Origin of the sequence: Luteibacter sahnii (genome assembly GCF_034063545.1) — a bacterium.
GTDB classification, from domain to species: domain Bacteria; phylum Pseudomonadota; class Gammaproteobacteria; order Xanthomonadales; family Rhodanobacteraceae; genus Luteibacter; species Luteibacter sahnii.
Genome location: NZ_JAQLOK010000001.1, coordinates 113196 through 227492, shown reverse-complemented (window position 1 = coordinate 227492; position 114297 = coordinate 113196). Strand labels below are relative to the sequence as shown.

General features: G+C 66.1%; 104 protein-coding genes and 1 pseudogene (2 of these 105 running past the window's edge). 56 read left to right on the top strand and 49 right to left on the bottom strand.

Features of this window, described 5'->3' with window-relative positions; translation table 11 throughout:
- On the top strand, nucleotides 1-1559 hold the 3' portion of the coding sequence (locus PI246_RS01055) for a DUF3300 domain-containing protein (protein WP_320549433.1). The gene continues 244 nt to the left of window position 1, outside the view; only the last 1559 of its 1803 coding nucleotides appear in the window; its start codon lies off the left edge, out of view; its stop codon occupies nucleotides 1557-1559.
- A 71-nt stretch (nucleotides 1560-1630) separates the two neighbouring features.
- On the opposite strand, the gene zwf is transcribed toward PI246_RS01055, so the two are convergent.
- The 4 genes from zwf to recQ form a co-directional block, all read right to left on the bottom strand.
- A complete protein-coding gene (zwf, locus tag PI246_RS01050; RefSeq protein ID WP_320549432.1) occupies nucleotides 1631-3475 on the bottom strand; it encodes a glucose-6-phosphate dehydrogenase in 1845 nt (614 codons plus the stop codon).
- Nucleotides 3472-5295: a glycoside hydrolase family 15 protein gene (locus tag PI246_RS01045; RefSeq protein WP_320549431.1), complete on the bottom strand. Its 1824-nt coding sequence runs from the start codon at nucleotides 5293-5295 to the stop codon at nucleotides 3472-3474. Before PI246_RS01045 ends, zwf begins: the two co-directional genes overlap by 4 nt.
- Before the next feature lie 92 nt (nucleotides 5296-5387).
- Nucleotides 5388-7043 carry a YbaL family putative K(+) efflux transporter gene (gene ybaL, locus PI246_RS01040; protein ID WP_320549430.1) on the bottom strand — a complete coding sequence of 552 codons (1656 nt, stop codon included), beginning with the start codon at nucleotides 7041-7043 and terminating at the stop codon, nucleotides 5388-5390.
- Nucleotides 7044-7131: 88 nt separating this feature from the next.
- A complete protein-coding gene (gene recQ, locus PI246_RS01035; RefSeq protein WP_320549429.1) occupies nucleotides 7132-8946 on the bottom strand; it encodes a DNA helicase RecQ in 1815 nt (604 codons plus the stop codon).
- Nucleotides 8947-9127: 181 nt separating this feature from the next.
- Between recQ and PI246_RS01030 the strand changes: the two genes are divergently transcribed.
- Entirely contained in the window at nucleotides 9128-9397 is a 270-nt protein-coding gene (locus tag PI246_RS01030) for a hypothetical protein (RefSeq protein WP_320549428.1), read from the top strand.
- Here PI246_RS01030 and PI246_RS01025 read toward each other — a convergent pair.
- Complete coding sequence (locus PI246_RS01025; RefSeq protein ID WP_320549427.1) at nucleotides 9394-9756, bottom strand: MGMT family protein; 363 nt, start codon at nucleotides 9754-9756, stop codon at nucleotides 9394-9396. The two genes, PI246_RS01030 and PI246_RS01025, sit on opposite strands and share 4 nt — an antisense overlap.
- Before the next feature lie 72 nt (nucleotides 9757-9828).
- On the opposite strand from PI246_RS01025, the gene PI246_RS01020 reads away from it, so the two are divergent.
- Nucleotides 9829-10233, top strand: a complete 405-nt coding sequence (locus tag PI246_RS01020; RefSeq protein WP_320549426.1) for a hypothetical protein — start codon at nucleotides 9829-9831, stop codon at nucleotides 10231-10233.
- Nucleotides 10234-10240: 7 nt separating this feature from the next.
- On the opposite strand, the gene PI246_RS01015 is transcribed toward PI246_RS01020, so the two are convergent.
- Together PI246_RS01015 and PI246_RS01010 are read right to left on the bottom strand one after the other, a co-directional pair.
- Nucleotides 10241-11365, bottom strand: coding sequence for an inorganic phosphate transporter (locus PI246_RS01015; RefSeq protein ID WP_320549425.1), 1125 nt, complete (start codon nucleotides 11363-11365; stop codon nucleotides 10241-10243).
- 13 nt (nucleotides 11366-11378) lie between these two features.
- The gene (locus PI246_RS01010; RefSeq protein ID WP_320549424.1) at nucleotides 11379-12008 is read right to left on the bottom strand and encodes a DUF47 domain-containing protein; all 630 of its coding nucleotides are present in this window, start codon (nucleotides 12006-12008) and stop codon (nucleotides 11379-11381) included.
- A 94-nt stretch (nucleotides 12009-12102) separates the two neighbouring features.
- Here PI246_RS01010 and PI246_RS01005 point away from each other — a divergent pair, with 94 nt between their 5' ends.
- A complete protein-coding gene (locus tag PI246_RS01005) occupies nucleotides 12103-13422 on the top strand; it encodes a hemolysin family protein (protein ID WP_320549423.1) in 1320 nt (439 codons plus the stop codon).
- Nucleotides 13423-13488: 66 nt separating this feature from the next.
- Here the strand turns inward: PI246_RS01005 and PI246_RS01000 are convergent, their stop codons facing one another.
- The gene (locus PI246_RS01000; RefSeq protein ID WP_320549422.1) at nucleotides 13489-14298 is read right to left on the bottom strand and encodes an inositol monophosphatase family protein; all 810 of its coding nucleotides are present in this window, start codon (nucleotides 14296-14298) and stop codon (nucleotides 13489-13491) included.
- A gap of 134 nt (nucleotides 14299-14432) precedes the next feature.
- Between PI246_RS01000 and PI246_RS00995 the strand changes: the two genes are divergently transcribed.
- A complete protein-coding gene (locus tag PI246_RS00995; RefSeq protein ID WP_320549421.1) occupies nucleotides 14433-15197 on the top strand; it encodes an RNA methyltransferase in 765 nt (254 codons plus the stop codon).
- Nucleotides 15198-15200: 3 nt separating this feature from the next.
- On the opposite strand, the gene PI246_RS00990 is transcribed toward PI246_RS00995, so the two are convergent.
- From PI246_RS00990 to PI246_RS00975, 4 genes are all read right to left on the bottom strand, one after another.
- Nucleotides 15201-15809, bottom strand: coding sequence for an exopolysaccharide biosynthesis protein (locus tag PI246_RS00990; protein ID WP_320549420.1), 609 nt, complete (start codon nucleotides 15807-15809; stop codon nucleotides 15201-15203).
- Between the two features lie 257 nt (nucleotides 15810-16066).
- Complete coding sequence (gene hda, locus PI246_RS00985) at nucleotides 16067-16762, bottom strand: DnaA regulatory inactivator Hda (RefSeq protein WP_320549419.1); 696 nt, start codon at nucleotides 16760-16762, stop codon at nucleotides 16067-16069.
- Entirely contained in the window at nucleotides 16759-17907 is a 1149-nt protein-coding gene (locus PI246_RS00980) for an AI-2E family transporter (protein ID WP_320549418.1), read from the bottom strand. Before PI246_RS00980 ends, hda begins: the two co-directional genes overlap by 4 nt.
- A gap of 97 nt (nucleotides 17908-18004) precedes the next feature.
- Complete coding sequence (locus PI246_RS00975; RefSeq protein ID WP_320549417.1) at nucleotides 18005-18994, bottom strand: DUF2066 domain-containing protein; 990 nt, start codon at nucleotides 18992-18994, stop codon at nucleotides 18005-18007.
- A gap of 134 nt (nucleotides 18995-19128) precedes the next feature.
- Here PI246_RS00975 and purM point away from each other — a divergent pair, with 134 nt between their 5' ends.
- The 3 genes from purM to PI246_RS00960 all read left to right on the top strand — a co-directional run bounded on the left by purM (nucleotide 19129) and on the right by PI246_RS00960 (nucleotide 21597).
- Nucleotides 19129-20166 (top strand): phosphoribosylformylglycinamidine cyclo-ligase, encoded by a 1038-nt coding sequence (gene purM / locus PI246_RS00970; RefSeq protein ID WP_320549416.1) that lies wholly within the window; start codon nucleotides 19129-19131, stop codon nucleotides 20164-20166.
- Between the two features lie 7 nt (nucleotides 20167-20173).
- Entirely contained in the window at nucleotides 20174-20815 is a 642-nt protein-coding gene (gene purN / locus PI246_RS00965; RefSeq protein WP_320550223.1) for a phosphoribosylglycinamide formyltransferase, read from the top strand.
- An 80-nt stretch (nucleotides 20816-20895) separates the two neighbouring features.
- A complete protein-coding gene (locus tag PI246_RS00960) occupies nucleotides 20896-21597 on the top strand; it encodes a DUF3108 domain-containing protein (protein WP_320549415.1) in 702 nt (233 codons plus the stop codon).
- A gap of 99 nt (nucleotides 21598-21696) precedes the next feature.
- On the opposite strand, the gene murA is transcribed toward PI246_RS00960, so the two are convergent.
- Nucleotides 21697-22956, bottom strand: coding sequence for a UDP-N-acetylglucosamine 1-carboxyvinyltransferase (murA, locus tag PI246_RS00955; RefSeq protein WP_320549414.1), 1260 nt, complete (start codon nucleotides 22954-22956; stop codon nucleotides 21697-21699).
- Between the two features lie 47 nt (nucleotides 22957-23003).
- A complete protein-coding gene (locus PI246_RS00950; protein ID WP_320549413.1) occupies nucleotides 23004-23240 on the bottom strand; it encodes a BolA family protein in 237 nt (78 codons plus the stop codon).
- Nucleotides 23241-23412: 172 nt separating this feature from the next.
- On the opposite strand from PI246_RS00950, the gene PI246_RS00945 reads away from it, so the two are divergent.
- From PI246_RS00945 to ptsP, 12 genes are all read left to right on the top strand, one after another.
- On the top strand, nucleotides 23413-24426 hold the full coding sequence (locus tag PI246_RS00945) for a KpsF/GutQ family sugar-phosphate isomerase (protein ID WP_320549412.1): 1014 nt from the start codon (nucleotides 23413-23415) through the stop codon (nucleotides 24424-24426).
- A gap of 43 nt (nucleotides 24427-24469) precedes the next feature.
- The gene (locus PI246_RS00940; protein WP_320549411.1) at nucleotides 24470-25018 is read left to right on the top strand and encodes a KdsC family phosphatase; all 549 of its coding nucleotides are present in this window, start codon (nucleotides 24470-24472) and stop codon (nucleotides 25016-25018) included.
- Entirely contained in the window at nucleotides 25015-25614 is a 600-nt protein-coding gene (gene lptC / locus PI246_RS00935) for an LPS export ABC transporter periplasmic protein LptC (RefSeq protein WP_320549410.1), read from the top strand. The genes PI246_RS00940 and lptC overlap by 4 nt, the downstream gene beginning before the upstream one ends.
- Nucleotides 25577-26179 (top strand): lipopolysaccharide transport periplasmic protein LptA, encoded by a 603-nt coding sequence (gene lptA, locus PI246_RS00930; protein ID WP_320549409.1) that lies wholly within the window; start codon nucleotides 25577-25579, stop codon nucleotides 26177-26179. Before lptC ends, lptA begins: the two co-directional genes overlap by 38 nt.
- 4 nt (nucleotides 26180-26183) lie before the next feature.
- Entirely contained in the window at nucleotides 26184-26903 is a 720-nt protein-coding gene (gene lptB, locus PI246_RS00925; protein ID WP_320549408.1) for an LPS export ABC transporter ATP-binding protein, read from the top strand.
- A 100-nt stretch (nucleotides 26904-27003) separates the two neighbouring features.
- The gene (locus PI246_RS00920; protein ID WP_320549407.1) at nucleotides 27004-28482 is read left to right on the top strand and encodes an RNA polymerase factor sigma-54; all 1479 of its coding nucleotides are present in this window, start codon (nucleotides 27004-27006) and stop codon (nucleotides 28480-28482) included.
- A gap of 124 nt (nucleotides 28483-28606) precedes the next feature.
- A complete protein-coding gene (hpf, locus tag PI246_RS00915; RefSeq protein ID WP_320549406.1) occupies nucleotides 28607-28954 on the top strand; it encodes a ribosome hibernation-promoting factor, HPF/YfiA family in 348 nt (115 codons plus the stop codon).
- A gap of 120 nt (nucleotides 28955-29074) precedes the next feature.
- Complete coding sequence (gene hprK, locus PI246_RS00910; protein WP_320549405.1) at nucleotides 29075-30025, top strand: HPr(Ser) kinase/phosphatase; 951 nt, start codon at nucleotides 29075-29077, stop codon at nucleotides 30023-30025.
- Nucleotides 30026-30047: 22 nt separating this feature from the next.
- Nucleotides 30048-30932: an RNase adapter RapZ gene (gene rapZ / locus PI246_RS00905; RefSeq protein ID WP_407069773.1), complete on the top strand. Its 885-nt coding sequence runs from the start codon at nucleotides 30048-30050 to the stop codon at nucleotides 30930-30932.
- Nucleotides 30933-30970: 38 nt separating this feature from the next.
- The gene (locus PI246_RS00900) at nucleotides 30971-31363 is read left to right on the top strand and encodes a PTS sugar transporter subunit IIA (RefSeq protein ID WP_320549403.1); all 393 of its coding nucleotides are present in this window, start codon (nucleotides 30971-30973) and stop codon (nucleotides 31361-31363) included.
- Nucleotides 31356-31625 (top strand): HPr family phosphocarrier protein, encoded by a 270-nt coding sequence (locus PI246_RS00895; RefSeq protein WP_320549402.1) that lies wholly within the window; start codon nucleotides 31356-31358, stop codon nucleotides 31623-31625. Before PI246_RS00900 ends, PI246_RS00895 begins: the two co-directional genes overlap by 8 nt.
- A gap of 32 nt (nucleotides 31626-31657) precedes the next feature.
- Entirely contained in the window at nucleotides 31658-33415 is a 1758-nt protein-coding gene (gene ptsP, locus PI246_RS00890) for a phosphoenolpyruvate--protein phosphotransferase (protein ID WP_320549401.1), read from the top strand.
- 290 nt (nucleotides 33416-33705) lie between these two features.
- Here ptsP and PI246_RS00885 read toward each other — a convergent pair whose 3' ends face one another.
- Entirely contained in the window at nucleotides 33706-36177 is a 2472-nt protein-coding gene (locus PI246_RS00885) for an acyl-CoA dehydrogenase (protein WP_320549400.1), read from the bottom strand.
- Nucleotides 36178-36234: 57 nt separating this feature from the next.
- The gene (locus PI246_RS00880; RefSeq protein WP_320549399.1) at nucleotides 36235-37116 is read right to left on the bottom strand and encodes an alpha/beta fold hydrolase; all 882 of its coding nucleotides are present in this window, start codon (nucleotides 37114-37116) and stop codon (nucleotides 36235-36237) included.
- Between the two features lie 140 nt (nucleotides 37117-37256).
- Here PI246_RS00880 and PI246_RS00875 point away from each other — a divergent pair, with 140 nt between their 5' ends.
- From PI246_RS00875 to PI246_RS00855, 5 genes are all read left to right on the top strand, one after another.
- Nucleotides 37257-37832, top strand: a complete 576-nt coding sequence (locus PI246_RS00875; RefSeq protein WP_320549398.1) for a TetR/AcrR family transcriptional regulator — start codon at nucleotides 37257-37259, stop codon at nucleotides 37830-37832.
- Between the two features lie 96 nt (nucleotides 37833-37928).
- Nucleotides 37929-39719, top strand: a complete 1791-nt coding sequence (locus tag PI246_RS00870) for a phosphoenolpyruvate carboxykinase (GTP) (RefSeq protein WP_320549397.1) — start codon at nucleotides 37929-37931, stop codon at nucleotides 39717-39719.
- Between the two features lie 205 nt (nucleotides 39720-39924).
- A complete protein-coding gene (locus tag PI246_RS00865) occupies nucleotides 39925-40479 on the top strand; it encodes an RNA polymerase sigma factor (protein ID WP_320550222.1) in 555 nt (184 codons plus the stop codon).
- Nucleotides 40476-40895, top strand: coding sequence for a hypothetical protein (locus PI246_RS00860; RefSeq protein WP_320549396.1), 420 nt, complete (start codon nucleotides 40476-40478; stop codon nucleotides 40893-40895). Before PI246_RS00865 ends, PI246_RS00860 begins: the two co-directional genes overlap by 4 nt.
- Nucleotides 40896-40918: 23 nt before the next feature.
- Nucleotides 40919-41830: a DUF4097 family beta strand repeat-containing protein gene (locus PI246_RS00855; RefSeq protein WP_320549395.1), complete on the top strand. Its 912-nt coding sequence runs from the start codon at nucleotides 40919-40921 to the stop codon at nucleotides 41828-41830.
- Between the two features lie 195 nt (nucleotides 41831-42025).
- Here the strand turns inward: PI246_RS00855 and PI246_RS00850 are convergent, their stop codons facing one another.
- Nucleotides 42026-42985, bottom strand: coding sequence for a hypothetical protein (locus tag PI246_RS00850; protein ID WP_320549394.1), 960 nt, complete (start codon nucleotides 42983-42985; stop codon nucleotides 42026-42028).
- A 277-nt stretch (nucleotides 42986-43262) separates the two neighbouring features.
- Between PI246_RS00850 and PI246_RS00845 the strand changes: the two genes are divergently transcribed.
- Nucleotides 43263-46151 carry an EAL domain-containing protein gene (locus PI246_RS00845; RefSeq protein WP_320549393.1) on the top strand — a complete coding sequence of 963 codons (2889 nt, stop codon included), beginning with the start codon at nucleotides 43263-43265 and terminating at the stop codon, nucleotides 46149-46151.
- Nucleotides 46152-46191: 40 nt separating this feature from the next.
- Here PI246_RS00845 and hslO read toward each other — a convergent pair whose 3' ends face one another.
- Nucleotides 46192-47106, bottom strand: coding sequence for an Hsp33 family molecular chaperone HslO (gene hslO, locus PI246_RS00840; RefSeq protein WP_320549392.1), 915 nt, complete (start codon nucleotides 47104-47106; stop codon nucleotides 46192-46194).
- Between the two features lie 27 nt (nucleotides 47107-47133).
- On the opposite strand from hslO, the gene mtgA reads away from it, so the two are divergent.
- Complete coding sequence (mtgA, locus tag PI246_RS00835; protein ID WP_407069759.1) at nucleotides 47134-47931, top strand: monofunctional biosynthetic peptidoglycan transglycosylase; 798 nt, start codon at nucleotides 47134-47136, stop codon at nucleotides 47929-47931.
- Between the two features lie 92 nt (nucleotides 47932-48023).
- Nucleotides 48024-48452, top strand: coding sequence for a CBS domain-containing protein (locus tag PI246_RS00830; protein WP_320550221.1), 429 nt, complete (start codon nucleotides 48024-48026; stop codon nucleotides 48450-48452).
- Here the strand turns inward: PI246_RS00830 and PI246_RS00825 are convergent.
- Entirely contained in the window at nucleotides 48449-49738 is a 1290-nt protein-coding gene (locus tag PI246_RS00825) for an NTP/NDP exchange transporter (protein ID WP_320549390.1), read from the bottom strand. The two genes, PI246_RS00830 and PI246_RS00825, sit on opposite strands and share 4 nt — an antisense overlap.
- 174 nt (nucleotides 49739-49912) lie before the next feature.
- Between PI246_RS00825 and PI246_RS00820 the strand changes: the two genes are divergently transcribed.
- Nucleotides 49913-51229 (top strand): serine hydrolase domain-containing protein, encoded by a 1317-nt coding sequence (locus tag PI246_RS00820; RefSeq protein WP_320549389.1) that lies wholly within the window; start codon nucleotides 49913-49915, stop codon nucleotides 51227-51229.
- A gap of 87 nt (nucleotides 51230-51316) precedes the next feature.
- Here the strand turns inward: PI246_RS00820 and PI246_RS00815 are convergent, their stop codons facing one another.
- The 4 genes from PI246_RS00815 to gcvT form a co-directional block, all read right to left on the bottom strand.
- Nucleotides 51317-52336: an energy transducer TonB gene (locus tag PI246_RS00815; protein ID WP_320549388.1), complete on the bottom strand. Its 1020-nt coding sequence runs from the start codon at nucleotides 52334-52336 to the stop codon at nucleotides 51317-51319.
- A 390-nt stretch (nucleotides 52337-52726) separates the two neighbouring features.
- The gene (metJ, locus tag PI246_RS18430) at nucleotides 52727-53386 is read right to left on the bottom strand and encodes a met regulon transcriptional regulator MetJ (protein ID WP_343218464.1); all 660 of its coding nucleotides are present in this window, start codon (nucleotides 53384-53386) and stop codon (nucleotides 52727-52729) included.
- Between the two features lie 434 nt (nucleotides 53387-53820).
- Nucleotides 53821-54216: a glycine cleavage system protein GcvH gene (gcvH, locus tag PI246_RS00805; RefSeq protein ID WP_320549387.1), complete on the bottom strand. Its 396-nt coding sequence runs from the start codon at nucleotides 54214-54216 to the stop codon at nucleotides 53821-53823.
- Nucleotides 54217-54353: 137 nt separating this feature from the next.
- A complete protein-coding gene (gene gcvT, locus PI246_RS00800) occupies nucleotides 54354-55463 on the bottom strand; it encodes a glycine cleavage system aminomethyltransferase GcvT (RefSeq protein WP_320549386.1) in 1110 nt (369 codons plus the stop codon).
- 116 nt (nucleotides 55464-55579) lie between these two features.
- Between gcvT and PI246_RS00795 the strand changes: the two genes are divergently transcribed.
- The 4 genes from PI246_RS00795 to PI246_RS00780 are packed head-to-tail and all read left to right on the top strand — an operon-like array spanning nucleotide 55580 to nucleotide 59069.
- Entirely contained in the window at nucleotides 55580-56722 is a 1143-nt protein-coding gene (locus tag PI246_RS00795) for an MlaE family ABC transporter permease (protein ID WP_320549385.1), read from the top strand.
- Nucleotides 56719-57525, top strand: coding sequence for an ABC transporter ATP-binding protein (locus tag PI246_RS00790; RefSeq protein ID WP_320549384.1), 807 nt, complete (start codon nucleotides 56719-56721; stop codon nucleotides 57523-57525). The genes PI246_RS00795 and PI246_RS00790 overlap by 4 nt, the downstream gene beginning before the upstream one ends.
- Nucleotides 57526-57528: 3 nt before the next feature.
- The gene (locus PI246_RS00785) at nucleotides 57529-58467 is read left to right on the top strand and encodes an MlaD family protein (protein WP_320549383.1); all 939 of its coding nucleotides are present in this window, start codon (nucleotides 57529-57531) and stop codon (nucleotides 58465-58467) included.
- Nucleotides 58464-59069, top strand: a complete 606-nt coding sequence (locus PI246_RS00780; protein ID WP_320549382.1) for an ABC-type transport auxiliary lipoprotein family protein — start codon at nucleotides 58464-58466, stop codon at nucleotides 59067-59069. Before PI246_RS00785 ends, PI246_RS00780 begins: the two co-directional genes overlap by 4 nt.
- Before the next feature lie 86 nt (nucleotides 59070-59155).
- Here the strand turns inward: PI246_RS00780 and PI246_RS00775 are convergent, their stop codons facing one another.
- Both PI246_RS00775 and PI246_RS00770 read right to left on the bottom strand, forming a co-directional pair.
- Nucleotides 59156-59776: an alpha-ketoglutarate-dependent dioxygenase AlkB family protein gene (locus tag PI246_RS00775; protein WP_407069772.1), complete on the bottom strand. Its 621-nt coding sequence runs from the start codon at nucleotides 59774-59776 to the stop codon at nucleotides 59156-59158.
- Nucleotides 59776-61176: an amidase gene (locus tag PI246_RS00770; protein ID WP_320549380.1), complete on the bottom strand. Its 1401-nt coding sequence runs from the start codon at nucleotides 61174-61176 to the stop codon at nucleotides 59776-59778. Before PI246_RS00770 ends, PI246_RS00775 begins: the two co-directional genes overlap by 1 nt.
- A gap of 172 nt (nucleotides 61177-61348) precedes the next feature.
- Between PI246_RS00770 and PI246_RS00765 the strand changes: the two genes are divergently transcribed.
- The 10 genes from PI246_RS00765 (at nucleotide 61349) to PI246_RS00720 (ending at nucleotide 74032) form a co-directional block, all read left to right on the top strand.
- Entirely contained in the window at nucleotides 61349-62956 is a 1608-nt protein-coding gene (locus PI246_RS00765; RefSeq protein WP_320549379.1) for an electron transfer flavoprotein-ubiquinone oxidoreductase, read from the top strand.
- 4 nt (nucleotides 62957-62960) lie between these two features.
- Nucleotides 62961-65042 carry a glycosyltransferase gene (locus tag PI246_RS00760; protein WP_320549378.1) on the top strand — a complete coding sequence of 694 codons (2082 nt, stop codon included), beginning with the start codon at nucleotides 62961-62963 and terminating at the stop codon, nucleotides 65040-65042.
- 2 nt (nucleotides 65043-65044) lie between these two features.
- Complete coding sequence (locus PI246_RS00755; protein ID WP_320549377.1) at nucleotides 65045-67075, top strand: glycoside hydrolase family 99-like domain-containing protein; 2031 nt, start codon at nucleotides 65045-65047, stop codon at nucleotides 67073-67075.
- Nucleotides 67072-68091: a UDP-glucose 4-epimerase GalE gene (gene galE / locus PI246_RS00750; protein ID WP_320549376.1), complete on the top strand. Its 1020-nt coding sequence runs from the start codon at nucleotides 67072-67074 to the stop codon at nucleotides 68089-68091. The genes PI246_RS00755 and galE overlap by 4 nt, the downstream gene beginning before the upstream one ends.
- Nucleotides 68092-68152: 61 nt before the next feature.
- Nucleotides 68153-68899 carry an electron transfer flavoprotein subunit beta/FixA family protein gene (locus tag PI246_RS00745; protein ID WP_320549375.1) on the top strand — a complete coding sequence of 249 codons (747 nt, stop codon included), beginning with the start codon at nucleotides 68153-68155 and terminating at the stop codon, nucleotides 68897-68899.
- A gap of 22 nt (nucleotides 68900-68921) precedes the next feature.
- Nucleotides 68922-69860, top strand: coding sequence for an electron transfer flavoprotein subunit alpha/FixB family protein (locus PI246_RS00740; RefSeq protein ID WP_320549374.1), 939 nt, complete (start codon nucleotides 68922-68924; stop codon nucleotides 69858-69860).
- 266 nt (nucleotides 69861-70126) lie between these two features.
- Complete coding sequence (locus PI246_RS00735; RefSeq protein WP_320549373.1) at nucleotides 70127-71578, top strand: UbiA family prenyltransferase; 1452 nt, start codon at nucleotides 70127-70129, stop codon at nucleotides 71576-71578.
- Nucleotides 71578-72882, top strand: a complete 1305-nt coding sequence (locus tag PI246_RS00730; protein WP_320549372.1) for an FAD-binding oxidoreductase — start codon at nucleotides 71578-71580, stop codon at nucleotides 72880-72882. Before PI246_RS00735 ends, PI246_RS00730 begins: the two co-directional genes overlap by 1 nt.
- Before the next feature lie 2 nt (nucleotides 72883-72884).
- Entirely contained in the window at nucleotides 72885-73622 is a 738-nt protein-coding gene (locus PI246_RS00725) for an SDR family oxidoreductase (protein WP_320549371.1), read from the top strand.
- Nucleotides 73619-74032: a GtrA family protein gene (locus PI246_RS00720; protein ID WP_320549370.1), complete on the top strand. Its 414-nt coding sequence runs from the start codon at nucleotides 73619-73621 to the stop codon at nucleotides 74030-74032. Before PI246_RS00725 ends, PI246_RS00720 begins: the two co-directional genes overlap by 4 nt.
- A gap of 31 nt (nucleotides 74033-74063) precedes the next feature.
- Here PI246_RS00720 and PI246_RS00715 read toward each other — a convergent pair whose 3' ends face one another.
- From PI246_RS00715 to PI246_RS00690, 6 genes are read right to left on the bottom strand one after another with little or no spacing between them, the layout of a single operon-like run.
- Entirely contained in the window at nucleotides 74064-75686 is a 1623-nt protein-coding gene (locus PI246_RS00715; RefSeq protein ID WP_320549369.1) for a hypothetical protein, read from the bottom strand.
- Complete coding sequence (locus tag PI246_RS00710) at nucleotides 75683-77872, bottom strand: glycosyltransferase (protein WP_320549368.1); 2190 nt, start codon at nucleotides 77870-77872, stop codon at nucleotides 75683-75685. The genes PI246_RS00715 and PI246_RS00710 overlap by 4 nt, the downstream gene beginning before the upstream one ends.
- Nucleotides 77873-79906 carry a methyltransferase domain-containing protein gene (locus PI246_RS00705; RefSeq protein WP_320550220.1) on the bottom strand — a complete coding sequence of 678 codons (2034 nt, stop codon included), beginning with the start codon at nucleotides 79904-79906 and terminating at the stop codon, nucleotides 77873-77875.
- Between the two features lie 35 nt (nucleotides 79907-79941).
- Nucleotides 79942-80658 (bottom strand): ABC transporter ATP-binding protein, encoded by a 717-nt coding sequence (locus PI246_RS00700; RefSeq protein WP_320549367.1) that lies wholly within the window; start codon nucleotides 80656-80658, stop codon nucleotides 79942-79944.
- 2 nt (nucleotides 80659-80660) lie between these two features.
- On the bottom strand, nucleotides 80661-81473 hold the full coding sequence (locus PI246_RS00695) for an ABC transporter permease (RefSeq protein ID WP_320549366.1): 813 nt from the start codon (nucleotides 81471-81473) through the stop codon (nucleotides 80661-80663).
- 18 nt (nucleotides 81474-81491) lie between these two features.
- On the bottom strand, nucleotides 81492-82658 hold the full coding sequence (locus tag PI246_RS00690; RefSeq protein WP_320549365.1) for a trans-sulfuration enzyme family protein: 1167 nt from the start codon (nucleotides 82656-82658) through the stop codon (nucleotides 81492-81494).
- Nucleotides 82659-82845: 187 nt separating this feature from the next.
- Between PI246_RS00690 and rfbB the strand changes: the two genes are divergently transcribed.
- Genes rfbB through PI246_RS00665 form a run of 5 tightly spaced genes read left to right on the top strand, consistent with a single transcriptional unit; the run spans nucleotide 82846 to nucleotide 87647 of the window.
- Nucleotides 82846-83895, top strand: a complete 1050-nt coding sequence (gene rfbB, locus PI246_RS00685) for a dTDP-glucose 4,6-dehydratase (RefSeq protein ID WP_320549364.1) — start codon at nucleotides 82846-82848, stop codon at nucleotides 83893-83895.
- The gene (gene rfbA / locus PI246_RS00680; protein ID WP_320549363.1) at nucleotides 83892-84779 is read left to right on the top strand and encodes a glucose-1-phosphate thymidylyltransferase RfbA; all 888 of its coding nucleotides are present in this window, start codon (nucleotides 83892-83894) and stop codon (nucleotides 84777-84779) included. The genes rfbB and rfbA overlap by 4 nt, the downstream gene beginning before the upstream one ends.
- Nucleotides 84776-85324: a dTDP-4-dehydrorhamnose 3,5-epimerase gene (rfbC, locus tag PI246_RS00675; protein ID WP_320549362.1), complete on the top strand. Its 549-nt coding sequence runs from the start codon at nucleotides 84776-84778 to the stop codon at nucleotides 85322-85324. The genes rfbA and rfbC overlap by 4 nt, the downstream gene beginning before the upstream one ends.
- On the top strand, nucleotides 85321-86217 hold the full coding sequence (gene rfbD / locus PI246_RS00670) for a dTDP-4-dehydrorhamnose reductase (RefSeq protein ID WP_320549361.1): 897 nt from the start codon (nucleotides 85321-85323) through the stop codon (nucleotides 86215-86217). The genes rfbC and rfbD overlap by 4 nt, the downstream gene beginning before the upstream one ends.
- A gap of 17 nt (nucleotides 86218-86234) precedes the next feature.
- A complete protein-coding gene (locus tag PI246_RS00665; RefSeq protein ID WP_320549360.1) occupies nucleotides 86235-87647 on the top strand; it encodes a mannose-1-phosphate guanylyltransferase/mannose-6-phosphate isomerase in 1413 nt (470 codons plus the stop codon).
- A 44-nt stretch (nucleotides 87648-87691) separates the two neighbouring features.
- Here the strand turns inward: PI246_RS00665 and PI246_RS00660 are convergent, their stop codons facing one another.
- From PI246_RS00660 to PI246_RS00625, 8 genes and pseudogenes are all read right to left on the bottom strand, one after another.
- A complete protein-coding gene (locus PI246_RS00660; protein ID WP_320549359.1) occupies nucleotides 87692-89170 on the bottom strand; it encodes a hypothetical protein in 1479 nt (492 codons plus the stop codon).
- Nucleotides 89167-90522: a phosphohexomutase domain-containing protein gene (locus PI246_RS00655; protein WP_320549358.1), complete on the bottom strand. Its 1356-nt coding sequence runs from the start codon at nucleotides 90520-90522 to the stop codon at nucleotides 89167-89169. The genes PI246_RS00660 and PI246_RS00655 overlap by 4 nt, the downstream gene beginning before the upstream one ends.
- A 59-nt stretch (nucleotides 90523-90581) precedes the next feature.
- Nucleotides 90582-91028, bottom strand: a pseudogene (locus PI246_RS00650) (acyltransferase); the annotation flags it as partial.
- Between the two features lie 26 nt (nucleotides 91029-91054).
- On the bottom strand, nucleotides 91055-92884 hold the full coding sequence (gene glmS, locus PI246_RS00645) for a glutamine--fructose-6-phosphate transaminase (isomerizing) (protein WP_320549357.1): 1830 nt from the start codon (nucleotides 92882-92884) through the stop codon (nucleotides 91055-91057).
- Between the two features lie 14 nt (nucleotides 92885-92898).
- On the bottom strand, nucleotides 92899-94269 hold the full coding sequence (locus PI246_RS00640) for a pyridoxal-phosphate dependent enzyme (protein ID WP_320549356.1): 1371 nt from the start codon (nucleotides 94267-94269) through the stop codon (nucleotides 92899-92901).
- Between the two features lie 219 nt (nucleotides 94270-94488).
- Nucleotides 94489-94725: a YdcH family protein gene (locus PI246_RS00635; RefSeq protein WP_320549355.1), complete on the bottom strand. Its 237-nt coding sequence runs from the start codon at nucleotides 94723-94725 to the stop codon at nucleotides 94489-94491.
- Nucleotides 94726-95035: 310 nt separating this feature from the next.
- On the bottom strand, nucleotides 95036-95704 hold the full coding sequence (locus PI246_RS00630; RefSeq protein ID WP_320549354.1) for a DUF4398 domain-containing protein: 669 nt from the start codon (nucleotides 95702-95704) through the stop codon (nucleotides 95036-95038).
- Nucleotides 95704-96246 carry a DUF4398 domain-containing protein gene (locus tag PI246_RS00625; RefSeq protein WP_320549353.1) on the bottom strand — a complete coding sequence of 181 codons (543 nt, stop codon included), beginning with the start codon at nucleotides 96244-96246 and terminating at the stop codon, nucleotides 95704-95706. The genes PI246_RS00630 and PI246_RS00625 overlap by 1 nt, the downstream gene beginning before the upstream one ends.
- 91 nt (nucleotides 96247-96337) lie before the next feature.
- On the opposite strand from PI246_RS00625, the gene PI246_RS00620 reads away from it, so the two are divergent.
- The gene (locus PI246_RS00620; protein ID WP_320549352.1) at nucleotides 96338-97447 is read left to right on the top strand and encodes a PilT/PilU family type 4a pilus ATPase; all 1110 of its coding nucleotides are present in this window, start codon (nucleotides 96338-96340) and stop codon (nucleotides 97445-97447) included.
- 31 nt (nucleotides 97448-97478) lie between these two features.
- Here the strand turns inward: PI246_RS00620 and maiA are convergent, their stop codons facing one another.
- Nucleotides 97479-98123 (bottom strand): maleylacetoacetate isomerase, encoded by a 645-nt coding sequence (gene maiA / locus PI246_RS00615; protein WP_320549351.1) that lies wholly within the window; start codon nucleotides 98121-98123, stop codon nucleotides 97479-97481.
- Nucleotides 98124-98276: 153 nt separating this feature from the next.
- Here maiA and PI246_RS00610 point away from each other — a divergent pair, with 153 nt between their 5' ends.
- Nucleotides 98277-99458 (top strand): phosphoglycerate kinase, encoded by a 1182-nt coding sequence (locus PI246_RS00610; RefSeq protein ID WP_320549350.1) that lies wholly within the window; start codon nucleotides 98277-98279, stop codon nucleotides 99456-99458.
- Nucleotides 99458-100090 carry an HAD hydrolase-like protein gene (locus tag PI246_RS00605; RefSeq protein WP_320549349.1) on the top strand — a complete coding sequence of 211 codons (633 nt, stop codon included), beginning with the start codon at nucleotides 99458-99460 and terminating at the stop codon, nucleotides 100088-100090. The genes PI246_RS00610 and PI246_RS00605 overlap by 1 nt, the downstream gene beginning before the upstream one ends.
- Nucleotides 100091-100116: 26 nt before the next feature.
- Here PI246_RS00605 and PI246_RS00600 read toward each other — a convergent pair whose 3' ends face one another.
- From PI246_RS00600 to PI246_RS18440, 3 genes are all read right to left on the bottom strand, one after another.
- Nucleotides 100117-102198, bottom strand: coding sequence for an acyltransferase family protein (locus PI246_RS00600; protein ID WP_320549348.1), 2082 nt, complete (start codon nucleotides 102196-102198; stop codon nucleotides 100117-100119).
- 67 nt (nucleotides 102199-102265) lie between these two features.
- Nucleotides 102266-102841, bottom strand: coding sequence for an SGNH hydrolase domain-containing protein (locus tag PI246_RS00595; protein ID WP_320549347.1), 576 nt, complete (start codon nucleotides 102839-102841; stop codon nucleotides 102266-102268).
- The gene (locus PI246_RS18440) at nucleotides 102808-103035 is read right to left on the bottom strand and encodes an SGNH hydrolase domain-containing protein (RefSeq protein WP_369335403.1); all 228 of its coding nucleotides are present in this window, start codon (nucleotides 103033-103035) and stop codon (nucleotides 102808-102810) included. Before PI246_RS18440 ends, PI246_RS00595 begins: the two co-directional genes overlap by 34 nt.
- Nucleotides 103036-103159: 124 nt before the next feature.
- Between PI246_RS18440 and PI246_RS00590 the strand changes: the two genes are divergently transcribed.
- Entirely contained in the window at nucleotides 103160-103414 is a 255-nt protein-coding gene (locus tag PI246_RS00590; protein ID WP_320549346.1) for a hypothetical protein, read from the top strand.
- 101 nt (nucleotides 103415-103515) lie between these two features.
- Here PI246_RS00590 and tkt read toward each other — a convergent pair whose 3' ends face one another.
- Nucleotides 103516-105564: a transketolase gene (tkt, locus tag PI246_RS00585; protein WP_320549345.1), complete on the bottom strand. Its 2049-nt coding sequence runs from the start codon at nucleotides 105562-105564 to the stop codon at nucleotides 103516-103518.
- A 221-nt stretch (nucleotides 105565-105785) separates the two neighbouring features.
- On the opposite strand from tkt, the gene PI246_RS00580 reads away from it, so the two are divergent.
- Nucleotides 105786-106511 carry an outer membrane protein gene (locus PI246_RS00580; RefSeq protein WP_320549344.1) on the top strand — a complete coding sequence of 242 codons (726 nt, stop codon included), beginning with the start codon at nucleotides 105786-105788 and terminating at the stop codon, nucleotides 106509-106511.
- Nucleotides 106512-106725: 214 nt separating this feature from the next.
- A complete protein-coding gene (locus tag PI246_RS00575) occupies nucleotides 106726-107310 on the top strand; it encodes a porin family protein (RefSeq protein WP_320549343.1) in 585 nt (194 codons plus the stop codon).
- An 86-nt stretch (nucleotides 107311-107396) separates the two neighbouring features.
- Here the strand turns inward: PI246_RS00575 and PI246_RS00570 are convergent, their stop codons facing one another.
- The 4 genes from PI246_RS00570 to PI246_RS00555 all read right to left on the bottom strand — a co-directional run bounded on the left by PI246_RS00570 (nucleotide 107397) and on the right by PI246_RS00555 (nucleotide 111642).
- Nucleotides 107397-108419, bottom strand: a complete 1023-nt coding sequence (locus PI246_RS00570; RefSeq protein ID WP_320549342.1) for a class I fructose-bisphosphate aldolase — start codon at nucleotides 108417-108419, stop codon at nucleotides 107397-107399.
- Between the two features lie 103 nt (nucleotides 108420-108522).
- Nucleotides 108523-108969, bottom strand: a complete 447-nt coding sequence (locus PI246_RS00565; protein ID WP_320549341.1) for an energy transducer TonB — start codon at nucleotides 108967-108969, stop codon at nucleotides 108523-108525.
- Between the two features lie 353 nt (nucleotides 108970-109322).
- Nucleotides 109323-110792 (bottom strand): pyruvate kinase, encoded by a 1470-nt coding sequence (pyk, locus tag PI246_RS00560; protein WP_320549340.1) that lies wholly within the window; start codon nucleotides 110790-110792, stop codon nucleotides 109323-109325.
- Between the two features lie 40 nt (nucleotides 110793-110832).
- Nucleotides 110833-111642 (bottom strand): S1/P1 nuclease, encoded by an 810-nt coding sequence (locus PI246_RS00555; protein WP_320549339.1) that lies wholly within the window; start codon nucleotides 111640-111642, stop codon nucleotides 110833-110835.
- 188 nt (nucleotides 111643-111830) lie between these two features.
- Here PI246_RS00555 and gap point away from each other — a divergent pair, with 188 nt between their 5' ends.
- Both gap and PI246_RS00545 read left to right on the top strand, forming a co-directional pair.
- On the top strand, nucleotides 111831-112844 hold the full coding sequence (gene gap / locus PI246_RS00550; protein ID WP_320549338.1) for a type I glyceraldehyde-3-phosphate dehydrogenase: 1014 nt from the start codon (nucleotides 111831-111833) through the stop codon (nucleotides 112842-112844).
- 116 nt (nucleotides 112845-112960) lie between these two features.
- The gene (locus PI246_RS00545) at nucleotides 112961-113845 is read left to right on the top strand and encodes a hypothetical protein (RefSeq protein WP_320549337.1); all 885 of its coding nucleotides are present in this window, start codon (nucleotides 112961-112963) and stop codon (nucleotides 113843-113845) included.
- Between the two features lie 40 nt (nucleotides 113846-113885).
- Here the strand turns inward: PI246_RS00545 and PI246_RS00540 are convergent, their stop codons facing one another.
- Nucleotides 113886-114297: the 3' portion of a fumarylacetoacetate hydrolase family protein gene (locus tag PI246_RS00540; RefSeq protein ID WP_320549336.1), read on the bottom strand. Its footprint extends 569 nt past the window's final position; 412 of the gene's 981 nt are visible here — the last part of the coding sequence; the start codon falls outside the window, past its right edge; the stop codon is at nucleotides 113886-113888.

Genomic DNA, 114297 nt, shown 5'->3' with positions numbered 1-114297 from the left:
CGCTCGCCGCGTCCACGCATCCCGACGACGTGCACGCCGCGCGCGGTTTCCTCGAAGACAACCGCAACCTGAGCGGCTCGGCGCTCATCGACGCCGCCAGCAACCAGCCGTGGGACCCGAGCGTCAAGGCGCTGGTCGCCTTCCCCGCCGTGGTCGACCAACTGGACGGCCATAACGACTGGACCGCCGCTCTGGGGGCGGCCTACGCGGCCGAGCCCACCGACGTGCTCAACGCGATCCAGGTCATGCGCCAGCGCGCCCGCGCGCACGGTTCGCTGGCCGATACGCCGCAGCAGAAGATCCGCGTGGTGGACACGCCCCAGCCGCAGGCGACCACCACCACGACCACGGTGGTCGAGGAACGCCGTGTCGTGGAACCGCCGGCGCAGACCATCGAAATCGAACCGGCAGAACCCGACGTCGTCTACGTGCCGCATTACGATCCCGATGTCGTCTACGGCGAGCCGGTGTATTCGCGCGTCTACACCACCGAACGCTGGTACGAGCCCGCCCCCGACCGCGGCGATCTCGTGGCCACCGGCATCGTGTCTTTCGGCGTCGGTGTGCTGGTCGGCGAACTCTTCGCGCATCACCACGACCATCCGTGGGGCTGGAATGCCTGGAACACGTCGTGGGGTGGCCCGCGCGGTGGCGGCTACGGACCGCCGGCCGTGGTCTATGACAATCATCCGTATGTCGTGAACCGCAATACGGTCATCAACCGCTATACCAACATCGACCGTTCGGTGCACATCGACAACCGGCACAACTTCGGCAACGTGTCGGTGCGCAACAACACCTACAACGGCGCGCCGCCCCCGGGCCCGGCCGGCGGACCGGCGGCGGCCATGGCGCCGCGCGCGACGGACTTCGCGCACATGCAGCGCCCGAACTTCAACCCCGCGATGATGCGCGCCACGGCGCCGAACGCGCGGCCGGCGTTGCCCCCGCCGGGTGCCGAACGCGCCGGGATGATGCCGCGTCCCGCGGGCGAGCCGGGACGCCCGGTGGATCCGCGCACGTTCGCCGCAGGTCGGCCCGCGCCCAACGCGCCGCACGGTGTCGACCCGGCGATGATGCAGCGTAACGAGCGTCTGCCCGAGGCAGGGCCCGGCGCGCCTCGTGCGCCGGAGCATCCCGGCGGTGCGGAGGCCTTCGCGCGCGACCGCCAGGCGCTGGCCGCCCACGAGCCGACGCCGGCAGCGGCACGCCCGGCACAGCCGATGATGGACGCCCGGCACGCCCCGGCCCCGCAGCCGATGGCGCCGCGCCAGGACCGCGTCGAGCCGCGTATGCCGCCGAACGATGCGGCGCGCTTCGCCCAGCACACCCCGGGCGCGGCACCGCGGATGGAACCACAGCGCATGGATCAACGCATGCCGCCCCGCGAGGAACCTCGCATGGACGCCCGTCCGGAACCGCGCCCCGAACCGCGGATGGAGGCACGACCGGCGCCGCGCCCGGACGCACGCCCCCAAGGGCACCCCGAGTCGAGGCCGGCGCCGCGGCATGACGAACACCGCGAACCCGAACACAAGGACGACAAGCACGATCACTGATCATGCCGACAACGAAAAGGCCCCGCCGAGTGAAGGCGGGGCCTTTTCATTTTGACGGGATAGCGTCGCGCTTACCTGGCGCGCGGACGTCCCGCGGGCTTGCGACGCGCACCAGTCTTCCGGGTGGCCGTCTTTGCGGGCGCCACCTTGCGGGCCGACGCGCTCTTGGCGGCGGCGGGCGTCGCACCCGTCGCACGGCGCGACGCCGTCTTGCGCGTCGCGGTCGCTTTCCTGCCGGGCGTGGCCGTCTTCGCGGCAGCCCCCCTGCCCTTCTTCGCGGGCGCGCGCTTGGCGGTCGCGGCACGGGGCGCATCGCTGCCCACCGCCGGTGCGGCATCGGCCTTGCTCCGCGCCGACTTGCGCGCCAGCGGCTCGCTCGACGAGTTCAGCGGACGCCACGAGCGACCGCCCATGGCCAGCAACGTGTCGGACGACGCCGGGCCCGCGCTGCCCGAGGCGTAGTTCGGGAAGTCGGCGGGCATGCGCTGCGCCCACTCGTCGAGGATCGGCTGCACGGCGCGCCAGCACGCCTCGACCATGTCGGCGCGCTGGAACAGCGTGGCGTCGCCGGTCATGCAATCGTAGAGCAGGGTTTCGTACCCCACGTTCGGTTCGGCGCGGAACCAGTCGGCGTATTTGAAATCCATGCGCACCGGCGCCAGCTCCACGCGCGGACCGGGGCGCTTCACGTCGAACTGCAACGAGATGCCTTCGTCGGGCTGGATCTGCAGCACCAGCCAGTCGGGACCGAACGCGTCCATGCCCGTGCCACGGAACGGCGCGAACGGCGCCGACTTGAAGCGGATCGCGATTTCGGTGGTACGCCGGCCCATGTGCTTGCCCGTGCGCAGGTAGAACGGCACGCCAGACCAGCGCCAGGTGTCGATCGACAGCTTCATCGCCACGAAGGTCTCGGTGACCGAGTCGGGGGCCACGTCGGGCTCGTCTCGGTAGCTGGCGGCCAGTTGCCCATTGACCGCGCCCGGGCCGTACTGGCCGCGCACGGCATCTTCCGGCTGCACGGGGCGGATCGCCTCGATCACCTCGGCTTTGCGCGTGCGCACGGCTTCGGCATCGAAGGACGACGGCGGCTCCATCGCCACCATCGCCAGCAACTGGAAAAGATGGTTCGGCACCATGTCGCGGAGCGCGCCGGTCTGTTCGTAGAACGAACCGCGACGCTCGACGCCGACGGTTTCGGCTACGGTGATCTGCACGTGGTCGATCCGGTCGCGGTTCCAGATCGGCTCGAACAGGCCATTGGCGAAACGGAACGCCATGATGTTCTGCACCGTCTCCTTGCCGAGGAAGTGATCGATGCGGTAGACCTGGTCTTCGCGCAGCACCTTGAGGATGCGCTCGTTGAGCGCACGGGCCGACGGCAGGTCGTGGCCGAACGGCTTCTCGATGATCACGCGTCGCCAGAAGCGGCCGTCGGGGCCACCGTCATCGACCAGACCGGCCTTCTGCAACTGCTCGATCACGTCGCCAAAGAAGCGCTCGGGCGTGGCGAGGTAAAACAGCACGTTGCCCTGGGTGCCACGTTTGCGCTCCATGTCGCGCAACTTGCCCGCCAGGGAGTGGAACGCGGAGAGGTCATCGAAATCGCCCGCGTGGTAGGTCATCTGCGCGCTGAGCCAGCCCCACGCCTCTTCGTCGAGCTTGCGGCCGCCGGCGCCCACGTAGCGCTCGAGCGCCGCATGCAGGCTGCCGCGCCACGCGTTGTCGGTCATCTTGCCGTGGTTGAAGCCCACGACGGAAAAGTTGTCGGACAACAGGCCCGTGCGGCGCATGTTGTAGAGCGCGGGTACCACGAGGCGGCTGGTCAGGTCACCGGCCGCGCCGAAGATGACGACGGTACACGGATCGGCCGGGTGGGCGCGCGAACTGGTGCGCTTGGCGGTGGCTTGACTCATGCGCGAACTCCTGGGGGATAGGTGGATTCGGGGGCGGCGTGGACATCCGCCGTCGCGCTGCTGCCTCGCGCCAGGCTGTAGGCGGCGTTGACCAGCGCGACGTGCGAGAAGGCCTGGGGGAAATTGCCCAGCAGGCGCTTCGACCGGGGATCGTACTCCTCCGCGAGCAGTCCGAGGTCGTTCGTCAGCGAGATCAGCCGCTCGAAAAGCGCCCGGGCCTCGTCGATACGGCCCAGCAACACGTAGTTTTCCACCAGCCAGAAGCTGCACGGGAGGAACTGCCCTTCGCCCGGCGACAGCCCGTCGACCCCGCTGCGCGTGTCGTAGCGGAGCACGAAGCCATCGACGAGGAGATCGCTCTCGACGGCGCGCACCGTGGCGACCACGCGTGGATCATCGGGCGGCAGGAAATCGGTCAGGGTCACCAGAAGCAGGCTGGCATCGACCTGGGTCGAACCGTATGACTGGGTGAAACAGCCGCGCTTCGGGTCAATGCCTTTGGCGAGGATGTCGGCCTTGATCTCGTCGGCGATGCCGCGCCAGCGGGCCGACAACGGCGAACCCGCCTGGCGCGGCTGCTCGGACGCGCGCTGGAACGCAAGCCAGGCCATGACCTTCGAATGCACGAAATGGCGGGGCTCGCCGCGGATCTCCCAGATGCCCTCGTCCGGATGACGCCAGATGCTGGCGAGGTGATCGAGGAACACTTCCTGCACGCTGTCGGCCTCCGGCTGGAGGGCCACGCCATGGCGCACCGCGTGGGAGAACGCGCCCACCAGTTCGCCGAAGATGTCGAGCTGGAATTGCGACGACGCCGCGTTGCCGACGCGCACCGGGCGCGAGCCCTCGTAGCCGGGCAGCCAGGGCAGTTCGTATTCCTCCAGGCGGCGCTCACCGGCGAGGCCGTAGAGCACCTGCAACTGCCCGGGCGAACCGGCGACCGCGCGGCGCACCCAGTCGCGCCAGGCGCTGGCCTCGCCGTGGTAACCAGCGTTGACCAGGGCCGAGAGCACGAACGTCGCGTCGCGGGCCCAGCAGTAGCGGTAATCCCAGTTACGTTCGCTGCCGATCCACTCGGGCAGCGAGGTGGTGGGTGCGGCGACGATGCCGCCCGTGGGCAGGTAGCTGAGGCCCTTGAGCACCACGAGCGAGCGGCGGACGATGTCGCTCCATTCGCCGACGTCGCGGCAGCGGCCCGACCAGTCTTCCCAGAACGCGAGTGAATCCTCCAGCGCGATCATCGGATCGATCGCCTCCGGCGGCGACAGGTGCGACGGCCCCCATGCCAGCGCGAACGGCACGATCTCGCCGGCCGCCACCACGAAACGCGCGACGCTATGCATGCCCTCGCCTTCCACCGGCACGGGGCTGCGCATCACCAGCAGGTCCGGACCCGCGACCGCCGTGAGCGTCTCGTCGTCGACCCGCGTCACCCAGGGCACGGCGTTGCCGTAGTCGAAACGGATGCGAACCAGGGCTTCGAAATCCACCCGGCCCTCGATGCCCTCGACGATGCGGATCACCCCGACCTGTTCGCCGGCGAACGGCATGAAATCGGTGACCCGCGCCCGCCCGGTCGCGGTCGTCCACTCGGTACGCAGCACGAGGCTGCCGTCGATGTAGTCGCGTCGGGATTCGGCCGTGGGATCGGCCGGGGCAAGGCGCCAGCAACCGTGGCTCTCATCGCCCAGCAGCGAGGCGAAGCAGGCCGCGCTGTCGAAGCGCGGCAGGCACAACCAATCAATCGAACCGTCCCGCGACACCAGGGCCGCGCTCCGGCAGTTGCCGATCATCGCGTAGTCTTCGATCCGCGCCGCCATCGTGTCCTCTCAGGTCAAGACTCAACCGCAGGACACTAACCAGGCCGGCGTTAGCGGGACGTGTCCGGACGTTATTGCGAGGGTATCGCGCGTCAGTGGTGCGACGTCGCGACCGGCGCGGGCGAAGCGACCTCCACCATGCGCCTGGCGAGCTCCTCTTCGCCGTACACGACCTCGCTGGCGCCCAGGCGCGACAGATGCCCCATGCAATCGGACGAGTGCGCACGCGCGATGATCGGCAGGTCCGGGCGGAGCGCCCGGGCCGCGCGCACCACCTGGCCGCCCTCGAAGGGATCGGGCACGGCGACGATCAGCGCGCGCGCCGCCGCGAGGTTGGCTTCGGCCAGCACCGGTCCGGCGGCGGCGTTGCCGATGACGACGTCCGCTTCGCCGCCCTCCCGCAGTTCGCGCACGGCGTCTTCGTCGGTCTCGATCACCAGGATGGGGGCTCCCAAGGCGCTGAGCTCGGCGAACACGCGGCGGCCGACGCGGCCGAAACCCACGAGCACGGTATGGCCTTTGACGATGGGATGCTCGTCGGGCGCGTCGGCGTCGTGCTTCGCCACCCAACGGTCCAGGGCAATGAAAAGCAACGGATTGATGAGAATCGACACGATGGCCGCGGCGAGCAAGACATCGCGCGCCTGCTCGCTCAACAGGCCCACCGACACGCCGAGTCCGGCCAGGATGAACGAGAATTCGCCGATCTGGGCGAGGCTGGTGGCGATGGTGAGCGCGGTCTTGGGCGGACGGCCGAACGCGCGCACGATCGCATAGGCCGCCAGTGACTTGCCCACCACGATGATGAGACAGGCGGCAAGCACGATCCACGGGTGCTGCACGACGATGCCCGGATTGAACAGCATGCCGATGGACACGAAGAACAGCACCGCGAACGCATCGCGCAACGGGAGGGTTTCTTCGGCGGCCCGCTGCGAGAGCTTCGACTCGCCCATCATCATGCCGGCGAAGAACGCGCCCAGTTCGAACGACACGTCGAAGAGGTGGGCGGCGCCGAAGGCCACGCCCAGCGCGATCGCCAGCACGGCGAGCCGGAACAGCTCGCGCGAGCCGCTCGCCGACACCGCCTGAAGGGTCCAGGGAATGACCCGCTTGCCGACCACCAACATCACCGCGACGAAGAGCACCACCTTGCCGATGGTCAGGCCCACGGTGGTGAGCAGTTCGCTCATCGACGGTACGGGCCCGCCCTGGCCCGTACCGAGGAATCCGCCGATCGCGGGGAGCAGCACCAGGGCAAGCACCATCGCGAGGTCTTCGACGATCAGCCAGCCCACCGCGATGCGCCCCCGGTCGCTGTCGAGCAGACGGCGCTCCTCCATCGCACGCAGCAGCACCACCGTGCTCGCCACCGACAACGCGAGGCCGAAGACGAAGCCTTGCGCCAGCGGCCAGCCGAGGGCCCAGCCGAGCACCATCCCCATGCCGGTGGCGACGCCCATCTGTCCCGCGGCGCCGGGAATGGAAATGGACTTCACCGCGAGCAGGTCCTTGAGCGAGAAGTGCAGGCCCACGCCGAACATCAGCAGGATCACGCCGAGGTCGGCGAGCTCCTGCGCGATGCCGGCATCGGCGACGTAGCCGGGCGTGAACGGCCCGGCGACCACGCCAGCGAGCAGGTAGCCCGCGAGCACGGGCAGGCGCAATCGATGGGCGATGGCGCCGAAAACGAAAGCAAGGACGAGTCCACCGACGATGGTGGCGATGAGTGGCGTGGCGTCGTGCATGAGGGCTCCCTGAATCGCTTTACGATGGTTGGGGTCGAACGGCTGCGACGCAAGCTTTTGCGAATTATCTCAACAACGGAGCGCCCATCTAGTCGGCTGCCGTCAGCACCGCGAGAAAATCCTTGCCGTAACGCTTGAGCTTGTTCTCGCCCACGCCGCTGATGGCACCGAGTTCGTCTTCATCCTGCGGCAACGCGCGGAGCATGGCGAGCAGCGTGGCATCGTGGAAGATGACGTACGCGGGCACGCCGTGCTGTTTGGCCAGCTCCGCGCGAACGCGGCGCAAGGCGTTCCACAGGGGCTCCTCGACCGCCTCGATGCCCAGCGACGCGCCGGCCACCGCCGGCGACGGCCGGGAGGTGCGCCGCCCGCGCGCCGGACGCGCATCCTCTCGCAACCAGACCTTGCGTTCGCCCTTGAGCACCGGGCCGCTCGATGCCGACAGACGCAGGGTGCCGTAACCCTCGGGATCGGCCTCGACCAGGCCCGCGGCGAGCAACTGGCGGAACACCGAACGCCACTGCGTGGCATCCATGTCGGTGCCCACGCCGAACACGCTGAGGTTGTCGTGGCCGAGCTCGCGCACGCGTTCGCTCGACTCGCCGCGCAGGATGTCGATGAGATGGCCCGCACCGAAGCGCTGGCCGCTGCGATAGATGCACGACATGGCTTTCTGCGCGGCTACCGTGGCATCCCATGTCTTCGGTGGCGCGAGGCAGTTGTCGCAGTTTCCGCACGGTTCCGGGTAGATCTCGCCGAATGCCTCCAGCAGCAACTGACGACGGCAGCGGGTGGCCTCGGCGTAACCCAGCAGGGCATCGAGCTTGAGTCGCTCGATGCGTTTGCGATCGTCGCCGGACTCCGACTGCGAAATCATCTGGCTCATCGTCACGACGTCGCCCAGGCCGTAGACCATCCACGCCTCAGCCGGCAGGCCGTCGCGTCCCGCACGGCCGGTCTCCTGGTAATAGCCTTCCATGCTGCGCGGCAGATCGAGGTGCGCGACGAAGCGGACGTCGGGTTTGTCGATGCCCATGCCGAAGGCCACCGTCGCCACCATCACAATGGCGTCCTCGCGGAGGAACCGCTGCTGGTGGCGCATGCGCACCTCGGCATCCAGGCCCGCGTGATAGGGCAACGCGTCGACGCCGGCCTCCACGAGCCAGGCCGCTGTCTCGTCGACCTTGCGCCGGCTCAGGCAATAGACGATGCCGGCCTCGCCGCGATGCGCGTCGAGAAAATCGAGCAGCTGGCGGCGGGCGTTCTGCCGGGGTGCCACGCGGTAACGGATGTTCGGCCGGTCGAAACTCGACACGAAGCGGCGTGCCTCGTGCAGGCCCAGGCGCTCGACGATCTCCTCGCGCGTGCGCTCGTCGGCGGTGGCCGTGAGCGCGATGCGCGGCACCTCCGGAAAACGCTCGTGCAGCAGGGTGAGCTCGCGGTATTCCGGTCGGAAATCGTGTCCCCACTGCGACACGCAGTGCGCTTCGTCGATGGCGAACAGCGCGATGGGGATGCGGTCGAGCAAGGCGAGGAAGCGGCCCGTCAGCAGGCGCTCGGGGGCGACGTAGAGCAAATCGAGCTCACCGGCCACGAGGAGGTCTTCGACCTCGCGCTGGGTGGCCGGGTCGAGGCTCGAGTTGAGGTAACGCGCCTTGACGCCGGCTTCGGTGAGGGCGTCGACCTGGTCCTGCATGAGTGCGATCAGGGGCGACACCACGATGCCCGTGCCGTAACGCATGAGCGCGGGAATCTGGTAGCACAGCGACTTGCCGCCGCCGGTGGGCATCAGTACGAGGGCATCGCGGCCTTCGGCCACCTCCTCGACGATCGCCTGCTGCTGGCCGCGGAAGGCCGGGTAACCGAAGACGGAATGGAGGAGATCGAGAGCCTGGGACTGCATCCGCCCATGCTAGCAAACCGCGCCTGCCACGCCGATGACGGCGACGCGGAGGGGGCTGACGACCTACAGCGATTTTCGGCGAATGCGCTTGCCAGCCTGGGCGCTTAGGAGGCTAATGGGCCCGGGCCCGCGCGCACATGGCGACGGTCGTCTCTTCCTCGCTCTCCCTACGGGCATCCCCATGAAGCCATCGCTCGCGTTCGTCGTCCTGCTTTCGTTCGCCGCGCCGGCGGTAGCGCAGACCCGTCCCGGCGGCGCCGTCGGATTCGGCGGGGATATCGTCCGGACCACCGAGTCAGCCCTTGTGGAGGCGGTGATCCGGCCGGCCGCGACGGTGACCGCCATCGATCCCGCCACGGCCCGGCTCACGTGGCATTCCCGCCTGCTCGACTACGCGATGGACCGAGGGAACGGCGGCCACTGGCAGGCCAGCGTCGTCGAGTACCGTTAGCCCCACGACCAGATCGCGCGATCCAGGTCGTGGTCCAGGCCGAACGCGCTCATCGGCACCCGGCCGTCCTTCACCGTGACGCCTTCCGCCTTGAGCCGCCGGCACTGCTCGCGAAAGCCTTGCGTACCGGCGGGGATGCCGATGCGGCCGTCCGCCCGCAACACCCGATGCCATGGCAGCGCCATGCGGTCGGGGGCGTCGCCCAGCACCCGACCGATGAGGCGGGCCCGCCCGGGGTACCCCGCCCGCGCGGCGATCGCGCCATAGCTGGCGACCCGTCCACGCGGAATCGCGGCCACCGCGTCGAGGATCCGGCGCGCACGGAGCGCGCGGGCTTCGTCGTCGGTTTCGTCGTTCATGGGTGAACCCGTCATGCCGTCTTGATCGACGAAGGGTACCATCGGAGCCCCGACACGACGGACCGGCACCGCATGCGTCACTTCGAGGCGATTCGCTCCCATATCGGCGGCATCCACGCGCTGCGCCAGAACGAGCCCTACCTGATCAGCTTCGACCTCGAGTTGCCCGATGGCCGCCACCAGGGCATCTACCTCGCGGAACTCGAAGACGCGGACGGTCGGCGCTACCTGCGCCTCTCCACGCCGATCGGCCCGCTGGCGGGCGTGGACGCCCGCCGCTGCCTGCGCTTCAACTGGGAGCAGCGCACCGGTTACCTCGCCGAGGCCGACCTCGACGGATCGCCCTACCTGCACCTGTGCGAGAACCGCCCCTACGAGTACCTCGACGAGCCCGAACTGGCCCGCCTGATCGAAGAACTCGGCGCCACCGGCGACCAGCTCGAGCAGGTGGTCAACGGCGACGCCGACGCGCTCTGAGGCCGGATCAGAAGAACAGGTTGCCGAGCTTGACCAGGCCGTAGCCGATGCCGGCGGTGATGGGCAGGGTGAGGATCCACGCCCACACCATGCGCTCGACCACGGACCAGCGGATGGCGTTCAGCCGCTTGGCCGCGCCCACGCCCATGATCGACGCCGACACGTTGTGCGTGGTGGACACCGGCACGCCCATCATCGAGGCGGTGAGGATCACCGCCGCGGAACTGCCCTCGGCGGCGAAGCCGTTGATCGGGTGCAGCTTGACCATCTTGTGGCCGAGCGTCTTGATGATGCGCCAGCCGCCGCCGGCCGTGCCCGCGGCCATCGTCAGCGCGCAGACGACCTTCACCCATACCGGGATCGGAAACCCGCCAGCCGCGGCCGGGTCGTGGGGGATGCGCAGGAAATGCAGGAACGTCGGCAGATGGTCGAACTGCCCCGCCGCCGTCGCCCCGGCAAGGGCCAGGGCGATGATGCCCATGCTCTTCTGCGCGTCGTTCATGCCGTGGGACACGCCCATGGCGCTGGCCGAGAGGATCTGCGCCTTGCCGAAGAAGCTGTTGACGAAGGGCGTGCGGCCCAGCCGGTGCAGGAAGCCCGAGCGACTGGAAAAGAAGCCCAGCAGCGCGTAGAGCCCGCCCATGATGAGGAAGCCGATCACGAAGCCCAGGAAGGGCGACACGATCATCGGCACGATCACCTTGGGCAGCACCCCCTTGCCCAGCCACCAGTGCGCCCCGCCCTGCCACCAGATGATGGCGTGCAGGTTGCCGTCGGACGCCGCGAGCGCCGCGCCGCAGAGGCCACCCACGAGGGCGTGGCTGGAACTGGACGGCAGGCCCAGCCACCAGGTGATGAGGTTCCAGATGGTGGCGCCGAGCAGGGCGCTGATCAGCAGGTGCGAACCGACGTCGATCACGCCGGTGTCGATGAGCCCCGAGGCGATGGTGGCGGCCACGGCCGTGCCCCACAGGGCACCCGCGAGATTGGTGACGGCGGCCAGCAACACGGCCTGGCCGGGCGTGAGCACCTTGGTGGCGACGACGGTGGCGATGGAGTTCGCGGTGTCGTGGAAGCCATTGATATAGGTGAAGGCAAGGGCGATCAGGACGACCGCGAGAACCATGCTCATGGGTGGCCGCCCGTCAGGAGTTCTTGAGCACGATGGAATAGACGACGTTGCCGACGTCACGGCACTTGTCGACGGCTTTTTCCACCAGCTCGAAGAGGTCCTTCGCCAGCACCGCCCGGATGGGGTCGGAGCCTTCGGCGTAGAGGGAACGGTAGGGGTCGAGCAGCAGGCGGTCGGCCTCCGATTCCAGCGCCTGCAGCTGGTCGCGCAGCTTCTTGACCGGATCGATCTTCAGCCCGTGGCGCAGCTGGCCGATCATCGAGACGACCACGTCGGCCGCCCGCTCGAGCAATTCGGCGCGCTGGCTGAAATCGATGCCCTGGAGGCGCTCGGCGACGATGACGTAGCGTTCGGCGAACTTCTCGATGGTCTTGGGAATCTTGTAGAGCGCCGAGTTGAGCGCCTCGATGTCCTCGCGATCGAGCGCGGTGACGAAGGTGTTGACCAGCTCCTCGCCGATCTGCGCGTGCAGCGCCTTCTCGCGGGCCCTGGCGGCCGCGAAGGCGGCCATCACCGGGGTGCGGTCGGTGCGGGTGACGAGTTCGCACATGGCGCGGGAGCTTTCGCGCGCGGCCTCGGCGCTGGCCTCGAGCAGGCCGTAGAACTTGTCGCCCTTACCGAAGATGGTCTGGAGTGAAAACATGGGGTTGCCTGGAGATAACCGGGGGAATCGTGACGCTTATGTTACCGGACGGCACACTCCCGTGTTCGCATGCGTCTGGTATAAGACGCCGCACATGTTCACTGAACTCCTGCTGGTCCTTGTCCTCTCCCTCGGCAACGGCTTCTTCGCCCTGTCCGAGATGTCCGTGGTGGCCTCGCGAAAGAGCCGCCTCAAGCACATGGCCCGCGACAGCCGCCGGGCCCGGATCGCCCTGCAACTGGCCGAATCGCCGGAGCGGTTCCTCTCCACCGTGCAGGTGGGGATGACCCTGATCATCCTGGTCACCGGCGCCGTGGCGGGCGACCGCCTGGGCGAGCATTTCGCCCAGCTGCTCCACGGCGATGGCCCCGCCTGGCTCGAACCCTACATGCGCGTACTCGGCTGGCTGGCCGGTTTCCTGCTGATGTCGCTGGTGCAGATCGTGATCGGCGAACTGGTGCCCAAGCGCGCGGCGCTCACGGCCCCCGAGCGCATCGCCTGCCAGATCGCGGTGCCCATGCTGGTGATTTCGCGCATCACCCTGCCCCTGGTCTGGCTGCTCAACCACCTTTCGACCGCTATCCTGCGGGTGATGCGCCTGCACCGGCGCAGCGCCTCGGCCGCCACCGAAGAGGAGATCCGCCTGCTGGTGGCCGAGAGCGCCGAACAGGGCATCCTCGACAGCGACGAGCGCAACATGGTCAACCGCGTGCTGCGGCTGGGCGACCGCACGGTGGGCTCGGTAATGACCCCGCGCAAGAAGATCGCCTGGCTCGACGTGGCCGCCCCGCGCGAGGACAACCTGGAGGTCTTCCGAAGCACCCCGTTCTCGCGCTACCCGGTCTACCGCCGCGACGAGAGCGAGGTGGTCGGCACGGTCGAGGTCAAGTCGCTGATCCGTTCGTTTGAGGGGGGCGGCGAGGTCGATCTCTTCGCCCACGTGGGGCGCCCACTGTTCGTGCCGGCCACGGCGCGCGCCCTCGACCTGCTCGAAGCCTTCCGCGACGCCGATACCCAGCTCGCCCTCGCGGTGGACGAATACGGCGACATCGAAGGCCTGGTCACCCTCAACGACCTGCTCTCGGCGGTCGTCGGCGCCACCGCCCCGGCGGCCGACGACGCGAACCAGGACGGCCCCATCGTCCGCCGCGACGACGGCAGCTGGCTGATCGACGGCGCCCTGCCCGCCGACGACCTGCGCGAACTGCTGCAACTGGAGCGCCTGCCCAACGAGGAAGAACACGACTTCCGCACCCTGGCGGGCATGGTCACCACCCAGTTCGGTCACATTCCCCGGGCGGGCGAGTGGTTCGAATGGCAGGGTCGCCGTTTCGAAGTGGTCGACATGGACGGCGCGCGCGTGGACAAGCTGTTGGTCAGCCCCGTGCAGGCCGCGTCGTCGACGGACGGCTGAACGCCTGGATGGCGTTGTCCGGGTATGGCAAAGGGGGAGCGGACCGCGTCCGCTCCCCTTTGAATCTCAGGCGGACACGCCCAGCAGGCGCGGCGTGGCGCTGGCGCCGATCACCTGGGTCATCGCGGCAGCCACCTTATGGTTGGCGGCGATGATGTTGCCGCTCTCGGGCAGGCCTTCGCGACCGGCGAAGTCGTTGTAGACGCCGCCCGCCTCACGGACCAACAGCGCACCCGCGGCGATGTCCCACACGCCCAGGCCCGGCTCGAAATAACCGTCGACGCGGCCCGCGGCCACGTAGGCCAGGTCGAGGGCGGCCGACCCCATGCGACGGATGTCCTCGGCTTCCTGGAGCAGGGCCTGGGTCATCGACAGCTGCGACTCGAGGTGGTTGCGCACGCGATAGGGAAACCCCGTGGCGATCATCGCCCCGCCGAGGCCGTCGCGGCGACTCACGCGGATGCGGCGATCGTTGAGGTAGGCGCCGTCGCCGCGGCTGGCCGTGAACAGCTCATCGCGCAACGGATCGAACACCACGCCATAGACCGGCTCGCCCTTCTCGAGCAGGGCGATGGAGACGCAGAAATGGGGAATACCACGCAGGTAGTTGTGCGTGCCATCGAGCGGGTCGATGACCCACATGAGCGGCCCCTTGCCGATCTGGCCCGACTCCTCGCCCAGGATGGCGTGGGTGGGGTAGGCGCGGCGCAGTTCCTTGACGATCTCGGCTTCGGCGAGGCGGTCGACTTCGGAGGCGAAGTCCATCCGCTGCTTTTCGACGACCGACAGGCCCTCGATGCGATTCATGTAGCGCAGGATGATGTTGCCTGCGGAGCGCGCGGCGCGCGCCGCGACGTTGACGGCGGGTCTTGGCATGGGGATCGGCTTGGCAAAAGAACGTGGGAGCGGTCGAAAGCCGCGTCGGCCGGGGAGTTTACCACCGGGTGGCAGGGAGGCCAAAGCCGCCCCGGTGTAGACTTTCCGGCCGACCCGTCCACACGGCATGCCGCATGGCCCTTTCCGAGCTCCACGACCGTTTCCGTTTCGTCCTCGTCCGCACCTCCCATGCGGGCAACATCGGCTCCGCCGCCCGCGCCATCCGGACGATGGGTTTCGACCGGCTGACCCTCGTGGCGCCGCACCGCTTTCCCGATCCGGAGGCTACCGCGCTCGCCGCGGGCGCCGACGACGTGCTCGCCGGGGCCGCCCTGCACGACGACCTCGTGGGCGGCCTGTCCGGCACCACCTTTGCGCTCGGCCTGTCGGCCCGCCGCCGCGGGGTCAACCTGCCTGAACTCGACCCTCGCGAAGGCGCGGCCCAGGCGATCGCCGCCGCACGGCGCGGCGAGCAGGTGGCCCTGGTCTTCGGCAACGAACGCACGGGCCTGGAGAACGACGAACTGTCGCGCTGCCATGCGATGGTTCGCATCCCCAGCGTCGACGACTTCAGCTCACTCAATCTGTCGCAGGCCGTGCAGGTGGTGGCCTACGAACTGCGTGTCGCGCTGTTGGCCGACCAGGCCCGCGTCCCCGTCGCCGAGCCCGACCCGGACGAGGCACCGGCCGACGCGGAACAGGTCGAGCGATTCTTCACCCACCTGGGCGAGACGCTCGACGACATCGAATTCCACAAGGGCCGTTCGCCCACCACCATCATGCTCAAGCTACGCAAGCTGTTCCTGCGCGCCCGGCCGGAGCTGCGTGAACTGCGTATCCTGCACGGCATCCTCGCCGATGCGCAGCGCATGGCCGGGTTGGCGAAGAAACGCGACTGACGCTCAGAACATCTCGCGAAAGAACCGCAACAGCGCATGGCTGAACGTGGCGGACGCCACGGCGATCGCCACCGTGGTGATCCACACCGCGAGCAGGAGGCCGCCGTCGCGCTCGACCCATGCGAACGCAAACACGATGAGCATGCCGCCGAAGACATAGTTGGTGAACGGAATCGGCAGGGCGAGCAGGAGGCCGATCAGCAGCATGATCGCGCCGGATACGAACGTGAAGGGGCGGCGCGTGAGGCGCTGCAGCCGGGGCTTGCAGATCGTCTCCAGCCGGCGGGTCATCGGTTCGATGCGGTCGAGGAAGCGCAGCAGGCCGGCGCGCGACATCGTGCGTCGGCGCAGGAAGCCCGGCACCCACGGATGCTCCAGCCCCACCAGCATCTCCAGCCCCAGGCCCGCGACCAGCACGCCCATGACCCCACCGATACCCAGCGGCACGGGGATGGCATTGGGAATCGCCAACAGCAGGAGCAGCACGCCGAAGGCCCGTTGGCGCAGGGGTTCGAGCAGGTCGTCGACGCTGATGCGCTCGCCCGGCGCCGCGAGCGCGGCCGCGCGCAGGAGGGCGGCTGTCTTGTCGTCGCGGGACTCGTGGGCGGTCATGGCCGGACTGTCGCCAACGCGCGTTGAACCGGTATTGAACGCGAAAAAGCGTCGCGCAGGCCGTCATCGCGCGCGGTCCCCCCGCACCATGACCGCCACGGCCCCACCCGCTCCGTTGCCCCCAGAGGGTTCGCGGACACGGTCCGCTCGCACCCGACCAAGGCAACGGCCATGCCGCAACGACCGAAGGGCGGGCCGGCGACAGCCGGCGAGGAACCCGTAACGCACACGGTACGTCCCGCCAGGCCGCCGGTCCGTCAGTCCTTGAGCAAGCTGCGCAGGAACGGCACCGTCACCCGCCGCTGCGCGGCGAGCGAGGCACGGTCGAGGGTATCGAGCAGGTCGAGCAAGGCGCCCAGGTCGCGCGCGTGATGCGCGAAAAGCCAATCCAGCACCGTGTCGTCCAGTTCGATGCCCCGCCCGGCCGCCTGCTCGCGCAACACCTGGCGACGTTCGTCATCGCCCAGCGGCTTGAGCACCACCTGGGTCAGCGAGCCGAGGCGCGAACGCAGATCGGGCAAGGCGATGCCCAGGGAGGCCGGTGCCGACGTCGCCGCGAAGAGCAAAGTGCCCCCGTCGGCGCGGTAGCGGTTGAAGGTGTCGAACAACGCGTGTTCGGCGTCGGCCTCGCCGACGACGGAATCCAGATCGTCGATCGCCAGCACATCGCTGCCCGCCATGCCGCGGATCGCATCCGCTCGCGAACCTCGCAGGGCCGCGAGGGGCAGGTATTGGGCGGTACGCCCGTCGTCGATGGCCGCCTGGCAGGCCGCGATGAGCAGGTGCGTGCGGCCGCTGCCCAAAGGCCCGGCGACGAACACCCAAGGTGCCGACCCGTGGGAGGCCGCCGCCCGCAACGCCTCGACCGCCGCCGCGTTTTCGCCCGCGTGGAAATGCTCAAAGCGCTGGCGACGCGGCCAGCGCAGCGCGAGCGGAAGCTGCGGGCTGGTCATGGCACCCCGTCGCCCGGCGGGCGGGGCGTGCCGTTCACGCGCACGTCGACCTCGACGTCGAGCCGGGCCGTTTCCGACCGTGGCGCGGGATCGTTGTAGAGCGGGCTCTCGCGGTAGCGCGCGAACACGTAGCGCAGCAGCACCATGACCACCGACGCGGCCGGCAGCGCGAGCAGTACGCCGAGGAAACCGAACAGATGACCGCCGGCCAGCACGGCGAAGATCACCGCCACCGGGTGCAGGCCGATCTTGCCGCCCACCAGGCGGGGCACCAGGACATACCCTTCGAGCAACTGGCCGATGGTGAACACCACCACCACCAGGATCACGTGCAGCCAGTCGCCGTACTGCACGAGGGCCGCGATCATCGCGGCCACGAAGCCGATGATGAAGCCCAGGTACGGCACGAAGCTGAGCAGGCCGGCGATCATGCCGATCAGCGGGCCGATCGAGATACCGACGATCGTCAGGCCCAGGCCATAGAACACGCCCAGCGCCAGCATCACCAGCAGCTGGCCGCGAACGAACGCACCGAGCACCTGGTCCGATTCACGCGACAGGCGCACCACGGTCGGCTCGATCGAGCGCGGCAGCAGGCGCTGGATGTGGGCGATCATCGTGTCCCAGTCGCGCAGCAGGTAGAAGGCCACCACCGGGATCAGCACGGCGTTGGTCATCCACGTGATGATGCCCATGCCCGACTGGGTGACCTTCGCCACGGTGCGCGCGGCGATGGAGCCGATCGAACCGATGTGTTCGCGGATCGTCGCCAGCACACGGTCGGTGTCGAAGGTGCCCGGATCCAGGTGCAGCCGTTGCTGCAGCCACGGCAGCGCGACGCCACGCACCCATTCCACGTAATGCGGGAGGTTTTCCGAGAGGTTTTCCACCTGGTGCGTGATGAGGGGAATCAGCAGCAGCACGACGCCGATGAAGATCACGGCGATCACGGTGAACACGATGCTTACCGCCCAGGTGCGACCCATGCCCAACCGCTGGAGGCGGTCGGCCAGGGGATCGCCCAGATAGGCCAGCATGCCCGCCAGGGCGAACGGCATGAGCACCGGCGCCAGCAGCCAGATCACAAAGACGATGACGGCAGCCAGACCGAGGAGCTGCCAGCGGCGCGAATTGTCGTGGGTCATGCGATTCCCTGATGAGCGAGGTGGCGATCGCCGCGGTCCGTGGGCGATCGGCGCGGCTGGGGCCGATCAGGCCCATCCCGACGTGAAAGAAATGGCTTTATGGCACCCAGCGCACGGCCAGGTCGGCGCCGGGGTGGGCGTCGCCGACCAGCACATGGCCGCCCGTCGCGTAACCGGCGATCAGCCGGGCGAGCGGGGCCGAGGCGCTGACGTTGAGCAGCACGCCTTCGGGACTGGCTTCCAGCGGCGCTACCGACTTGATCGAGGGGTCGTTCTCGAACGTGGAAAGCAGGCCGGCGTAGTCCATGGCCGAGTTCAGGCCGGTCACCCACACCTTGCCGCTCGTGCTGCCGCTCTGGGCCGCCGCGAACTGGCGGTCGAGTTTGTCAGCCATGGCGTTGGCGCCGTTGGCGAGCAACGCCCCGCGGGCTTCGCCGCTGTCTTTCCAGTCGCTGTGCTGGCCGCCGGAAACCAGGGTCCAGTCGATGCCGCCATCGGCACCGAGCTTGCCGACCAGCACGTTGGAGGTGTTGTACTGGCGCGCCACCGCGGCGAGCGCGGCCGGGTCGCCCTTGAGCAGCGCGTCGGCATCGAGGCTGTCGCCGGCCTTCGGGGTCACCACCGGGTAACCGCGGGTATCCGCCGCCTGGGCGAGCGGCGCGAGATCCTGGGCGCCCAGCAGCTTGCCCGAGGCGTCATGGGCGATGACCAGCACCGGGGGGCGCGGCGCCGCGATGGCGGCGTCGCCAACGGCCAGCACGCGACGGATGGCGCCGGAGTCGAAGGTGATATCGAGGCTGAGCGGTGCGCCGTTGGCGCCGCCCGTGCGCGAATACTGGTATTGCTGGACCAGGCCGCCCGGCTGTTTCATGGCATCGGCGTACCCCGGCTTGCCGCGCGGGTCGGCACCGTTGCTGGCCCGGGCAAGGACCTGGGTGAGGCCGGTGGCGAAGGCCTGGTCGCGCACGGCGGCGCTGGTGTCGCTGACAGGCACGGTGACCGTATACATCGCGGTCTGCGCCAGGGCCGGCCCGGCGAAGGCCAGCGCGAGGAGCATCAGGAAGGCGAGGAAACGGTCTGGGCGCATGGCGGCACGTCGCTCTGTGAAGGCGGGAAGTCTGCCCAAAGCTTGCCATGCCGTCCATCCAGCGCGGCGTGAAGCCTCCTGGGGCGTCGGCGGCCCTGCTATCATTCGCGGTTTCCAACGTGCCGGAACCGTCCATGTCCACCGACCAGGGCTCCCTCACCTACCGCGACGCGGGCGTCGACATCGATGCCGGCAACGCGCTCGTCGAGCGCATCAAGCCGATGGTCAAGCGCACCTTCCGCCCGGAGGTCATGGGCGGGCTGGGTGGCTTCGGCGGCCTGTTCGACCTGTCGGGGCGCTACAAGGAGCCCGTGTTGGTGTCCGGCACCGACGGCGTGGGCACCAAGCTCAAGCTCGCCCAGCAGTTGGGCCGGCACGACACCATCGGCATCGACCTGGTCGGCATGTGCGTCAACGACGTACTCGTGCAGGGCGCCGAGCCGCTGTTCTTCCTCGACTACTTCGCCACTGGCAAGCTCGACGTCGACACCGCCGCATCGGTCGTGTCCGGCATCGCGAAGGGCTGCGAACTCGCCGGCTGCGCGCTCATCGGCGGCGAAACCGCCGAAATGCCCGACATGTACCCGCCCGGCGAATACGACCTGGCCGGCTTCACCGTCGGCGCCGTCGAGAAGTCCGCGATGAACGACGGCTCGGCCATCGTCGAGGGCGACGTCATCCTGGGCATCGATTCGTCCGGTCCGCATTCCAACGGTTACTCGCTGGTGCGGCGCATCCTCGAACGCGCCGGTTCGCCGCTCGATGCCGACCTGGGCGGCGTCCCGCTGGTCGACGCGCTGATGGCCCCGACCACGATCTACGTCAAGCCGATCCTCGACCTGCTAGGCAAGGTGACGGTCCACGGCATGGCGCACATCACCGGCGGCGGCCTGAAGGAAAACATCATCCGCGTGGTGCCCGACGGCCTGGGCCTGTCGATCGACGCATCGTCGTGGGAGCTGCCGCCGGTGTTCCAGTGGCTGCAGCGCGAAGGCAACGTCGCCCGCGACGAGATGTGGCGCACCTTCAACTGCGGCATTGGTTTCACCGTACTGATCGCGGCGGACCAGGTCGATGCCACGCAGGCCGTGCTGAACGGCCACGGCCTCGCGTCGCGCGTGATCGGCACGGTCGTCGCCGCCACCGGCGACGAGCGCGTCCACATCGCCTGAGCCACCCATCGTGGATCGTCCGCTCCGTGTCGCCGTGCTCGCTTCCGGGCGCGGCAGCAACCTCGCCGCGCTCATCGCGGCGCGCCTGCAGGTCGACTTCGTGCTGGTCGGCAGCGACAAAGCCAAGGCCGGCGCGTTGGCCCTCGCCGCCGCGGCGGGCATCCCCACCCTGCATCTGAATCCGCGCGATTACGCGGACCGCGCCAGCTTCGACCGGGCGCTGTTCGGTCGCGTCGCGGAGGCGCAGCCCGACCTGCTCGTGCTGGCCGGCTACATGCGCATCATCGACGGCACCGTCATCGCTCCGTGGGAAGGCCGGGCGATCAACATCCATCCGTCGCTGCTGCCGAAGTATCGCGGCCTGCATACGCATCGCCAGTGCCTGGCAGCGGGCGACGCCGAACACGGTGCCAGCGTGCACTTCGTCACCGCGGAACTCGACGGCGGCCCGGTGGTGGCCCAGGCGCGCATTCCGGTCGGCACGGACGACACCGAAGAGACACTCGCTGCCCGCCTGCTGACGCGGGAGCACGCGCTACTGCCAGCCGTGGTCCGCGCCATCGCGTCGGGCCGGCTCGCCTGGCAAGGCGGCCCCGTCTTCGACGGTACGCCCCTCACCGCCCCGCTCGATCTCACCGCCCTGCGGTAGGGGGCGCCCTGCGTGCGAGCTCTCGCCCATGAGGCACCGCCGCGGGCTGTCGTTCAGTCCCGGTGGCTATATTGGGCGTCATGACCAAGACCACCCTCCTCCGCGCCAGCCTCGGCCTGGCCCTCGCCCTGCCTGCCGCCGCGTTCGCCGCGGACGTGCCGCAGTCGTTCACCGCCACCTATCACGTACTCCAGGGCGGCAGCCCACTGGGCGACGCCACGCTCACCCTCAAGCCCGCCGCCAACGGCCAGTTCGAGTACACCAACCGCACCCAGGGCACCTCCGGCCTCGCCGCCGCCCTCGGCGCCAGCGTGTCGGAGACCTCCGACTTCACCTGGGCGGGCAAGGTGCCGCAGGCGGTGTCCTACCGCTACGAGATGGCCTCGGCACTGAAGCCCAAGACGCGCTCGCTCGTCGTCCAGGGCGGTACGGTGCAGGTGCAGGACAATAAGAAGTCTTACACCTACCCCGCCGCGCCGGGCATGGTCGAGCGCAACACGCTGCCCCTCGCCCTCGGCGTCGCCCTGCGTGGCGGCGCCCAGCAGGTCAGCTTTCCCGTCGCCGTGAAGCAACAGGTGGAGACGCAGCAGTTCAAGGTAGCGGGCAAGGAAAAAGTCACCGTACCGGCAGGCACCTTCGACGCCGTGCGCGTCGAGCGAGCCGACGAAGCCAAAGGTTTCAGCGCGTGGTACGTGCCCACGAAATACCCCGTGCCGGTCAAGCTGGCCCAGAGCGACGGCGGCGACCTTACCCTCGAACTGGTGAAGTTCCAGGGCAAGTGACGCAGGCAGGGCCCTGGCGCGCCAGGGCCGTCGACCCGTGTATCAGCGCAAAAAAAACCGCCCTGCGAGGGCGGTTTTTTTTGCCAGATGCAGAGTCCCTCAGCCCGGCAGACGACGGATCCGCGCACCCAGCACGCCAAGCTTCTCTTCGATGTTCTCGTAACCGCGGTCGATGTGATAAACGCGATCGACCGTGGTATCGCCTTCAGCCACGAGGCCGGCGAGCACGAGGCACGCGGAGGCGCGCAGGTCGGTGGCCATGATCGGTGCGCCGCTCATCTTCGGCACGCCGGTGATGATCGCGGTGTTGCCTTCCAGGCGGATGTCCGCGCCAAGGCGCTGCAGTTCGAGCGCGTGCATGAAGCGGTTTTCGAACACCGTCTCGGTGATCACGCCCACGCCTTCGGCCACGCAGTTGAGCGCGGTGAACTGGGCCTGCATGTCGGTGGGGAACGCGGGGTAAGGCGCGGTGACGAGGTTGACCGCCTTCGGCCGACGACCTTGCATGTCCAGTTCGATCCAGTCCTTGCCCGTGCTGATGTGGGCGCCGGCCTCCTCAAGCTTCTGCAACACCGCGTCGAGCGTATCGGCGCGGGCGCCCCGCGCGCGCACCTTGCCGCCGGTCATCGCGGCGCCGACCAGGAAGGTGCCTGTTTCGATGCGGTCGGGCAGCACTTCGTAATGCGCGCCGTGCAGTCGCTCGACGCCTTCGACGATGAGCGTCGAGGTGCCGACGCCGTCGATCTTCGCGCCCATCGCCATCAGGCAGTGCGCCAGGTCGACCACCTCGGGCTCCTGCGCCGCGTTTTCGATGATGGTGGTGCCTTCGGCCAGGGTAGCCGCCATCAGGATGTTTTCGGTGCCGGTGACGGTGACCATGTCCATCACGATGCGCGCGCCCTTCAACCGTCCCGCGCGCGCCTTGATGTAGCCGTTTTCCAGGAGCACTTCGGCACCCAGCGCCTGCAGGCCGCGAATGTGCTGGTCGACCGGACGCGAGCCGATGGCGCAACCGCCGGGCAGCGAGACCTCGGCCTTGCCGTAGCGCGCCACGAGCGGACCCAGCACGAGGATCGACGCGCGCATGGTGCGTACCAGGTCGTAAGGCGCCACGCAGGAGTTTTCCGGACGCGGGTCGATGTGCATCTTCATGCGGTCGTCGAGCACCACGCTCACGCCCATGCGGCCGAGCAGTTCGATGAAGGTGGTGACGTCGTGCAGGTGCGGCACGTTACCGATGCTGACCGGTTCGTCGGCGAGCAGGCAGGACGCGAGGATCGGCAGCACGGCGTTCTTGGCGCCGGAAATGCCGACCTCGCCCTGGAGCGGCTGGCCGCCGCTGATGAGGATCTTTGCCATGGGGAGGAAGTGCCTATAAGGAAAAACGGTGGATCGGCGGCGGCGCGTCAGCGGCCGGCGGCTTCGTCCGGCGTGAGGGTCTTCAGGCCCAGGGCGTGGATGGCGCCGCCCATGAGATCGCCCAGCGTGGCGTAGACGAGGCGGTGGCGGGCCAACGGCAGCTTGCCGGCGAACTGCTCGGAAACCACTTCGGCCTCGAAGTGGACGCCGTCGTCGCCCTGCACGTTCACCCGGGCGCCGGGAAGGCCGGCTTCGATCAATGCCTGGATGCGGGCAGCGTCCATGGAGTCTCCGGTGGGGATGGGAGTCGCCGCGGCCGGGGAGGTTCCGAAACGGAGCCTGAATCGCCGGTCGATGGCAGCGACGATAAAATGAGAATATGTAATGGTAATGGAAATCCGGTGTCGCAGAAATGGACATCCCGGGTTCGACCCTGACCCGGACCCACGAGGCCGCATGAACGCCCGCACCGCCCCGCACGCCGAGCCCCTTCTCGTGGACGCCGAGACCGTCGTCCGCAGCGCACGCACGGTGATCGCCACCGAGGCCGCCGCCATTCGCGCCCTTGAGCAGCGGGTGGACGCGAACTTCGTCGACGCCTGCCAGCGCATCCTCGCCTGCAAGGGCCGTGTCGTGGTGTCGGGCATGGGCAAGTCGGGCCACATCGCCCGCAAGATCGCCGCGACGCTGGCGTCCACCGGCACCCCGTCGTTCTTCGTCCACCCAGGCGAAGCCAGCCACGGCGACCTGGGCATGATCCAGCCCGACGACATCCTGCTGGCCATCTCCTATTCCGGCGAAACCGACGAACTGCTGTTCATCCTGCCGGCGGTCAAGCGCCAGGGCATCGCGCTGATCTCGGTCACCGGCAACCCCAGGTCGTCGCTCGCCAAGCAGGCCGACGTCAACCTCGACGCCAACGTGGCCTGCGAGGCCTGTCCCCACGGCCTGGCACCCACCGCGAGCACGACGGCGGCGCTGGTCATGGGCGACGCCCTGGCCGTGGCGCTGCTCGAGGCAAGGGGCTTCACCTCCGACGATTTCGCCCGCTCGCACCCCGCCGGAAGCCTCGGCCGCCGCCTGTTGCTGCGCATTTCCGACGTCATGCACGCAGGTGATGACGTGCCCCGCGTGCCACCGGGTGCCTCGCTGAGCGAAGCCCTGGTTGAAATGACCCGCAAGCGACTGGGCATGACCGCGGTGGTCGATGGCGACGATCGCCTGCTCGGCGTCTTCACCGACGGCGACCTGCGCCGTGCCCTCGACGACGACGGCATCGACCTTCGCAACGCCACGGTGGCCGGCCTGATGACCCGCGGCCCGAAGACCATCGGGTCCGACAAGCTCGCCGGCGAGGCGGCCCAGCTGATGGAAAAACACGGCATCAACGCACTACTGGTCACCGACGCCCGCGGTTGCGTGGTCGGCGCCCTGAACATTCACGATCTGCTGCGCGCCCGCGTGGTCTGACGGCCCTTCCCCGGCCGCCCCTTCGTCCCCAGATCCAGCGACCATGGCTTACACGCACTACTCCGACATCCCCGCCGACATTGCCGAACGCGCAGCGCGCGTGCGCGTGGTGGTGTTCGACGTGGACGGCACGCTCACCGACGGCCGCCTCTGGTACGCCGAAGACGGCCGCGAGATGAAGGTCTTCCACGTGCATGACGGCCTGGGCCTGAAGCGCCTGCAAGAAAACGGCATCAAGGTCGCGATCATCACCGCCCGCATCAGCCATCCGGTGTCGCTGCGCGCCGAAGAACTCGGCATCCAGCACGTCTACCAGGGCCAGAAAGACAAGCGCGCCTGTCTCACCGCGCTCGTCGAGGCCCTGCGCCTCACCCCGGAGCAAGCCGCCTTCGTCGGCGACGACCTGCCCGACCTGCCGGCCATGGCCATCGCCGGGCTGGCCGTGGCCGTCGCCAACGCCCACCCATGGGTCGCCGAACGCGCCCAGTGGCGCACGCGGCTGTCCGGGGGGTACGGCGCCGCGCGCGAAGTCGCCGATATGATCCTCGCCGCCCAGGGCAAGGCCGAAGCCGAGCGGGATCGCTGGCTGTGAGCGTGTTCAACCTGTTCCGCGACCGCAGCGCCACGAGCATCGCCGGCATCCTCGCCGCCGCGCTGGGCGCCAGCGTGTTGCTCTACTACTGGGTGGCGCCGGAGAAAAAGGTCCAGGATTTCGTCGGCCCGCCGCGCTCGGGCTACGTGCTGACCAACTTCCACCTCGATTCGTACAACGACGACGGCCAGCTCGCCTTCGTCCTGATCGCGCCGCACCTGGAACGTCGCGAAGGCGACGACTCGCTCTACATCAACGCGCCGGACTTCGTGCTGCCGTCGGTGAAGGACCCCACCACGCCGCCGTGGAAGGGCCACTCCCAATACGGCTGGGTGAACAAGGACGGCAGCCTGCTCAAGCTGCAGGGCAAGGTGCATATGGACCGCGTCGCCTTCCAGACCTACCCGCCCGCCAGTATCGACACCTCCGAGGTCACCGCCTGGCCCAAGGAGAACCGCCTGGAGACCGCCGAAGCGGCGCGGATCGTTCAGGGAACCTCTACAATGGACGGCGTCGGCATGCGCGCCAACCTCGATACCAAGCACCTGGAGCTCCTCGATGCAGTCCACACCGTCTACCAGCCGCGCAAGCGCTAAGGCCTTTCTCGTGGTGCTCGGCGCGGGGCTCCTGACGAGCTTGCCTGCCTTCGCCAAGCAGTCCGACCGCGACCAGCCGGTCAACGTCACGTCGACCTCGTTCGACGGCACCCAGCAGCAGCCCAACGGCAAGGAGCCGGGCAAGGTCATCTGGACCGGCAACGTCGTGCTTACGCAGGGCACGCTGAAAGTCACCGGCAACAAGGCCACCGGCTACCTCGACGGCGACAACCAGATCACCCGGGTCGTCGTCGACGGCGCCGCCACCATGCAGCAACAGGACGAACAAAACCTGTGGATGCGCGGCAAGGCCAACAACATCGATTACAAGGTCGACCAGGACTACGCGGTGCTCACCGGCAACGCCCACGTCGAAAAGGAAGTCGACCCGGCCGATCGCAAGAAGCTCAACCAGAGCAACGGCGACAAGCTCACCTACAACACGTCCAACAGCACGATGACCGGCGAGAGCAACGGCTCCGCTCCCGTGCACATGATCTTCCAGCCGAAGCAGCAGCCCGCCGCCGCGCCGGCCGCACCCGCCGCTCAACCGAAGAAGCCCTGACCCGATGCTTTCAGCCCAAGGCCTGCAGAAGCGCTTTCGTGCGCGCCAGGTGGTTCGCGATTTCGCCTTTTCCATCCGCGAAGGTGAGGTCGTGGGCCTGCTCGGACCCAATGGCGCCGGCAAGACCACCTGCTTCTACATGGTGGTGGGCCTGATCCAGGCCGACGCCGGCGCGATCAAGCTCGACCAGCAGGACATCACCGGCCTGCCCATGCACGCCCGCGCCAAGCTCGGCATCGGCTACCTGCCACAGGAAGCCTCGGTGTTCCGGCGCCTCAGCGTGGCCGACAACATCCTCGCCGTGCTGGAGCTGCGCGAGGGCATGACCCAGAAGCAGCGCGAGGACGAACTCGACAGCCTGCTCGACGAGCTGAAGATCGCCCATATCGCCGAGCAGAAGGGCATCAGCCTTTCGGGTGGCGAACGCCGCCGCGTGGAAATCGCCCGCGCGCTCGCCGCACGCCCGCGCTACATGCTGCTGGACGAACCGTTCGCGGGCGTCGACCCGATCTCGGTCGGCGAGATCCAGCGTATCGTGCGCCATCTGAAGGAGCGTGGCATCGGGGTGCTCATCACCGATCACAACGTGCGCGAAACCCTCGGCATCTGTGATCGCGCCTACATCCTCAACGATGGCGTCGTGTTGTCGCGCGGCACGCCCCAGCACATCCTCGCCGACGAAAAGGTGCGGGAAGTGTATCTGGGCCGTGAATTCCGCATCTGACGCGACGCCGCTTCGCGCTGCCGGCGGGCGGCCGTCCGGGTAGTGGTAGCGCCGGCCCGCTAGGGGGTAGGATGAGTTCGGCATCCCGAGCAACAACGGCATGAAACCCGGACTTCAGTTTCGCCTCAACCAGCAGCTGACGCTGACGCCACAGCTGCAGCAGGCCATCCGCCTGCTGCAGCTGTCCCAGCTCGAGCTCGAAGCGGAACTCCGCCAGATCGCGGAAGGCAACCCGTTGCTCGAATTCGCCGAAGATGCCGAATCCGAGCCCGACACGGTCGAGGCCGAAGCCTTCCCCGAACCGGATTTTCCCCTCCGCGACGAAGCCCCCGCCAAGGCATCGAAGGAGGAAGACAACGCCACCGCGCCGTCCGAAGACCTCACGCCCGATTGGGACGACGATCGCTTTCCGGGCGAAGCAGGCGACTACGCCGGCGCGCCCGCGCGCGGCAGCGGCGGTGACGACGAGAGCCTCGAGCCCCAGAACGCCGCGCACGAGAGCCTCCAGCAACACCTGGAATGGCAGCTCAACCTGTCGCAGTTTTCAGCACGCGACCACGCCATCGCCATGGCGATCATTCACGCGCTCGACGAAGATGGCTACCTGCGCGACGGCATCGAGGCCGTCGCCTCGGCGCTTCCCGCCGTGCTGCGGGCTAACCATGAAGAAATCGACGCCGTGCGCCAGCGCGTGCAGCGCTTCGATCCCACCGGCGTGGCCAGCCTCGACCTTCGCGACTGCCTCGCCTGCCAGCTCACCCAGTTCGGCGCGGACACCCCGCATCGCGACCTCGCCCTGCGCGTGGTCAACGAAGAGCTCGAACTGCTCGCCCGCAACGACGTCGGTCGCATCGCACGCAAGCTCAAGGCGCCCGAAGAGGAGGTCACGGCCGCCGCCGCGCTGATCCGCAGCCTCGATCCCCGTCCCGGCGCGGCGCTCGACGCCACGCCCGTGGAGTACGTGGCCCCGGACGTCTACGCCCGCCGCGAAAACGGGCGGTGGAAGGTCAGCCTCAATCCCGATGCGCAGCCCCGGCTAGGGCTTAACCAGCACTATTGCAGCCTCATCGCCCGCGCCCGCGGCGACGACGCCACCTGGATGAAAGGCCAGTTGCAGGAAGCCCGCTGGCTGCTCAAGAGCCTCCAATCGCGGGCGGAGACGCTCACCAAGGTGGCCGAGGCGATCGTTCGCCGACAGAGCGCCTTTCTCGACTACGGCCCGGAAGCCATGCACCCGCTGGTGCTGCGCGAGGTCGCCGAAGAAGTCGGCATGCACGAATCCACCATCTCCCGCGTGACCACGCGCAAGTACATGCACACACCGCGCGGCACGTTCGAACTCAAGCACTTTTTCTCCAGCGGCGTCGCGACCGAAGACGGCGGCAGCGCCTCGGCCACCGCGATCCAGGCCATGCTGCGCAAACTGATCCTCGCCGAGGATCCGCGTCGCCCGCTGTCCGACCAGGCGCTGGCCGAAGAGCTTCATCGACGCGGCATTCAGGTCGCCCGCCGTACGGTGGCCAAGTACCGCGAGGCGCTGCGCATTCCCAGTTCGAGCGAGCGCGTGCGGGCCGGTTGAGCCGACACGGAACCACCACGGAGGTCTGACGGTCTCACCGACATGGTTTTGAAGGTCGCGGCATCCCCGCCACGACCGTCCCCGCCGCCCCGCAGGCGGCACCCTCAGCAAGAAGGAGGCGTCAATGCAAATCCAGATCAGCGGCCAGCACATCCAGATCACCCCCGCCCTGCGCGAGCGCGTGGAGCAGCAAATCGGCCGCTTCGAACGCCTTTTCGACAACATCACCGGACTGGACGTCGTGCTCAGCGTCGACAAAGCCGAGCACAAGGCCGGCGGCACCCTGCACTGTTCCGGCACCCGCCTCCACGCCGAGGGCCACGCCCGCCTCCAGGACGGCACGATCAGCGACCGCATGTACGCCGCGATCGACGAAATGGTCACCAAGCTGGCCGACCAGCTCAGGAAGCACAAGGAAAAACTCAAGGATCACCACAACGCCGAGGTCCGCGAGGCGCGCACCGCAGGCTGATCCGGCCCGGCGTACCCCGATCCGCCCGCTCCGGGCGGACCGACGCCACGCTTGATGGCACAATACCCCTCAACCGGCGCCGTCGTGCGCCGGTTTTCGTCTTCCCCAGGGGAACCTCGCGTGGACCGGCTGACCGCCAGACAACTTTTCGACGGCGTGCATGAGCGCATGGCCCTGCGCTGGATCGCCGGCATGCGCGGCGAGTCGCGCGTGCTGGAGACCAACGCCAAGCAGAGCCGCCGCCCCTCGCTGGTGGGCTACCTCAACGTGATCTACCCCAACAAGGTGCAGATCATCGGTACGGAGGAGCTCAATTTCCTCGATGGCCTGGAATCGCGCCAGCGCTGGGAGGCGATCCACAAGATCGCGGCGTACCAGCCGGTAGCCCTCATCGTGACCAAGGACCAATCCATCCCCGCCGACCTGCGCGAGGTGGCCGAGGAAACCGATACCCCCCTGTGGCAGAGCACCAAGCGCGGCCACGAACTGCTCACCTACCTGCAATACCACCTGGCGCGCACGCTCGCCCCGCGGGTCACCCTGCACGGCGTGTTCCTGGAGGTCTTCTCCATCGGCGTGCTGATCACCGGCGAGCCCGGCTCGGGCAAGAGCGAGCTGGCGCTGGAGCTGATCAGCCGCGGCCATCGCCTGGTCGCCGACGACGCCACCGAATTCACGCTCATCGCGCCGGACGTCATCGATGGCGCCTGCCCCGAACTGCTGCAGGACCTCCTCGAGGTGCGCGGCCTGGGCGTGCTCAACATCCGCGAGATGTTCGGCCACACGGCGGTCAAGCCGTCGAAATACCTCCGCCTGGTCATCCACCTCAAGCCGCTGCGCGACGGGGAGGAAACCGACGCCATGACCCGCCTCACCGGCGACGTCAGCCGTCGCGACGTGCTGGGCGTGGACGTCCCCAAGATCACCATCCCCGTCGCCCCCGGCCGCAACCTCGCCGTGCTGGTGGAGGCCGCGGTGCGCAGCCACGTGCTCAAGAGCAAGGGCATCGACCCGGCGCAGACCTTCATCGACCGCCAGGCGCACCAGATGCGCCGGTTCTCTCCGTGGTGACGCCGTGAGCGACGATACGACCATGATGCAGCCCATCGTCGATCCCGACGCCCTCCACCTGGTGGTGCTCACCGGCATGTCCGGCGGCGGCAAGACGGTGGCCCTGCGCGCGCTGGAAGACCTCGAGTTCTACTGCGTCGACAACATGCCCGCCGAGCTGATTCCCCAACTGGTGGCGGCGGTGAGCCAGGGCGAACACGGGCCGCGCCGGCGCATCGCCGTGGGCGTGGACGTGCGCAACCGCCGCGTCGACCTCCAGCGCATGCCGCACGTGTTGTCGGAGCTGTCGGCGGCCGGGGTGCACGTGCACCTGATCTTCCTCGACAGTCGCGACGACGTGCTGATCAAGCGGTATTCCGAAACCCGGCGCCGCCACCCGCTGGCCATCGAGCGGCGCTCGCTCGCCGACTCCATCGCCGAGGAGCGCCGCCTGCTGCGTCCGTTGGTCTCCATCGCCGAGAAGGTGATCGATTCCAGCGACCTCAACGTGCACCAGTTGCGCCGGCTCTTCGCCACTGGCTACGCCGCGGCGAGCGACGGCACGACCCTGCTGTTCGAATCGTTCGCCTACCGCCGCGGCCTGCCGCCGGACGCCGACTTCGTGTTTGACGCACGCTGCCTGCCCAACCCGCACTGGGAACCGCGCCTGCGGCCGTTCTCGGGCAAGGACCTCCCGGTCCGCGAGTTCCTCGATGCGAATCCCGTGGTGAATGAATACTATGGCGACGTCGCCCGATGGCTCGAAACGTGGCTGCCCCGCTTCGAAGGTGAAGACCGCAGCTACGTCACCGTGTCGATCGGTTGCACCGGGGGGCGGCATCGTTCGGTCTACCTGGTGGAACGGCTGGCCCGGCATTTCCGCTCCGAGCGCGGCAACGTACTCACCTTCCATCGTGAACTGGAGTGACCCATGACCCCGCCCCAGCAAAAACGGAGCACCGGTCGATGAGCGTCGGCGTCCTCCTCATGACCCACGAAGCCGTCGGCAAGGCGCTGGTTTCCGCCGCGCGCCACGTGATGCCCAAGCTGCCCCTGACGGTCGACGCCGTCGAGATCCCCCCCAACGCGGACCCCGACGTGATGCGCGACCTCACCGCCCGGCACGCGCGCGACCTGGACACGGGCGACGGTGTGCTGGTGCTGGCCGACCTCTACGGGGCCACGCCGTGCAACATCGGCCTGTCGCTGGGCGAACTGGGCGTCCATCTGCGCTGCGTATCGGGCCTGAACCTGCCCATGCTGCTGCGCGTCCTCAACTACTCTGAAAAATCGCTGCCCGAACTGGCCGAAATCGCGGCCACCGGCGGGCGCGGGGGAATTTTCATCGACCATGCTTGAACAGGACATCACGGTATCCAACCGACTGGGCCTGCACGCCCGCGCCTCCGCCAAGCTGGTCCAGTTGGTGGCGAGCTTCAAATCCACGGTGTACCTGATCAGCAAGGGTCGCGAAGTGAATGCCCAGAGCATCATGGGCGTCATGATGCTGGCCGCCGGCCTCGGCACCCCGCTCACCGTGCGCGCCGAGGGTGACGACGAGGCGGCCGCACTCGCCGCGGTGGTCGACCTGTTCGACCGCAAGTTCGACGAGGGCGCCTGAGCCATGACCGCCGACCGCACCGCGAGGCCGTCATGAGACACCTGTTGACCGGCACGCCGGCGGCCCGTGGCATGGCCCTCGGGCGCGCGCGTCTGGTCCAGCCGAATATCTTCGCCGTCGACACGCGGATGCTCGACGAAGGCGAAGTCGCCGGCGAGATCGAGCGCCTGCACAAGGCCCTCGACCATGCCCGCACAGAACTGCACGAACTGCGCGGCAAGCTGCATGGGGCACTGGCCCGCGAGGTGGGCGACTTCATTGACGCGCACAGCCTGCTGCTCGACGACGAAGAACTGCTTCGCGGCCTCGACGAACTCGTCTCGGTCGGCCACTACACCGCCAGCGCCGCCCTGAAAATGCAGCGTGATCGCCTGGCCGCCGTCTTCGACGCGATGCACGACCCCTACCTCAAGAGCCGCGGCGAAGACATCGACCAGGTCATCGGCCGCGTGATGTCCGCGCTGCAGCAGCAGTCCAGCCGCGAAGAACGCAAACTCGCCGCGCGCGTGGGCGAGATCGTAGTCAGCGACACGGTCGCGCCGGCCGAGATGGCGAGCATGGCCGGGCAAGGCCTGCTCGGGGTGATCGCCAGCGCGGGCAGCGTCTACTCGCACAGCGCGATCCTCGCGCGCAGCTTCAACCTGCCGATGCTGGTAGGCACGAAGGACGCCCTGGCCGTCATCAACGACGACGACCTCGTGCTGATCGACGCCGAGCACGGCGAAGTCATCGTGCACCCCACCGCACAGGACCTCGCCCGCTACCGTCAGTGGCAGCGCCAGGCCGCCGCTGAAGGACGGCGGCTCGCCGCCCTCGCCTCTGCCCGCACGCTGACCCGCGACGGCGCGCACATCCGCCTCTACGCCAACGCCGAACTGCCCAGCGACGTGACCCTCGCCCGCGCCCGCGGCGCCGACGGCGTGGGCCTGTATCGTTCTGAATTCCTGTTCCTGCGCCAGCGCGGCCTGCCCTCCGAGGAAGAACAGTTCGCCGCTTACCGCGATCTGGTCATCGGCATGGGTGGCCTGCCGGTCACCATCCGCACGCTCGACCTGGGCGCCGACAAGGCCGATGCCGCAGGCCTGGCCATCCGCGGCGAAGACAACCCCGCCCTGGGCGTGCGCGGCATCCGCCTGTCGCTGCGCTACGCCGACATCTTCAGCGTGCAGCTGCGCGCCATCCTGCGTGCCGCCTGTTACGGCCCCGTGCGCGTGCTCGTGCCGATGATCACCCACGTGGGCGAATTGATCGACGTGCGCCGGCTGGTCAAGCAGGCTCGCGAAGCCTTGGCCGCCCGTGGTCAGGAACTCCCCGAGCGCATCGATATCGGCGCCATGATCGAAGTGCCCGCCGCCGCCATCGGCATCGGCGCGATCCTCGAGAAGGCCGACTTCCTCGCCATCGGCACCAACGACCTCGCGCAATACGTGCTCGCGGCCGACCGCAACAACGACGCCCTCGAAGGCATCTACGACCCGCTCCAGCCAGCCTTCCTGCGCCTGATCGCGCACGTGATCGCGGCGGCGCGACGGGCGAAGAAGCCGGTCAGCCTGTGCGGCGAGATCGCCGGCGACACGCAGTTCACCGCGCTGCTCCTCGCCATGGGCCTGGAAGAATTCAGCATGCACCCGGGTCAGTTGCTGCTGGTGCGCGATCGCCTGGCCTCGCTCGATTGCGCCGCCCTCCGACGCGCAGCCCCCAGGCTGTTCCGCTCCGCCACGCGCGACGACGTGGAAGCGCGATTGCTGGAGGTGATCGCACGGCAAGATGGGTGCGCTGGCGCAGCGTGACAGGTCGACCCGCCATCGTTGGGTGGCGGGGCTTGAACACCACGCATCAACCAATGTGTTCGACCACGACGATTGGCTTACAGCGCTCATCGTTCGCGTAGGGGCAGTACTGACCGATCACCCGTAGCGTTCGAATGAGCGTGCCCGGATGGGATCGACACCGAAGGCTCCGGCCTCACTGTCCGAGACAACAGCACGGCCTGCATCCATGCAGCATCCCCGCACTTGCGCGAAGAACAAAAAAAGGGCCGCGGTTACCCGCGGCCCTTTGTCGCTACGACCCGAGAGGCTTACGCCGCCCTGGACGCCTCCATCTTCTGTGCCTTGCTGACGACGTTGGCGCGAAGCTCGTCGCTATCGAAGTCGTCGACCGAAATGAACTCGGCCACGCCGTCGCGAACACGCTGGAGCAGGTCACGCTCGGCCGCGTTGATGGCACCGATCTTCTCCGCTTCGGCCAACTGCTCGTTGTAGGTGTGCCCACGCAGCTGCCCGCTCTTGAGCGCCTTGACCAACTTGCGCTCCACCGGCTCGGCAGCGATGACGTCCGGCAGGATCGCGTTCATGCGACCCACCGTGTTGTTCGCGGTCGGGCTGAGGTACGCCCACGCCGTAAGGCGATCGCGGGCTTCGCTCGGCGCGGTGATGAGGGCGGCGACACGACGACCGAGGCGATCGGACGGCGGCACTTCGCGGCGACCGAACGGGAATACCAGGAAGCGCAGCAGCCACGCCACCGGACGCACCGGGAAATTGCGGATGACGCCATCCAGCGCGTTCTGGATGCGCCACATGCACTCGTGGAACGCCCAGGCCAGCAGGGGGCGGTCGGCTTCCGGACGGCCGGTATCTTCGTAGCGCTTGAGCATCGCGCTGGCGATGTAGAGGTACGAAAGCACGTCGCCCAGGCGGGCCGAGAGTTTTTCCTTGAACTTGAGCTTGCCGCCCAGCACGCCCATCGCGACGTCCGCGCAAAGGGCCAGCGCCGCCGAATAGCGGTTGAGCTTGCGGTAGTAACGACGGGTGTAGGCGTCGCCTGCGCCTTCGCCGATCTTGGCGGCGGTGACGCCGAGCACGAAGCTGCGCACCGCGTTGGAGAAGCCGAAGCCGATGTGGCCGAACAGCACCTTGTCGAACGTCTTCAGGCGCTCGCGGTAGTCCGTGATGTTGAGCGCCTGCATTTCCTTCAGCACGTAAGGATGGCAACGGATGGCACCCTGGCCGAAGATCATGAGGCTGCGCGTCATGATGTTCGCGCCTTCCACCGTAATGGCGATGGGCACGCTCTGCCAACCGCGCCCCATGTAGTTCTTCGGGCCGAGGATGACGCCCTTGCCGCCGTGCACGTCCATCGCGTCCGACGCGATCTGACGGCACCACTCGGTGGCGTGGTACTTGGCGATGGCCGAGGGTACCGCCGGCTTTTCGCCGCGATCGACGGCCGCCGCCGTGGCGCGCGACAGCGCCTGCGTGGCATAAGTGAGGCCGCCGATGCGTGCCAGGGCCTCTTCCACGCCCTCGAAACGGCCGATGGCCAGGCCGAACTGCTTGCGCATGCGAGCGTAGGCGCCGGTGGCGGCGACGGCCATGCGCGAGGCACCCGTGGCGTTGGACGGCAACGAAATCGCGCGCCCCACGGAGAGGCATTCCACCAGCATGCGCCAGCCGTGACCGGCCATGTGCGGACCGCCGATCAGCACCGACAGGGGCACGAACATGTCCTTGGCGTGGATCGGGCCGTTCTGGAACGGCGTGTTCAGCGGGAAATGACGACGGCCGATCTGCATCCCCGGGGTCTCACGCGGCAGCAGGGCCAGCGTGATGCCGAGATCTTCCTTGTCGCCCAGGAGCTTCTCGGGATCGTACATGCGGAAGGCAAGGCCCACGATGGTCGCCACCGGCGCCAGCGTGATGTAGCGCTTGTCGAACGTAAGGCGGATACCGACGGTTTCTTCGCCGTTCCACAGGCCCTTGCAGACGATACCGAAGTCCGGCAGCGAGGTAGCATCCGAACCGGCGTACGGGCCGGTCAGGGCGAAGCAGGGAATCTCGCGGCCGTCGGCAAGGCGCGGCAGGTAATGGTTCTTTTGCTCGTCGCTACCGTAGTGCATCAGCAGTTCGCCGGGACCCAGCGAGTTGGGTACGGCCACCGTGGAGGCGAGCGTCTGCGACATGCTCGAGAGCTTCTGCAACACGGCCGAGTGCGCCAGTGCGGAGAAACCGAGGCCGCCGTAGCTCTTCGGGATGATCATGCCGAAGAACTTGTTTTTCTTGATGAAATCCCAGACCTCGGGCGGCAGGTCGGCCAGTTCGTGGGTGATCTGCCAGTCGTCGACCATGGCGCAGAGTTCTTCGACGGGGCCGTCGAGAAAGGCCTGTTCTTCGACCGACAGCTCCGGCTTCGGCTGGCGCAGCAGCTGCGACCAGTCAGGCTTGCCGGAGAACAGTTCGCCTTCGAAGCCGACCGTGCCGGCCTCAAGCGCGGTCTGCTCGGTATCGGACAACTTCGGCGTCACCTTGGCGAACATCGACAGCAGCGGCGCACTGATGGTCTTGCGGCGGAAATCGACCATCAACAGCGGCACCGCCACGGCGGCCAGGAGCAGCAGCAGGACGATCGTCGTGACGGGCGCGCCGGCGAGCACGCCGACGACGAGAGTCGTCACTGCCGTCGCGATGGCCCACGTCTTCAGGGACGTGCGGTGGTAGGCACATGCACCGGAGGCGATCAGCGCCGCCAGCACAACCAGGATCGCAGACATGGGTATCACCTCGTAACGGTCGGCTTATTGCGTGTGGTAACTACAGGACAACAGAAATCAGGAAAGCGTTTCCACGAACGAGACGATTTCGCGCGTGAAAGCATCGTTGGCGTCGCCAGCCACCATGTGGGTGGCCTCGGCGAGCGCCACGTGCCGGGCATGGGGGACCAGTCGCAGGAATTCGTCGACGGTATGACGGGAGACCACGTCGCTGCGGGCACCGGACAACAGCAACACCGGAACGCGCACGCGCGACGCCGCCTGGAAAAGCCGGGGCTGGTAGCGTTCGCTTTCGGCCACCACGCCATCGAGCAGGGCGGGATCCCAGTGCCAGCGCAGGCGGCCGTCGGCGCCCTGGCGCAGCAGCGGTTTCAGCTGGGACTCGCTCTTGCGTTCGCGCCGGTGAGGCAGGTAGGCCTCGATGGCGGCGGCCGCCTCGTCATAACCGGCGAAACCGTCGGGGTGGGCGCGCATGAAGCCGAGGATGCGTTCGACGCCCTGGGTCTCCCAGCGCGGAGTGATGTCCACCAGCACCAACGCCGAGAACGGGAGGCGCGCCGGTTCGGCTTCGCCCGCTGCCACCAGCCCGATCAGACCGCCCATCGAGGCACCCACCAGCACGGGCGCGGGCCCGCCAGGCGACCTTGCCGTACCGGCAACGTCGATGAGGTCGTCGACGAACTGCTGCATGTGGTAGTCGCCGCGCGGCACCCATTCGCTGCCACCGTGGCCACGGGCGTCGAAGGTGACCGACGCGTGCCCCTGTGCGGCGAGTGCGCGCGCCGCGCCGTCCCAGGCGTGACGCGTCTGGCCGAAACCGTGCGCGAACACCAGCGCGGGCGAGCCCGAGCCAGGCCAATGCTCAACGGCGAGCGTGACGCCATCGGCGGCGACCAGACTCGACAGGGCAGAAGCGGCGGTGGAGGTTTCGGCGACCATACGTGGCAGTATGTGGGCTGTCGGCGAGCCCGTCAATACGCCTGCGTATGGTTATCCAAGCGCTTAAAAGTCAAGGTTTTATGCAGCATGGCCAAGTGGCGATGGATTGCAAACCGCGGCGTCTCCGCTACCATGCGCCGATGAACGAAGGTGCCAAGAACGAACGCGTCCGCCTGTCGGCCGAAGACTGGGAAGACGGAGCCCTCGCCCTCATCGCCGAGCAAGGCGTGGGCGCGCTTGCCGTCGAGGCGCTCGCGCGGCGCCTGGGGGTCACCAAGGGCAGCTTCTACTGGCACTTCCGCACCCGCGAAGCCCTGCTGCAGGCGGCCCTCGAACGCTGGGAAGAATACGGCGAGCGCGAGGTGCTGGCCGAGATCGAGCGCATTCCCGACCCTCGCAAGCGTTTCCCCGAACTGTTCCGTCGGGTGGCGCACGAGGTGCAGCCGCACCGGGTCTATGCCGCCCTGCTCAAGGCGCTCGACCATCCCCAGGTGGTGCCGGTGATGGGGCGCGTATCGCAGCGGCGCATCGATTTCCTCACCCGGATGTACGCCGAAGCCGGTCTTGAGCCCGTATCCGCGCTGCATCGCGCACGCCTGACCTATGCCGCCTACGTCGGCTTTCTCCAGCTGAACTTCACGCTTGGCCTGCCGCGTATCAGCCACGAGGAATTCGACGCCTACGTCGAGCACATGATCGCCACGCTTACCCCCTGAGGCGCCGAGGCGCAGCACGTTTGCTGCGCCGTGCCTTGCCAATACCAGGATTTGCAAACTACTGTCGTCTCTTGCTTTTACATGGAGACCACACGGATGCACTCGCACGGTAGTTCGCTGGAAGCCTTGACCCGATGGGTCGATGAGGTCGCGCGCCTGACCCAACCCGACGAGGTCGTCTGGTGCGACGGTTCCGATGCGGAATACGCCGGGCTCGTCGCCCACATGCTGGAGACCGGCGACCTGCATCCGCTCAACGCGACCACGCATCCACGGAGCTATCTGCACCGGTCGCATCCGTCGGACGTCGCGCGCGTGGAGCACCTCACGCTCGTGTGCACCGCCGAGCGCGAGGATGCCGGCCCCAACAATCACTGGATGGCCCCCGCCGACGCGCACGCAAAGATCGACGCCCTGTTCGATGGCGCCATGCGCGGGCGCACGATGTACGTGATTCCCTATTGCATGGGTCCGATCGATTCGCCCATTTCCCGCTGTGGCGTCGAGATCACGGATAGCCCCTACGTGGTCGCCAACATGCGCATCATGACGCGCATGGGCGCGCCGGCCCTGGCCCGCATCGAGCGCGAGGGTCGGTTCGTGAAAGGCCTGCACTCGATCGGCGACCTCGACCCGGAGCGTCGCTTCATCATGCACTTTCCCGACGAACTCACGATCAAGTCGATCGGGTCGGGCTACGGCGGCAACGCGCTGCTGGGCAAGAAATGCCATGCGCTGCGCATCGCCAGCCACCAGGCGCGGCACGAGGGCTGGCTGGCCGAGCACATGCTCATCGTCGGCATCGAGAACCCGCAGGGCGACAAGTACTACATCGCCGCGGCGTTCCCGTCGGCGTGCGGCAAGACGAACCTAGCGATGCTGATTCCCACCGAGGGCTACCGCAGGGCGGGGTGGAAGGTCTGGACCGTGGGCGACGACATCTGCTGGATGACGCCCGGCGCCGACGGACGGCTGTGGGCGATAAACCCCGAGGCCGGCTACTTTGGCGTGGCGCCCGGGACGGGCGCGGACACCAACCCCAGTGCGCTGGCGACGCTGGGGCACGATGCAATTTTCACCAACGTGGCGGTCACCGCCGATGGCCAGCCGTGGTGGGAAGGGCTCGGCGAAGGCACGCCGGTCACCGACTGGCAGGGCCGCCCGTACGATCCCGCGAACGGTCCCGCCGCCCATCCGAACTCGCGCTTCACCGTGAGCGCCCGCCAGTGCCCGAGCTGGGCGCCGGAATCCGAAGACGCCCAGGGCGTGCCCCTCTCCGCCATCGTCTTCGGCGGGCGGCGACCCTCCCTGGTCCCGCTGGTGTTCGAGGCGAAGGACTGGGCGCATGGCGTGCTCGTCGGCGCAGCGATGGGCTCGGAAACGACCGCGGCCGCGACGGGCGCCGTGGGCGTGCTGCGTCGCGACTCGATGGCGATGAAGCCGTTCTGCGGCTACAACTTCGCCGACTACTTCGCGCATTGGCTGTCCTTCGACCGGCCGGGCATGAAGCTGCCGCGCATCTTCCACGTCAACTGGTTCCGCAAGGATGCCGACGGGCGCTTCATGTGGCCCGGCTACGGCGAAAACATGCGCGTGCTCGACTGGATGATCCGCCGCGTCGAGGGCCTCGCCCGCGGCCACGAGACGCCCATCGGTACCGTGCCTGCGCCGGGCGAACTCAACGTCGAGGGGTTGGACGTGCCACCCGCCACGCTCGACGAACTGACCCGCGTCGACGTCGACGGCTGGATCGACGAACTCAACGCGATCGGCACCTACCTCGACGGCTATGGCGAGCGCATGCCCGAACGCCTGAAGGCCGAACGGTTGCGTGTCAGCCGCGCGCTCGAAGCCGCACAGCACCGTCGCGCGGCCCAGGTGGCCTGATCCGGCGCGTCTTGAGCGCGAGGGGCTTCCCTTCGCGCCCAAGGCGCGCTCCCGCCCGGGGCGGGCAGGTACCGGTCGTACGCATGACGCCGATACCTAGCCGGCCGCCTCCCGCCCACTCGCGCCATCGCACTTAAACCGTTTCTCCCTTGCCCGCATCCAAGCTGGCAAGATGAACGCCCTATGCCTCGCCGCCACCTCCTTCATGCAGCCTGAGCTGCCCGCCGCGTCGACCGACGACGACATCGTGCGGGCCGCGGCCGCAGGTGACCGCAAGGCCTTCGAGACGCTTTACCGACGGCACGCCGACCGGGTCTACGGCGCGATCCTGCGCCTGGCCGCGTTCGACCACGCCCGTGCCGAAGACCTCACCCAGGAAGCCTTCGTGCGTGCCTGGCAAAAGCTTGATGGCTTTCGCTTCGAGAGCGCCTTCGGCACCTGGGTCTACCGCCTGGCGGTCAACGTGGCGTTGATGTCCCTACGCGCCCGCAACGCCGATCCGGTCAGCATCGTCGACGACGAACACCTGCCCGACATCACCGATACCGATAATCCGTTGCGCGCCATCGAGCGCGACGAACTGGAAAAGGCCATCGCGGCCCTGCCCCCGCGGGCTCGCGCGGTCCTGGTCCTGTACGACGTGGAAGGTTGGAAACACGAGGAAATCGCCGCCGAACTCGGCATGGCGGTGGGCTCCTCCAAAGCACAGCTACACCGCGCGCGCGGCCTGCTCCGCCGCGCGCTGGGAGATACGCCATGAATGAACTCGACTACCTGCGCCAGATGCGCTCGCTCAACCGCCCGGTCACGCCCCACCGTGACCTGTGGGCGGACATCGCATCGCGGATCGACGCATCCGCTCCAGCGGCTACGCCCCGGCAACGCCGCCTGCGTCCCTGGCTGATGGCCGCCGCCGTCGCCGGCGTAGCGGTGCTCGGCGGCGGCATCGGCCTGCGTCTGGCCGCTCCCGCCGTCAACGATCGCGTGGCCGCGGCCGAAAAGTGGAAACCCACCGACCCCCGGCTCGCGGGCGCGGCCATCCAACTGGATGCCACCCGCATGGAACTCACCCAGGCGATCCGCGAGAACCCCGACTCCGCCGCCCTGCAGCGACTGCTGCTGCGCACCGAGCGCCAGCGGGATCGTCTGCGCAACTTCGACAGGCAAGCCGGTTAATGGCCCACAGGCAGGACATTCCCATGAAAACGCTCTACATCGCTCCCCTGCTGCTGGCCTTGTGCATCGGTGAAGCCTTCGCTTCCACGCCGATCAACCTGTCCCGCGACGTGCGTCCCAACGCCCACATCCGCATCGACAACACCCGCGGCGAAGTGACCGTCACCGCCTGGGATCGCAACCAGATCCAGGTATCCGGCTCGCTCGGCGAGGGCGCGCGCCCGCTGCAACTGGAAGGCGACGACCGCAACGTCGACATCCGCGTGCAAGGGGGCGACGACAAGGGCAAGTGGTTCAGCTGGGGCAACGACAGCAACATGGGCTCGACCACGCTCAACGTACGCGTTCCCAAGGGCGTCGACGTGGAAGTGAAGGTCGTCAGCGCCCCGGTCAGCATCGACGGCCTCGAAGGCGGTCGCATCGACGTGGAATCGGTCAGCGGCCGCGTGCGCGCCAATGTGCGCACGCCTTCGGCGTCCATGCAGACCGTGAGCGGCAGCATCGATCTCGCCGGCCGCGCCGACAAGGCCGACCTGCAGACGGTCTCCGGCGACATCACGGCACCCAATGTCACCGAACGGGTGGATGCGCAAACGGTGTCCGGCCACATGATCGTCGGGGGCGGTCCCTGGAAGGAGGCCAACTTCAGCACCGTGTCGGGCGACACCGACATCAACGGCGGCCCTGCGGGCAACGGGGCGAAGCTGACGGTGGACGCCATGAGCGGCGACGTGAAGCTGCAACTGCCGTCGTCCATCTCCGCGCGCCTGGAAGCATCGACGTTCAGCGGCGACATCGGCTCCGACTGGGGCCAGCCGTCGCGGGGTGAGGACGGTCCGGGTAAGGAACTCAAGACCACGATCGGCGACGGCAGCGCCCGCATCCACGTCGAATCGTTCAGCGGCGACCTGCGCATCCGCAAAGCCGGCCGGTAAAGGCCTCGCGCAGCGCCTCGCTCGCCCGGGTCAGCCCCGGGCTCGTGCGCAGGGGACGCGCCTGTCGGAAACGCAGGAGCGATCGCAGCGGCGATCCGGCGTCAGCCGGTACGTGTTCGACGACACCCATGGCGTCATCCAACCGGACCGACATGCGCCGCCACGATGAAAAAAGCCGCGAACATCGCGGCTTTTCTAAAGATCCTGGTGATACTGCACGTAAGGCGTTCGTGACTGATCTGGCTCAGGCAGCGAAGGGTTGTTCGGGGCGTTACCCGAGGACCATACGTTCTGCGCGCCGACGGACAACTCACCGCGCCACGGCAGACGGAACGTGACACCCAGGTCGATCGCGCTCCAGCGGCGATCGGGATTGAGCCCATTGGACACGCCCGGCTCCGGCTGCATCGTGCGGCCGGTGATGCTGCCATAGAGCGGACCGCGATCCACGCCGAGGCTCAAGGCCTTCTGATCGACCGACCCGATGCCCAGCAGGTTGCCCGGCAGCAGGCGAATGCGACCGATGCTCGCGCCCAGGTCGATGCCGCTTCGGCCGCCGAGGTCGACGCGACCGTGCGCGTTGAGTTCGGTGCTCGATGACAACGAGCCAAACGGCAGGCCCGACATCGTCGACGCCATGCCCGGTAGCACGCGGGGCAGCGCCGGGCTGTTGCCGGATGGGCGGGCAGAACCGACGCCTAGGCCCACGCTATAGCCCGAGCCACGCCAGGTCGCGCCGACTTCGCTGCCGACGATGCGCGGCGGCGCACCCGGGGAGGTGCAGCGATCACCGTGCGAGGTGGCCGACGCACCGCAGGATTCCGCGGAATTGATCCAGCCCTGGCCGCTGACCGAGGCATGCGCCTGCAGGCCCGGGCCGAGGTCATACTGAAGCCCGCTCGACACGAACGGGCTCGCGCCCAAGGGGCGCGGTGCCAACGGCTGGGTGGGATCGGCACGATCGCTGTAGTTCACCGACAACGCGCGGCCGTCGGGCGAGCGCCACAGGGGGACCGAACTCTGCGGATCGCCTCCGTCGCTGTTTGCCGGATCGGCATACAACAGGGCTCCCGTGCCCTCGCCACTCGCGGGCACGCCATGCCCTGCCGCGGCGAGCGGCATGAGCAAAAGCATGGAGAGCAAGGTGCGACGCATGGAAACCATTGATCGAAAGGGCGGCTCGCATCCCCGAAGCCCACCGCGAGCCGTCGGTGGGTCCGGGGTCAGTGTACCCCGTTTTACTTTTTACTAACACCCCGACGAGCCCTCCGGGAGGTGTATTTAAGAATCTACGATAACTGCCGTTTATGACCGTCAAGGGGGCATCACGCCGTAAGTCGCAGAGGGAATGAGACGGCGAAGGCGATCCCGTCGCGCGACCGCCCCGAACGCATATAGACTCACCCGACCCAGTCCGGAAGCTTCCCAGGCGATGACCCTCGCTCCATCCCAAAGCCCCGCTTTGCAGGCATCCGGTCCCGGCCAGGTCGAGCCGCTGCACGATGCCGTGGAACGACTCCTGCGCGCCGCCGACGCCGAGGCCGTCCGTGACGAGTGCGAGGTCTTCGCCCGCTGCCTGGTGCCCGGCGCCCATGTGGCATGGCAGGTCTGCGGCGACACGAGCACCGGGGAAGGCATCGAGCTGGGCGTCGACCCGCGCAGCGAACGCTCGCTCATGCTCCTTGCCGACGAGACCGACAGCCCCGGCGCCGCCGACCTGATCGGCTGGCTCGGCCGGCTCGCCGGCGCCCGCCTGCGCCAACTCGCCGAAACCGCCAATCTTTACGAAGCGATCTCGCGCCTGGCCATGGCCGAGCGCCTGCAACGCGCGCTTTACGCCATCGCCGAACAGGCGGGCGCCGAGCACAACATGCGCGACATGATGACCGCGCTCCACGGCATCGTGGGCAGCCTCATGTACGCCGAGAACTTCTACATCGTGCTGTACGACGCGCCGAGCCGCACGGTGCGTTTTCCGTACTTCATCGACTCGGTGGACACCGATCCGCCCGACCCGGAATCGATCCGCCCGATCGAGGACATCGAGAACACCCTCACCTGGCACATCCTGCAGAGCGGCAAGTCGCTCATGGGTGCCAGCAACGAACTCGAAAAGAACCTGCCCGGGCCTCGCGTGTCCATCGGCCCGCCCTCGGATGACTGGCTCGGCGTGCCGATGAAGCGAGGCGAAGACGTCGTCGGCGCCCTCGTGGTGCAAAGCTACCGTGCCGACACCCGCTACACGCCGAACGACCGCGAACTGCTCACTTACGTCGCGCAGCACGTGCAGACGGCACTGGAACGCCGCCAGGCCCACGAGGAGCTCGAGCGCCGGGTCACCACGCGCACCGCCGCCCTGCGCGAAGCCAACCGCGTGCTGCGCCAGCAGGTCTTGCAGCGCCAGCGCGGCGAACGCCTGCAAGCGGCGCTGTTCCGCATCGCCGAGCTGGCCAACACCTCCGACAGCATCGAGAACTTCTACGCCGCCGTGCACCGCGTCATCGGCGGACTGCTCTACGCGCGCAATTTCTATATCGCGTTGCTGTCCGAAGACCAGGTCAAGCTCACCTTCCCCTACTCCGTCGACGAGCTCGACGGGGCGCGCGAGCCTCGCGAACTGGGGCGCGGCCTGACCGAATACGTGCTGCGCAACGGCAAGGCCCTGCTTGCCGACCGTGCCGAGATCGACCGCCTCAATCGCGACCAGGTGCTGTCCACGACCGGTGCACGCTCGCTGCACTGGCTCGGCGTGCCGCTGATCTGGAACGAAAAATCGATGGGCGTGCTGGCGGTGCAAAGCTATTCGCCCGAACACACCTACAGCGCGCGCGACCAGGAGTTGCTCACCTTCGTGAGCTACCACATCGCGAACGCGCTGCAGCGCAAATACACCACCGAGTCGCTCAAGCAGGCCTACGCCAGCCTCGAGCGTCGCGTGACCGAGCGGACCCGCGCGCTGGCCCTCGCCAACCGCGACCTGCGCGAGCAGATCGCCGAGCGCGAGCGCGTCGAACGCCGCCTCAAGTACGAAACCCTGCACGACTCGCTCACCGGCCTGCCCAACCGCACGTTGCTGCTGCAACGGCTCGAACAGGCGCTCAACCACTACCGCGAGAACCCGGGCGACCTGTTCGCCGTGCTCTTCATCGATCTTGACCGCTTCAAGGTCATCAACGATTCGGTGGGCCACCTGGTGGGCGACGACCTGCTCTTCCAGGTGGGCGGGCGCGTACGCGCCTGCCTGAAGACCCGTGACGTGGTCGCCCGCCTGGGCGGCGACGAGTTCGCCGTGCTGGTAGAAGGCATCACCGATCCGCAGGCGGCCACTCACATCGCCGAGCGCATCATTGCCCAGTTGCAGACCCCGTTCCGCCTGGGTGCGAAAGAGATCTTCACCTCCGCGTCCATCGGCATCGCCCTGCCCACGCCCGAATACACCCGGCCGGAAGAACTCCTGCGCGACGCGGATTCGGCGATGTACCGCGCGAAGGACGAAGGGCGTCATCGCGCCGCGGTCTTCGACGACCGGCTGCGCCGCGAAGCGCTCTCGCTGCTCGAACTGGAAGGCGACCTGCGCCGCGCGCTCACGCGCCACGAGTTCGTGCCGTTCTACCAGCCCATCGTCGACCTCGAAGACCGTCGCGTGGTCGGTTACGAGGCGCTGCTACGTTGGCGCCATCCGGAGCGCGGCCTGCTTCCGCCCGGTGAATTCCTGGCCGTGGCCGAGGACACCGGCTGTTCCGAGGCGATCGACTGGCAGATCTTCCAGCAAGTGGTGCGCCAGGCACGCGCGCTCACCCGCGAAGAGGGCTTTGTCAGCATCAACGTGTCCGGCAGCCATTTCCGCTCGCCCGACCTCGACCAGCGCCTGCTCGACCTGCTCGAGGAGCACAAGGTGCCCGCACGCTGTATCCGCGTGGAAGTCACCGAACGCGCGCTGCTGGAGAACCCCGCCCAGGTCAAGCGCATCCTCGAAAACCTGCGCGCCCACGGCGTGGGTATCGCACTCGACGATTTCGGCACGGGCTATTCGTCGCTGAGCTACCTGCACCAATACCCGATCGAAACGCTGAAGATCGACCGCTCTTTCGTGATCGACCTGCCCGCCGAGGACAACGAGGTGCACAGCACCGCGGTGGTCCGGGCGATCCAGGCGCTGGCCGACTCGCTGCGCATGCAGGTGATCGCCGAGGGCATCGAAACCGAGACACAGATGCACGCGTTGCGCCGCATCGGCTGCCGCTTCGGCCAGGGATTCCTGTTTGCCCAGCCTGCGCCGGCGAGCAAATGGCTGGGGTCGCCGCTCTCGCTCGACGTCTGAACCACCGCGGGCATCCATCGGCCCGCGGCGGGGTGTCCGGTTACTGAAGCGTGTGGTTCGCCGGTGGCACATCGCCATCGACGAACAGCCGCTCGGCATCGACCCGGTCGAATTCATACCGCGTGGCGCAGAACTCGCAGGTGACCTCGATGGTGCCGTCGCGCTCGTCGAGCGCTTCGCGAACTTCGTGGTGGCCCAGTGCCCGCAGCATGCCTTCCACACGCTCGCGCGAGCAGGTGCAACCGAAAGCGAGCGGCCGGGGGTCGTAAAGGCGCACGGTTTCTTCGTGGTAAAGCCGGTACAGCAGATCGCTCGGGTCGGACGACAGCATCTCGTCCGTGCCGAGCGTCGCCGTCAGCGTGCCGACGCGATGCCAGGCGTCGGCGTCTTCCGCGGCCGCATCGTGGCCGCCCTCGCCAGGCACCGGCTGCAGCATGAGTCCCACCGCGCGATCGCCGTCGGCCGCCAGCACGATATACGCGGGAAGCTGCTCGGACCGCTCGAAGTAGCCCTCGAGCGCTGCCCCGATGGACGGCTTGTCGGCGAGATCGACGACCCCCTGGTAGCGCCCCCGCTCGGCGCTGCCGACGGTGATGGCGAGCATGTCCTCATCCATGCCGCCCAGCCGCACGGCATCGCCGATAGCCTCGGCGTCGAAGCGCGCCAGTCCGCGAAGGCGGCCCTTGTCGGTGCACTCGGCGAAGAGCAGGCGCACGGCGCCCTGGCTCTTGAATTCCAGCGAGAGCGCGCCCTCGAACTTGATGTTGCCGGTAAGCAACGCGCTGGCGGCCACGGCCTGCCCGAGCGTGTCGCGCAGCGCGTCGGGGTAGTCGTTGCGCGAGGCGATCTCGCGCCAGCTATGGCCCAGGCGGACCAGCACGCCGCGCACGCCCGCCTTCTCAAGCATGAAGCGATGCAGCACGTCGTCGGTCGGGGTCGGGTTCGAATCGGTCACGGAGGTCTCCTGCTGATCCGTCGTTAAATGGGGCCACGGGGACGCGGCGACAAGCCCGGTGCGCCTTTATACTGCGCCATCCCCCGTCAGTGCGCCGCCATGAACCCGACGCTCCGCCGCATGTTCCGCATCCTCGCACTGCTCGTGGTCGGCTGGCTCGCCCTGTCGTGCTGGGTGGTGATCGTGCTTCGCTTCGTGCCACCGTGGACCAGCGCGATGATGATGGAGCGCCGGGTCGAGTTGCTTTTCGACGGGGAAAACGTGGATTTTCGGCACCGGTGGGTGCCGTGGAACGAGGTGTCGCCGCACGTGGGCATCGCCATGGTGGCCGGCGAGGATCAGAAATTCCCCTTCCACCACGGGTTCGACGTGGATGCGATCCAGGATGCGATCGACGCCGCCGACGAGGGCCGGCGCCTGCGCGGGGCCAGCACCATCAGCCAGCAGGTGGCGAAGAATCTCTTCCTCTGGAATGGCCGCAGTTTCGTCCGCAAGGGCCTGGAAGCCTGGTACACCGTGCTTATCGAAACATTCTGGCCGAAACGGCGGATCCTCGAGGTGTACATGAACATCGTCGAGCTCGGCGATGGCGTCTACGGCGTGGGGGCGGCGAGCGATGCGTTCTTCCACGAGCCGCCCTCGCGCATCGGCGCGGCGCAGGCGGCGCGATTGGCGGCAGTGTTGCCCAACCCCCGCCGTTTCCACGCCGACCAGCCGAGCGCCTACGTGCAACGCCGCACCGCGTGGATCCTCCAGCAAATGGGCCAGCTCGGTGGCCCGGGTTACCTCGACCGTCCGGCCCCCGTCCGCGGCCGGACGCGCTGATCCTTCACCTGACGCAAACCCGGCGCGGCCGGCGCGGCGATACCATGACGCAAGCGCGGCTGATCGCCGCGATCCGCCCCGTGGAGGCCATCATGCAACAGGTCAAGCATCTCCTGGACGGCAAGGGCAGCGGCGTCTTCGCCGTCGCGCCCGATGCACCCGTCATCGACGCGATCCGCCTGATGGCGGAGAAAAACGTCGGCGCGCTCGTGGTGATCAAGGGCATCGACCTGGTGGGCATCGTGTCCGAGCGCGATTACGCCCGCAAGGTGATCCTTAAGGATCGTTCCTCGCGCACCACACCGGTGGCCGACATCATGACCGCGAGCGTCGTCACCGTCGCACCGGATGCCACCGTCGACGAGTGCATGCGCCTGTGCACCGACAGCCGCATACGGCATCTTCCCGTGATGGACGGTGGCCGGGTCGTGGGCGTCGTGTCGATCGGCGACCTGGTGAAAGCGACGATCTTCGAGCAGCGCGAAACCATCAATCAGCTCGAAACCTACATCGCCGGCTAAGCGCGTTCGTCCGGCCGCTCATGCTCCGGACGCAAGTCGGGCGAGGTGGCCGCGTTGCGCGCCACCCAGGCCGCGATGCCGGCCAGCCCCGCGCAGATCAGGCTCAGGGTAGCGACCGTGGTGCCCAGGCCGCGCAACGCGGTGATGCCCGTCGTGACGAGGAAATCGCCAAGCCGCCATACCGTGGTTTCGACCACGTTCTTGCCCTTGTAGCGATCCTCGCGCGGGATGCGCGTATAGAGGGCGTCGCTCGCGGGCTTGGTCATGCCATAGGCCAGCCCCCGCGTGCCGACCTGCACGAGGGTGATGAGCGAGACCGCGCCGCCGAACAACACGAGGTCGACGGGCCCGGCAACGGCGAGTGCCACGAGCAGGGCGAAGTTCACCAGCGATGGCACGACCAACGCCCACAGGGCGCCCTTGCCACGCAGGATCAGCGGCGTGAGGGTGAGCTGCAGCAGCGCACCGAAGAGGTTGATGGCCAGGTCCAGGCGCGCGTAGAAGGCCGTGCGCGTGGCGGTGTCGAGGTAATGCGTCTTCGTGTAATCGGCCATGAGCGCATAGGCCACCGTGGCCACGCCATCGCTGAGCAGCATCAAGAGCGCCATGTTGCGCAGGAACGGCCGCCTGAGCACGGCGCGCACCCCGTCGAGGATCGACCCGCCGACTGGCGCGCCGTCGCTCGCATCGTTGCCGACCGGGCCTGACGACACCCCCAGCAGAAGGCCCAACGCGACCAGCAGGCCGGCCGCGGACACCAGGAGCAGCGACGGCACGCCGATCCGCGCCACCAGTGCCGCGGTCAACACCGGCCCGACCAAGGCCCCGGCCATGCCGCCGAACGCGATAAACGGAAACATCAGCCGGGCCTGCGTGCTGCGATACACGTCGGCCATCACGCTCCAGAAGAGCGATACGACGAACAGGTTGAATACGCTGACCCAGACGAAGAATACGGTGCCCAGGCGGGCCGCGCCGATGTGATCCTGCGCGGCGAAGGCCGGCATGAAAGCGACCAGGCACGCCGCGAAGAACAGATAGCTGCCGGTCAGCACGCGTCGTCGCGGAAAGTGCGACACCAGCCAGCCGAACAACGGGGTGAGCACCAGCATCACGCCCAGCACCCAGACATAGAAAACCGGCAACGACGACGAACCGGTGGCGCCGACGAGCTGGTCGCGCACGGGCCGGATCACGTAATACGAGGTCATCACGAAGAAAAAGGCGATGACCGAGAGCGCGAGGGTCGGGCCCTCGCCGAGGGCGACGCGTCGATGGGCGTTCACGGGCGGCCGGCATGGTCCGGGGGAGACCGCGCAAGCCTAGCACGCCATCGCTCTCGTTCAGGCTCGTCAACAGCTTGCCGATCCATGCGTTGTCGGCGGACACGAACTGACCGACAATCGGACGGTCCCCATTTCCGATGGCGCGATTCCGCGCCGGGCTCCCGCGAGATACGCATGTCGCTTCGTTCCGTTTCCCTGCTCGCCTGCGCATTGACCTGCGCCCTGTCCGCGCCTGTCGCCCTCGCCGCGACGCCCCAGAAGCCGCCGGTCGTGCATGTCGATCCCACGGCGGAGAAGCTGCCCGCCGATCGCGTGAAGCAAACGATCGAGAACTACAAGCACTGGCTCGACGAGGCCGAGGCGCGCGACGCGGCGCCGGCCCTGGTCACGGCGATCGTGGTCGACGACAAGGTGGTCTACGAGCGAGCATTCGGCTACGCCAACGAGAAGACGAAAGAGCCGGCCACGCCCGAGACGGTATTCCGGCTGGCCTCGCTGTCCAAGGCCTTCGCCACCGGCGTCACGGCCGTGCTGGTGCGCGCCGGGTTCCTCAGCTGGGACACCAAGCTGGTCGACACCATTCCGTATTTCAAGCTCAAGGACCTCCAGGCGGCGCAACAGGCCACGGTACGCGACATCCTGGGCCAACGCCTGGGGCTGCCGCGCAACACGTACGACAACCTGCTGGAGGCCGACGCGCCCTACGAGGAGCTCGTGCGCAAGCTCGACGAAGTGGACCTCGCGTGCAAGGTCGGCGAATGCTACGGCTACCAGAACGTCGCCTTCAGCATGATCGGCGACGTGATCTACGCCACCACCGGCGATTACTTCTTCCGCCAGGTCGAGCGACGCATCTTCACTCCGCTGGGTATGACCACGGCCAGCTACGGGCGCGACGCGCTGGAAGCCAGCAAGAGCTGGGCTCGGCCGCATCGCGGCGGTCCGCATAACTGGATCCCCTACGAGCCCAACGACAGCTACTACCGCGTGGCGCCCGCCGCGGGCGTCAACGCGAGCCTGCGCGACATGGAACAGTGGCTGATCGCCCAGATGGGTGGACGCCCCGACGTGCTGCCGACGCCGCTGCTCGACGTGCTGCATGCCCCGGAGGTGCCGACGCCGTCGGAAGAGCGCTCGTTGCCGTGGCGCCGTGCGCGCGTGACCGATGCCCACTACGCACTGGGCTGGCGCGTCTTTACCTACGCGAACGAGACGCTCGTGTACCATGCGGGTGCGGTGGCGGGCTACCGCACGATGATCGGCTTCTTTCCCAAGTACCACGCGGGTGTCGTCAGCATGTGGAATGGCACCGGCCCGATGCCGGCCGGCCTCATGCCGATGGTGTTCGACAGCTTGCTGGGGCTGCCGCACGTGGATTGGGCGGGCGTGGAAGGTTCGGCGGCGCCTGCCGCGAAGGCCGCGCCGGCGAAAACGAAGAGCAAGACGAAGGCCGCCCCGGCAACGAAGAAGAAGTCGAAGAAGAAGTCGTGATCGCACCGTGCCGGCTATCGCCGGCTCGCCGATGCGATCGACTCCCTACCCCTTCGGTCGTCGCCGTGTTCGCCTGAAGGGAAATGGCTAGCGGCCGAGGTTGAACTGCAGGCGGCGGCGCAGGTTCACCGTCATCGGCTCACCGTTGCGCATCGCCGGCTTGAACTCCCACTTGCTCACCGCATCGATCGCCGCCCGGTCGAAGACGTGGCGCGGCTGCGAATCGACGACGTTGACATTGCTCACCGCGCCGTCCGTGCCGACGGTCAGCTCCACGTCCACCCAACCCTCCTGGTTCGCGCGCAGCGCGGCCGTGGGGTAACGCGGCTTCACCTGGTTGACCAGCACCGCATCGGTGATCTGGTCGTTGTCCGGTGCCGCCGGACGTGGCGTGGCCGCTACCGGCGTCTTCGGTGCCTGCGTCGACTGCTGGGCGACCCGCGCCGCCTGTTCGCGCGAAGCCTGCTGGCGTTGCGCCTCGGCGGCCTGCTCCGCCGCCTGCTGTTTCGCCGCGGCGGCGGCCGTCTGCTGGGCCATCTGTTGCGCCTTCTGGGCGTCGACCGCCTGCTGCTGCTCCCGGTCGAGCGTCTTGCGCTGGGCATCCAGCTTGGAGCGAAGGATCGTGAGCGTGTAGTTCTCCGGGTCGGCCTTCGCCAGCAGGTCGATCTCTCGCTGCGCCTCGTTGAAGTCGCGCTGGTTGATCGTCTGCTCGGCAGCGGCGGCGCCGTAGGAAAAGGTTTCGCGCAACGCGTCGGCGGCCACCGGATTGCCCGGCTGCTTTTCCAGCACCTTCATGTAGAACTCGAACGCGTTGTTACCTTTCGGAGCCACGAGCCGCTGCTCGTTCATCGCGGCGCGCGCCTCGGACAACAACTGGTCGAGGCTCAGCGAATCCACGTTCGCCGGCGGCGTTTCGCGGGCGCTCGCGGGGCGCGATGCGACCGACGACGCGGCGTTCGGGGTGGCCGTGGCGGCGAGATACGGCTGGACGATCAGGAACCACGCCGCGACGGCGAGCGCCGCGACGATACCGATGACGGCGAGCGTGACGGGCTGGATCGCACCACGCAGCGCGTGGCGCGGAGCAAGGCGATGACGTGGAACCATGCGGACGACCCTTCTTCGCAGGACGCGCTCCCCCTGTTGGCATGGCGGAGAACCCCCCGTTCACCGCAGCGCGATACGGCTGAAAGGTAACCGTAACGGCGGCGTGAATCCAGTGCGCGGGGCTAGGAGGATTTCCGGGGGACCGGGAAATGGGAAGCGGGGCGGGGCATCGACCGATCAAGGGCGCGGCTGGCGCGGCGTGATCACGATGCCGTGCACGTGTCGTCTCCCTGGGACGCGACGCACATACGCCTGCGCGTCCGACGAACCAACCCCACCGCAGAAACGAATAACCCCGGACAAGCCGGGGTCGAAGATCCGAAATACCTCCCCGCGCTGGGCACCGCGGGGAGGGAATTCGTAAAACGCTTTCTTATTGGACGGTGACGCTTACTTGGCCTTGGCGGCCTTGGTGGCGCGAGCAACCTTGGCGGCAGCCGGAGCGGCCGACTTGGCGACGCGCGGCTTGCGAGCGGCAGCCTTGCGCGGCGCGGCGGCCTTGCGAGCGGTCTTCTTCGCGGCGGTCTTGGCGGTCGTCTTGCGGGCCGGAGCCTTGCGGACGGCCTTCTTCACGGCCTTCTTGGCGGCAACCTTGCGACCGGTGGTCGACTTGCGGGTCGCGGTCTTCTTGGTCGCGGTCTTCTTGGCGGCGGTCTTGCGAGCCGGCGACTTGCGGGTCGCCTTCTTGGCGGCGGTCTTGCGGGTGGAGACCTTCTTCGCCGGCGACTTGCGGGCGGTGGTCTTCTTCGCGGTGGACTTGCGGGTCGCCTTTTTGGCGGCCGACTTCTTGGCAGTGGCTTTCTTGGCAGTGGCCATGGTTCGTCTCAGCTCCTCATCAGTTGGCAGTGGTTGCCCAGTAAAAGCGTGGAGGAACGCTTCAACCAGCAGATCGCTGTTCGTCGCGTGCCTCAAATTGTTCACCTGTCGGCGAGTACGTTCATCGGAAAGCAGTTGAAGCACATGCAGTGGAATCGAGACCGTGATCTTGCGGACCGACCCCGCTTTCGAACCGTGCTCCACATACGGTCGGATGAAAGTTTCTTTTTCCATTTCCGGGTTCCCCGTCAATTGACGCAAAAGCTATTCCTGAACATATCCGGTGTCAATAAATTTTGGCTCTAAATTGAAGGTCTTGCGGACGCATATCCACGCCTCGCAGCATGCCTGGAAGCCGTTCGGCGACCGTCACCATCACCCACGACGGGTTATCGGACACGGCATGGAATCATTACCGCGACACGGATGCCATGAAAGAAACGCCTTAAATAAAGATGTTTTCGACGCATTATCCGAAACGTCGCAAGCGTATTGCGCGAGCTCGCCAACCGTCGCGGAAAACCTGCGCGGGGTATCGGCCGGGGGTCATTCCGGGGATGAACGGAATTCGACTGGACGAGAAAAAAAATTTCCGGCGAGGTCGCGTCCGGACAAAAAAATGCCGGTCGTGCACACGACCGGCATCGTTGCGAAGAGACCGCGACGGATCAGTGGTCTTCGTTCTCGACCAGTTCGGCGTAGTCGTCGGGACCGAGCAGTTCGTCGAGCTCGCCCTTGTCGCTGATCTTCAGCTTGAAGATCCAGCCTTCGCCGTACGCGTCTTCGTTGATCGTTTCGGGGGCGTCGGAGAGCTTCTCGTTCACCGCGACCACTTCGCCGGAAACCGGCGCGTAGATGTCGGAGGCGGCCTTGACCGACTCGACCACCGCGGTGCCGTTGCCGGCCTGCACCGAGCTACCCACTTCCGGCAACTCGACGTACACCAGGTCGCCCAGCGAGGACTGCGCGTGGTCGGAGATGCCGACGGTGACGGTGCCGTCCTGCTCGACGCGCACCCACTCGTGGGACTTCGCAAATTTCAGATCGCCGGGGATTTCGCTCATGGGTGTTCCTCGATGTCTCGGGACGGGATGCGGAGAAGGTGGCGGCCATTGTACCGGTCCGCGGGTTGCGGAAAAGGCGCCGTTGATGGAAATCGGAAGGACGCCTGGGCGTCCTTACACATATATATAGGTGACGGTCAGGCGTCGACGATGCCCGGCATGGGCTGGCCGTCGCGGACGAAGGGGAATTTCACCACGCGCACCGGCACCTCGCGGCCCCGGATGTCCACGCGCACGTCGCCGGGTTCGCCGGCGGGGATACGCGCGAAGGCGATCGACTTGCCCAGCGTCGGCGCGAATCCGCCGGAGAGAATCTCGCCCTCACCGCTCGCCGTGAGCACCTTCTGGCCGTGACGCAGCACGCCCTTGTCGTCCATTACCAGCCCGACCATGACGCGCTTGACGCCCTCGGCCTTGTGCTTTTCCAGTGCGGCACGACCGATGAAGTCGCGTCCGTCGTCGAGGGAGATCGTCCAGGCCAGCGCGGCCTCCCACGGCGAGACGGTTTCGTCCATGTCCTGGCCGTAGAGGTTCATGCCTGCTTCCAGGCGCAGCGTGTCACGCGCGCCCAAGCCCGCGGGGGCGACGCCCGCATCCTTGAGAAGATTCCACAATTCGACGACGCGCCCATTCGGAACCACCACCTCGAAGCCGTCTTCGCCGGTGTAGCCGGTGCGGGCAAGGAACAGTGGCATGCCCTGGGGGCCTTCGACCTCGATCGCGGCGAACTTGCCGAGCTTGCGTGCTTTCTCCTGCACCTCGGACGGCAGCAGGCCGACGAGCTTCTCGCGCGCGTTCGGTCCCTGCACCGCGATCATGCCGAACTCCGGACGCTCGCGTACGGTGACGCCGAAGGCGGACGCCTGCGCCTGGATCCAGGCGAGGTCCTTCGCGCGGGTGGCGGCATTGACCACGAGGCGGAAGAAATCCTCGCGCAGGAAATAGACGATGAGGTCGTCGATGACGCCGCCGCTCTCATTGAGCATGCAGGTGTAGAGGGCCTTGCCCGGCTTGGCGAGCTTGTCGACGTTGTTGGCGACGAGCCGGCGCAGGAAGTCGCGGGTCTTCTCGCCAGTGAGGTCGACCACGGTCATGTGCGAGACGTCGAACATGCCGGCGTCCTTGCGGACGGCATGGTGTTCTTCGATCTGCGAGCCGTAGGCGATCGGCATGTCCCAGCCGCCGAAGTCGACCATGCGGGCACCAAGCTCGCGGTGGGTGGCGTTGAGTTCGGTCTTGTCGGTCATCGTCTTACCTTGAAGGGGATAGGCCGCCCGGAGCGGACTGGCCATTATCAGGGCGTTGGCGCACAAGGCCAAGCGCGGACGCAACATCGACGCCCAGTCCTGCTAGCCTTCCGTCCATGGCGAACGACTCCCGGCCCGGCTCGGCGACCCTCACCCGCGACACGGATGGCGCACGGCTATCCCTCGCCGGCGATTGGACGCTGCCCCATTACGTCGACCTGCATCGCAAGGCCGGAGACCTGGCGGGCACCCTCGGTGACGACGTGCGCGTGGACATCGACGGCCTCGGCACCATGGACACCTCCGGCGCCTTCGTGATCGCCGAACTGCTCGGTAGCCGTCGTACCCAGGCGCTCGCGCAGGATGGCTCGTTGCCGCCGGCACGGCGCGCCCTGCTCAAGACCGTGGGCGACGCCATCGACACCTATTGCACGGGCGTGCCTCGTCGACGCGACGCCGGCTTCGTGGTGATGCTCGAGCGCATCGGCCGGGCGATGTCGTCGTTCGGGCGGCAGACGGCCAGGCTGCTCGGCTTCATCGGCGTCACGCTGCAAGGCTTCGCCACGACCCTATGGCGCCCGCGTCGATGGCGGGTGACGCCCCTGGTGTCGCACATCGAACAGACGGGCCTGGATGCCGTGCCCATCCTCGCGCTGCTGTCCTTCATGGTGGGCGCGGTGGTCGCGTTCCTGGGCGCGACGGTGCTCGCCAACTATGGCGCCACCATCTTCACCGTCGACCTGATCGGCTTCGCCTTCCTGCGCGAATTCGGGGTGCTGCTCACGGCGATCCTGCTCGCCGGGCGCACCGCGAGCGCGTTCGCGGCGCAGATCGGTTCGATGAAAGCGCGCGAGGAGATCGACGCCATCCGCACGCTGGGCCTCTCCCCGATCGAACTGCTCGTGCTGCCGCGCGTGCTCGCCCTGCTGATCGCCCTGCCCCTGCTGACCTTCGTCGCCATGTTGGCCGGCATCGTCGGCGGCGGCCTGGTGTGCATCGTGACCCTGAAGATGTCGCCGTCGATGTTCCTGACCGTGTTCCAGGCGGACATGTCGGTGTCGCAGTTTTTCGTGGGCATCGCCAAGGCCCCGGTGTTCGCTTTCATGATCGCGGTGATCGGATGCATGGAGGGCTTCAAGGTATCGGGCAGCGCCCAGTCCGTGGGCGAGCACACCACCTCGGCGGTGGTGCAGTCGATCTTCGTGGTGATCCTGCTCGACGCCGTCGCTGCCCTCTTCTATATGGAGATGGGTTGGTGAACGCCTCGCCCGCCTCCCTGCCGCCCGTCGCCGACGACGTCATCCAGGTGCGCGGCCTGGTCAACCGTTTCGGCACGCAAACCGTGCATGAGCAGTTGGACCTGGACGTGCGCCGGGGCGAGATCATCGGCATCGTCGGCGGCTCGGGCACGGGTAAGTCGGTGCTGCTGCGGACCATCGTCGGCCTGGTCCGCCCGACCGGCGGCGAGGTCCGCGTGTTCGGCGAAAACCTGCTCGCCCTGCCGGCCGAACGCCGGTCCCAGGTGGAGCGACGCTTCGGAGTGCTGTTTCAAAGCGGTGCGCTGTTTTCGTCGCTGACGGTCGCCGAGAACGTGGCCCTTCCCCTGGTGGAGCACGCGCATCTGCCCCGAACCGACGCGCAACGGCTGGCCGGGGTGAAGCTCGCCCTGTCCGGGTTGCCGGTGGACGCCGGGCGCAAATACCCCGCGCAGCTTTCCGGCGGCATGATCAAGCGCGCCGCGCTCGCCCGTGCCCTGGCCCTGGATCCGGAGATCCTCTTCCTCGACGAGCCCACCGCCGGACTCGACCCGATCAGCGCAGCCGCGTTCGACAGCCTCATCGTCACCCTGCGCGACGCGCTCGGCCTGACCGTGTTCCTGGTGACGCACGATCTGGACACGCTCTATTCCACCTGCGATCGCGTGGCGGTGCTTTCCCAGCGCCGCGTGCTCGCGGTCGGCCCCATCGATGAGGTCGCCCGCACCGACGACGCGTGGGTGCAGGCCTATTTCAACGGTCCGCGCGGCCGCGCCGCCCACGGCGCCGCCCGGCAAGGAGACTGATCCATGGAAACCCGCGCACACCACGTACTGATCGGCCTGTTCACCGTGCTGGTCGTCATCGGCGGCCTGCTCTTCGGGGTGTGGCTGGCCAAGGCGCACGCCGACCAGGAGTGGAACCAGTACGACATCGTATTCAACGAGGCAGTGACCGGTCTCTCCCGGGGCGGCGCCGTGCAGTACAACGGCATTCGTCTCGGCGACGTCATGCAGCTGAAGCTCGACCCGGAAGATCCCCGTCGCGTGCTGGCCCGGGTGCGGATCAGCGGCGACACGCCGCTGCGCAAGGATACCCACGCCAAGCTCGCCCTCACCGGGGTGACCGGCGTGGCGATCATCCAGCTTTCCGGGGGCTCGCCGGGCAGCCCCGTCCTGGTCGGCCATGACGGCGAAGTGCCGGTGATCGTGGCCGATCCGTCGCCCTTCGCGCGCCTGCTCTCCAACGGCGAAGACCTTCTCACCAACATCAACCAAGCCGCGGCACGGGCGAACGAACTGTTGTCGAAAGAGAACGTGCACCGCATCGACAACGTGCTGGACCACCTGGATCGCACGACCGGTGTGATCGCCGACGAGCGCGAGGACATCCGCGCGCTCATCCGCCAGCTCGCCCTGGCGACGACGCAGGCCAACGAGACGCTGGCCCAGAGCCAGTCGCTGGTGCGCCACGCCGACGGCCTGGTGGAAGGCCAGGGCAAGGCCACCCTGGAAAGCGCGCAACGCGCGATGGCATCGCTCGAGCACGCCACGGGAACCATCGACCGGCTGCTCAACGACAACGCCGACGCCATCAACGGCGGTGCATCGAGCCTGGGCGAGCTTGCGCCCGCACTGCACGAGTTGCGCGAGACGCTCGGTTCGCTCCGTTCGATCACCCGACGGCTCGACGAGAACCCCAGCGGCTACCTGCTCGGCCGCGACAAGACCCAGGAGTTCACCCCATGACGCGCGCCTTTCTCGCCCTGCCCCTGCTCGGCCTGCTGGCGGCCTGCTCGATATTGCCCAAGCAGGAAACCTCGCGCACCTACACCCTGCCCGCCTCGCCCGGCCCGCGCCCGCAGGCGGCGCAACCGGTGGACTGGGCCCTGCGCGTGGCCTCGCCCGTGGCCCCGCGCGCGCTCGACAACGCGCGCATCGCCGTGTCACCCGAGCCGAACACCCTGACGGTGTACGCGGGCGCGCGGTGGAGCGACTCGGCGCCGCATCTCTTCCGCGACCGCCTCGCCGACGCCTTTCGCGACAGCGGACGTGTCGCCGCGCTGAGCACCGACGACGCGAACCTCGCCGCCGACTACGAGCTCGGCGGCACGCTGACCGCGTTCCAGACCGACTACGTCGACGGCACACCGCAGGTGACGATCCGCTACGACGCGGTGCTCGCCGATACACGCCGTCACCGCATCGTAGGCAGCCGCCGTTTCGAGATCCGCGAACCGGTGCAAGGCAAAGCGGTGCCGCACGTCGTCGACGCGTTCGGCCGGGGCATGGACGCACTCTCCGCCCAGGTAACCGGGTGGACGTTCCAGGTCGCCGGAGCGCAGCGCTGACGGGGATCGGGTTCGCGCGCATCTTGCGCAGATGTCTAGGCGCATGCCCTCCGCGCGAACACCGCACGTCGCGACAGGACAGGTTCCTACCAAAGGCGTGAACGCAGCTCATGCCGGCGATCCGCCGGCTGGATGAACCGGAACGTGAGGTTGACGCGCGGCGCCGCGACCCGCTTTCGCGCCGGCAACTCATGCTTATATAAACGCTGCGCCCCTGCCCCCATGCACAACAGGCTCCCGTGCGTCAGCTCGATCGACAGCACGTCGCCGCCGGCCTTCGCACGAAACCGGAATGCGCGCTCGGCCCCGAGGCTTACCGAGGCGATCACCGGCTCTGGTCCCAGCTCAGGCTCGTCGTCGCTATGCCAGCCCATGCGGTCGCTGCCGTCGCGATAGAGGTTGGCCAGCACGCTGTTGAATGACGCGCCGCAGGCGAGCTGCACGCGATCGCGCAGTTCGGCCAGCGCAGGTGTCCAGGGGCGCGGCTCGAACGTGTTACCCGAGTAGCGGTAGCTCGCGCCGGCATCGCCGATCCATGCGTTGAGCCGCGGGGCATCGACCCAGCGCCCGAACATCCGCAGTCGGTGGACCTCCCACGGAATCTCGTCGATCAGGGCCGCGAGCAACGCGTCGGCTTCGTCGCGACCCAGCCATCCCGGCGCGAACGTCACGTCGGCGCCAGGCAAGGCGAGGGGCTGCCCGTGGATCAGACCGGCTCCACCGGGTAGGCCGGTTCGGCGTCGAGCGACGACGCGCAGACGGCCGCCAGTTCGAGCAGACGCAAGTCGGAACCGCGCGCGCCGACCAGTTGCATGCCGATCGGCATGCCATTGGGCAGGGTGCCCATGGGAAGGCTGACGGCGGGACACCCGGCCAGGCTCGCGAAACTGCACAGGTCAGCCTGCGACGCCGGCACCGGGCCATCAAGCGGAAACGCACCCTGGGGCGTGGTCGGCATCACCAGCACGTCGACCTGGGCGAACAAGCGGCGCATCTTCAGCGTGGCCGCATCGAGCACCAGGTCGGCGGCGGCATAATCGGCTGCGGATTTCGTCGCCGCGAAATCGAGCATCCCGCGCAGGCTCGGCGACACGGGGTAAGCCTCGTCGGCCAGTTCGGCCGCGAAGGTATTGAGCATCTCCGCTTCCATCAGCAGAAGCCCCGCACGCCGGGTGCGTGCGAAATCCCAATCGGAGAAATCGACGGTCCGGCGCTCGCCGAATTCGCCCTTGAGCCGGGCGAGCGCGCCCTCGAAGACGTCGATCACGTCCTGCTCGACGCCGAGCGCGGCCAGGTCGGGCAGGAAGCCCGTGCGCAGGTTGCCCGGCTCCCAGTCCGGCGGCGAGAAGGCCACGCGGCGACGGCGCGAGCGGGCGTCGTCGGCGTCGTAGCCGGCCAGCGTCTGCAGGAGCACGGTCAGGTCGTCGACCCCGCGCGCCAGCAAGCCCACGGCGTCCAGGCGGCGCGCGGCCGGCACGAGGCCCCGGGCCGAGATCTCGCCGTGGGTGGGCTTGAGCGCGTAGACGCCGCAGTAACTCGCCGGCACGCGGATAGAACCGAGGCTATCGGACCCGACCGCCGCCACCGCCATGCCCGCGGCGACCGCGGCCGCGGCGCCGCCGGACGATCCGCCCGCCGTGTAGCCCAGGCGATGCGGATTGTGCGTGGCGCCGTGCCAGGGGTTGTTCGTGGCCAGGCCCAGGGCACCCTCGTCCATGTTGGTCTTGCCCAACAGCACGGCGCCGGACGCGCGCAGCCGCGCTACCACGTGGGAATCCTGTTCGGGCACCACGCCGCGGCGGCGCATGCCGGCACGGGTAGGCACCCCGGCGACGTCCATGTTGTCCTTCAGGGCCATGGGCATCCCGTCGAGGCGCCCGATGACGCCGTCCCGCCGGCGCCGGTCGGCGGCGGCCGACTGCTCCTGGATCAGGGACACGCTGAAGTCGACATAGGCATTCAACGAGGGATTCAGGCGCTCGATCGCGTCCTGGTAGACGTCGCAGAGCGCCTGGGGCTGTACCCGCCCGATGGCGAGCCAGTGCAGGATTTGCAGCAGGGTGGCGCGGCGTAGGTCCGTGTCGGCGACCGGCGGCATCGTGTTCATGAAATCTCCTTGCGCGTGGGCCGATTATGAACGCGCGATGTGAAGCTCTTGCAAGCCCGGACCCGTTTCAAACAACCCATTTGCCCGCCCGCCAGCGAAATCGGACAATGCGAGGTCATGCGCGCGCCGGGACGGGTGCGCGCCACCCCGCCAGCCAGTGAGTGAGCCAGCCATGAGCGAACGCGAAACCATGGAATACGACATCGTCGTCGTCGGCGCCGGCCCGTCCGGCCTGTCGTTCGCGATCCGTACGAAACAGCTCAATCCCGAACTGTCGGTGTGCGTCATCGAGAAGGCCTCCACCATCGGTGCGCAGGTGCTCTCCGGCGCCGTCATCGAAACCGGCCCGCTCGACCGCCTGTTGCCCACCTGGCGCGACGCCCCGCCCCCGATCTGCGTGCCGGTGACCCACGACGAGTTCTGGATCCTGCGCGACCACGCCACGGGCAGCAAGCTGCCGGTGACCCCGCCGCAGATGGACAACCACGGCAACGTGATCGTGAGCCTCGGCGCCCTGTGCGCGTGGCTGGCGCCCCAGGCCGAGGCGCTGGGGGTCGACGTATTCCCGGGTTACGCGGCCGCCGAAGCGCTCTTCGACGAGGCCGGCGCCGTCGCCGGCGTGCGCATCGGCGACATGGGCATCGCCCGCGACGGTACGCACAAGCCCGGCTACACCGAAGGCATCGACATCCGTGCCCGCGTGACCGTGATGGCCGAAGGCTGCCGCGGCCACATCAGCAAGACGCTGATCAAACGCTTCGACCTCGACCGCGACAGTGACCCGCAGACCTACGGCATCGGCATCAAGGAACTGTGGCAACTCCCGCCGGGCCGCGCCGAGCCGGGCAAGGTGGTGCACACCGCCGGCTGGCCGCTGGCCAACGATACCTACGGCGGCAGCTTCCTGTATCACATGGACAACGACCGCGTGGCCATCGGCTTCGTGGTGGGCCTGGACTACCCCGACCCGAATTTCTCGCCGTTCGAGGCGTTCCAGCAGTTCAAGCACCATCCCAACGTCAAGGGCCTGCTCGACGGGGGCACCATCGTCTCGGCTGGCGCCCGCGCCATCGTCGAAGGCGGTTTCCAGTCGCTGCCGAAGGTGGAGATGCCCGGCGCGATCCTCATCGGCGACTCGGCCGGCCTGGTCAACGTGCCGAAGATCAAGGGCACCCACCAGGCCATCGCCTCGGGCATGCTCGCGGCCGAGCACCTGGTGGCGTCCTCGCTGCGCAGCGAGGGCTGGGATGCGACGCTGCGCGCCTCGGCGGTCATGGCCGAGTTGAAGAAGGTGCGCAACATCCGCCCGGGCTTCAACAAAGGCCTGTGGTGGGGCCTGATCAACGCCGCGTGGGAGACCGTCACCGGCGGGCGCTCGCCGTGGACGCTGAAGAACCACGCCGACTGGTCGGCACTGCACAAGCTCGGCCAGTACGAAACGCCGAAAAAAGACTACGTCGACCGCACCCTCGCCCCGCGCGACCGTTTGGCGTCGGTCTACTTCGCCGCGACCGAGCACGACGAAGACCAGCCGGTGCACCTGAAGGTCGCCGACACCTCGATCTGCATCGATCGCTGCACCACCGAATACGGCAACCCCTGCCAGCGTTTCTGCCCGGCGGGCGTGTACGAAATCGTGCAGGACGAAGCCGGCCGACGCCTGCAGATCAACGCGGCCAACTGCGTGCACTGCAAGACCTGCGACATCAAGGATCCCTACCAGATCATCACCTGGGTGACGCCGGAAGGCGGCTCGGGGCCGAATTACCAGAATCTCTGACCCCGTGTCCGGCAAGCTCTCCTGGCGTTATCGCCGCGCCCTCACGATCGCCCAGCGCGTGCGCTCCAGCATCGCGTTGCGTGGCTGGCGCGGCACGCTCTCGCGCATTTCGCAGGAGTTCGTCAGCCGGCCGGCCATCGACGATTCGCTGCGCCTGCTTCCCCTGGACGCGCCATTCGAACCGTTCGCCCTGCCCTCCTCGTCCCACCCGCGGGTGTCCATCGTGATACCGGTGCACGGCAAGCTGGCGTACACGCTTGCGTGCCTGCGCTCGATCGCCGCCACGCCGCCAACCGATCCCTTCGAGGTCATCGTCGTCGACGACGCGTCGCCCGACGGGACAGCCGACGTGCTTGGCCAGGTGGCGGGGCTGCGCCTGCTGTGCAACGACGAAAACCTCGGCTTCGTCGGCAGTTGCAACCGGGGTGCGGCAGCCTGTGTGGGGGAATTCATCGTCTTCCTCAACAACGACACCCAAGTGACGGCGGGCTGGGCGGACGAGCTCCTGCGTTGTTTCGAGCTACGCCCGCGCTGCGGCATCGCGGGCAGTCAGCTGGTGTACCCCGACGGACGCCAGCAGGAAGCCGGTGCCTGGGTCTTCGCCGACGGCTCGGCCTGGAGCATCGGCCGCTTCGAACCTCGATCGGATCCTTCGTTTCGGTATGCGCGTCAGGTCGACTACGTGTCCGGCGCGTCGCTGGCGATCCGCCGCGACACCTTCGCCACATTAGGCGGCTTCGATACACGCTTCGCGCCGGGCTACTACGAAGACACCGACCTGGCCTTCGCCGCGCGCGCGGCGGGTTTTGAGGTGTGGTATATGCCGACGAGCGTGCTCGTGCACGCCGAAGGCATCAGTTCGGCCGGTGCGCCAGACAGCGGCATGAAGCGGTTTCAGGCGATCCATCGGGGCACCTTCGCCGAGAAGTGGCGCGACGCACTGGCGCGCCAGCCCCGTCCCGATACGCCGCTTCCTCGTATCGCGCGGGAACGCTACCGTGGCACGATCCTCGTCGTCGACGGCGCCACGCCGGACGCATCCCGTGACTCCGGCTCGCTGCGACTGATCTCGATAATGCGGCTTCTGGTCGACGATGGCTGGCACGTGGCGTTCGCACCCGACGACGGACGTGCCACCGACACGGCCATCCGCGATCTCGGGCGGTGGGGCGTCGAAGTGCTGGCCCGCCCATGGAGCGACGGCGTGCCGTCCTGGCTCGCGCGCCATGGCGAAACGGTGCATGCCGTGGTGCTGTGTCGCCACCCCGTGGCTGCGCAGTACGCCCCTCTCGTCCGCCGTCACGCACCGGGGGCCCGATTGATCTTCGATACGGTCGACCTGCATTTTCTTCGCGAAGAACGCGCTGCGGAACAGGCCGGCATCGCGTCCCTGTCGCGCCAGGCGTCCGCCACGCGCCAGCAGGAGCTCAAGCTGATCGCCGATGCCGATACCACGTTCGTCGTGAGCGACTACGAGCGCGAGCTTCTTGCGACGCTGCTCCCCGACGCGCGAGTCGAGCTGCTGTCAAACATCCATGAGGTGCATGGCCGAACCCGCGGTCATGCCGGCCGACGCGACCTCCTCTTCGTGGGAGGTTTCGGCCATCCACCCAACGCCGATGCCATGCGCTGGATGGCCGAGGCCATCCTCCCCGCCTTGCGCCGCGTGGTGCCGGACGTTCGCATCCTCGTGGCCGGCGACGTCCCCGATGGCGAGCGTAGATCGCTCGCGGCATCCGGCCTCACCATGCTGGGCCGCGTGCCCGACCTCGCTCCACTGATGGAGGCGGCGCTGGCGTCGATCGCGCCGCTGCGCTTCGGTGCCGGCGTGAAGGGCAAAGTGAACATGGCGATGAGCCACGGGTTGCCCGTGATCGGTACCGCGGTGGCGGTGGAGGGGATGAGGCTTACGGATGGGGTCGACGTGTTGACTGCCGTTACGCCAGATGACGTCGCCGACGCTTACCGGCGTCTCGCCACAGACGCTGGCCTGTGGTTGTCGCTTTCGGATCGATCGATCGACCACGTGGCCGAACACTTTTCCGCCGACGCAGCACGTGTCGCCCTGCAAAGCGCCCTGCTCTGACCATGCGTATCGACAGCTTCCGCTCACTCGTCTTCCACGGTCTGCGCTTCGGTTTCCGCCTCATGCCGCTGCCGACGGGCACACGCGACCGACTACGGCAGCGGTTTCTCTCCCGGCATGCTGACTTGATTCCAACGCCGCCCCGCGGGCGCGCGGTGGCTGGGTCGGCACGACGACCGGCGGATCATGCCGCTCATCGCTTGATAGACCATCGCGAAAAGGTCGATACGCCACTGCCGTCCGTCCTCCCCGCGACCCTCGTGGCCTTCTACCTTCCCCAGTTCCACCCGTTCCCGGAGAACGACGCCTGGTGGGGCAAGGGTTTTACCGAATGGCGCAACGTGGCACGTGCGCTTCCGCAGTTTGAGGGCCATGTGCAGCCCAGGCTGCCAGCCGATCTGGGCTTCTACGACCTTCGCTTGCGCGAAACGATGCACGAACAGGCCGACCTGGCGAAAGCCTACGGCATCGGTGCGTTCTGCTCGTATTTTTACTGGTTTGGTGGAAAGACGCTCATGGAGGCGCCGCTACGCTCATGGCTCGCCGACCCTTCGCTTGATATGGCGATCTGCCTGTGCTGGGCGAACGAGAACTGGTCGCGCCGATGGGACGGCCGTGCCGACGACATTCTCATCGCGCAAGACCATAGCGCGGACGACGATCTGGCGTTCATTGCGCACGTATCGGACTACCTGAAGGATCCACGATACCTCCGTGTCGATGGCAAGCCCATGCTGCTTGTGTACCGACCAGGCCTTTTGCCGGAGCCAAAGCAGACCGCCGCCCGTTGGCGGGCGTGGTGTCGCGACAGCGGCCTGGGCGAGATCCATTTGGCCTATGTCCAAAGCTTCGACAATGTCGATCCGCGGACCATAGGATTCGACTCGGCGGTCGGATTTCCACCAAACAATACGACCGCACGCAACGTGACGGCTGGTCGCACGTTGCTCAATCCCGACTATGCTGGCGAGCTGCTGGACTGGCGCGATCTGGCCGAAAGCGTGAAGGACGCCGATTACCCGCTTTATCCAGCGGTCAATCCGGGTTGGGACAACGAGGCCCGGCGCAGCGGGCGCGGGCGCACGTTCGTGCATGCCTCGCCGGCGGGTTACGCCGCGTGGTTGCGAAAAGCCATCACCGCAGCGCGGCACCGCATGCCCGCCCAGCCCATGGTGTTCGTCAATGCATGGAACGAGTGGGCCGAAGGCGCCGTGCTCGAGCCTGACACGGCCCGAGGACACGCCTGGCTGGATGCCACGCGGTCGGCACTGCTGCCTCTTCCCAGTCACCCACGCCCCGTCGCACTTCTGCACGTATGGCACGTCGATCTTCTTCCAGACATCCTTCACGCCCTGAAGGCCTCCGGTATCGATTGGCGCATCGTTGCCACCACGACGGAAGATCGGGAACCGGCGGCACGCGAAGTGTGCCAGCGACTGGGCTTCACGGCCGAGTGGTGCGTGTACCCCAATCGGGGACGTGACGTACTTCCGTTCCTGCGCGCCGCAGCGCCGCTATTGCTGGACGGTACGCGGACCATACTCAAGCTCCATACGAAGAAAACGGAACACCGCGAGGATGGCGACCGTTGGCGCCGCGACCTGCTGTCGGCGTTGCTTGCGCCGGAGCGCGCGCGAAGGCTGCTCGACGCCCTCCACGCCACCCCCGACATAGGGTTCATAGCGCCCGATGCCCATGCACTGCCCCTAACGGACTACATGGGAGCGAACGCGCCGCACGTGCGACGACTCAGTGAACGCTTGGGCATCGTCGTCACCGACGACGACCGCTTCATCGCCGGCAGCATGTTCTGGGCAAAAGTCGAAGCACTTCGACCGGTATACGACATGGACCTGGCCACCTGGGAATTCGAAGAAGAAGCCGGGCAAGTCGACGGCACGCTCGCCCATGCCATTGAACGAGTGGTCACGCTCGGTGCCGCGCGGCAAGGGCTATGCGTCAGGGAAGCTAACGACGTACTGGGCGAGCCTACGGCAGCCCGGTTCACTTACGCGAAGGAATCCAGAGCATGAAGATCCTCGTTTGCGGCGGTGCCGGATACATCGGATCGCATACCGTGGTCGAACTGGTCCAGAGGGGACACGAGGTTCTTGTGTTCGACAACTTCTGCAACGCGTCGCGTAGGGCGATAGAACATATCGAACGCGTCACCGGTCGTGACATACCGTTCGTTGAAGCAGACATACGTGACCGAGCCGCGCTGGATGCGGTTTTTCACGATTTTACCGCCGACGTGGTCATCCACTTCGCGGCGCTGAAATCCGTGGGTGAATCCACCGAAAAGCCGCTGGACTATTTCGACAACAATATCGCCGGCACGATCGTGCTGCTCCAGGCGATGCGTGACCACCGCGTGTCCCGGCTGGTTTTCAGTTCGTCGGCCACGGTCTACGGCCTGGCCGAACGCTGCCCGATCGACGAGACGGCCCCGCTGTCCGTCACCAATCCCTACGGTCGCACCAAACTGGTGATGGAGGAGCTCATCGGTGACCTCGTGGCATCCGATCCAGGCTTTCGCGCCGGTATCCTGCGCTACTTCAATCCTGCGGGAGCGCATCCGAGCGGACTGCTGGGCGAAGACCCCAACGGACGACCGAACAACCTCATGCCCTACGTGAGTCAGGTGGCGATCGGCCGGTTGCCCGTGCTCCAGGTCTTTGGCAACGACTACGATACGGCCGACGGCACTGGCGTGCGCGACTACATCCACGTTGTGGATCTCGCCCGGGCACATGTCGACGCGGTGCAACGGCTGGCGGACCACGATGGCTTCACCGTCAATCTCGGTACAGGGCGAGGCTATAGCGTCCTGGAGGTCATCGCCGCGTTCGAGCAGGCGAGCGGGCGCCATGTTCCTTACGAGATCAAGACCCGGCGGCCCGGCGACGTGGGTATCTGTTACGCCGATCCTGCCCTGGCCCAGAAGATCCTCGGCTGGCGGGCCGAACTCGGATTGCAGCGCATGTGTGAAGACGCCTGGCGCTGGCAATCCATGTTTCCCCAGGGCTTTGCCACTCCGCGTCCCTGACCCACCTGCGACGCGACCCGCTAGAATGACAAGTTGCGGCATTTCACTGTGAGGACCTTCGATGAAGATTCTGGTCGGCTACAAGCGCGTCGTGGACTACAACGTCCGCATTCAGGTCAAGCCCGATGGCACCGGCGTCGTTACCGACGGCGTGAAGCTGTCGGCCAACCCCTTTGACGACATCGCCCTCGAAGAGGCCCTGCGTCTGCGTGAGAAGGGCGTGGCCGACGAGGTGGTGGTCGTGGGCATCGGCCCGGCCGATCTCACCGCCCACCTGAGGAACGGTCTGGCGATGGGGGCGAACCGCGCCATTCACGTTCAAACGGCCGATGCCGTGTCGCCATTGACCGCTGCTCGCACGTTTCTCAAGCTCATTGAGAAAGAGCAACCCGGCCTGGTGATTCTGGGTAAGCAGGCGATCGACGACGACGCCAACCAGACCGGCCAGATGCTGGCGGCCCTGTGGGACCGTCCCCAGGCGACGTTCGCCGGCAAGGTCGAGATCGCCGACGGCAAAGCCACGGTCACCCGTGAGGTGGATGCCGGCCTGGAGACCATCGAAGCCGACCTGCCTGCCGTCATCACCACCGACCTTCGCCTCAACGAGCCGCGCTTCATCAAGCTGCCGGACATCATGAAAGCCAAGAGCAAGCCCATCGACGTCATCGAACTGGGTTCGCTGGGCGTCGACGCCGCCGATCACGTCAAGGCCACGCACTACGCCGCACCGGCCAAGCGCAGCAAGGGCGTGATGGTGAAGGACGCCGCCGAACTCGTCGCGGCCCTCAAGCAGAAGGGCCTGCTGTAAGGCAGCCGACCGGAGAATCCACATGACCAAGATCCTCGTTATCGCCGAACACCTGGGCGGCCAGCTCAACGCCTCCACCGCTCGCGCGGTCAGCGCCGCCGTGGCCGTCAAGCCCGACGCCATCGACGTGATCGTGCTATCCGACGCCCCTGAGGCCATCGCGGCCGAGGCCGCGAAGATCGAAGGCGTCAGCAAGGTGCTCACCGTCGCCCGCGCCGAGAACGCCCACGCACTGGCTGCCGTGCTCGCCCCGCAGATCGCGAAGGCCGCCGCCGGCTATACGCACGTGTTCGCGCCGTCCACGACCTTCGGTAAAGATCTCGCCCCCCGCGTGGCCGCCCTGCTGGGCGTGTCGCAGGTGAGCGACGTGATGACCGTCGAGGGGCCGCACAGCTTCAAGCGCCCGATCTACGCGGGCAACGCGATCGTCACGGTCGAAGTCGACGCCTCGACCACCGTCGTGGCCACCATCCGCACCGCCTCGTGGCCGGCGGCCGGTTCGACCGGCTCAGCGCCGGTGGAAGCCCTATCCCTCGACGTGACGCTGCCGAACCACACCCGCTTTGTCGGCTTGCAGCAGGGCAAGAGCGACCGTCCCGACCTCCAGGGCGCCTCGAAAGTCGTTTCGGGCGGCCGCGGCGTGGGCTCCAAGGAGAACTTCGAGATCATCTACACGTTCGCCGACAAGATCGGCGCGGCCGTGGGCGCTTCGCGCGCGGCGGTAGATGCCGGTTACGTGCCGAACGAAATGCAGGTCGGCCAGACCGGCAAGATCATCGCACCGGAGCTGTACATCGCCATCGGCATTTCGGGCGCCATCCAGCACCTCACCGGCATCAAGGATGCCGGCACGATCGTGGCGATCAACAAAGATGGCGAGGCGCCGATCTTTGAGATTGCGGATATCGGGCTGGTGGGGGATCTGTTTAAGATTTTGCCGGAACTTGAATCGAGTCTCTGACGGCGCCAAGCGATCCGTTCCGACGAACGCCCGGCGTGCCTCGTAGCACGCCGGGCTTTTTTTCGAGGGTGCGCCCCCAGGACGCGAGGGCAACGGGGATCCTTATCGGATCGATGCGCGCTGCCAAAGATGCTGGCGGGCTATTTCTCATACTACAATGGGCACGCCTCGTAACGCCTTGTCTTTCTGGAGAAAGCCTTCTCAGGGCGTGAAGATCACGTCGTCGACTCCGGGTGGGGGCACTATTACATCATCACGGGCAGACCATGACCGAAGTGTTTTCCGCAGGACAGCCGACCCCGACCGCCGGCATCCCTCTATGCGTTGATCTGGACGGGACGTTGATCCGCTCGGACCTGCTGATCGAGTCGGCCTTGGCACTTGTCGCGAAGCGTCCACTCATGGTCTTTGCGATGTTCGGGTGGCTCCTCCGCGGCAAAGCCTATCTGAAGCGGCAGATCGCGCTCCAGGTCAGCCTGGATCCCGAGACGCTGCCCTATAACCATGAACTGGTCGACTGGCTGCGCCAGCAACGCTCGGTTCGTCCCATCGTGTTATGCACGGCGTCGGATCGTACGCTCGCCAAGCCGGTAGGCGATCATGTCGGCGTATTCGACGAGGTGCTTGCCAGCGACGGCGAGTCGAATCTCTCCGGCCGCCGCAAAGCAGCCGCGCTGACGGCACGGTTCGGCGAAAAAGGCTTCGACTACGTGGGGAATGCATTGGTGGACGTGCCGGTGTGGAAACACGCCCGGCATGCCCTCGTTGTTGAACATGGCCATGCCATGTCCCGGGCCGCTGAGCGCGTTGCGACGGTTGAGCGTCGATTTCAGGTCACGCGGGGTGGCCTGCGGGCTTGGGCGAAGGCGCTACGGATCCACCAGTGGATCAAGAATGTCCTCGTGTTCCTGCCTATACTCGCTGCGCACCGCGTACTCGACGTAAGCTCGGTAGCCGCTTCGTTGCTCGCTTTCGCTTGTTTCGGGCTTTGCGCGTCAAGCGTCTACCTGACGAACGACCTGCTGGACCTGCCATCGGACCGGCTGCATCACCGGAAGAAGCATCGGCCATTTGCTGCGGGCACGATTCCCCTTATCGCCGGCCCCGTCGTAGCCCTCGGCCTCCTGGTGGTTTCGTTTACCTTGGCGACGGCACTGGGCAAGAGCTTCGTAGCGGTGCTCGCCGGGTACTACTTACTCACCACGGCCTACTCGATTCGCCTGAAGAGGATCATGATGCTTGACGTCGTGGTCCTGTCGGCGCTCTACACGACGCGCATACTGGCGGGCACCGCCGCGATCGACGCGAAGCCTTCCTTCTGGCTCCTTGCGTTTTCCATGTTCATCTTCCTCAGCCTCGCGATGGTCAAGCGCTACACCGAACTGCTTGCACTACAAGCCGCGGGCAAGGTAAAGGCAAGCGGACGGGGATACGACGTCGACGACATACCGCTCATCCAATCGCTGGGAGGCTCAAGCGGTTATCTCGCTGTGCTTGTGCTGGCTCTCTATGTCGACAGCACCGCCAGCCTGTCTCTGTATCGCCATCCGCACCTGCTCTGGGCTCTTTGTCCCTTGTTGCTCTACTGGATCAGCCGAACCTGGGCGATCGCGCACCGAGGCGTCATGCACGACGATCCTGTCGTTTTCGCAGTCATGGACCGTACGAGTCGTATCGTCGGTCTACTGGGCGCCGTCGTCATCGCGTTGGCCATCTGATGTCGGGAGTAGGCGAATCCTGGGGCCGTTACCCCCGTGCGTCGGGACAAACTGTCCTTCGTTTGGTAGATCGCGACGTGACGCTGCCGACGCATACAGCTCCGGCGCTTCCCTATGGAAACGGTCGAAGCTACGGCGACAGCTGTCTGAACAGCGGGGGCACGCTGCTGCATACCCGGGGCCTAGACCGGTTCATCGCGTTCGACCCCAGGGAGGGTCGTCTGGAATGCGAAGCCGGCGTCTTGTTCTCGGACATCCTCGATTACGTCGTCTCCCAGGGATGGTTCCTTCCTGCAACACCGGGAACGCGCTTTGTCACTGTCGGTGGTGCGATCGCCAACGACGTGCACGGTAAAAATCATCACCGGGCGGGTACGTTTGGTCATCACGTGGAATCGTTGGTGTTACAACTGACGGATGGACGCCGCCTCCAATGCTCACCTTCAGAACATGCCGACCTCTTCCATGCCACGATCGGCGGCCTGGGACTGACGGGAGTCATCGTGACCGCAGCGTTCCAGCTACGCCGCATCAGCAGCCCCTGGATGGCTACGGAATCCCGTCGCTTCGGTCAGCTCACTGATTTTTTCACCCTCTCGGAGGAATCCGAAAAGGACTATGAATACACAGTGGCTTGGATCGACTGCACACGCACGGGAAAGCAGTTGGGGCGAGGTATTTTCAGCCGGGCCAATCATGTGCCTGCGCGACGCGAGATCCGCGCCGCCGCGCAAAGGCCGCTTACCATGCCGCTCACGCCCCCCTTCTCATTAGTGAACCCAGCAAGCCTGAAGGCGTTCAACTGGCTTTACTATCACAAACAGCGGTCCGCGGTGATTCACGATACGGTTCATTATGAGCCGTTCTTCTACCCCCTCGACGGGATCGCCCATTGGAATCGGATGTACGGTCCAAGCGGCTTTCTTCAGTACCAGTGCGTGATTCCCCCTACGGGCGCATATGCCGTCACCTCTGAGCTGCTGGCCACGATCGCCCGTAGTGGCGAAGGCTCATTTCTCGCTGTATTGAAACAGTTCGGCACCAGGCCCTCGCGGGGACTGCTCTCCTTCCCGCGCCCTGGCACTACGCTCGCGCTGGATTTCCGCAATCAAGGCAGAAAGACGCTCGAACTACTCAATCGGCTCGACGCGATCGTGGACGAGGCCGGCGGTGCGGTATATCCCGCCAAGGACGCGCGCATGAGTGCAGAGCGTTTCCGTCGATATTTTCCCGCGTGGCAGACTTTCCTCGCGTTTCGCGACCCCGGACTGAACTCGGACTTCTGGCGCCGGGTCATGGAGTGAATATGCAACGAATCCTCATTATCGGCGCAACATCCGCCATCGCCGAAGCCGTCGCGAGAATCTACGCCTCCGAAGGAGCAAGGATCTATCTGCTCGCCCGCAACGCCCAGAGGCTCGCCGCCATGGCCACGGACCTCGCCGTACGCGGCGCCGTCGATGTGCAGCATGCCCAGCTCGACGTCAACGAAGATACGGCGATCGACGGTGCGGTCGATGCCGCTTGGACAGCGCTGGGCGAAGTGGACGTCGTTTTGATGGCCCATGGTACGCTTCCTGACCAACTCGCATGCGATAGTTCCAGACACATCGCCATACGCGAGTTCTCTACGAACGCCACCGCAACCATCGGCCTGATCATTCCCATCGCCGCGCGCATGGAAGCCTCCGGCAGGGGCACGATCGCGGTGATTTCATCGGTAGCCGGCGATCGAGGCAGGGCCAGCAATTACCTTTACGGTGCCGCCAAAGCCGCCACGTCGACCTATCTGAGCGGGCTGCGTCAGCGCCTGAACGGCAAAGGTGTCAACGTACTCACGATCAAGCCTGGCTTCGTCGACACACCGATGACTGCCTCGTTTCGCAAAGGCGCGCTGTGGGCTTCGCCGAGCCAAGTCGCCCAGAACATCGTCACAGCGATAGCCAGGCGCAAAAGCGTGGCTTACACCCCCGCCTTCTGGGCGTTGATCATGTGGGTGATCCGCTCGATCCCCGAATTCGTCTTCCGGCGGATCAAGCTATGACAAGACGCGAACTCATCATCCGCTACGCGATCTTCGCCGCCATAGCGATCCTGATCAATCTCGGCAGCCAAGCGCTGGCTGTGAGCGTTTACCACGGGCCGTTCGCTATTCCGCTGTCGGTGATCTTCGGTACTGGCACCGGTCTGGTCGCAAAATACGTACTGGACAAAAACTGGATCTTCTACCACCAAGCGGCAAATCGAAGCCACCAGGCAAAGACGTTCGTGCTCTACACGGTGATGGGACTAGCCACGACGGGCATTTTCTGGATCACGGAAGCCCTTTTTCATGCTGCCTTCGATGCACCAGCGATGCGTTACGTCGGCGGCCTCATCGGATTGGTAGCGGGCTATCTGGTGAAATATCAGCTGGACCTTCGTCATGTCTTCGTCGATGCGCGTGCGACCTAGATCGCACGCGCCCACTTACGAATCGTACGACTCAGTCGATGCGCTTGAATAGCAGCAGGTGCGAGAACTCGCCGAAGTATTCCGGCGTCTTCGAGTCATACCGTTCTGCAAGCCGGTAATGCTCGTCGAACCACTGTCGATCGTTCGCACTCGTAAACAACGGTGCGGACGGGCATGACCGAGGCGATGTCAGCATCCGATTACGCTCCACTTCGAATGCCCGCTTGACGATGAACTGAGGCTTCAGTTCTCGGATGGCGTCGATGAAATAGTGGCAACCGGAATGCTCCGCGTATGCAAATACCGAACGATCAACGAGGCCGACCTCATCGAAAATCCGGGCATCATTGTAATAGCCCTGCCAACCCACGGCTTCCATCCAAACGGACTGCGCCTGCCACCTGGTGCCCAGGTCCTCGCCAAGCCGACCGCGAAAACCACGTTCCTCCTGAAGCCACCGGGTGGTGTTTTCACGCATGAGTCGTGCTTCGTCACGTTCAGCGTGCGCGGTGACGCCCACCAGCAACAGCAGCGCAAAAGAGGCCTTCAGAGGCGCCTTGTCCATGGCCGGAATCGCGAATAGAGCATCCAGAATGGCTTGCACGACGACCACGACCGCGAAACCCAGCCAGAACGTGATGTACCACTCCCACACGTTGGGCACCGAGACGATGAAGCACCCGTATCCCGCCGTGAACGTCGCCATGAGCGCACGCCAAGAAAAACCTGACCTGCCATGGTCCCGCCAGGCGACGACGAACCTGCAAACCGCGATCACGAGAACCGCCAGGAACAGGACGAACGCCCCACCTTTCCCAAGAGTCACGAACGCATCGAGGTAGTCGAACCGGGCGGTAAGGAAAGTCACGGGAGCATGGAAGATCGCGCCCGTATCGGTGCCGAAATAAGCCTTGGCGAGAACCGTATTCGGCACCCATTGACCGGTCGTTACCTTCATGACCAACGGCGGGATGACCCAGCCGGCACCCGCAGCGACAGCACTGCGAATCCAGAGACCTTTCGGCAGCCCGAAGATAACGTGCAGCGCGAGCGCCAGCGCCCCGACCATAGCGATCTCGGGACGATTCCAAGCCAGTAGCCCCGCAACGAAAAGAGCAAGGTACAGACGTCCCGACCGAGCCACGCAGGCGATGACCGCCACGGACACCATGATGAACGGCCCTTCCAGACCCAGCCACATAAACCTCAGGGGCATCACGAGGAGCGCCATACCGGTGACCACCAAGGCCGACACGGCGAGACGGCGACCTGCGCCGGCCATACATATCCAAGCGACCAGGGCCGTGAGCCCCAGAAGCCAGACGAAGTTATAAGTGAAGTACACCGGATCCATAGGCAGCCCGAAAAGGCGAAGAACCGCATACGCCAATCCGCCCACGAGCCAGAACATGGGATCGGTCGCCCCCATGACCGACGTCTGGGTGTTGTAGACCAGCCGTCCGTGATCAACGAGGTTACGGAAGTGACGCAAGCCGATCATCGCGTCCTCCTGCAGACCGACCGGCTTCAATCGGTCGATGAAATGCTTGAGGAACAAAAAAGCCGCCAAGGCGAGCACTACGGCGAACGCAAACTCGGCCCAATAGCGCCAGTCTTTCCTTGGATGTCCGTTCAGGACGAAAGAACTCTTCATCGGGCACGAACCCTCTTCATCAAACGATAGACCGACCGGGCAAAACGCTTACCGATCGGCAACATCCACGGGGCACGGCGTTGAATGATGTGCGCTACAGTCAGGGCGGCGCGCACGACTTCGCTGTTTTCATAGGCATCCAGGCGCGCCCTTAGCTCGGGATCGGCAACACCCGCCGCTACGGGCGCACCTTCTGCCTCAAAACCTTCGATGGCGAATAGAGGCAGATCGATAAGACCAACACGCATCGACTTGTCACGCAAAATGTCGTGATAGGCCAGTCGATGGCGGGAGCGACCTTCCAGCGAATGGATCATCGAATCGCCACGCACCCTGTAGAAGAAGTGTACGTCGCTTGTCACGATGAACCTGACACCTTGCTGGACGGCACGCAGGTAGAAGTCCCAGTCCTCGTAAGCCACCAACTCGTCGCGATACCGCAGTGCGTGGGCCGTCTTCTTGCGGATAAGCATCGTGGCGGTGGAAAATCGGTTCTGATGAAGCCCCGATGCCCGGGCTTCGCCGATGAAAACGTAACAGTTCTCCAACTCTACCTGAGTATGGAGCCGCCCCTCCTCGTCGTCGTGAAAATACGCGGTCTGGGGAACGACGATGTCATATGCCGGATTGGCCACAAGCGCCCCGACGGCCAACTCGATGAACTCGGGGCCAATAAGGTCGTCGGCATCGAGGGGAAGCACGAATTCACCCCGACACACCTCGAGGGCAGCGTTGCGCGTCGCAGCCAGACCGCGATTATAAGGCGCCCGGATCACCCGCATCCTGTCGTCGCCGAGTTCGGCTAGTCGCTGGATGACAGCTAGGCTAACCGATTCGGTCGATGCATCGTCGACGACGACGATTTCGATATTGCTGTACGTCGAGGTAAGCACGCTATCGATCGTCCGATGCAGATAGGCGCCGAGGTTGTAATGCGGAATCACGACGCTGACGAGCGGATCCGCGACCATCTTCTGCTTCGGCGGCAGTGTGCGTACAAGCCAGGGGCCAGCATCCTCCGGGGCATACGCTACGGAAAGCGCATGGTCGCCACGCTCGAAGATGTCTTGCAAACAGCGGCCGAGGTCCTCCGCTGAACCATCGAACGTCTCGCAGTTATCGCCCGATATCCATGGTGACCGCGCGTCGAAAGCAGGATTTTGCTCATTAACGACGCAGACCGCACCCGCCATGGAAGCCTCATAGGCGGCGAGGCAGAAAGACTCCCATATCGTCGGAAAGACGCACACGCTCCGCGCAATGGTCTTGGCCCGCTCCTCTTGGGTCGCTCGGCCGACGAACCGCACGCGGTTGCGCAGGTCCCAGGGGATGAGGTTCTCTATGGACTTCTGGTAAGACTCGTCGAACGCGTGAGCGAGAAACACCACGTCGCCGCGATACTGGGGACGGGCGCGCAGAAAGGAAACACAGCCGCGAATGAAAACGTCGGGACGCTTGAGTCGCTGCAGCTTCGAAGAAAATACGATCGGCGTATCGTCGTTCGGCTGAATGGCCTGAGCCGCGATGTCGCCATGATCGAGTACGACCGGCGGAGCGTGGACGACGACGCGACTATCCCACTCGTCGTCGGTAAAGCCGTAGAACGCCTTCATCCGATCAGCAACACTCGGCAACTGGGCAACGATCAGGTCGCAATCAGCAAGCGCTTTGCGCTCCAAGTCGTACAGACAAAGCGCATGAATGTCGGTACTCCGACCCTCCACCATGGCGAGCACGCTATCGGTGCTGTGCAGGCGTACCGCGATCGTTGCCTCCCGAAGGCCACGCCCCAGCAGCTTCTCCTGAGCGGCGGCGAATGCATTGCCACCCCAGTCGCCAAACTCAACGTATCCGAGTGGGCCGTGGCCAGCTTCAAGCTTCAACAGCGCTTGCATCGCCCGCACGGACTCGCCGTGTAACATGGTGTCGTTATAGGCGTGCGCACGCGGATAACGTCGACCTTTTTTGTCGACAGTGCGATAAGCGGAAGGACCCGCCTCGACAAAGAGGACGTCGGGATAAACCGCATTGAAGCGTCGGGCGCCAAGGCCGTCGGCAAGATACACCACGGCCGTCTTCTTCAGCTCCTCAGGCGTGGAGGTAGCCAGGATGTTGGCCGCAACACGGCCGATACCGCCAGCCGTGAAGGGAAACAACTCACGAATGACGAATACGCGCAGCGCCATTTAATTCAACTCCAGGAATTCGGTATATCGATCCAGCGATACCTTACGTATGCCTCTGGCGTAATCCACAATCATGTCTTGCATTTCGCCGGTGCCAATATCGAAGACGCGATTCATCGCAGCGGACACATCGTGAACGCTAAGGGGATTCTTCACTTCCGTCGCCGTCACGTAGGGATGATCCTCCAGCGCGTCAAGGAAAAGCGGTCCGCGCAAGCACGGAACGCCCATCGCAAGAGCCTCCTGATCCACCATCGGGTGACAATCGACGATGCTCACATTCGAAACCAGGTCGACCGAGCGCATGGTGTCGAGCATGGCACGACCCGTTCGCGCACCGAGTACCCGTAGCTTGCTGGCGAGACGACGGTCCAACGACATGTCGTTGGCCATGGTCCAGAACTCGCCTACCCTGTCGTTGAACTGAGCAGCCAGCAGGTTCGTGACAAGGTTCTTGTGGAGGAGGTTCCAAGAGGGAGACAGAACAATTCGCTTTTCCCGCGCCCTTGGGGCCTGCATGGGGGACGCGGGAACGTTAGGCGCGAGATTAAGCAACTGCGGCGCGTAGGCACGCGAACCGATCACCTCGTCCATGCCGCGCCGCATGCCCTGCATGCGCCGGAAGATCCCCTTCCTTACGAGGCTCATGGCCTGCTCGGCGAGCTTTCGTTCGCCCTCGAATACCCACATGGCCGCCGCGCCGTGCCACACAAGGTAGAGATGATCGAATCCCGAAGCACGGATGGCCCGCACAAAGGCTTCCATCGGCGCGGAAAACCCGTGCACGACGAGCCGATCCACCTTCAATTGTCGCAGCGTGTCGGCGATATCGGAGATATCCTTGGGCGTGAGCACGTGGTGCGCAGTGACCGCCAGTTTCCTGCCTGGAAGCGCACCGGCGGCGGCGCGCATACCGAACCACTCCTGGTGAAACACATGGCATACGCGATCAAAGCGCACGTCGGCATGTGCCCACTCCGTGTCCCGCGCCGCGTTCCACTGATACGACGTGTGCGTCGTGCGTTGTACGGGCGCGAAAAGGTGGCGTTCGTCGAATCGTTCTGCATCGTCCCTCTCCAAACCATCGACTTCGCCATCAAGCCCCAACATGGCGTTCTCGACGCGCTTGCGCAGACCCTGAATCGACGACAGCGACGACGCCTTCTCCTGGAGCGAGGCGATCGTCTGGTTCAGCGTCGCCACCGTCTCCCTCAGTTCGTCCCGTTCAACAATGGCCCGTCGCAGGTCCTCGGCCGCATCGTGCGTCTTGGCCTGTTCGACGGCAAACGCCTCCACTTCAGTCTCCAGGCCGCGTACTGCGGCTTCTACCCGCGGCAACCCGAGGAGCTTGCGCTCTTCGACACCGACTTCACGACTCACGCCATTTTCAATAACCGAAAGACGTCCCGCCGCACCGCTCTTCGGACGGCGGAAGAGATAAATATCTTGATGATCGACGATGCCACGATGGACGTCGACGTCCCATAGCGAGACAAACGGTCCGACGTGATCATGTACCCAGCAGCCGCCATGCCAGTTGTTCTCACGCATGCTGAAGCTGGTCAGCATATTCTCGATGAGGCAAAGGCTCCCGCCATCCGCCAACTTCTCGAGCAGGCGCCACGTGAGTGATATCGCATTCTCGGGCGCGTTGTGAATCAATACGGCGATGGTGAAGATCAGATCGAACGAGTCGGAAGGAAATACCTCATCCACCGAAGGAGCCACACGTATCCGCGTGTCATCGATGCCGGCGGGGAGGTCAGCTCGCAGAGGGGCTACCATCGACTCGGAAAAGTCGTAGCCGTGGTAGATCACATTCGGATTATTGGCAAAGTAACGCGTCATCCGGCCAAATCCGCAACCGAAGTCGAGGATCTTCAAGGGCCGCCCAAGGAACGCCGCGCGCTCGGCGATGAAGTCGCCAAGCCAATTCTCCTGCTGCCGGTACATGGGATTACCGGCCTCGGATCGCTGCAACTGCTGGCTCAGGTAATAGGCACCGTCACGGCTGCGCCAGTAATCCGAATTCACTTCGTTCAATTTTTTCCCCTCAATGGCGGCGCGTTTCAGCTCAAGCGTTCGATGCGCGTGATCCGTCCATGCTCAAGCGACACCGTGATGTTGCAAAGATCGTTGATAATCTTGGGGTTATGGGACGCAAGCACCAGAATGCTCGCTTTATCTACTAACGCCTTCAACCTGTCTTCGGCTTTTTTCACGAACTCGGCGTCGCCCACGCTCAGCCATTCGTCCATAAGCAGGATGTCCGCGTGGACGCTCGTGACGATCGAAAAGGCCAAGCGCAGTACCATACCGCTGGAATACGTGCGGACCGGCATCGCGAGGTAATCGCCAAGCCCCGAGAATTCCGCGATATCTGGCGTGAGGCGACGAATCTCCGGCCTGGGGATACCGAGCATCAGGCCACGAAGCAGGATGTTCTCGTATCCCGTTGCTTCGAAGTCCATGCCCAACGTTACGTCGATCAGGCTGGTGACGCGACCCTCAATGCGTAGCGCGCCGCCACTGGGTTCGTAGACGCCGCCGAGGAGTCGGAGCAGGGTCGTTTTGCCGGCACCGTTGTGACCGAGCAGACCGATGCGGTCGCCCGCTTCGATGGCGAGGCTGATGTCGCGCAGGGCTTCCACCACCGTGATCTGGCGACTTCCGCCGGCGATCCTGCCGCCGGTGGCGGCTGACATCACCATTTGCTTGAGGGACCGGTTGCCGGTGCCGTACACCGGCAGACTGAGACTGCAGTTGTCGAGAAGGATCGAGGCCATCGTTATACCCAGAACGCGATGCGCTGGCGATAGCGCACGAACATCGGAATGGCGACCGCATAGAGGGCCACGGTGATGATGCCTACCCCGATGTAGACGTTGGCGCCTGGGATGTAGCCCAGGATCGGCCCTCGGAGCAAGTCGACCAACATGAAGAGCGGGTTGTATTTTGCAAAGGCGACGCGCGTACCCAGCGCCTCCGGCTTCCAAAAAATAGGCGTCAGGAAGAAAGCCAACTGCACAACGCTGCCGACGATGGGCTGCATGTCGCGAAAACGCGCGCAAAACAGTCCAAGGATGATCGCCACGGGAATGGACGCGATCACCACGATCAAGAGTCCAGGCAAGACCATGAGCCACGTCCACGTCGGCGTGATGCCGAGGTAGATCATGAACGGGACGTATGCGACCCAGTTATGCAGGTAGATGACGACATTGCGCCCGATCATGCGAAACGCGTGCATCGTCATCGGCAGACGGACCGAACGTATCAGCGTGTCCGCGCCGCTGAACGTCGCACAGCCTTCCAGGATCAACATGGAGATCAGGCCCCAACTGATGATCCCCAGAGCCAGGTAAGGGATGAATTCGTGCGCATCGACGCGGAACAACGCCGCATAGAGCGGCCCCATGCCTGCGATGGTCACGATCATCGTCAGCGTGATCCATAGTGGCCCAAGCACAGAGCGGCGATAGCGCTGGCGGATATCTTGCCACGCAAGGGTGGACCAGATCGGCCATGAGTGGATTCCTTCACGGATATCCTTCAGAGCGAGCGAAAAACGGGAATCCGTGCTGACGACGGTGTTCTGCATGTGTTTGCTATCCAACGGTCAGGCCAACGCGGCCGCGAGTTCGTCGCGCAGGTCGCGAACGTCTTCCACACCCACCGACAGGCGGACGAGGCTGTCGGTGATTCCGAGCTTCTTGCGATTGGCCGGGGGAATGGAGGCGTGGGTCATAATCGCGGGGTGCTCGATGAGACTCTCCACGCCACCGAGGGATTCCGCGAGCGCGAAAAGGCTGCATCGCTCAAGCATGCGCCTGGCGCGCCTTAACCCCCCAGCCACCTCCACTGAAATGATGCCTCCGAACCCATCCATCTGCCGTTTCGCAAGCGCGTGTTGAGGATGGCTGCGCAGACCAGGGTAGATCACTCGGTCGATACCTGGATGCTTTTCAAGCCACCGAGCGATGTCGAGCGCATGATCGCAGTGCGCCCGCATGCGAAGGTGCAGCGTCTTCAGGCCACGCATCGCGAGAAACGCGTCGAAAGGACCGGACACGGCGCCTACCGAGTTTTGCAGGAAAGCCATGCGCTCCGCCATCTCGTCGCTGGCGGCCACGACGATGCCACCCACCATGTCCGAGTGTCCATTGAGATACTTGGTAGCTGAATGCAGCACGAGATCGGCACCCCATTCGATGGGACGCTGCAGCATCGGCGAACAAAAGGTGTTGTCGACGACCATGATCAGGCCATGCTTTCGCGCAAAGGCGGATACCTTGGCCAGATCGACGAGCTTCAACATGGGGTTGGTGGGTGTTTCTACCCAGACCATTCGCGTCCGCGGCGTCAAGGCGCCCTTGAGCGCAACCGGGTCGTTAAGGTCGACGAAACTGAAATCCAGACCAGCCGAACGCCGGCGCACCCGCTCGAAGAGGCGGTAGGTGCCGCCGTAGAGGTCGTCCATGGCGATGACGTGGTCCCCTGAGTCGAGCAGGTCGAGCACCGTCGACGCGCCGGCCAGTCCGGAGCCGAACGCAAACGCAGCCACCCCGCCCTCCAGATCGGCGACGCACCGTTCGTACGCCATGCGAGTCGGATTCTGGGTGCGCGAATACTCGTAACCCTTGTGCCGCCCGGGACTATCCTGCACGTAAGTTGACGTTGCATAGATGGGGGTCATGATCGCACCCGTCGCCGGATCCGGGCTCTGGCCGGCGTGGATCGCACGGGTACCCAGACCCAGCGAGGCCTTTTTCTTCTTATCGATCATAGACTTAACCATATGGCAGGGAGCCAGGGATAACGGCGGACGTAGGACAAAGCGCGGTATTTTACCGATCTTGTTACCGTTCGGCCCATTTTGCCTGAAGTGACGTTCACTTAACGTGGGGAGTTGGAGGCAGACGGACAGTCGGTGCATTATTGTCCGTCTTCCCGGCGACCTCATCGATCGACTCATGGCAACTCTCTTGGTCACCGGCGGAGCCGGTTTCATCGGCGGGAACTTCGTGCTCCGCGCCGTGGCGGCGGGCCACCGCGTCATTAATCTCGACAAGCTCACCTACGCCGGCAACCCGGCGACGGTCGCCTCCCTCAGTCACAGCCCGGGGCACCAACTGGTCATCGGGGATATCGCCGACGGCGCGCTCGTGAGCGAACTGCTCGCGCGGCATCGTCCCCATGCCATCGTGAATTTTGCCGCCGAAAGCCATGTCGACCGTTCCATCGACGGTCCGGGCGCATTCATTCAGACGAACGTGGTCGGCACACTCTCCTTGCTGGAGAGCGCGCGAGACTACTGGCGCTCGCTGCCACAAGGTGAGGCTGCCGGCTTCCGATTCCTGCACGTGTCCACGGACGAGGTCTATGGATCGCTCGGCCCGACCGGAACATTCAGCGAATCAACAGCTTACGCGCCGAACTCACCCTATTCCGCGTCGAAAGCCGCGTCGGACCATCTGGTGCGCGCATTCAACCATACGTACGGCCTACCGACACTTACGACGAACTGCTCGAACAATTACGGGCCTTACCAGTTTCCGGAAAAGCTTATACCGCTCGTCATACAGAAGGCGATAGCCGGTGAGCCACTTCCGGTCTACGGCGACGGGATGAACGTGCGCGATTGGCTGTTCGTGGAAGATCATTGCGACGCCATCCTGACCGTGCTGACCGCGGGACGGGTCGGGGAGACGTACAACGTGGGCGGAGAATCGGAGCGCACGAACATCGACGTTGTCCGCACGGTCTGCGCTCTTCTGGATGCGCATCATCCCCGATCCGACGGTGCGCCCTACGCAAACCAGATCACGTACGTACGCGACCGGCCGGGACACGACCGCCGGTATGCGATCAACGCTAGCAAAATACGGAGTGAGTTGGGCTGGAGGCCGAAACATGATTTCGAGACGGGCATGAGCTGCACGGTGACCTGGTATCTCAACAACCAGGCGTGGGTCACGGGCATCCTCGATGGCAGCTACCGGCTGGAGCGTCTCGGCACATGACCGTACGCAAGGGCATCATCCTCGCCGGCGGTTCCGGCACGCGGCTTTATCCGATCACCCAGGGCGTGAGCAAGCAATTGCTGCCCGTCTACGACAAGCCGATGATCTACTACCCCCTGGGCACGCTGATGCTTTCGGGCATCAGGGAGATTCTCGTCATCAATACGCCGCACGAGCAACCTATGTTCGAGCGACTCCTCGGTGACGGTTCGCAATGGGGCATCGATATCCGGTACGCCATTCAGCCGTCGCCCGATGGACTGGCGCAGGCATTCCTGATCGGTCGCGACTTCCTGGCCGGGGCACCCAGCTGCCTCGTACTCGGCGACAACATCTTTTATGGCGAGGGACTGACCGAACGGATGAAGCGTGCCGACACCGTCGAGCGAGGTGCCACGGTGTTCGGTTATTGGGTCCGCGACCCGCACCGCTATGGCGTAGCCGACATTGACCCGGAAGGGAAAGTCATCGGCATTGAGGAAAAACCGACGCATCCCAGGTCGAACTATGCGATTACCGGCCTGTACTTCTATGACGGGCAAGCCCCCGACTACGCCGCGGAGCTGCGCCCTTCACCCCGGGGAGAGCTCGAAATCACCGATCTTAACCGGCGGTACCTAAGCGAGGGCCGGCTTCACCTGGAGCAGCTCGGCCGGGGTTACGCATGGCTAGATACAGGCACGCACGAGTCGCTGATGGAAGCAGGCAACTACATCCAGACCATAGAAAACCGCCAAGGACTCAAGATCTGCTGCCCGGAGGAAATCGCCTTCCTCAACGGCTGGATTGACGCCGCTCGGCTTTCCGAACTGGCGGCACCGCTGGCCAAGGTCGGCTACGGACAATACCTGCAGCGTCTCGCCGAACTAGGCCGCCATCCATGAAATTCTCTCCTACACCGTTGGCCGGCGTTACGCTGATCGAACCAAACGTGTTCGAGGACGAGCGCGGATACTTCTTCGAAGGGTATAACCGGCGGGCATTCCTCGAAGCCGGCATCGACGTCCACTTCGTTCAGAGCAACGTCTCACGCTCGCGCCGCGGGGTTCTTCGTGGCCTGCATTATCAGTGGCCGCATCCCCAGGGCAAGCTCGTGAGCGTGCTCGAGGGTGAAGTCTTCGACGTCGCGGTGGACATCCGCCCCGAGTCGCCGACGTTCGGACAGTACGTCGGTGCCGTTCTCAGTGAGAAAAACCACCGCATGCTCTGGATTCCAGAAGGGTTTGCCCACGGTTTCTGCGTGGTATCCGAACATGCGACCTTCGCTTATCAATGCACGGCACTCTACGACCGCCTAGCCGACGGCGCGATCCGCTGGAACGATGCGACCTTCGCCATCGATTGGCCCGTCACGCGGCCCGATCTGTCGGCCAAGGACGCCGCCGCTCCCTTCATAGCCGATATCCCACGCGAGCGTCTGCCGACATGAAATTCCTGCTACTCGGGGCAGACGGGCAGGTGGGACGGTCGCTTCGGGAGTCGCTGGCCGGGTTGGGATCCGTCACGGCATCCACCCGGCAAGGCGATCATGGCGATCTCGCCTGCGATCTGGGCGACGCACACGCCCTCAACGAGCTGCTTGAGGCCACCTCGCCGGACGTTGTGGTCAATGCAGCGGCCTACACGGCAGTGGATCGCGCCGAGTCGGATCGGGAGACCGCCTACGCGATCAACGCGGCATTGCCTGCCCGTCTCGCAAGCTGGGCGGCGAAAACGAGGGCGTCAGTCGTCCATTACTCCACCGACTACGTGTTCGACGGTACGGCCAACCGTCCTTACCGCGAAGACGACCCAACGAATCCTTTGGGTGTATACGGTTCAACAAAGCTTGAAGGCGAGCGCGCCATAATCGCCAGTGGTTGCCGTCACCTGATCCTTCGAACGGCATGGGTCTATGGACAGGACGGACACAACTTCCTCAAAACCATGCTCCGGCTGGCCGGCGAAAGGCCGGCACTCCGCGTTGTGGACGATCAGCAGGGGACGCCAACCTGCGCCCTGTGGATTGCGCAAGCCACCGCCCAGATTATGAATCGCTGGTCAAAAGGCGAACAAGGCGGGATCGTTCACCTCACGGCATCAGGCCAGACGACATGGTATGGCTTCGCTCGTGTGCTCCTGGCCGAAGCCTACGCCCGGGGCCTCATTCCTGCCCTGCCCATCGTTGAACCGGTGCCGACAATGGAATATCCGACTCCGGCCCGACGCCCGGCCTTTTCCGTACTGGACGGTCAACTCGCCGAGCGCCGGTTCGATCTGCACCGCCCTGCCTGGAACGAGACCCTGAGCGAGCTCCTCGCTAGAATGGCACCCCAAACCTGACGATGCGGACCATCCACGTGCTGACTCCCCTTATCCTCAGCGGCGGCAGCGGAACCCGGCTCTGGCCGATTTCCCGTCGCAACCTTCCCAAGCAGTTCCTATCCCTGGCGGGTAGCGATACGCTGTTCCAGCAGACACTGCGGCGGGCCATGGCCTTACCTGGCGCGACCTCACCCATCGTGGTCGCCAGTGACGAACAACGATTTCTCGCCGCCGAGCAATTGCAGGAGCTCGGTATCGAAAAGCCCGGCATACTGCTTGAGCCCGTCGCGCGGAACACCGCACCCGCCATCGCGGTCGGTGCTCTTGAAGCTTTAGCTCGCGATCCCGATCCCATCCTGCTGGTGCTCCCCGCCGACCATTTGGTCACCGATACCGCAGCCTTTGCCGATGCGGTTGCTCGTGCGATGCCGCTGGCAACCGATGGGTGGCTGGTTACGTTCGGCATCCGCCCCGATCGACCGGAAACGGGCTTCGGCTATATCCGTCGCGGTGCAGATCTGGGACAACAGGTTTTTCGCGTCGAGGAATTCGTCGAGAAGCCTGTCCTCGACGTTGCCCGCAGCTATGTCGATAGCGGCCGGTACGATTGGAATTCGGGCATGTTCCTCTTTCGCGCCTCCCGATATCTCGAGGAGCTGCAGGAACACGCCCCGGCCATGCTCGCGGCCGCACGTAAAGCATACGAAAACGCCAATACCGATCTGGACTTCACGCGACTCCAGGCAGACGCTTTCGCGACCGCGCCGAGCGACTCCATCGACTACGCGGTCATGGAAAAGACCTCTCGCGCGGCCGTTGTCCCTGTATCCTGCGGCTGGAGCGACATCGGCTCGTGGGACGCACTTTGGCTTGCCGCCGAAAGAGATGGCGATGGCAACCACCTCGAGGGTGATGTCATCGCCGTGGATACCAAGGGTTCGTTTATCCGCTCCCACGAGCGTCATCTGGTTGCTACGATAGGACTGGATGACGTCGTCGTAGTCACAACCCCGGACGCGACGCTGGTGGCACGCAGGGATGCATCACAGCATGTCAAAAACATCGTAGAGCAGCTGAAGTCGGCGGGACGGAGCGAGCACGATCTGCACCGAGTGGTTCGGCGCCCCTGGGGCAGCTATGACTCGCTTGAAGCCGGTGAGCGCTTCCAGGTCAAACGGATCATGGTGAAGCCAGGTGCTTCGCTCAGCCTTCAGATGCACCATCACAGAGCGGAACATTGGATCGTCGTCAAAGGCGTCGCTGAAGTCACTTGCGATGACAAGGTTTTCTTGCTGGCGGAAAACCAGAGTACTTACCTTCCGCTCGGGAGCCGCCACCGGCTGCGAAACCCCGGGAAGGTACCTGTCGAGTTGATCGAGGTCCAGTCAGGGAGTTACTTGGGCGAAGACGACATCGTGCGCTTCGACGACGTATACGGCAGGGCATGAAGGCACCTATCCCGGCCTCTCACCATTACCTTGTGCACCGGGCACTAACTCCCGGACCGTGTGCCTGAAGGAGCCGACTCACCGGGCTGGGTGAAGATCGCGCCCTCCTTTCCAAAAAATTGAAGGATGGTCGTTATCTCTGGCACAGGGTGGGCGTCGAGACCGTACCGCCCTGGAGCGAAGACGGGATAGCCGCCAACGATACGCCCCGGATTCGTCTGGAACACCGTCATGCTTCGACGAGCGTCATTCCCCGATAGCCACGTTTCACGTCGGGAATCAATCAGAGACTCGCGCATCGCGTAATCCTCCCGAAGCCGTCCTTGCGACAAACTCAAGCCGGCAAGCAGAGCAAGACCAAAGCATCCACAGGCAACCGCTTCGTGCCCTCGCAATCGCTTGAAGAGGCGATGCAGTGATTCGGAGGTGACGAGTGTCGATGCCAGGGAGGATAGTCCAATGAGTATCAAGCATTGCCTTAGGGATGCATGCCTTTCGCAGCACGCCATCATGCCAAACTGATAGTAGGCGGCAGCCAGAGTCAACGGCACCATTGCGAAGCAGGCGAGCATGACCGGTAGCCGACGACACACACCGCTGGGGCGAGCGAAACGCAAAGCCAAAGCGAGGCAGCCACTGAAAAAACCGAGCTTGATGATAGATCCTGTCACCAGATGCCTCAGATCAATGGATAGGCTATCCGAGGCTATGGTCTCCCATAGGGCATGAGGCACGGCGGCCAATAGGCTCGGCAAAACGTGATGGATATACCGGGCATCACCGAATGTCTCACCATTTAGAGCAACGCGACCGACGGCGAGCCGATACAAGACGACCATTGCGACAAGCAACGGAACGGCGATGCAGATCGCGATCCAACCAGATGGTTTGCGCCGCTGCCAATAGACGCAAGCAATATCCACGGCGCCATGGCACATGACGAACATGGCTCCCACCTCGGTGCTGGTCGCCGCCACGAGCAGGGCTAGCGCGGTCGCCACTCGTTCCAGGGGACGCTCCGAGGACGCCGACTCGGCCAGCGAATAAACGGTGACGATAGCTGCAAGCGTCGGAAGGTACGCGAGTGCGGCCATGGGCCAATAGAAAAGTTCGGCAACACCGTGTCCAAGGAAGAAAAGACAAAGCAGGGTGAGTCGCTGAGTCAGCATTGCGCCAAGGCACACGCCCGACTTTTGCTGAAAAACAGGGAGTAGCGTGGCTGTGAATAACAGAGCCCATCCAGGGATGAGTCCCCAGGGAATCAGCGGCTGCCTAAAGAATTCCACGCAGCGGACATAGAGGTAGATCAGCAGTTCCGAGGCCGGGCGAGGACTCCATGTCGTGATGCGACGCCAGAAGAAACCGGCCGAATCGAGGCGGTAAGCCACGATATTCTGGTATTCGTCAGGTTGCCAATGACCGTAGGGCAGTAGCCCGGCATAGGCCACGAGGATCAAGATCGTCGAAACGATGAAGATGACGGTCAGTCGGGAGCCTGTTGCCCCGGGAAGAGACCAACTCATGAATTCGTTCCGTTCATTATTATTTCACCGATTTCCAGCGTGCGCCGACGCATCAGTGCCTCGTCGCCACGTGATTCCACGTTCAACCGTAACAAGGGCTCGGTGTTTGAAGACCGAAGATTGAACCGCCAAGTCCCGAAATTTGCGCTGATACCGTCACTGTGCGACACGGCAGGCGAAAGAGATTTGAAAACATTCATGACCCGGGCGATCGCAGCCTGCGCGTCTTCAACAGGAAAATTGATTTCGCCGCTGCAGGGATAAGCTGCCATCCGCTCTAGTAGCATCGCCTCAAGCGGCACGCCTTCGCGTGATATCCGCTCCGCCACCAGCAACCACGGAATCATTCCCGAATCGCAATAGGCGAACTCGCGAAAATAATGATGCGCACTCATCTCACCGCCGTAGATGGCGTCTTCGGCGCGCATGCGTTCCTTGATGAACGCGTGGCCCGTCTTGCTCTCGATGGGCACGCCGCCGGCCTCGCACACCATGTCGATGGTGTTCCATGTGAGCCGGGGATCGTGAATGACCTTCGCACCCGGATGTTTCTCCAACAACTGCGCAGCAAGCAGGCCGACGATGTAATACCCCTCGATAAAGCCACCGTTTGCGTCAAACAGGAAGCATCGATCAAAGTCGCCGTCCCATGCCACGCCGAAGTCGGCTCCGTGTGCGCGTACCGCGGCGGCGGTCGCCTCGCGATTTTCGGGCAGCAACGGATTGGGAATACCGTTCGGGAACCGGCCGTCCGGCTCGTGGTTGACCCGGATGAACTGCAGCGGCAAATGCGGCTCAAGCAGGTCGACAATGGCACCCGCTCCGCCGTTGCCCGCGTTGACCACCACTTTCAGCGGACGGAAGACGGCCGGCTCGACGTAGCCGAGGAGATGGGATACATAAGCGGACTTGTCGTGGTCGCGGATCACCGTGCCGCGTTTCAATGACGGGGGCCCAAAAGCGTCCGCCTCCACCAGACGCTCGATGTCGCGCAGGCCGGTATCCCCGCTGATGGGCCTGGCGCCCTCACGCACGAGCTTCATACCGTTGTAATCAATGGGGTTATGGCTGGCGGTCACCATGATGCCGCCCGCCACGGATCGATGAAAGGTCTGGAAATAGACCTCTTCCGTGCCACACAAGCCGATATCGACGACGTCGCGGCCTTCGTCGTTCAAGCCGCGCGCGATCGCTTCGGCGAAGACCGGGCTATCCCGGCGAACGTCGAAGCCCACGACCACGGCACCCTCACCCACGGTGCGGGCGAAGGCACGCCCGAGCCGGTAAGCGATGTCAGCATTGAGTTCGTCGGGAACCCGGCCGCGGATGTCATAGGCCTTGAAGCATTTCATCGGACGATTTCAGGCAATGGAAAACCCCATTCTCCGACTCGGGGCGCGACGACTCAACCGTCGGATACACAGCCGACGACACGGGCGGGATTGCCGACGACGATGGCCCGCGCCGGTACGTCTCGCGTTACCACTGCACCCGCCCCGATCATGGCGCGTTCGCCGACCTCGACCCCTGGCAACAGCGTGGCACCGCCCCCGATGGATGCACCCCGCCGGATGATGGTGCGAGGAAACCCGTGCTCTGGGTGGGCCCTCGAACGCGGAAACCGGTCGTTGGTGAATGTCGCGTTGGGGCCGATGAACACATCGTCCTCCACGCGCAGGCCATCCCACAACTGCACGCCGCTCTTCACCGTCACCCGGTCGCCCACCACGACGTCGTTCTCGACGAAGCAATGCGAGCAGATGTTGCAATCCTTGCCGATCTGCGCGCCAGGCAGGATCACGACGAACTGCCAGACGCGGGTCCGCGCACCGATGGCCGACGTCTGGACGTCGGCCATCGCGTGGATGACGGGCTCATCATCTGTCACTCAACGGTCACCGATTTGGCCAGGTTGCGCGGCTGGTCGACGTCGGTGCCGCGTTGCACCGCCACGTGGTAGGCCAGCAGCTGCATGGGCACGGTGAATACCGCCGGTGCGATGAGGTCGCCACCCCCGTCCACGCGCACCATGGCCACGTGCTCGGTGCCGTCATCCATCTCGGCGCGTTCGTCGGCAAAGACGATCAGTTCACCGCCACGGGCGCGTACTTCCTGCAGGTTGGACTTGAGCTTGTCGAGCAACGGCCCGTTGGGAGCCACGGCCACGATGGGCATGTTCTCGTCCACGAGCGCCAGCGGCCCATGCTTGAGTTCACCCGCCGGGTACGCCTCGGCATGGATGTAGGAGATCTCCTTAAGCTTGAGCGATCCCTCCAGCGCCACGGGATACTGGGCACCGCGCCCCAGGAAGAGCGCATGCTGCTTGGTGATGAAGTGGTCGGCGATGGCCAGGATCTGCGCCTCGCTGTGCAGCGCGTTTTCGATGTAGCGCGGCAGCGACTGCAGTTCCTGGCAATGCTCGAGGTATTTGCCGTGATCCAGGCCGCGACGACGACCAAGGTCGAGCGCCAGCAGGGCAAACGCCGTGAGCTGGGTCGTGAACGCCTTGGTCGACGCCACGCCAATTTCAGGGCCCGCGCGGGTCATCAGGCGGAGGTCGGATTCGCGCACCACGGAGGATTCGGGCACGTTGCAGATGGCGAACGTCGCAAGGTAACCGCGCCGGCGCGACTCGCGCATGGCGGCCAGCGTGTCGGCGGTTTCGCCGGACTGAGACACCGCGACGAACAGGGTGTCCTCCGGCACCACCACCTCGCGGTAGCGGTATTCGCTGGCCACCTCGACCACCACCGGGATGCGCGCCAGCTCCTCGATCCAGTACTTGGCGACCATGCCTGCGTGATAGCTGGTGCCGCAGGCCACGATGTGGATACCGCGCGTCTTGTCGAGGATCGGGTCGGCATCTATGCCGAAGATGTTCGGCAGAATGCCATGCGGACCGATGCGACCTTCGAGGGTGTCGGCCACGGCCCGCGGCTGCTCGAAGATTTCTTTCTGCATGTAGTGGCGGTATTCGCCGCGCTCGACGGAATCGGCGCTGATCTCGCTCTCATGCGCCGCGCGATCGACCGGCTTGCCGTCGATGTCGAACACCTCGACGCTGTTGCGGGTGATCTCGACGATGTCGTCTTCCTCGAGGTACATCATCCGGTTGGTCACCTTGATGAGCGCCTGCGCGTCGGAGCCAAGGAAGTGCTCGCCGATGCCGATGCCGACCAGCAGCGGGCAGCCCCGGCGTGCGCCGACGATGCGTTCGGGCTCGTCGAGGCTCATCACGGCGATGGCATAAGCGCCTTCCAGCTCGCGCACGGCGGCGGTCACGGCCTCACGCAGCGACTTACCCGACTGCACGTGCTCGTCGATCACCGCCCCCATCACCTCGGTATCGGTCTCCGAATGGAACGTGCGGCCTTTGGCGCGAAGGGCTTCGCGCAGGCTCGCATGGTTTTCGATGATGCCGTTGTGCACGATCGCGATGCGGCCCTGCACGTGCGGGTGTGCGTTGGCTTCGCTGGGCACGCCATGCGTGGCCCAGCGCGTGTGCGCGATGCCGGTGCCACCCGGAACGGGATCGGCGTCGTAGAGGGCCTCCATCTCACGGACTTTGCCCTTCGCGCGCACGCGACGAATCTCGCCGCCCTCGGCGATGGCCATGCCTGCCGAGTCGTAGCCGCGGTATTCCAGGGCTTTCAGCCCGGCGATGAGGATGGGGGCGATGTCACGCTGCGCGACAGCGGCGACGATTCCACACATGGTTGTTGTCCTTCTCAGTTGACCTTGCGGCGCAGATAGTTGAGCAGATCGATGCGGGTGATGAGGCCCAGGAAGCGCTCGCCGTCGACGACGATGGCGACGTGGCCCTTCTCGAACACCGGCAACAGGGCCTCGATCGGCGAGGTGACCTGGAGCATGTCCGGCGAGGCGATCATCGCGGTGGAGACCGGGTCGCGGAAGCGCGCGGTGTAGGCATGCACATGGAGCAGCACGTCGGATTCGTCGAGGATGCCGACGATGCGGTCGCCCTCCATCACGGGTAGCTGCGAGACGTCGTAGAGCTTCATGCGGTTGTACGCGGTGATCAGCATGTCGTCGGGCTTGACCACGACCGTGTCGCGCTGCGCGTAGGGGCGCAGGATCAGGTCGCGCAGGTCACCGTGATGCTCGCGCTCCAGGAAGCCGTTATCCAGCATCCAGTAGTCGTTGTACATCTTCGACAGGTATTTGTTGCCCGTGTCGCAGACCAGCGTCACCACTCGCTTGGGCGTGGTCTGTTCGCGACAGAACTTCAGCGCGGCGGCGAGCAGCGTGCCGGTAGACGAGCCGCCGAGCACGCCCTCTTTCGAGAGCAGCTCGCGCGCGGCCATGAAGCTTTCCTTGTCGCTGATGGCGTAGGCTTTCTTGACGATCGAGAAATCGCTGATCGACGGGAGGAAATCCTCGCCGATGCCCTCGACCATCCACGAACCTGACTTCTCCGACAGGGTGCCCTCGTTGATGTACTGGGCGAGGATCGACCCCACCGGGTCGGCGAGCACGATCTCGGTCTTGGGCGAATGCTCGCGCAGATAAGCGGTCAGACCGCTCATGGTGCCCGACGAGCCACACCCGACCACGATGGCGTCGACGTCGCCGTCGAGCTGGTCGAGGATTTCCGGGCCCGTCGTGCGGACGTGCGCCTGCGGGTTGTCCGGGTTGCCGAACTGGTTGATGAAGTAGGCCCCGGGTGTCTCGCGCGCGATGCGCTCGGCCATATCCTGGTAGTACTCCGGGTGGCCCTTGGCCACGTCCGAACGCGTCAGCACCACTTCGGCGCCCATGGCCTTGAGGTTGAAGATCTTCTCGCGGCTCATTTTGTCCGGCACCACGAGGATCAGGCGATAGCCCTTCTGCTGGGCGACCAGGGCCAGCCCCAGGCCGGTGTTGCCGGCCGTGCCTTCGACCAGCGTGTCGCCCGGCTTGATCTTGCCGGCGCGCTCGGCGCCCTCGATCATCGACATGCCGATGCGATCCTTCACCGAACCGCCGGGATTGGCACTTTCCAGCTTCAGGAAGAGTTCGCAACAGCCGGTGTCCAGCCGCTGGGCCCGCACCATCGGGGTGCGGCCGATCAGGTCGAGGACACTGTCTTGAACTTTCATGGGTGCTCCGTACAGAAATTCGCGGGGCCCCTTCGACCCTCACGTGGCCGCACATGATAAGCGGTGTCGGCCTCCAGCGATGCCCGGCGAACGGCCAAGCCGAAACGGCGTACCGAAGGCGGTCATGGCGCGCTCAGATAGTGAACCGCTCCGTCCCGGCGCGCGCCCATGAAAAAGGGCGCGTCAGGCGCGCCCTTTTTATCGTTACCTCGACCGGTGTCAGTGGTGTCGTGACGCCTGCCATTGCTCCCAACGGTGCTGTAGCTGTTTCTTGGCCTGCAGCTTCTCGTGCTTCAACCGGACCAGCTCATCGTCGCTGAGCGGGAGACATCCCCGGCCGGCGTTGTCGAGCTTGTCGTTGAGTTCCTGATGGCGGAAGTAGAGACGACGGGTGTCCTTGTCGGTGCCGATGAAGTTCTGGACGTCGTCGCGCTGCTGGTTTTCGAACATAGTCATGCTCCTCGCGTTGGGGCCGGCCCGGACGGGTCGGTCGAGAGGGGAGCCATGCGGGCACGGGGACGCATCGGAAGCGGAAGGGATCGCGATGCGGTGTGCCTGGGGAAGAATCACGCATGCTCCGAAGTAACCCGTCTCGTGTTTTTTCCGTGACGGGAGATCCAAGCTACTCCCCTCACGCGCGCGCTGCAAGGGCGAAATTTCTCACGCCAAACGACCGCTTTTCCTTGCATAACAAGGATTTGACAAGGCCCAAACGAAAGCGGCCCGCCTCGACGGAGCCAAGGCGGGCCGCTGGCGAAACCACCGGTCAGTTGCCGCTGGACTTCTTCGACTTCTTCGGGGAGGACGTGGCCGGCGTATTGGCCGGCGCGCCGCCGTCGGACGAGTTGAGATCGCGCATGGCGCGCGCGGCGGCCTCGGCCAGCGCGGCCTGCTTCTTCGCCGCGTTGGCCACGCGAGCCTGCGCGGCGGCAACCTGACGGGCCTTGTCGCCTTCGGCCTTGGCCTGCTCCAGCGCCTGGGAATACTCCACGCCCTGCTGCTGCAGGCGGGCGGCCTCTTCCTGGATCATCTGGTTTTGCATGCGCTGCTGCTCGAGCTGGCGGCGGGCCATCTCGGTGTCCAGCCGGCTGGCCTCAAGCAGGATGGCATCGTGCTCGCGATCGAGCTGGGTGCTCTTGGCCTGGGCGTCCTGGAGCTGAGCGGCCGCCTTGGCGATATCGATGCGGCGCTCGGCGATATACAGATAGTGGGCGTGTTCCTTGTCCTTGGGACGGAACTGCGCCATCTGGTTGATCGCTTCGCGGGCACGCGCCTGTTCGGCCTGGGCGTAGTTGCCCAGCACCGGGTCGCTGGCGAGCTGCTCGAGGCTCGAATTGAGCCGGCGCAGGTCGAGGTCATCGGTGGCGGCCAGCACCGGGCCGGTGACACAGGCCAGCGCCATCGCACAGGAGAGAAGAACGGTATGGCGCGTCATCACGGCTGGCCTCCCTGGTTATCGTTCAGAGGCTGGGTTTCACCACCGGGCGGCGGCGGGGGCATGCCGGTGTCCGCGGGCGCCTCGGGCAGGACGGTTTCGGTCTCCTGCACGTTGTTCGGGATGGGCACGGTGTCGTTGGCATGGTTGTCGATCATCTCGACGCGCATGCGGGAGTTTTCCTTGCTCTTGGCCTGGTTCTGGGCACGGGCGGCGCCCAGACGGGCCTTGGCGCGGGCCAGTTCGCTGTCCGCCGAGGATTCGTCGGCCAGGAGAGCCGCCTCGTCGTACTTGCGGCTGGCCATCGCTTTCTGGGCCTGGCTGAATTTGCCCTGGGCCATGTCCAGGTCGACCGGCGCGTAGTCCGCCGCCCCGGCATCGCGGGCGGCCTGGAGCTGGGACAGGGCCTGGTTCATGGTCCCGTTGGGGGGCGGCGCGCTGGCGCAACCGGCCAGCGAGGCGATCGCGAGGCCCAGCGCGGCCGTGGCAAGGAGCCGACGGCCCCGGCGGCGCAGGGCTTTCGACGGCAAGTTGTGCACCATCACTCGTTCCTCTTACAGATTTGCGAGATATTGTCGATAAAGGGTCGATAGGACCTGTCTTCGATTGTAATGCGAACCCCGGGGGGTTTAGGTGGATATTGGTTATTTCCTGAAGCTCATGGTGGACAAGGGCGCGTCGGACATGTTCCTGACGACCGGGGCTCCCGTGAACATCAAGGTGGAGGGCAAGCTCTACCCGCTGGGTAACACCGGGCTGCCCAGCGGCATGGTCAAGAAGATCGCCTACTCGCTGATGGACGAGGGTCAGGTGCCCCAGTTCGAGCGCGACCTCGAACTGAACATGGCCCTGGCCGTGAAGGAAGCCGGCCGCTTCCGCATCAACGTGTTCAAGCAGCGCGGCGAGATCGGCATGGTGATCCGTGCCATCAAGAGCGAGATCCCCTCCCTGGAAGAACTGCGCCAGCCGCCGATCTTCCGCGAACTGGTGATGGAGCCCCGCGGGCTGATCCTCGTGGTGGGCGCCACCGGTTCGGGCAAGTCGACCACGCTGGCCGCCATGCTCGACCACCGTAACCAGAACACCTCGGGCCACATCCTGACGGTGGAAGACCCGATCGAATACCTGCACCGGCACAAGCGCTCCATCGTGAACCAGCGCGAGGTGGGCCTGGATACCCACAGCTACCACGAGGCGCTGAAGAACGCGATGCGCGAGGCGCCGGACGTCATCATGATCGGCGAGATCCGCGATACCGAGACCATGGAGGCAGCCATCGCCTTCTCCGAGACGGGCCACCTCTGCCTGGCGACGCTGCACTCCAACAACGCCGACCAGACGCTCGAACGCATCCTCAACTTCTTCCCCGAGTCGGCGCACAAGAACGTGCTGATGAACCTCGCCCTGAACCTGCGCGCGGTGATCAGCCAGCGCCTGGTCATCGGCAAGGATGGCCGCCGCGTGCCGGCCACCGAAGTGCTGCTCAACACACCGCTGATCCGCGACATGATCCGCCGCGGGCAGATCCACGAGGTGAAAGACGCCATGGACCGCAGCCTGCAGGAAGGCATGCAGACCTTCGACCAGTCGCTCTACCGCCTCTACAAGGACGGCCAGATCAGTCTGGAAGAGTGCCTCGCCAAGGCCGACTCGCGCGACGGCCTGGCCCTGAAGATCCGCCTGTCCGAAGGCGCGTCCGGCAACGAGTTCGCTTCCAGCGATCCCTACGGCATCGGCGTCTGAGGTTCCGGGACGCCGATGGGGTCGGCGTCGCTCACGGCGCGTCCGGCTGCACCTCGGGCGCGGCGCGCCGGAAGGCGTCCAGCGCCTGGCAGGCGGCCACCACGCGGCGAATCAACGGATAGGGCGCCACGTCGAGCTCCCATCGCAGCGCGTTGTAGTACTGCGGAACCAGGCAGCAGTCGGCCAGGGTCGGCGTGTCGCCGTAGCTGAAGCGCGCCGCCGGGCTGCGGGCCAGCAACGCCTCTACGCCCTCGAAACCGTGGCGGATCCACTTGCGGCTCCAGGCCGCCTTGGCCGCCGCGTCGGCGCCGAAATCCGCTTCGATCGCTTTGAGCACGCGCAGGTTGCCCAGCGGGTGCACGTCCGTCGCAACGGCCAGCGCAAGTTCGCGCACGCGCGCCCTGCCCTCGCGATCGGCCGGCAGCAGCGGCGTTTCCGGGTAGGCCTCTTCCAGGTATTCGAGGATCGCCATCGACTGGCGCACCACGAGGTCGCCATCGATCAGCGTCGGTAATTGGGCCTGGGGGGACAGCTCGCGATAGGACGGTTTGAAGTGTTCGCCGCCCTCGTTCACCAGGTGCACGGGGCGCGATTCGTACGGCAGGCCCTTGAGGTTCAGGGCGATGCGGATGCGGTAGGCGGCGCTGGAGCGCCAGTAGGTGTAGAGCGCGAGCATGGCGTTCCCCGATGAGGCATCCCCCGGATTCTACGTAGGAGCGCGCCCTGCGCGCGACCTGGGTCCGTCGAGGCGCGCGCCGACGGGCCATTTGCGTGGGCCGGGCCGGGACGGGGACAATGGCGGTCTCTGCAAACCACGCCCGGAGCCACCGTGTCCGTCATCCGCATGCAAGACCTCGACCTGCGCGGCAAGCGCGTGCTCATCCGCGAAGACCTCAACGTGCCCGTCGAGAACGGCCGGATCACCTCGACCCAGCGCCTGGATGCGTCCCTGCCGACCATCGTCGCCGCCCGCGATGCCGGGGCGAAGGTGATGGTGCTCTCGCACCTGGGCCGCCCGAAGGAAGGCGAGTTCGACGAGGCCTCGTCGCTGACGCCCGTGGCCGAGTGGCTGGGCGAGAAGCTGGGCAAGCCGGTGCGCCTCGTGCGCGACTACCTCGACGGTGTCGAGGTGGCCGACGGGGAGGTGGTGGTCCTGGAGAATTGCCGCATGAACGTCGGCGAGGGCAAGGACGACGACGCTCTGTCGAAGAAATACGCTGCCCTCTGCGACGTGTTCGTCATGGACGCCTTCGGCACCGCGCACCGGGCCCAGGCCTCCACCCATGGCGTGATCCGCTTCGCCCCGGTGGCGGCCGCCGGCCCCCTGCTGGCGCGCGAACTCGACGCGCTCGGCAAGGCGCTGGAAAACCCGCAGCACCCACTCCTGGCCATCGTCGCCGGTTCCAAGGTCTCGACCAAGCTCGAACTGCTGCAGAACCTTGTCGGCCGGGTCGACCAGCTGATCGTGGGCGGCGGCATCGCCAACACCTTCATCCTGGCGGCGGGGCACGGGGTCGGCAAGTCGCTGGTCGAAGCCGACCTGGTCGACACGGCGAAGAAGATCATGGCCGACGCCAAGGCTCGCGGCGCCGAGGTGCCCGTTCCGACCGACGTCGTCGTGGCCACCGAGTTCGCAGCCACCGCCAAGGCCACCGTCAAGCCGGTCGATCAGGTCGCCGACGACGAGATGATCCTAGACATCGGCCCCGACACCGCCGCCCGCTACGCGGCGCTGATCGCCAAGGCGGGCACCGTGGTGTGGAACGGCCCGGTCGGCGTGTTCGAGTTCGACGCGTTCGGCAAAGGCACCGAAACGCTGGCCCGCGCCATCGCCGCGTCCAGCGCGTTCTCCATCGCCGGCGGCGGCGACACGCTGGCGGCGGTGGACAAGTACGGCATCGAAGATGGCGTGTCCTACATCTCCACCGGCGGCGGCGCCTTCCTCGAATTCCTCGAAGGCAAGGAACTCCCGGCCGTGGCCGCGCTGACCCAGCGGGCGGACGCGACGTAATGCTCTTCCTGTTCGACCTCGACGGCACCCTGATCGACTCGGAAATCGGCATCGTCTCGGGCGTGCGCCACTCGCTGGCGCACGTCGGCGCGGAGGCGCCGGACGATACCCTCCTGCGCGGCTGGATCGGGCCACCCCTGCGGGTGAGCTTTCGCGAAGTGCTCGGTGACGATCCCGAGCGGATCGAAGCCGCCGTGACGGCGTACGGCGATCGCTTCCGCGAGGTCGGCTGGTCCGAACACACCGTCTACGAAGGCATCCCCGAGACGATCGCGTCCCTTTCGGCGGCCGGACACCACCTGGCGATCGTCACCAGCAAGATCCGCGTTCACGCCGAGCGCATCGTTCCGCACCTGCCGTTCGGCGCGGCGTTTGATCGCCTTTACGCGCCAGGCCCGGAAACCGCCCATAGCGAGAAGGCCCAGATGATCGCTGCGGCGCTCGCCGACTTCGACTATCCGAAAGACCAGGTCATCATGGTGGGCGACCGTCGCTTCGACATCGAAGGCGCTGTGGCGAACGGCGTGCGTGGCGTAGGCGTGCTGTGGGGTTTCGGCGATCGCGACGAACTCGAACAGGCGGGCGCGTGGAAAACGGTACATTCGCCACAGGAGCTGATGGCGCTCTCGTGAGCGTCCACCGGCGCAGAAAGGCTCCCTCAGGAGCCTTTCTGCGCCAGGGCGTTCCGTACCGCCTCTTCGAATGCCGGCAGCAGGAGCCGGTTTCCATACGCGCTGACGTGGTCACCGTCGAAGAACAGCGGGCGTCCCTGCTGGAAGCCTTCGCAACGCGGGCCGGGCGGGCATAACACCGGAAACGGATCGAACACGGTTGTTCCCGGCACCGCTTTCGCGACGGATGTCACGGCGTCGAGCATAGGGTGCCGCAACGTCTCGAACTCCGCCCGATCGACGCCTGGGCCGCCCGCGCAGATGGGATTCGTGCGTGTCCAGGGGTCGGCGCACCGGTAAAGCGGCGCGTTGAGCAGCAGGTTCGGCGCTTCGAACACGACATGGGCGCCCTTCGCCGCGAACCGGGCCGTGATCCGCACCGCATCGTCGAAGGCGCCGCTGCGCCGGGCTACGTCGTCCGCCTCCAGCGCCTGGGCCACCGCGGCATCGCGCGGGTACCGAATCCACTGGTCGACGAAGCGCGGCATGCGCAACGACGGAAGGAAGACCACGTCGCCGGGCTGCACGCGGGCGAGCAGGTCGTCGGTCACCCGCGTGGTGCTGGAGCGGCACTTGTCCGAGCCTTCCCGCGTCGGCTGCAGGCTTAGGAACGCACACCCCGCGTTGTTATAAAGCGTGACCGTCGCGCCCGTATCGGCGACGTAGCCTTCGAACATGCGGCCGAAGGCCATGGCATGCGAATCGCCGGCCACGAACACCTTCGGCCCGCTGACAGGGCGGTCGCAGGCGGTGCGCGTATAGGTGATGCGTTTACCCACGCCCATGCTTTCCACCCGGGGCGCGGGGACGCCACACGGCGGCGCAGTGGACGCTTCCGTCGAGGTGGGATACCAGTCGTCGGCATGATGGGTCACCGTGCTCAACGACCAATGCGGCTGCTTGTGATCGATAAGGCGATGCGCCGTCAGCCCGATGTAGAGCGCCAGGAGCCCGCAGGCCACGAGCGCCGGACGCGGCATGCGCCGCAGCGCGGGCGAGCGGCGGATCGGCTGCTCGACCCAGCGCCACGAAAGCCACGCGAGCACGAACGACAGGACCACCGCGCTGCCCTGTTCAAGCGCGCCGTCCAGCCCGACGGTCCAGCGAAACAGCACGAACACGGGCCAGTGCCAGAGATAGAGCGAATACGACATGCCACCGATCAGGCGCATGGGTGCACGGGTCAGCAGTCGTACCGGCCACGCGGTCTGCGGCTGGCCATGGAGCGCACCGAGCAGCAACGCCGAACCGACGACGGCCCAAAGCGCGCCCGGCACCGGGAACCGATCAGGGCTGGAGGTCCACAGACCGTAGCCGACGAGACAGAAGCCGACGCAGGCAAGTGCGAGCCTGGGCCAGGCCACCGCGCCGGCATCCGCCGTGTCGAACCGCCGGCCCGCCAACGACATCGCCTGATACAACACGACACCGACCGCCAGCTCCCAGAACCGGGGTGCAAGAAGATAGAACGCCCCCAGCGCGTCTGACGCCCGGATCGACCACGCATAGGCAAACGACGCCACGCCCAGGGCAACGAACAGGCCGAGCGTCACCCGGCGCCAGCGGCCCGCGAAGCTCCAGGCCCAGAACAGGAAAGGAAACGCGAGATAGAACTGCTCTTCGACGCCCAGCGACCAGGTGTGGGTGTAGGGATTGAATTCCGTGATCGGCGAGAAGTAGCTGTTGAGGTTTCTGGCCAGCACCAGGTTGCTGAAGCCGAAGAATGCGAAACGACCCGTGCGCGCGTTCTGCTCGCTCAACCAGGCCTCGGGAACGAGCAGCGTGGCCGCCAACGTGGTTGCCAGCAGGCACACGATGAGCGCGGGCGCGATGCGTTGGAGACGGCGCGACAGGAAATACACCCAGAAGGTCGCCAACGACGAACGCTCGCGCAGGCCCACCGAGGCGCTGACGACAAAACCGGAGATGACGAAGAACACGTCCACGCCAGCGAAGCCGCCCGGCAACCACGCGGCGTGCAGGTGGTAGACGACGACGGCGAGCACCGCGATGGCACGAAGGCCATCGATGTACGGGAAATAGGCGTGGGGACTGCGGTGGGAGGTCATCTATCGCGCTCCCGTCCGCACGAGCCAGGGGCATGGGCGCGCGCCCACCGCCCCTGGCGCCGCGCCGTCATGATCCCCCGGATACCCGGAGCATCGCGTCGCGAAACGGGGCGGCCAGGAGGCGATTTGCATAGCCACTCACATGATCTCCGTCGAAGAAGAGAGGTCGACCGTCCCGGAAGCCGTCGCAGGAGGGTCCCACGGGGCACAGAAGCGGAAACGGATCGAAAACGCTGACCCCCGGCATGGCGGCGGCCACCGATTGCACGGTATTCAGCATCGGCTTGCGCAAGCGCTGGAATTCTAGCCGATCACAGCCGGGCCCACCGGCACAGAGCGGGTGGCCGCGCGTCCACGGATCGGCGCAACGGTAGAGGGGCGTCCTCAGCAACAGGTTCGGCGCCTGTAACACCACGTGCGCCCCCTGCGCGGTCAGACGCGACACGAGCGCGACCGCCCGGCCTACCGCGCCGTCGCGCTCGGCGTCATCCCGGGCACGCAAAGCCATGGCCGCAATCGCGTCGTGGTCGTAACGTGTCCACTGATCGACGAAGCGCGGCATGCGCAACGAGGGGAGGAAAACGATGTCCCCGGGCCGGAGCCGCTCGATCAGGTGCCCGGAGACCGCTTCGACGTTACGCACACAGCGTGGTTCGCTGTCCCGATGAGGCGCAGGCTCAGGTAGGGACAGCCGGCGTTGTCGTAGAGACTGACGTGCCAGCCCGTCGTCAAGGCAAAGTCTTCCAGGAGCGGCGCCAGCGCGAGGGCGTGCGAGTCGCCCACGACGAAGAGCGTGGGCGCGCCGGGAAAAACCTCGCAGGGCTGTGAAAAGCGCACCCGTGCACCCTCTCCCACCCGTGACTTGTCTCGCCTCGCTCCCGACAGGGCACGCGACGAGTGAAGGCATGATCCGCGCACCGCGTCGGGCGTAAAAGCTCAGGAGAAACGAGCCAAACGGCCGATGGATGTCACGGAGGACGGATGCGCCAACGACGAAACCGGAGATGACGAAGAACACGTCGACGCCGGAAAACCCACCCGGCAACCACCGGTCACCCAGATGGTAAATGACCACCGCAACCACCGCGATGGCCCGCAGGCCTTCGATATGCCGGAGGCGAGCCGTTCCATGACCCATATCGTTCCGTCATCGATGACACTGAAGACGCACAACGATAGGAAGGCACCCGGCCGCCGTATATCGGCGCATGCCTGAGATCGTCACCCACGCATGCACGGTGCGACCTAAGCAAGCGCATGTGACAACCAAAAAGAAGCCCCCAAACGGGGGCTTCTTCCATGCACAGATCGGCTCGGTTACCTGACGACGCTCTTGACCGCGTCGATCACCGCCGTCGTGGTGATGCCGAAGTGCTCGTAGAGCTTCTCGATGGGGGCGGATGCGCCGTAGGTGGTCATGCCGATGGTCTTGCCGTCGAGGCCGACGTATTTGGCCCAGAAGTCGACGCTGGCCGCTTCCACCGCCACGCGCGCACGGCACCAGGACGGCAGCACGCCTTCGCGGTATTCGACCGGCTGGGCGTCGAACGCCTCGGTGCAGGGCATCGAGACGACACGCACGGCGTAGCCGTTGCTGTTGAGGCTGGCCGCGGCTTCCACCGCCAGGCCGACTTCCGAACCGGTCGCGACGATGACGGCGGACTTCGCGTTCTTCTCCGAGAAGTTATCCGGCTCGACCAGGACGTAGCCACCCTTCTCGATGTTGGCCACCTGCTCGTCGGTCCGCGCGTTGTGCTTGAGCGTCTGGCGCGAGAACACCAGGCATGACGGACCGCCCGTGGCATGCTTGTCGTGCGGCACGACCTTGCGCTCGATCGCAACCTTCCAGGCCACCGCCGACTCGACGGCGTCGGCCGGGCGCCACACGCGGTTGTTGGGGATCAGGCGCAGCGAACCCAGGTGCTCCACCGGCTGGTGGGTGGGGCCGTCTTCGCCCAGCCCGATCGAGTCGTGGGTGTAGACGTGGATCACGTGGGCCGGGATCAGCGCCGACATGCGCACGGCATTGCGCGCGTAGTCGGAGAAGGTGAGGAACGTGGCGTCGTACGGAATGAAACCGCCATGCAGCGCCAGGCCGTTGGCGATCGCGCTCATGCCGAACTCACGCACGCCATAATGCACGTAGTTGCCGACCGGACCGGTGACGCTGCGGGCGCCCTTCCAGATGGTGAGGTTCGACGGCGCGAGATCGGCCGAGCCGCCCAGCAGCTCAGGCAACACGGGACCGAACGCGTCCAGCGACATCTGCGACGCCTTGCGCGATGCCACGGCCGGGCCTTCGGACTGCATCCTGGCGACGAACGCCTTGGCGGTCTCCTGCCAATTCGCAGGCAACTCGCCGGCGACGCGGCGCTTGAGGTCGGCCGCGAGGTCCGGGTGGGCCTTCTCGTAGGCGGCGAACTTGTCGTTCCACGCCTTCTCCGCGTCGCCACCGGCCTTCTTGGCGTCCCATGCGTCGTAGATCTCTTTCGGAATCTCGAACGGGCCGTAGTTCCAGCCGAGCTTTTCGCGGGTGAGCTTGATTTCGTCGACGCCGAGGGCCGCACCGTGCGAGGCCTCTTTGCCTTCCTTGTTCGGCGAGCCGAAGCCGATGATGGTCTTGCAGATCACCAGCGAGGGCTTCTCGTTCTGCGAGGTGGCCCGGCCCAGGGCCTTCTTGATCGCGTCCGCGTCGTGGCCGTCGACCGGCTTACCGTCATCGCCCATGACCACGTTCCAGCCGTAGGCCTCGAAGCGCTTCTGGGTGTCGTCGGTGAACCACTCGTGCACTTCGCCGTCGATGGAAATCCCGTTGTCGTCGTAGACGGCGACGAGCTTGCCCAGCTTCCAGGTGCCGGCGAGCGAGGCCACTTCATGCGAGATGCCTTCCATCAGGCAGCCGTCGCCGACGAACACGTAGGTGTGGTGGTCGATGATGTCGTGGCCGGGGCGGTTGAACTGCTCGGCGAGCAGCTTCTCGGCCAGCGCGAAACCGACCGAGTTGGCCAGGCCCTGGCCCAGAGGACCGGTGGTGGTCTCGATGCCCGGGGTGATGTGCCATTCCGGGTGGCCCGGCGTACGCGAATTCAGCTGGCGAAAATGCTTCAGCTCGCTGATCGGCAGGTCATAGCCCGACAGGTGCAGCAGGGCGTACTGGAGCATCGAGCCGTGGCCGTTCGACAGCACGAAGCGATCGCGGTTGATCCAGTGCGGATTGGACGGGTTATGGTGCAGGAAATCCCCCCAGAGCACTTCGGCGATGTCGGCCATGCCCATGGGCATGCCCGGATGGCCCGAATTCGCGGCTTGCACACCATCCATGGCCAGGGCGCGGATCGCATTGGCGCGTTCGCGGCGTGTCGTCATCGGCGTTCTCCAGTTAGCAGGCGGGGAAAACGGGCATTGTCGCGCATCGGATGCAGCCTTGTCGTGGACGATCCGGTGATGCCCCAGAAGTTAACCCGGCCTTAATGTTTTCATCCGCATTTTTGAATCTCTTCAGGTTCATCCGGGTTTAATTGCACCCGACCACGCGATTCCCCCACCCCAAATGCGGCGGTCGCCCCGACAAAAAGAGGATTATTCCCATGAAGAAGGCAGCTCTTGCCCTTGCGGTTTCTTGCGTCTCGTTCGCGGCCGTCCCGGCCTTCGCCCAGGACAACACGGCCGTGTCGGGCAACTTCCAGCCCAGCCAGGCCGTCGGTAGCGGCAACTGGTTCATCGGCGCCAACGTGGGTCGCACCAACGGCAGCGACACCGGCGGCTTCGGCAGCGACACCAGCGGTTTCAACTTCCTGCACGGCGAAAAGGGCCGTCGCACGGGCTACGGCGTGCTCGGCGGTTACCGTTGGAAGGTCGGTCCGGATCTCGGCCTGGGCCTTGAAGCCGGCTATACCGACCTCGGCAACTACCGCGTGAAGAACGTCTTTGAAGACGCCGACGTCAACCAGAAGAGCACGCGCAACGCGCTGCGCGGCTGGATGGTCGGCGTGAACGGCAAGCTCAACCTCGTGCCGCAGTGGTACATCAGCATGCACGGCGGTTACTTCCACGCGAACGACAACAGCAACAACTACAACAACAGCCTGGGCCAGGACATCGGCTTCTCCAATGGCGGCCGTCCGGGCCGTGGCAGCTGGTACGCCGGCGTCGGCACCGGTTGGGACGTGAACGAGCACTTCGGTATCGGCGTGAGCTACGACTACTTCCACGCCAACGCCGGCAAGGTGCGCGACAACGCCACCGGCCAGGTCAGCCCGGGCCTGAAGCGCTCCACCGGCATCGTGTCGCTGGCGGGCGAATACCGCTTCTAAGCCCTATCAGGCACAGCGGCAACCCATTGAGCCGTGGCGGGAAACCGCCACGGCTTAATTTTTTTCTAATAATGAACTTATGGGTATTGAATCTCCTGACCTCCCCCTCATCTAGGGTGGGACGCACGACACCCCGCCGTGCGCAGGCAGCGCCGCCGATATCCCCCGATGCATCGGCACGCTGGCGAAAGAACAAGAAGCAGGAGAGTTGCACATGAAAAAGACCCTTATCGCCCTCGCCCTCGTCGCCGCCGGCAGCGCGGCCGCCCCGGCATTCGCCCAGGACAGCAACGGTGCCGCCGGCTGGTTCATCAACGGCAACGTGGGTCGCACGTCCGTGGACAAGGGCCGCTATGACGGCCACGACACGGGATACGCCTTGAACGGCGGTTACCGCTGGGCCGTGTCGCCCTGGGCCGCGCTGGGTGTCGAAGCGGGCTATAACGACCTGGGCAACATCCACGCAAAGAACCTGTTCAACGGTGACCGCGTGGTGGATCGTCGCAAGTCCGAACTGCACGGCTGGACCGCGGGCGTGAACGGCCACTTCAACATCACCCCGCAGTGGTACGTCAGCGCGCGCGGTGGCATCTACGGTTGGCGCGGCCACGGCCTGAGCAACGACGACCTCGACCGCCACGACATCGACAAGACCAGCTGGTACGCCGGCGCGGGCGTGGGTTACGACTTCAGCAACAACTGGAGCCTGGGCATCAACTACGACCATTACGACGCCGACAAGCATGGCGTGGATCTCTCCACGAACATGACGTCGGTCAGCGCCGAATACCGGTTCTGATCGGCGGCAGTCAGGCGGTTAAAAAAAACCGGCGCCCTCGGCGCCGGTTTTTTTTCATGCCCCGGACTGACCCGGGCCAGCGGAGATTACTTCTTCTTCCAGTTACCCTGGGCGGCGAGGCTGTTTTCCTTGGCGCGCTCAACCACGGTCTTCTGGGCCGCCGCGTACTGACCGGTCTGGTCCTTCGACCAGGTTTCCAGTGCCCTGGACACCAGCGCGCGGCCGTACGAGAAGCTGATCGGCCACGGATGCGGGCCCATCGTGTTGATGATGTTGAGGTGCTCGGTGGCCTGCTGGTCCGCCTGGCCGCCCGAGAGGAACACGATGCCCGCCACCGCGGCCGGCACGGCGTGCTTGAACACGCGCACGGTGGCTTCGGCGACGTCTTCGGGATCGACCTGGTCTTCCTTGGCGGCGTACTTGCCCGGGATCACCATGCTGACCTTGAGGATCAGGCCTTCGAGCATCACGTCGTTCAGTTCGAGCTGGGCGAACAGGCTCTGGAGGACTTCCTTGTGCACGGTGAAGCTCGTGTCGAGGTCCTGGGTGCTGTCCTTGTCGTCCATCAGGATTTCCGGCTCGACCATCGGGACCAAGCCGACTTCCTGGCAGAGGGCGGCGTAGCGCGCCAGGGCATGGGTATTGGCTTCCACGGCGGCCGAGGTCGGCGTGTCGTCGGTGATCTTGATCACGGCGCGCCACTTGGCGAACTTCGCGCCGAGCTGGGCGTATTCCTGCAGGCGCTCACGCAGGCCGTCGAGGCCCTCGGTGACCATCTCGCCCGGATGGCCGGCCAGCGGGTGCGTGCCCTTGTCGACCTTGATGCCGGGGATGATGCCGGCCGCTTCCATCGCCTGCACCATCGTGCGGCCGTCGTCGGTCTTCTGGCGGATGGTCTCGTCGAACAGGATCGCGCCGGAAATGTATTCGCCCAGGCCAGGCGCGGTCAGCAGCAGCTGGCGGTACTTGCGACGGTTTTCCTCGCTGTTCTCGAGCCCCACGGCCTCCATGCGCTTCTTGATGGTCGAGGTCGATTCGTCGACGGCAATGATGCCCTTGCCCGGGGCGACCATCGCCTGCGCGATCTGTTCGAGGTTTTCGATGCTCATGCGAACTCCGTGGACGTAGTGGTATGCCCCAGGACGACGCGGGGCGATGATGAAAAAAGCGAAGTATAGGGGAGCACGAGGCGAAAGCCGTTGTGCGCCGCGATCAAGTGGTCTGGTTGTAGCCCGGCAGCGCGCACTGCTTCATGATCGCCGCCTTGCGCGCCGGATCGTCGGGCAGGTTGAAGCCGACGACGTAGTAGGTGTTCACCGGTTCGGCTGCGCGATTTACGCCTGATGGCGCGTAGCGGAAATCCTTGACCGCACTGACGCCCACTTGGGCGAGGTCGCCCTGGGGCACGGTTTTCACGGCAACCACGTTCTGTGGCAGGCCGTTGGAACCGATCATGTAGGTCACCGCGACGCAGCCGGGCTGGTCGAGGTTCTTGCCCACGTTGGGCACGTCGGCGTTGACCACGGTATTGATCAGCGTCCAGTAATAGGGAAGGCGATCGGGGGCGACCCGACGGGTGTTCTGCGCGGCGGCGGGGCCCGCGGCGAGAAGGAGGACGGCAGCGGCGATGGCGCCGTGGCGAAGGATGGTGCGAGTCATGGCGCCCTCGTTGGATTGTCCGGGCGTCGAGTTTAACCCCCGCAGCGCATGCGGTGCGTGTCAGGGGTAAGAAAACGCCTACACGACGGCGCGATCCCGCACCTGCGCGGCAGGAGCCCGCCCTGCGGGCGATCCGGCTCAAGCCAGCACCATGCAGGTGACGGCATCGCTCGCACCGTTGCGAGCCTGAGGGTTCACGGACACGGTCCGCTCCCACCCCCGCGCTGTCGCTATCGAAGGGGTGGGAACCGATCCTATCGGCGATCCGGAGCAAGCCGGCACCGTGCCGGTCGGGCATCGCCTGCATCGGGTTCGCGGGCCGGGCCCGCTCCCAGGCGGCCGGCGGCGGGCGGTTACAGGTCGCGCAAGCTGTCGGCGATGCCGTCTTCGCCGATCATCAGCAGCTTCAGCGTGTTGGTGCCGCCGTGGCTGCCGATATGGTCGCCGTGGGTCAGGATCACGCGGTCGCCCTTGACAAGCTTGCCCAGCGCGAACAGGTGCTGGAGCGCCGCGCGAGCGGTGTGCGCCGGGTCGAGCTTGCCGGTCTCGAAGGCCACCGGCTGCACGTCGCGCAGGATCAGCATGCGGCGGCGAGCGACCTCGGAGGGCGACATCGCGTAGATGGGCACCGCGAAGCGGTAGCGCGACAGCCACTGGGCCGTGGCGCCGGATTCGGTGAGCGACACGATGGCGCGCACGCCCACCTGCGAGGCCAGCAGCATCGCAGCGAGAGCGATGGCCTGGTCGGAGCGGTCGAGCGAGTGCGTGCCGGGGCGCAGGTCGTCGCGCGGCTCGAATTGACGTTCGGCACCGAGGCAGATGCGGCGCATGGCGGCCACGGCCTTGTCCGGATGGGCACCCGCCGCGCTTTCTTCCGAGAGCATCACGGCGTCGGTGCCGTCGATGACGGCGTTGGCGACGTCGAGCACCTCGGCGCGGGTCGGGATCGGAGCGCGCACCATCGACTGCAGCATCTGGGTGGCGGTGATCACCGAGCGGTTGCGCAGCACCGACTCGCGGATGATCTTCTTCTGCAGGCCGGGCAGTTCGGCGTCGCCGATTTCCACGCCCAGGTCGCCGCGCGCCACCATCACCACGTCGGACGCGTCGATGATCTCGCCCAGCACGGGAATGGCGTCGGCGCGCTCGATCTTCGAGACGATGGCGGCGTCGCCGCCGGCGTCGCGCAGGAGGCGACGGGCTTCGTGGAGGTCTTCGGCCGAGCGCACGAACGACACGGCGAGGAAGTCGGCGCCCATTTCGGCGGCCAGCTTGATGTCGTTGCGATCCTTGTCGGAAAGCGCGGACACGCTCAGGCCACCGCCCTGGCGGTTGAGGCCCTTGCGATTGGACAGGCGCCCGCCGATGGCGACGCGGGTGTGGATCTCGCTGCCCACCACCTCGACCACGGCCAGTGCCACGAGGCCGTCGTCGAGCAGCAGCACGTCACCGGCGACGACGTCGCGGGGCAGGTCGTAATAACTCACGCCGACGCGGGTCTGGTTGCCGACGGGCGCGTCGGGGCGGCAATCGAGCGTGAAGCTGTCGCCGGCCATGAGGTCGATGGGGCCGTCGGCGAATTTCTCGATGCGGATCTTCGGGCCCTGCAGGTCGGCGAGGATGCCGACCTCGCGGCCCACCGTCTCGGCGGCCGCGCGCACCGCGTTGGCGCGGGCGCGATGGTCGTCGGGCGTGCCGTGCGACAGGTTGAGGCGAACGATATCCACGCCCTCCTCCAGGATCTTCTCGAGCATGCCCGGCGCGTCCGTGGCGGGTCCGAGGGTGGCGACGATCTTGGTGCGGCGAACCTGGATATCGGTCATCAGTGCTTACCTTGGGTGCGGATTCGTAAGGGACGCGCGATCAGTCGAGCGTCTTGTTGAGCAAGTCGGCCAGGCGCTCGCCAGCCTCGCGCAGGCGAGTTTCCGCCACGGGGAGGTACGTCGCCACGTAGGCGCCGTCGATGCTGTGGCCGTTAGGGTAGAAGCCCGGCCTGGCGACGATCGAGCAGGATTCCTCGGCCCACTGTACGTAGGGATTGGCTTGCGTCCGGGGCAGCTTCACCGGGCCCTCGGCGGCCAGCTTGTCGGCATAGGCATCCCACTTCAGCCCGGTGGTGTAGAGCATCTGGGAATCCCACACGCGATGCAGGTTGGTGCCCTTGCCGTCGAACTGCACCTGGTAGTCGTTGCCGCCCTTGTCGTCGCGGTTGCCCGCATGCAGGGGCTGATGCACGTCGCCGACGAAGTGCACCACGAACTTCAGCGCCTCGGCGCGCTCGGCATCGGACTTGTGCCGGTCGCCGAGGATGGCGACGTACTTCTCGAGGCCGCCCACCACGTTGCGGGCGTCCGCGCCGCCGGGAGCGTCGTAGCGGCAATTGCTGGGGAAGTTGACGTAATGCAGCGGCCCCGTGGCCTTGCCGAGGTCTTCCTTGCCGGGCATGTCGCGCAGTTTGTCGGGCCAGCTGGCGATGTCGGGCAGCGAGTCGTCGCCATCGGCCTTGAGCAGGCGCTGCACCTCGGCGCGGGCGGCCGGATCGAGCTGGCGCCAGGCCAGTTCGGCGACGATGCGGTGGCCGATGTCGCCCCAGGCCTGCACGGTGCCGGCGGAGGCGGTCAGGGCGAGGGCCACGAGGGCGGCGATGGTGCGGCGCTTCTGGACAGGTTTCATAGGCGGTTAAACGTTTCCGTCGCGGGCGGACGGCAAGTGTGCCACAGCCGCCATGAGGCACGGATGACAAATCGCGGCATTGCAGCAAGCCGGTGCCTGCGACCTTCCGTTACCATGGATGTTCAGGCTACCCGCCCCCAGCTTTCAGCCGTCGTACTCACGTCGTCATTCCCACCCGGAGGCAGCTCATGACCATCAAGGTCGCCATCAACGGTTACGGTCGCATCGGTCGCAACGTCCTGCGCGCGCTCTACGAAGCCAAGCGCACCCACGACATCCAGATCGTGGCGGTGAACGACCTCGGCAACGCCGAGACCAACGCCCACCTCACCCAGTACGACACCGCCCACGGCCGGTTCCCCGGCGAGGTGTCGGTCGAAGGCGGCGACCTGATCGTCAACGGCGACCGCATCAAGGTGTTCGCCGAGCGCGACCCGGCCAAGCTGCCCTGGGGCGAGCACGACGTCGACGTCGTGCTGGAATCCACCGGCTTCTTCACCTCCAAGGCCAAGGCCGGCGCCCATCTGGCCGGCGGCGCCAAGAAGGTGATCATCTCGGCACCGGGCGACAAGGACGTGGACGGCACCTTCGTCATGGGCGTCAACGACGACAAGCTCACCTCGAAGCTCGAAGTCATCTCCAACGCGTCCTGCACCACCAACTGCCTGGCCCCGCTGGCCAAGGTGCTGCACGAGAAGATCGGCATCGTGCACGGCCTGATGACCACCATCCACGCCTACACGAACGACCAGGTGCTGACGGACGTCTACCACTCCGACCTGCGCCGCGCGCGGAGCGCCACGCACAGCCAGATCCCGACCAAGACCGGCGCCGCCGCCGCGGTGGGCCTGGTGCTGCCGGAGCTCAACGGCAAGCTCGACGGCTTCGCCATGCGCGTGCCGACGATCAACGTCTCGGTGGTCGACCTCACCTTCACCGCCTCGCGCGAAACCACCAAGGAAGAAATCGACGCCGCCATCCACGAAGCGGCCAACGGCAAGCTGAAGGGCATCCTCGCGGTGAACACCCAGCCGCTGGTGTCGATCGACTTCAACCACAACCCGCATTCGTCGATCTACGACGCGACGCAGACCCGCGTCATGGGCGGCACGCTGGTGAAGGTGCTCTCGTGGTACGACAACGAGTGGGGCTTCTCCAACCGCATGCTCGACATGGCGAAGGCGTTGATGGCGGCGAAGTAAGCCGCCACGGCGTCGCGAAAACGCCTGAAAACGTCATGCCGCCGCCCTCGGGCGGTGGCATGATCGCGAAGGCCCGCACATGGGGTGCGGGCCTTCTTCGTTTCCGGATGACTCGAATGACGCGACAACTGATCCTTCTCGCCTGCCTGGCCTTCGCCCCGTGGGCCCACGCATCGGACTGCACCGCCACCTCGCCCCCCGCCGGCGCACTCGTTGGCCAGGGCTTGCTCGACCCCGCGACGCCGGACGCCGAGCGGCAACGGCTCGGCGATGCGCTCATGTGTTCGGCGCTGGCGGGTAACGCCAGCAGCCAGGAAATCGCCGGATCGCTCTACCGCTGGGGGCCGCGTCACCCGGCGCATGTCTTTCCGGAGGATCACGCCAGGGCGCGCGACCTGCTGACGGCGGCTGCCAGCCAGGGCCGCCTGAGCGCCATGCTCAAGCTGGCCGAACTCGAACTGGCCGATGGCCACCCCCGGGAGGCGATGATCTGGGTGCAGGTCGAAGGGCAGTTCTACCGCCGCCGGGAAGGCAAGGCCGACGTCGTCGAAGACACCACCGTCGCGAGCTACTACGTGATGCTGCTCAAGCGCGCCACCGATGCCCTGGGCCGCTGGGACGTCGCCGCGCTCGACCGGGAGATCGACGCGCGCATCGCGATGGTGGAGGCGCAGATCGCCGCGCTGCCCCCGCACCACGACAGGTCGCCACCGCTCTCACGCGGCAAGGTGCCGCCCCAGCAGCGCATGCACGGTGCATCGCCGACGGACATCCAGGAGGGTGCCTATGCGCAGTTCTTCGCCGAAATCGGCCCGGACGGCCGGGTGGCTCGCAGCTGGCTGATCGACGCGTACCCCAATCCGGGCAGCGGCCTGCGCGTCTCGCGCGCCTTGCAGGAGGTGCGCTGGAACGCGCTCCCCGCGGGCGACACGACCATGCGTTACGCGATCGTGCCGCTGACGGTCGCCAGCCTGCAACGCAGCATCCACCTGAAATCCTGAGTCACGGCGTCCGGGAGCCGCTCGCGGCTCCCGGACGGGGTCAGCCCTTGCGGATCGTCTGTTCGATGGCGCCGAAGATCGACACGCCGGCCGCATCGGTCACCTCAATGCGCACGGTATCGCCGAAGGCGAGGAACGGCGTCGACGGCTTGCCATCGCGCAGCGTTTCCACCGTACGCTGTTCGGCGAGGCAGGAGGCGCCCTTGCCGGTGTCGTCGTTGGCGATGGTGCCCGAGCCCACGATCGTGCCGGCGGTCAGGGGGCGCGTCTTCGCGGCATGCGCCACCAGTTGCGAGAAGTCGAACTGCATGTCGACCCCGCACTCGGCTTCGCCGAACCACTGGCCATTGATCCACGTGCGCATCGGCAGGTGCAGCTTGTCGCCCTGCCAGGCGTCGCCCAGTTCGTCCGGCGTGACGAACACCGGCGACAGGGCCGAGCGCGGCTTGGAT

What these genes read in the sequence shown, in the direction of transcription:
- zwf (WP_320549432.1), bottom strand. Translation starts at nt 3,475, where the DNA reads ATGAGTCAAGCCACCGCCAAGCGCACCAGTTCGCGCGCCCACCCGGCC.
- PI246_RS01045 (WP_320549431.1), bottom strand. Translation starts at nt 5,295, where the DNA reads ATGGCGGCGCGGATCGAAGACTACGCGATGATCGGCAACTGCCGGAGC.
- ybaL (WP_320549430.1), bottom strand. Translation starts at nt 7,043, where the DNA reads ATGCACGACGCCACGCCACTCATCGCCACCATCGTCGGTGGACTCGTC.
- recQ (WP_320549429.1), bottom strand. Translation starts at nt 8,946, where the DNA reads ATGCAGTCCCAGGCTCTCGATCTCCTCCATTCCGTCTTCGGTTACCCG.
- PI246_RS01030 (WP_320549428.1), top strand. Translation starts at nt 9,128, where the DNA reads ATGAAGCCATCGCTCGCGTTCGTCGTCCTGCTTTCGTTCGCCGCGCCG.
- PI246_RS01025 (WP_320549427.1), bottom strand. Translation starts at nt 9,756, where the DNA reads ATGAACGACGAAACCGACGACGAAGCCCGCGCGCTCCGTGCGCGCCGG.
- PI246_RS01020 (WP_320549426.1), top strand. Translation starts at nt 9,829, where the DNA reads ATGCGTCACTTCGAGGCGATTCGCTCCCATATCGGCGGCATCCACGCG.
- PI246_RS01015 (WP_320549425.1), bottom strand. Translation starts at nt 11,365, where the DNA reads ATGAGCATGGTTCTCGCGGTCGTCCTGATCGCCCTTGCCTTCACCTAT.
- PI246_RS01010 (WP_320549424.1), bottom strand. Translation starts at nt 12,008, where the DNA reads ATGTTTTCACTCCAGACCATCTTCGGTAAGGGCGACAAGTTCTACGGC.
- PI246_RS01005 (WP_320549423.1), top strand. Translation starts at nt 12,103, where the DNA reads ATGTTCACTGAACTCCTGCTGGTCCTTGTCCTCTCCCTCGGCAACGGC.
- PI246_RS01000 (WP_320549422.1), bottom strand. Translation starts at nt 14,298, where the DNA reads ATGCCAAGACCCGCCGTCAACGTCGCGGCGCGCGCCGCGCGCTCCGCA.
- PI246_RS00995 (WP_320549421.1), top strand. Translation starts at nt 14,433, where the DNA reads ATGGCCCTTTCCGAGCTCCACGACCGTTTCCGTTTCGTCCTCGTCCGC.
- PI246_RS00990 (WP_320549420.1), bottom strand. Translation starts at nt 15,809, where the DNA reads ATGACCGCCCACGAGTCCCGCGACGACAAGACAGCCGCCCTCCTGCGC.
- hda (WP_320549419.1), bottom strand. Translation starts at nt 16,762, where the DNA reads ATGACCAGCCCGCAGCTTCCGCTCGCGCTGCGCTGGCCGCGTCGCCAG.
- PI246_RS00980 (WP_320549418.1), bottom strand. Translation starts at nt 17,907, where the DNA reads ATGACCCACGACAATTCGCGCCGCTGGCAGCTCCTCGGTCTGGCTGCC.
- PI246_RS00975 (WP_320549417.1), bottom strand. Translation starts at nt 18,994, where the DNA reads ATGCGCCCAGACCGTTTCCTCGCCTTCCTGATGCTCCTCGCGCTGGCC.
- purM (WP_320549416.1), top strand. Translation starts at nt 19,129, where the DNA reads ATGTCCACCGACCAGGGCTCCCTCACCTACCGCGACGCGGGCGTCGAC.
- PI246_RS00960 (WP_320549415.1), top strand. Translation starts at nt 20,896, where the DNA reads ATGACCAAGACCACCCTCCTCCGCGCCAGCCTCGGCCTGGCCCTCGCC.
- murA (WP_320549414.1), bottom strand. Translation starts at nt 22,956, where the DNA reads ATGGCAAAGATCCTCATCAGCGGCGGCCAGCCGCTCCAGGGCGAGGTC.
- PI246_RS00950 (WP_320549413.1), bottom strand. Translation starts at nt 23,240, where the DNA reads ATGGACGCTGCCCGCATCCAGGCATTGATCGAAGCCGGCCTTCCCGGC.
- PI246_RS00945 (WP_320549412.1), top strand. Translation starts at nt 23,413, where the DNA reads ATGAACGCCCGCACCGCCCCGCACGCCGAGCCCCTTCTCGTGGACGCC.
- PI246_RS00940 (WP_320549411.1), top strand. Translation starts at nt 24,470, where the DNA reads ATGGCTTACACGCACTACTCCGACATCCCCGCCGACATTGCCGAACGC.
- lptA (WP_320549409.1), top strand. Translation starts at nt 25,577, where the DNA reads ATGCAGTCCACACCGTCTACCAGCCGCGCAAGCGCTAAGGCCTTTCTC.
- lptB (WP_320549408.1), top strand. Translation starts at nt 26,184, where the DNA reads ATGCTTTCAGCCCAAGGCCTGCAGAAGCGCTTTCGTGCGCGCCAGGTG.
- PI246_RS00920 (WP_320549407.1), top strand. Translation starts at nt 27,004, where the DNA reads ATGAAACCCGGACTTCAGTTTCGCCTCAACCAGCAGCTGACGCTGACG.
- hpf (WP_320549406.1), top strand. Translation starts at nt 28,607, where the DNA reads ATGCAAATCCAGATCAGCGGCCAGCACATCCAGATCACCCCCGCCCTG.
- rapZ (WP_407069773.1), top strand. Translation starts at nt 30,048, where the DNA reads ATGATGCAGCCCATCGTCGATCCCGACGCCCTCCACCTGGTGGTGCTC.
- PI246_RS00900 (WP_320549403.1), top strand. Translation starts at nt 30,971, where the DNA reads ATGAGCGTCGGCGTCCTCCTCATGACCCACGAAGCCGTCGGCAAGGCG.
- PI246_RS00895 (WP_320549402.1), top strand. Translation starts at nt 31,356, where the DNA reads ATGCTTGAACAGGACATCACGGTATCCAACCGACTGGGCCTGCACGCC.
- ptsP (WP_320549401.1), top strand. Translation starts at nt 31,658, where the DNA reads ATGAGACACCTGTTGACCGGCACGCCGGCGGCCCGTGGCATGGCCCTC.
- PI246_RS00885 (WP_320549400.1), bottom strand. Translation starts at nt 36,177, where the DNA reads ATGTCTGCGATCCTGGTTGTGCTGGCGGCGCTGATCGCCTCCGGTGCA.
- PI246_RS00880 (WP_320549399.1), bottom strand. Translation starts at nt 37,116, where the DNA reads ATGGTCGCCGAAACCTCCACCGCCGCTTCTGCCCTGTCGAGTCTGGTC.
- PI246_RS00875 (WP_320549398.1), top strand. Translation starts at nt 37,257, where the DNA reads ATGAACGAAGGTGCCAAGAACGAACGCGTCCGCCTGTCGGCCGAAGAC.
- PI246_RS00870 (WP_320549397.1), top strand. Translation starts at nt 37,929, where the DNA reads ATGCACTCGCACGGTAGTTCGCTGGAAGCCTTGACCCGATGGGTCGAT.
- PI246_RS00865 (WP_320550222.1), top strand. Translation starts at nt 39,925, where the DNA reads ATGCAGCCTGAGCTGCCCGCCGCGTCGACCGACGACGACATCGTGCGG.
- PI246_RS00860 (WP_320549396.1), top strand. Translation starts at nt 40,476, where the DNA reads ATGAATGAACTCGACTACCTGCGCCAGATGCGCTCGCTCAACCGCCCG.
- PI246_RS00855 (WP_320549395.1), top strand. Translation starts at nt 40,919, where the DNA reads ATGAAAACGCTCTACATCGCTCCCCTGCTGCTGGCCTTGTGCATCGGT.
- PI246_RS00850 (WP_320549394.1), bottom strand. Translation starts at nt 42,985, where the DNA reads ATGCGTCGCACCTTGCTCTCCATGCTTTTGCTCATGCCGCTCGCCGCG.
- PI246_RS00845 (WP_320549393.1), top strand. Translation starts at nt 43,263, where the DNA reads ATGACCCTCGCTCCATCCCAAAGCCCCGCTTTGCAGGCATCCGGTCCC.
- mtgA (WP_407069759.1), top strand. Translation starts at nt 47,134, where the DNA reads ATGGGGCCACGGGGACGCGGCGACAAGCCCGGTGCGCCTTTATACTGC.
- PI246_RS00830 (WP_320550221.1), top strand. Translation starts at nt 48,024, where the DNA reads ATGCAACAGGTCAAGCATCTCCTGGACGGCAAGGGCAGCGGCGTCTTC.
- PI246_RS00820 (WP_320549389.1), top strand. Translation starts at nt 49,913, where the DNA reads ATGTCGCTTCGTTCCGTTTCCCTGCTCGCCTGCGCATTGACCTGCGCC.
- PI246_RS00815 (WP_320549388.1), bottom strand. Translation starts at nt 52,336, where the DNA reads ATGGTTCCACGTCATCGCCTTGCTCCGCGCCACGCGCTGCGTGGTGCG.
- metJ (WP_343218464.1), bottom strand. Translation starts at nt 53,386, where the DNA reads ATGGAAAAAGAAACTTTCATCCGACCGTATGTGGAGCACGGTTCGAAA.
- gcvH (WP_320549387.1), bottom strand. Translation starts at nt 54,216, where the DNA reads ATGAGCGAAATCCCCGGCGATCTGAAATTTGCGAAGTCCCACGAGTGG.
- gcvT (WP_320549386.1), bottom strand. Translation starts at nt 55,463, where the DNA reads ATGACCGACAAGACCGAACTCAACGCCACCCACCGCGAGCTTGGTGCC.
- PI246_RS00795 (WP_320549385.1), top strand. Translation starts at nt 55,580, where the DNA reads ATGGCGAACGACTCCCGGCCCGGCTCGGCGACCCTCACCCGCGACACG.
- PI246_RS00785 (WP_320549383.1), top strand. Translation starts at nt 57,529, where the DNA reads ATGGAAACCCGCGCACACCACGTACTGATCGGCCTGTTCACCGTGCTG.
- PI246_RS00780 (WP_320549382.1), top strand. Translation starts at nt 58,464, where the DNA reads ATGACGCGCGCCTTTCTCGCCCTGCCCCTGCTCGGCCTGCTGGCGGCC.
- PI246_RS00770 (WP_320549380.1), bottom strand. Translation starts at nt 61,176, where the DNA reads ATGAACACGATGCCGCCGGTCGCCGACACGGACCTACGCCGCGCCACC.
- PI246_RS00765 (WP_320549379.1), top strand. Translation starts at nt 61,349, where the DNA reads ATGAGCGAACGCGAAACCATGGAATACGACATCGTCGTCGTCGGCGCC.
- PI246_RS00755 (WP_320549377.1), top strand. Translation starts at nt 65,045, where the DNA reads ATGCGTATCGACAGCTTCCGCTCACTCGTCTTCCACGGTCTGCGCTTC.
- galE (WP_320549376.1), top strand. Translation starts at nt 67,072, where the DNA reads ATGAAGATCCTCGTTTGCGGCGGTGCCGGATACATCGGATCGCATACC.
- PI246_RS00745 (WP_320549375.1), top strand. Translation starts at nt 68,153, where the DNA reads ATGAAGATTCTGGTCGGCTACAAGCGCGTCGTGGACTACAACGTCCGC.
- PI246_RS00740 (WP_320549374.1), top strand. Translation starts at nt 68,922, where the DNA reads ATGACCAAGATCCTCGTTATCGCCGAACACCTGGGCGGCCAGCTCAAC.
- PI246_RS00735 (WP_320549373.1), top strand. Translation starts at nt 70,127, where the DNA reads ATGACCGAAGTGTTTTCCGCAGGACAGCCGACCCCGACCGCCGGCATC.
- PI246_RS00730 (WP_320549372.1), top strand. Translation starts at nt 71,578, where the DNA reads ATGTCGGGAGTAGGCGAATCCTGGGGCCGTTACCCCCGTGCGTCGGGA.
- PI246_RS00725 (WP_320549371.1), top strand. Translation starts at nt 72,885, where the DNA reads ATGCAACGAATCCTCATTATCGGCGCAACATCCGCCATCGCCGAAGCC.
- PI246_RS00720 (WP_320549370.1), top strand. Translation starts at nt 73,619, where the DNA reads ATGACAAGACGCGAACTCATCATCCGCTACGCGATCTTCGCCGCCATA.
- PI246_RS00715 (WP_320549369.1), bottom strand. Translation starts at nt 75,686, where the DNA reads ATGAAGAGTTCTTTCGTCCTGAACGGACATCCAAGGAAAGACTGGCGC.
- PI246_RS00710 (WP_320549368.1), bottom strand. Translation starts at nt 77,872, where the DNA reads ATGGCGCTGCGCGTATTCGTCATTCGTGAGTTGTTTCCCTTCACGGCT.
- PI246_RS00700 (WP_320549367.1), bottom strand. Translation starts at nt 80,658, where the DNA reads ATGGCCTCGATCCTTCTCGACAACTGCAGTCTCAGTCTGCCGGTGTAC.
- PI246_RS00695 (WP_320549366.1), bottom strand. Translation starts at nt 81,473, where the DNA reads ATGCAGAACACCGTCGTCAGCACGGATTCCCGTTTTTCGCTCGCTCTG.
- PI246_RS00690 (WP_320549365.1), bottom strand. Translation starts at nt 82,658, where the DNA reads ATGATCGATAAGAAGAAAAAGGCCTCGCTGGGTCTGGGTACCCGTGCG.
- rfbB (WP_320549364.1), top strand. Translation starts at nt 82,846, where the DNA reads ATGGCAACTCTCTTGGTCACCGGCGGAGCCGGTTTCATCGGCGGGAAC.
- rfbA (WP_320549363.1), top strand. Translation starts at nt 83,892, where the DNA reads ATGACCGTACGCAAGGGCATCATCCTCGCCGGCGGTTCCGGCACGCGG.
- rfbC (WP_320549362.1), top strand. Translation starts at nt 84,776, where the DNA reads ATGAAATTCTCTCCTACACCGTTGGCCGGCGTTACGCTGATCGAACCA.
- rfbD (WP_320549361.1), top strand. Translation starts at nt 85,321, where the DNA reads ATGAAATTCCTGCTACTCGGGGCAGACGGGCAGGTGGGACGGTCGCTT.
- PI246_RS00660 (WP_320549359.1), bottom strand. Translation starts at nt 89,170, where the DNA reads ATGAGTTGGTCTCTTCCCGGGGCAACAGGCTCCCGACTGACCGTCATC.
- PI246_RS00655 (WP_320549358.1), bottom strand. Translation starts at nt 90,522, where the DNA reads ATGAAATGCTTCAAGGCCTATGACATCCGCGGCCGGGTTCCCGACGAA.
- glmS (WP_320549357.1), bottom strand. Translation starts at nt 92,884, where the DNA reads ATGTGTGGAATCGTCGCCGCTGTCGCGCAGCGTGACATCGCCCCCATC.
- PI246_RS00640 (WP_320549356.1), bottom strand. Translation starts at nt 94,269, where the DNA reads ATGAAAGTTCAAGACAGTGTCCTCGACCTGATCGGCCGCACCCCGATG.
- PI246_RS00635 (WP_320549355.1), bottom strand. Translation starts at nt 94,725, where the DNA reads ATGACTATGTTCGAAAACCAGCAGCGCGACGACGTCCAGAACTTCATC.
- PI246_RS00630 (WP_320549354.1), bottom strand. Translation starts at nt 95,704, where the DNA reads ATGACGCGCCATACCGTTCTTCTCTCCTGTGCGATGGCGCTGGCCTGT.
- PI246_RS00625 (WP_320549353.1), bottom strand. Translation starts at nt 96,246, where the DNA reads ATGGTGCACAACTTGCCGTCGAAAGCCCTGCGCCGCCGGGGCCGTCGG.
- maiA (WP_320549351.1), bottom strand. Translation starts at nt 98,123, where the DNA reads ATGCTCGCGCTCTACACCTACTGGCGCTCCAGCGCCGCCTACCGCATC.
- PI246_RS00605 (WP_320549349.1), top strand. Translation starts at nt 99,458, where the DNA reads ATGCTCTTCCTGTTCGACCTCGACGGCACCCTGATCGACTCGGAAATC.
- PI246_RS00600 (WP_320549348.1), bottom strand. Translation starts at nt 102,198, where the DNA reads ATGACCTCCCACCGCAGTCCCCACGCCTATTTCCCGTACATCGATGGC.
- PI246_RS00590 (WP_320549346.1), top strand. Translation starts at nt 103,160, where the DNA reads ATGGATGTCACGGAGGACGGATGCGCCAACGACGAAACCGGAGATGAC.
- tkt (WP_320549345.1), bottom strand. Translation starts at nt 105,564, where the DNA reads ATGACGACACGCCGCGAACGCGCCAATGCGATCCGCGCCCTGGCCATG.
- PI246_RS00580 (WP_320549344.1), top strand. Translation starts at nt 105,786, where the DNA reads ATGAAGAAGGCAGCTCTTGCCCTTGCGGTTTCTTGCGTCTCGTTCGCG.
- PI246_RS00575 (WP_320549343.1), top strand. Translation starts at nt 106,726, where the DNA reads ATGAAAAAGACCCTTATCGCCCTCGCCCTCGTCGCCGCCGGCAGCGCG.
- PI246_RS00570 (WP_320549342.1), bottom strand. Translation starts at nt 108,419, where the DNA reads ATGAGCATCGAAAACCTCGAACAGATCGCGCAGGCGATGGTCGCCCCG.
- PI246_RS00565 (WP_320549341.1), bottom strand. Translation starts at nt 108,969, where the DNA reads ATGACTCGCACCATCCTTCGCCACGGCGCCATCGCCGCTGCCGTCCTC.
- pyk (WP_320549340.1), bottom strand. Translation starts at nt 110,792, where the DNA reads ATGACCGATATCCAGGTTCGCCGCACCAAGATCGTCGCCACCCTCGGA.
- PI246_RS00555 (WP_320549339.1), bottom strand. Translation starts at nt 111,642, where the DNA reads ATGAAACCTGTCCAGAAGCGCCGCACCATCGCCGCCCTCGTGGCCCTC.
- gap (WP_320549338.1), top strand. Translation starts at nt 111,831, where the DNA reads ATGACCATCAAGGTCGCCATCAACGGTTACGGTCGCATCGGTCGCAAC.
- PI246_RS00545 (WP_320549337.1), top strand. Translation starts at nt 112,961, where the DNA reads ATGACGCGACAACTGATCCTTCTCGCCTGCCTGGCCTTCGCCCCGTGG.